Source organism: Apibacter sp. B3935 (genome assembly GCF_009827705.1).
Lineage (GTDB): Bacteria > Bacteroidota > Bacteroidia > Flavobacteriales > Weeksellaceae > Apibacter.
The window spans coordinates 350,720-466,062 of sequence record NZ_WINL01000003.1 but is presented as its reverse complement, the minus strand read 5'-3'; the positions used below and the strand labels follow the sequence as shown (position 1 = coordinate 466,062).

Below are 115,343 nucleotides of genomic sequence, written 5' to 3'. Positions count from 1 at the left end.
AAAGTTAAGTTACTTTCTTTAATTGAAGATGCAGAATTTTACTATTCTAAATCAGGGACTAAAGAAATAGCAAAAGATCTGGCTTGGAACAATACTAAATCCAAAGTTATTTATGGAAATTTAAAAATTACAAATGGTGCCAAGTTATTCGTGTCGGAAGGTACCAAAATATACCTTCATAAGAATGCAAATATAATTATTGATTCGGGCAGCCAACTTACAATAGACGGTTCTTTGGAACATGAAGTATTAATTCGAGGAGATCGACACGAAACCAAATACGATTCACTTCCGGGTAATTGGAATCAAATTCATCTCGCTACCAATGCCTCCGCAAAAATTAACCACTTAGTTATAAAAGGAGGTAATAATGCATTTTATTTAGAGGAAAATGCTCATTTGAACATCTTCAACTCCAAAATTTATAATTTTTTATATGGAGGAATCTACTCTGTAGGAGGCAATGTGGAAGGTAAGAATCTTGCCATAAATAATTGTGGCACTTCAGATCTTTTAGCAGAATATGGTGGAAACTATGATTTCACACATTGTACTTTTGCCAATTATTGGAATTTAAACGCAGGTGCGGGATACTCTGCCTATTTATCTAATGCTTATCAGAAATCAGGACAAACAAAATACAATTCGCTTACGGCCTCCTTTAAAAATTGTATTTTCTGGGTTAAAAATTATAACAGCTTATATTTAGATAAAAATGAGCATGCCCCTTTTAATTATATTTTTGATACTAACCTGATTAAAAATACTTCCAAAAATTTATCTATCGAAACGGACGAACATTTTGTAAATACTATTCTTAATAAAGATCCTCAATTTTATAAAACAGGATATTCGGATTGTTTACTTCTCCTTAATATAGGCTCTCCAGCTTTAGGTAAAGGCAAGTTAAGTTATGCAAAAGAAGTTCCTGAAGACATGAACGGTATATCGAGAATTAACGATCCTTCTTTAGGAGCATATCAATGATTATAAATTATATTTAAATTAGAAATTATGATTTAATGGATTGTTGATTTTCTATTAAAATACTTTTATTTGGTAAACTCTGTCGATAATTTAAAAAAAGTTTAGTAAAATCATCCTTTAATTTTTAAATATCTTTAAGTAAAACTCCGCTTTCATGCTCATAAATCATATTTCGTATTTCTAAAGTTTTATCCCAAATATTTTTAATATCTCCTTCCATATCGATCTTAAAGTTTTCAGATCCATATTGATCCAATTTATTGAAAAAATAATTTATCGTAATGTGATTGATATCGATTCCGGGAATATATGCAACCACCATGTCATTTTCTGTTAGTGTTTCTACAATAAGTCCTACTTGTAATAAATAGTATAAAGAATCACTAGTTAATCGGGTGGGTATTTTATACGTTTCAGACAATTCATCTGCCGTATAAGGTTTTTCGCCTGTTTCAAATCGTTTTATAATGAGTGTAGTAATCATTAAAAGTATAAAATCCTTATATCTTCTGCTTATGTTGCTAATATCTTTTTCAAAACTAAACTTATTTACATTTTGATAGTAAAAAGATAATTGAACCCCGAACAAGCAAATAAACCAGCTCAATTGCAGCCACAGCATTAACAAAGGTAATGCGGCAAAACTCCCATAAATAGCATTATATTTTGCTATCCAAAATTGTCCGGATATATAAAGCATTTGAAAAATTTGGAAACAACTCCCGCTCACTATACCTGCTAAAAAGGCAGCACTAAATTTGACTTTTGTATTAGGAATGTAAATATATATAAATGTAAAAAGTAAGATGATTATAACGTAGGGAATAAACTTTATGATCGGACTAATGACCATACCGATTATATTGATATTGGTAGTTGAATTCAAAAAAATTGACAATCCAGCATTGCAAATTAAAAACAAGGGAGCTATAAGAATTAAGGCTAAATAATCCGTAAATTGTCGAGAAAATTTCCTTCCTTTTTTAATTCTCCAAATAGTATTAAAATTATCTTCAATACTTACTAATAAAGTTATAACCGTGTAAAAGAGAATGATTATTCCTAAACCTAAAAATACGCCACCTTGAGCATAATCAATCGAACCGTCTATAAATTGCATAGCCTTGGAAAGAGCAACTTTCTGTCCCGTAAAATATTGAAACAGTTGTGTTTCCACTAAATTTTGAAAACCAAATCCACGGGCTATAGCAAATAATACTGCCAATAAAGGTACTATAGACAAAAGAGAATTATATGTTAAGGCGGCTGCACGAGTATTGATCTGTGAGCCGTTACTATTTCTAAAAGTTAATAAAATAGCTTTGGTAATATTGATGAAAAAAGTTTTTATATGAGGACCATCGCTTCCGTTTACCCGCCATATGTCATAGGTTAAAAAATGTAAAATATTTTTGATTTTTTCCTTTATCTTAGAATACATAAGATATTTTTCAAATTATTATTAAAAGATACAAACATGATACCTACTAGCTTCAAATAAGAAAAAATTTAATTTATAAAAGTTTATTATCCTTAACTCTTATGCTTTATAATTTAAATGAAGAAATTTTTGAGTGGAAGGTGATATTTTGAAACGATCATCTAAACGAAACCCTACCAACCAAATAATTTCTCCTGAATTATTACATAAAACCAATACTTTCTCTTTTTGAAAATTAGATACTTTATGATCCTTTAAAAATTTACTTACCTTCTTTTTACCTAATCCATTAATAGGGTAAAAATAATCCCCTTCCTTCCAATTTCTTAAAACTAAAGGAAATTCAACTTTTTGAAAATCAATACTTTCTCCTTCCTCAAATATAGCTTTATCAACTACACAACAAGTAAATTTAAACGGTTGCTTACATATCCAAGGAACCGATGGAATTAAAAAATTAACAATTGAAAATTCCGTTTTACTTCTATTAGCTAACAACAATGTTCCCCTATCCACCCAAGCTTTATACTCTTGTGATTCAAATAAACTTCCTGTATGAGCATTTAGAATATTTTCACAATCTTTTTTATTAGTAAATCCATATTTGGAAAGTAAATGGTAAGACAATAGAAAATCAGCTTGTAAGAGTTTCTCTAATGAATAAGCCTTCACCCCTGTCTCAGCAAAAACTTCTGCTTTTTTTTGTAATTCTTGCACCTGTGATTCTAAAAAAGATTGAGTTTCATGTAAAATACTCATACTTTTTTCTACTTGATGTAAAAAACCGGGTGATATATCTTGAAATTCAGGAATAATCTGATGACGAATTTTATTTCTTAAATAATCCAACGTTTGATTCGAAGCATCTTCTCTCCAAGTGATTGAATGATTCCGAGCAAAATTAACGATTTCATTTCGGGTAAAAGGCAATAAAGGTCTTACAATATAATTTGCAATCATTTGCATTCCCGATAATCCCTTAATGCCTGAACCTCTCAATAGATTTATAAAAAAAGTTTCTACATTATCATTAAGATGGTGTGCGGTAACAAGATAATCAAAAGAGTGCTTTTTTATTAATTCTTGAAAATAATCATACCTTAAGTTCCTGGCAACCATTTCAATAGATTCTCTATTTTTCTTAATTTTTAAGGTATCAAAGCTTTTAATGAAAAGCTCAATATCATGATCATCACAAAAGTCCTTTACTAATTTTTCGTCTAAATCTGAATTCTCCCCTCTTAGCCGAAAATTACAATGAACTACACTAAAACGGTAAGGAGAATTATAAAATAAATGCAACAATACCATACTATCAACTCCTCCACTAACTGCTAATAAATATTTTTTTTCAACAGGTAAGTTATTCAATGAATCCGTTAACCTCATACGTTTTATTTATCCGAAAAAACTGGTAAATATCAGAATTTTAATTTTTAACAAAGATAACTGAAAAAATTTTTGAGTAAAACCTTTCATTAAGCACAATCTTTGCTATCACTATAAATTGTACAATAAAATGCTAAAATAATATAAATACCTAGATTTATTTACTTTAGAATGATTATAAATAACAAAATTATCTATAAAATTAAAAATCTATTATGAAAATTGGTTTATTTATTCCATGTTATATTGATGCTATTTACCCGGAAGTAGGAATAGCAACTTTGGAATTATTAGAAAAATTGGGTTTGGATGTAGAATATCCAATGGAGCAAACTTGTTGCGGGCAACCCATGTCCAATGAGGGCGATTACAAAAGTGCAGAAACTGCACAAAAACTATTTATTCAAAATTTTAAGGATTATGAGTACATCGTTGGACCTGCCGGAAGTTGTGTAAAGCAAGTCCGTTTACATTTTGATAATTTAGAGCAAACCGATGAGGTAAAGCAAGTGAGAAAAAATACCTATGAATTGGTTGAGTTTTTACACGATATCCTACAAGTAAAAAGTTTTCCGGGTGTTGAATTCAAACATAAAGTTGCTCTACACAATAGTTGCAGCTCTATCCGAGGATTGGGTATTGCCAAACCTTCGGAAATCATAGGAACTCCCTATAATAAATCTGCCGATTTATTAAAAATGATTGGGGGACTGGAAATAGCAGAGATGAGCAGACCGGACGAATGTTGCGGTTTTGGAGGCACTTTTTGTGTAACTGATGAAGTAGTGAGCGGAAAAATGGGTAAAGACAAAATTTCAGATTACGTAACCAGTGGAGCAGAATATGTAGTTTCTCCCGATATGTCTTGCTTAATGCACCAAAAGGGAGTTGCTTTAAAAAATGGAATCACCCATTTACCTTTTCTTCATATTGCCCAAGTTCTTAACGGAGGTCCATTTTAAACTTTGAAAATGAAAAAGAAGATTGTCAACATTGAAAAAAATTCTGCTGATTTTATAAATCAAGATAACATACACGAAAAGGAACACGATAAAAACCTTTGGAATGCCCGAGTAAAAAGAGATCGAATTGCCCAATCCATACCGGAATGGGAAGAACTTAAAGAATTAGCATCTAAAATAAAGGAACACACTTTGTCACACTTGGACGAATATGTATCCACTTTTGCAGAAAATGCCTCCAAAAGAGGTGCAGTGGTTCACTGGGCTAGAGATGCACAGGAACATAACGAAATCGTTTATAATATCTTACAAGAAAGAAAAGTAACTGAAATTATAAAAAGCAAATCCATGCTTCAAGAAGAGTGTGAAATGACAAGCTTTTTAGAATCCAAGGGAATTGAGGTTACCGAATCTGATTTGGGCGAAAGAATACAGCAGCTTTCTCATCAACCACCGGCTCATATTGTTATGCCCGCCATTGAAAAAACCACGGAAGATATCGCCCAGCTCTTTGCGAAAACCATAGGCACTGATCCTAATGATACGGATCCACATTCTCTAAACGAAGCGATGAGGAATAATGCCAGGCCTAAATTTTTACGAGCTGGAGCAGGAATGACCGGTGCCAATTTCGCCATAGCTGAAACAGGAACCTTTGTTGTCTGCACTAATGAAGGTAATGCGGATATTGGAGCAGCCGTACCTCCACTTCATATTGCTAGTATAGGTATTGAAAAAATAATTCCAAAGGTGGAAGATTTAGGAATTTTTATACGTCTCTTATCCAGAAGTGCACTAGGAACTCCGGCAACCCAATATACTTCGCATTTCACCGGACCTCGAAAAAATGGAGAACTTCATATTATTATAACTGATAATGGAAGATCTACCCGTTTAGGCATGGAAGATTTTTGGACTTCTCTTAAATGTATCCGTTGCGGCGCATGTATGAATACTTGTCCGGTTTACAGAAGAAGTGGTGGTTTATCTTATGAATCAACCTATTCCGGTCCGATAGGAATTATATTAAGCCCGACTTTCGATCTAGAAAAATATAAAGAGCTTCCGTATCATTCCACTTTATGCGGCTCATGTTCAGATGTTTGTCCCGTAAAAATTGACATATCCGATCAAATCTACAAATGGAGGAAATTGGTTGTCGACAAAGGATACATGCCTTCAAATCGAAAATATGCGCTGAAAGCAGCCGGTGCTGTTTTAGGTCATCCGCATCTATTTAGAACAACGGAAGCTTTTGCAGAAAAAGCACTGCCCATAGTGCCCGATTTTCTTATATACAGCAGTTTAAATCCATGGACTCAAGAACGTAAAATGTTTTCCATGGCAAAAAATACATTTAGAGATTGGTATATTAAAAACAGAAAAGAAAAAAATGATAAGTACTAAAGAACATATATTAGAAGCTATTCGTAAAAATAAGCCTCAAGGAACACAATATCCCTATCCTGTCATTCCTTCATTTCCCAAAAGCACAAAAGATATTAAGGAAGAATTTAAGGAAAATTTAATCTTAAATGCCGGTACTTGCTTCACCATAAATTCCATTGAGGAGGGCGAAAACAAAATTAAAGAATTACATCCGCAAGCTAAAGTAATTTGTTCTTCTGCCATCGAATTTCCTGGAAATAAAGATTTATCCAAAGTAACTGATCCTCATCAATTGGATGATGTGGATGTTGGAATTATTCGTGCGGAATTTGGTGTTTCAGAAAACGGTATGGTCTGGTTGACGGAAAAAGGTATGATGGTTACTTCTTTAGGTTTTCTTTCTCAACATTTAATTATTTTGTTAAAGCCGCAAGATATAGTCAGAGACATGTATGAAGCGTATGCAAGAATAAATCTTCGTGATAATAATTATGGTTGTTTTATGTTAGGTCCTTCTGCTACGGCTGATATAGGAGCTGTTATGGTTAGAGGAGCACAAGGAGCCAGAAGCTTATCGGTATTTTTTATGTAGTTTTATACGTTACCGAAATATAAACAAATGAAAAGTAAAAAAGAGGAGAAAATTAATTTCTCCTCTTTTAAATTCTATCCTATTTTTATTGGATTATAACTTTTCTGTTTACTTCAAAATCATTTCCCATTACTTTTATTATGTAACTACCTGATTTTTGAATAGTAATCGTCAATAAATCGCTGTTATAGGAATTGACAATGGTTTGTAATAAAATTCCGTTTAAAGAAAAAACCATCACTTTTTTTATTGCGGATTTATAATCGTTGGATTTTATATAAACAGTTCCCGAAGAAAGAGTAGGATAAATTTCTAAAAAATCTCTGGGTTGATATTCGAAACTTTCCACTTTTAAATTATTTCCCCATACCATTTCCACCCACTCGGGATGGTCTATATAGGGATTACGATTTTTTTGTTTACTATAAATAGCTTCATTCATGGCTATTTCTCGATCGCTGACAGGATCCATCACATGCCAAGTCAGCAATATATTTCTAAAGGTATCGGTAAACACTTGATTTTTTGTTCTATTAAACATATCAAAACTCCAAGAACTGATTTCATCTTCATATCGGGTTGCAAAATAAAAGAATGCTCGAGCTATATCCCCCTTAAATTCATCAATGGGTTCAAAAACGACTCCTTTATACCCTTTTGAATACCCTGAATTAGCATTGCTACCCAATTGAGATCCGTTTTTGGATACCCATTTGCTGTTACCTACTCTACCAAACGGATAATCGCTTCTCATGGCATTCACTTTTCCGTCCGTAGGCCAAATATGAAAGGCATCAGACAGCATGGGATTTTTTTTATAAAATACAGATTGCGGTATCAGGTGCTCTCTATTATAACAATCTCCTTCTTTAGTATAATTTCCGCACTGATCTACTCCAAACCGATAATTGTAGGGATCCGCACCGTTAGGTATCTCAGAATAAATATCCAAAACAGTTCCGTCGTTTTCATACCATTGATCACCAAAAGCACTCATAGACTTATATAAATTCCACAAACCTTTATATCCAATGGGTACATGTCCCTGTTTGATAATTTCTTTCAAACTTGTTTTTAAGTCATATCCCGTACCGTATGCATCCGCATAATAGTTGAGAGGTATTGACTTACTTTCTATAAACGGTATCTCAGCTTGCTGAGAATAAAAAAAACAGGTGGATAGTACAATCCAAAATAATAAAATTTTCTTCATATTATTTGTAATTTTAGCGTTGGTAATAACTTTGATAAAGTTTTTAACTTTTGTTCAAGTTAAGATAAATATCTCACTAATTATAATTATTTTTTTATATGATACAGGCAAATTTCACCTCATACGAATTACAATTTAAGCGTCCGGCAGGAACTTCTCGTGGAACATTAAATTCTAAGCTAACTTATCTTTTAAAAGTTCAAAATTCAGATACGGAATATGTTGGCGAATGTAGTTTTTTTAGGGGTTTAAGTGCTGATTCCGAAACGGAATATGAGCCTAAACTGCAATGGGTATGTGATCATATCAATGAAGGAAAAGAATTTTTGCTAATGAATTGTCAAGAATTTCCTTCCATACAATTCGGTATTGAACAGATTTTTGCTCAAATTGAAAGCAGGAAAAAAGGAATGTTTTTTCCTTCTGAATTTACCGAAGGAAAACAAGGAATTAAAATCAACGGATTAATCTGGATGGGAAACTTGGACTTTATGCGTGAGCAAATCCAACAAAAACTCGAACAAAATTATAGTTGTATAAAACTTAAAATTGGTGTTAACTGGCAAGAAGAATATAAAATATTACAAAACTTACGGAAAGAATTTTCTGCTTCTCAATTGGAATTGAGAGTGGATGCTAATGGCGGATTTTCTTTTGAGGAAGCAAAAAAGGTATTAGAGCAACTGGCTCAACTTGAAATTCATTCCATTGAACAGCCTATTAAAGCCGGAAATGAAAATCAAATGGCTGAATTATGCAAATATACTCCCACTCCTATTGCTTTAGACGAAGAATTGATCGGTAAGTTTTATAAAGATCAAAAAGAAAAAACGTTAGAAATTATAAAACCCCAATATATAATTTTAAAACCTTCTTTAATTGGCGGATGGAAAGGATCGGAAGAATGGATTGAAATAGCCGAATCTAAAAATATAGATTGGTGGATTACTTCAGCCTTAGAATCCAATATTGGATTAAATGCTATAGCGCAATGGACTGCTTTATTTCATAAAGATATGCCGCAAGGTTTGGGTACAGGAAGTTTATATACTAATAATTTCCCTTCTAAACTTTCCGTAAGGGGTGAATATCTATTTTATAATCCATAAATTGAAAAAAGTATCCTTTAAATACTTCTGAAATATATAGTCTCATTGATAGTAATCATTATCGTATAAAGATAAAAAATTTCTTATGATTCATCTGAATTTTTCAAAACCTATAGACGTGAATGCAATACCTTGTCAAGAAAAATGGCAAATAGATATTGTTGATTTTTTAAAAGATTGGTATTCTGCTTCACCCACTATAATCACAAAGACATCCGGTTCCACCGGAACTCCAAAAAATATTGAACTGACTAAAAAAGCTATGGCTGAAAGCGCAAAGATGACGGGTACTTTTTTAAATCTCAAAGCTAATGACAGCGCTCTTCTTTGTATGCCTTCTTCCTATATAGCAGGTAAGATGATGTTAGTAAGAGCTATCGTTTGGAAATTGGATCTTTATTGCATTAAGCCCGTATCTCATCCCCTTGAGAATGTTAACAGAGAATTTACCTTTTCTGCAATGACGCCTATGCAAGTTGAAAATTCGTTAGACAAGCTTTACCTTATAAAAAAATTGATTGTAGGAGGCGCTCAGCCTTCCGCTCAATTGGTATCCGAATTAAAAAACCAAACTACCGATATTTATGAATCTTTTGGAATGACGGAAACGATATCTCATATTGCACTTAAAAAAATATCGGGTCATGCGGTAAATTCGGCTTTTAAAGTTATGCCCAACACTAAAATTCGTGTGGATGAAAGAGGTTGTTTGTGTATTCTTCCTCCATTTTTGGATGAAGAAATTGTAACTAATGATCTGGTTTCGCTCATTTCTGACAATGAATTTGAATGGAAAGGAAGAATGGACCATGTAATTAATTCCGGAGGAATTAAAATTTTTCCTGAACAAGTCGAAAAACAACTGAAATCTATTATTCAATCTGATTTTATCATTTCATCCGTACAAGATCCTGTACTAGGTAATAAAGTAGTGATTGTCATAGCCGCAAAAAAAGATATCAATTTGGAAAAACAAATTTTAGATTTCAATTTCGAAAATAAATATGAAAAACCTAAAGAGTTTATTTATGTAGAAAGCTTTGCTAAAACTCCTACCGGAAAAATCATCCGAAAAATATAAGTTCTATCTTTATTTCAATTCATTTTAAAATGAATCTTTATCTTCAACTAAGTTTAATTTTTAGACTGAAGAATTAAGGTATAAAAAAAGCCTTATAAATAAATTATAAGGCTTTTTTGTCAAAATATTTGAGTATAATCGTACAATTTCTATTTGATTTTCAAGAACCAACGCATACCTGCAATAATTTGATTTCCATTAATTCCATCTAAACCGTTATATATTCCGTTAAAATTGGTTCTGTTATATGCATACATAAGGTGGAATCTAAGGTCTTTAATAGCCGGATCTGTAAATGGATAATATTCAACTGCTGCTTGTACACCTCCATTAATATAGGAAGAAGAATTTATTTGATCTCTTCTTTTATTCCATACTCCTTTAATTAAAGGTTTTATCTTTCCTAAATCGTATTTAAAATTAACTGAAACAGAATTGTCTCTAACATGTCTTAATCCTAAATCTTCATTTTGAACGACATCCCCGTAATCCATATCACGATCTCCCATATACCAATCTAATTCAGCTGTAAATTTTTTAAGATTGATTTGGTTACCAATGGTTATCCAGTTATAATATTTGCTCGCATCATGTTGAAAGGCTCCGTATCCATATCGAGTTCTAAATACATTGTTGAAAAGGCTACCTTCCCATAAGAATAAACCTGCTAACGATTTATTTTTATATTTATCGGTAGCAAATTGAGGAGCATCCGAATTTACTACTTCAAAATTTAAGGTTTGTCCTGCTACTCTATAAGCTACATTAACCCCCGTTTTATACGCATCCAGGTCATTATAGGTCATAGTATATAAGTAAACATCAGCAGCATTATAGTCAAATTCAAAAGTACCGAATTGTACTGCTTGTTTACCTACACGGAATGTTAAATTTTTTCCTGCATCAATTTCGAAATATGCTTGATCGGTTGCTGATGAATAGTTATCTCTGTACAATGCGTTTTGAGGGGTATTTAGTCTATGACGTACCCTGTAACGAAACCCAGGAATTATTTCACCTTCAAACCATACTTTTACAGTATTTCCTCTGAAACTGCTTTGATCCGTTTTACTTCCTTTAAAAGTAGCTTGATAATCTACACGAGTATCAAACATAATATTTAACATTTTGTCATCTTTCAATAACTTATCCAGAACGGATTTGAAAGATGGTTCATTGACAGTGTTTTCTCCTGTACTTGGATTGGTTTGCTGTCCGAACATGGACAAACAAAATAAACAATTAGCCGCTATGAGAATTTTTTTCGTAATACTTAATTTCTTCATAAATTTTTAATATTCTGTAAACATTCTTTGTATTTCCTTATAATTATTTGTTTTGGTTAAAGCAAGCATCAACAATACTCTGGATTTATACGGATTTAAGTACCAAGATGCTGTAAATCCATATTTATCGTCATCTACTTCATCATATTGAGCAGTTGGTCCCATTGAAATTCGGGAGGAACGAACTACTGCAATCCCTCTCTTTACTGCATTTGCAAGTGCATTTTGTAGATCGGTGGTAATATTTCCGTTACCAACTCCTGCGGTAACTATTCCTCTTACTCCGGCATTAACTGCAGCATCTACAAATAATGACTTAGCGTTGGAATAACTTAAAATTACTTCAACTCTAGGCAGTTTAGTTATGTTAGTTATGTCAAATTCTGAATTTATTGTATGTCTTTTTACAGATTCCCGGGTATAGATGGGTTTACCGTTATACACGATTCCCAAATTCCCATAATTTGGATCTTCAAAAGTTCCTACAGAAAGAGTATGCGTTTTGGTAATATCATCAGCCCCTATAATTTTATCATCCATTACTACCATTACTCCTTTACCTAAAGATTCCGGCGATCCAGCACATGCAACTGCATTGTAAATATTTCTAGGACCGTCTGCACTAATGGCAGTAGATGGACGCATGGAACCTACTAATACTACAGGCTTGTTGCTTTTTACGGTTAAGTTAAGAAAATATGCTGTTTCTTCTTGTGTATCGGTACCGTGGGTAATTACAATTCCGTCTACATCTTTTTGTTTAAGCAATTCATTAACTCTTTTCGATAATTTTAGCCAAACATCGTCATTCATGTCCTGACTTCCGATATTTGCTATTTGCTCTGCTTTAATGTTAGCAATGTCTTTAATGGAAGGAACTGCTTTTAAAAGTTCATCTACTGTAATAGAACCGGCTGTATATGCCTGAGTTACAGAGGATGACCCTTGTCCTGCGATGGTTCCTCCTGTTGCTAAAATGTAAATAGTTGGTTTATACTGTGCGTTAACCGCCATAAAAATAAACAATACAAACAAACTGAACAAATTTTTTAAACTTTTTGTTTTCATAGTTAAATAATTATAATTAATATTTGAATTTATTTTTTTGAATTTTTCCATGCTTCTACGTATTCGTACATTGTTTCGGAAAGCTTTTTTCCTATAGTTTTATAATCATCGTCATCTAAATTTGCTAACGATACTCTTACTGACCATTCCGGACCGGCAAAACCTCCTCCATTTAATAATACTATGGAAGATTTTTCGGCTAATCTGAAAAGTATATCTACGGGTTCAAAATTCTTTTCCAAGAAAGTAACAAAATCTTTATCGTAATTTTTAGATGCCCATTCATGAATATCTATTTCACAATAGTAAGATGCTCTTTCCGGATCGGGTTTGATAGGTATATTCATTCCTTCCCAAAGTAGATTAAATCTATGTTTTACTAAATCTGTACACACTTTTTTATAGTGATTTTGCTTATCCAATAATGCAAACGATGCAAACAACATCATTTGTATTTGTTGAGGTAAGGATAATCCTGCAGTATGATTCAATGCAACTTGACGACTGTCTGCTACTAATCGGTCAATAAATTTCAGTTTTTCAGGATATAAAGTCAAACTGGAATATAATTTTGCAGTTTTAGCTTTTTCTTTTTCAGGTATAGCTTTTAGCATTTTATCATAAATGTTATCTTCATATAAAGCAATAGCCCCTAAACGCCATCCTGTAGCTCCGAAATATTTTGAAAATGAATAAACACAAAGTGTATTTTGTGGTAATTCGTTCATTAATGAGCTAAATTTGGGAACAAAAGTACCGTAAACGTCATCCGTCAATATCATTAAATTTGGATTGAGGTTTTTAACTACTTTTATGAGATATTTTCTACTCTTATCGCAAATTTCTACTGAGGTGGGATTACTTGGGTTAACAATGAAAAAGGCTTTGATGGTTTTGTCTCCTAATTTATCTAATTCTTCATCCGGATATTGATAGTTGGAAGTTCCGTCGCTATTTTTTCCTGTACCATGCACATAAGTAACCTTAAAGTCATATCTTTTTAATTCAGGTATTTCTAAGTAAGGAGTAAAAACAGGAACTCCTAAAGCAATATGATCTCCTTTTCTTAATAAATAGTTTTCCATCAAAGAATCAAAAATATAACACATGGCAGCCGTTCCTCCTTCTACGGCAAAAATATCATATTTACCACTTCTTTGCGGATTATTCCCGCACATTTCTTGAATGAGGTAATCGTGAACTATGGGTTCTATGTGTTTTAACATCCTTACCGGACTTGGATATTGATCTCCGATAATTCCTTCCGCTAATTCGTGTGCCCAACTGTCGCGATCGTATTTATGTTTTTCTATACCGTATTTGTAGGTATTTTTTAAATGTTCAATACCGGGTTGGTCTTTATTTTTTTCCAAAAATGCTTCAAATCTTTTACCTATTCCTTTTTTTTCGGGTATCCCCGCCAATCCTTCGGGTTTATTTAAGGTTCTTTTACATTCTTCTATTCCGAACCTTCCTAAGGTAAAAAATGCTTCTCGAGGAACTGTTGCTATCCAATTGGGATTTCCGCGACCTGCATTTAACATGGTTCTGGTGGGTTTGGTTTGTTGATCTGAGGCCAATTTAATCAAATCATTTTTTAACTCAAAAGGGCTTAGTTGTTCTAATTGCTGCTCTTTACGACGAGAGGTTTTTAGTTTAGAAATATCCATTGTTATTTACTTTTTTCTTGTTTTACTAATTTTTACGTGTTCAATGGCTAGCTCATTAACAAAACAATTACTACTCCCCATATAATAAGTAGTGTATTACCAACGGCATAAGTAGTGGTATAAGACAGGGCCGGAACTTTACTTTGTAATGTATCTTCCAAGGCTCCCAATGCAGCAGTTGTAGTTCGGGCTCCTGCACAAGCACCTAAGGTAATGGCAGGATTGAATTTAAATACATATCTTCCCAATAATATACCAATGAACATGGGTACGATACTTACAAATATTCCTGCGATAAATAAGCTTACTCCGGCCGTTTTCAATCCTGAAATAAAATCGGGTCCTGCATTTATTCCCACTACGGCAATAAACATATTTAAACCCAAATTATTCATCAGCCAAACTGAGGGGGAAGGAATGTATCCAAAAGTAGGTCGCAAGGATCGTAACCATCCGAATATAATTCCCATAATTAAAACTCCTCCACTGGCACTTAAACTTAAAGGAATATTTCCGGTACGGATTGATAATGACCCTAATAATCCTCCTAAAAAAATACCCAATCCTATATATAGAATATCAGTAACATTAGTGGGTCTTTCCGGATAACCTAAATAGGTAGCAAATTTATCTACATCTGTTTTCCTGCCTTCTATTTCCACAATGTCTCCTCGTTGAATGGTTACATTTTTTAATAAAGGAATTGTTGTTTTTCCTCTATGTATTTTTAATATGATTACTCCGTGTCTGTTTTTATTGTATTTTAAGGTATGTAAACATTTTCCGATTATTTCTTTATTGGCAACCATTACCTTTAAACTTTCTACCTTAAAATCCAATAATTCCAAATCTGCTACTTCTTTACCAACCAGATTTTCATCGGATAAAATGGTATCTAACGGTCCATTTAAAACCATTCGATCTCCTCTATTGATAGTAGTATCGGGAGTGGGATCTGAAATAATTTCATTGTTGGAAGCTGAACGAATTTGTTCAACATAGACGGGCCATCCTTTGTTTACTAGTAAATTTTCAACCTCTTGAACGGTGCGTTTTTGATTAAAAAATGAACTTCCTGCTTCAATTACTCTAAAAGTTGCTCCATCGTAAGCATATTCTAAACTTGAATCATCATCTTGTATTTCTCCTCCTAATGATTCTTCATATTTTTTGGTTTGCCCTATAACATCTTTTCCTAAAAGTTTAGGTCCAATGGATGATAAAAACCATGCTGTCCCTGCTGTTCCAAATATATAAGTTACTGCATACGCAACGGGAATGTGATTTATTAATTGTTGTTTTTGAGAAGAGTCAATACTTAACTGATTTATTGTATCGGATGCAACACCAATTACTGCTGATATGGTATTAGCTCCGGCTAATAATCCTGCTGCATTTCCTACATCAAAACCTGCAATAATTGCGGCAACCCATCCCACTAATAAACAAGATACACATACTAAGGCGGCAAATGCAATTTGCGGCAATCCTTCTTTTTTTAATCCGTGCACAAATTGAGGACCCACACTATATCCAACGGCAAATAAAAATATGAGAAAAAATGCTGATTTCACGGTAGGCGAAATGGAAATACCCAGCTGTCCGATTAATACCCCCATTAAAAGAACGCCCGTAACGGCGCCTAAACTAAATCCTTTAATTTTTATTTGTCCGATTGCAAAACCTAATGCTAAGGTGAGAAAAATAGCTAATTCAGGAGAACCTTGAATAGTTTTTAAAATCCATTCCATATATCTTGTTTTTTAATAAATATTTTTTAGGTTAATTAGAGATAAAAAAAGAAAATAATATTTTTTATCCCATAAAATAACTCTATATAAAATACAATTAATATGCCAACAAAATGAACTTATATTTTTTCACTATTCTTATTAATGTCTAAAAAGTTCCCCCTTAAAAAATTTATATTATGTTCGATATTTCAATGAATTTCTTGATAGTATATATAACTAAAAAAGAAAAAGCAATTGATTTCTCAATTGCTTTTCAAGGTTATATTAGTCTTTATACTTATGAGGCCCCAGCATATTTTGCGGGTTTAAAATTTCATCTAATTTTTCTTTTGATAAAAGCTTATTTTCGAGCACTAAGTCATAAACACTTAAATTTTTCTCTAAGGCTTCTTTAGCTATCTTAGTGCTGTTTTTGTATCCTATATAGGGATTTAATGCTGTAACGATTCCTATACTGTTTAATACCATATCTTTGCAATGTTGTTCATTAGCTGTTATACCGTCGATACAATTTACACGTAAACAATCCATTGCGTTCATTAAGATATGAACTGATTCTAACAAGCTGTATGCGATTACAGGTTCCATTACATTTAATTGGAGTTGACCGGATTCTGCCGCCATAGTTACTGTTAAATCATTTCCAATAACTTTAAAGCATGTTTGGTTCATTGCTTCCGGAATAACGGGATTAACTTTTCCCGGCATAATGGAAGATCCCGGTTGCATAGCCGGTAGATTGATTTCATTCAATCCACAACGAGGCCCGGATGATAATAGACGTAAATCGTTACAAATTTTTGAAAGCTTGATGGCTACTCTTTTCAAAGCTGATGAGTAAATAACATATGATCCGGTATCCGGGGTTGCTTCAACTAAATTTTTCGCAGATATAAACGGTAATTTTGTTATTTCCGCTAATTTTTTAGCACATAATTCAGCATATCCGGGGATTGCGTTTAATCCGGTTCCGATAGCTGTAGCACCCATATTGATTTCTAAAAATAAATTAGAATTTTGGGTCAACCTTTCCACATCTTCACTCAACGTTTCTGCAAAGGCTTCAAATTCTTGTCCTAAAGTCATAGGTACTGCATCTTGCAATTGGGTTCTTCCCATTTTTAAAACATGCATAAATTCTTTTCCTTTGTTGCGGAAAGATTCAATTAATTGTTTTAAATGATCAATTAAGATCATGTTAGAATTAATTGCTGCTAATTTTATAGAAGTTGGATAGGCATCATTAGTAGATTGGGAAAGGTTTACGTGATCGTGAGGGGAACAGTATTGGTATTCTCCTTTTTTATGTCCCATTATTTCTAATGCAATATTGGCTACCACTTCATTTATGTTCATGTTGGTTGAAGTTCCTGCTCCTCCTTGAATTACATCACTAGGAAATTCTTTGTCGTATTTACCGGTTATAATTTCCTGACATGCTTTTACAATTGCATTTTTGATATTTTCATCTAAGACTCCTAATTCGCAATTAGTCTCTGCTGCCGCCCATTTTACATAAGCTAACGCTTTAATTAATTCCGGATAATTAGATAATTTTATACCTGTTATATGAAAATTGTTTACAGCCCTTTGAGTTTGAATTCCATAATATGCATTTTCAGGAACTTCTAAATCTCCTATCAAATCGTTTTCGACTCTGTACATAATTTTTTATTTATAATTTTTTTACGGTTGTTTTTTTATTTTTAAAATAGTAAATAAGCTAAACCAAAACCTACACTTACGGCTACAATGGTTGCGATAAATCCCGGTAATTGGAAAGAGTGATTGACTACGTATTTTCCTATACGAGTAGTACCGGTACGATCAAAGTTTATTGCAGCTATTATGGTTGGATAATTTGGAATAAAGAAATATCCATTTACTGCCGGAAACATAGCTATCAAACTAGGGATAGGTATGCCCAAGGAAACCCCTAACGGCATAAGTGCTCGTACGGTTGCTGCTTGACTAAACAGCATGATGGACATAATAAATAAGGCTATTGCAAAGGTCCACGGATATTCTGTAACCATAGTGGTTAACAATCCTTTGAAGAAATCTAAATTTCCACCAAAAAAAGTATCACCCATCCAGGCTATACCAAAAATAGCTATTACTGCTTGCATTCCTGCAGAGAAAATGGAACCGGTTGCTATTTTTTCTACATTGGTTTTAGTGAATAGTAAGATACATCCTGCTGCTGCCAACATAAGTATTTCTATGATATGAGGCATAGCCATTGGTACACCATTAAAAGTGGGCTTCATTCCGTCAATTGAACCAAATACCACTATTCCTACAACACTAACCAAAAAGATGATCACAGATAGTTTTGCTCCAAAACTTACTTTATTTTTGCTGCTTTTTTCTTTGATTTCTAATAAGCCTTCGTTTATTCTTTTTTGATATTCAGGATCTTTTTCTAAATCAACTCCTATAAACATTTGTACAATTGCAGCAACTATAACTCCAATTAAAGTGGAAGGGACTGATATCATTAAAATATCCGTAAGTCTTAATTCAGGGTTTTTTACCATAATTACACTAAGTAAAGCTGCCGTAGCTGCAGAAATGGGACTTGCGGTTATGGCTTGTTGTGACGCGATAACCGAAATGCTTAACGGTCTTTCAGGCCTCACCTTTGCATCGGTGGCTACTTCTGATATTATAGGCAACAGTGCATAAGCTATGTGTCCTGTACCTGCAATCATCGTAAAAATATAAGAAACAATAGGGGCTACTATAGTAATGGCAGGAGGATAAGCTCTTAAAAGCTTTTCAGCGATATTAACCATATAGTCTATACCCCCGGATGCTTGTAAAGTACTTGCTGCTGTAATTACTGCAACTATCATTAACATTACATCTATGGGTGGATTTTGCGGCTTCAGCTTAAAAACAAAAACTAATACAGCCAATCCAAGACCTCCGAAAATACCTAATCCTAAACCTCCTTTTCTCGCCCCGATAAATATGGCTGCCATTACAACCATAAATTCCAGCAAAATCATTAAAGTGTTACTCATCTAAAAATTAATTTTATTTAATTTAAAACTAATAATATGTATAATATTTATAACAAATCTTAGTTTTAATTATTTAATAATTGCAAATGTAAACAGATAATTAAGATTTTCATTATTTTTTGTAAGTGATGTTATTTGTATTTTAAAAACAATATAATTACCTTTGTAAGTGAAAAATCTTACTTTTTTGAACATGGAGAAGCTGATTACTACCATCCCTTTTTATGCTATATTAACTGAGGAGGAGAAAATGTTTCTCTCTCAAAATTGTAGTATTGTTGACTTTGATTCCAGAGAAGCTCTTTTTAAACAGGGCAGTTTTGCGGTTAATATATATTTTGTATTGGAAGGGTATTGTAAATTGACGTACCAATCCGGCAATAAAAGAAAAATCGTTTATATAGCCCGAAAGGGTGAAATTATAGGTAAGGATTATATATTATTGGAACATTATCCTTACAGTACCCACTCGCTTACCGCTTCTAAATTAATGGTTTTTCCCAAAAACTTGTTTCAAAAAATCTGTGAATTAAATAAATCATTTTATCTTAAAATCAGCAATAAATTAGAATTTAAACTACGGGAAACCATGGAATGGTTAATTAATCTTAGTTTTAAAAATGTGGAAGGAGCTATGGCTATGTTTATTTTAAAATTTTGTAATAAAAATTTTAAGGACATCAGTTTAACTCGAACCGAAATTGCTGAAATCATAGGATATTCCAGAGAAAGCATTATTCATACCCTTACAAAGTTTGAACAAGAAAAACTGATCAAAACGAAAGGCAAAGACATTATTATAAAAGATATCGAAAAACTGGAAGAAATAATAAAATACGGATAAATTCAGTAATTATTAAAAAACATAAATCAATTCTTGAATTGTTAATTAACAAACAAATCATATCTTTGTATTGATTTTTAAAAATTATTGATGAATTTATTCAAAGAGTATGGCCTATCAGAAGATTTGTTAAAGGCCATAACAGAGTTGGGTTACACTCAACCCACTGAAATCCAAAAGCAAACCATTCCCTATTTATTATCCAAGGAAGAAGACTTAATAGCTTTAGCACAAACCGGTACAGGTAAAACTGCTGCATTTTCATTACCTATATTGGAAATGATAGATCCCTATCAAAAACATGTTCAAGCCTTAATTCTTTGTCCAACTCGTGAACTGTGTTTACAAATTTCTAAAGATATTGCCAGTTATTCGAAATATTTATCCAAAATACGTTCATTGGCAGTATATGGCGGATCTAATATTTCTGAGCAAATCAGAGGTTTGAAAAATAATCCTCAAATTGTAATAGGTACACCGGGAAGGGTTAATGATATGCTTAAAAGAGGGGTTCTAAAAATTAACCAAATTCAATGGTTGATTTTAGACGAAGCAGATGAGATGTTATCTATGGGCTTTAAAGCCGAATTGGAAACAATTCTTAAAGAAACGCCTAAAGAAAGACAAACTTTATTATTTTCAGCAACAATGTCTAAACAAGTAGAGGCTATTGCTAAAAATTATATGAAGGGTGCACAAAAAATATCAGCAGGAGGAATTAATGAAGTAAAGAAAAATATTACTCATAAATTCGTAATGGTGCGTGACCGTCAAAAAAATAACGGGTTACGAAGAGTATTGGATGCCAATCCCAATATATATTCAATTATTTTCTGCAGAACGAGAGTGGAAACTCAACATGTTGCAGATTTCTTAATGCACCAAGGATATGCAGCTGATGCTTTGCATGGAGATTTATCACAATCTCAACGAGATATGGTGATGAAAAAATTCCGATTGAAAAATTTACGAATCCTTGTTGCTACGGATGTGGCAGCCAGAGGGTTGGACGTAAATGACCTTACTCATGTGATTCATTACTCATTACCTGATGATCCGGAAGTTTTCATCCATAGAAGCGGTAGAACCGGTAGAGCAGGAAAAGACGGAGAATCTATAGCTATTATTCGTCCTAGCGAAATGGTTAAATTTAATCGCATTAAAAAGGAAACTTCTATTAAGGTAGAAGAAATGAAAATTCCTACCAAAGAGGATATTTTAAAAGCGAAAGAACTTTATTTATCGGATAAGCTGCTTAATTCCGATTTTGATTCCGAAGAATTTGAACTTTCCACTATTCCTGATCTATCCAACATTTCTAAAGAAGAACTTTATAAAAGGGTAATGTTCCTTGAATTAAAATCAACTTGGGAATTCTATAAAAACGAGAAAGATATTGCTCCTATTGATAAGAACGAAAGAGCAGCCGAAAGAGGTAAAAAATCTTCCACAAGCCGAAACAGAAAGGATAGAAAAGACTCAAAAGACGGAAATAAAAGAAACAGAAAAAGTAAAAAAGGGAATTTCACTCGTTTTTTCTTTAATTTAGGCAAAAGAGATAATCTTAACAAAGTAACGGTTATTGACTTAATTAATAAAAACACGAAAGGTGCGAGAGCGGATATTGGCGAAATTGATATTAGAGATAAATTTACCTTTTTCGAAGTTGACGCCAATTATACTGATCAATTATTAAAGAAAATTAATCAGTTAAGTTTTAATGGTAAAAATATGTCATTGGAAATAGCTCAATAGAAGGATTAGTTGAAATTTCTAAATTGTTTAAATTATTTTAAGCTACCTAAAATATACCATAAATGATGAAACTTATAAAAAAAATTTTTGTCATCTTATTGATATTCATTTCATTTACTGAAATAAATGCACAAATAAATAATCAAAAAGTTGAAAAAATAAAAGTTTACGGTAATTGCAATATGTGTAAGGAAACTATTGAAAAAGCCGGTTATGAAGCAAATATTTCTGCTGTATTATGGGATCCGGGCACTAAAATTGCAACTATAACTTATGATGATACGCAAACATCTTTGAATGCTATTTTGAAGAAAATAGCAAAATCGGGGTATAGCAATGAAAAATATAAGGCTAAAGATTCCGATTATAAAAAATTACCGATATGTTGTCAATATTAAAAAGATAGTAAAAATAGTTTTAAGCGTTCTTTTAGAGAATTTTTTTAATTCTCATAATTTAATACATTAATTTATCAATTTAGAGAACTCAATTTTATTGAGCTCTCTTTTTTGTTTTAATTCTAAATTTACTCTGCAAAAAAAGGAACTGACTTCAAAAAGCCAATTCCTTATATTAAAAAATTAATTTATTAGTTCAAAAATTTATGAGGCGGTTGCTCTTGGATACCATACCGTACACATAATACCTTCACTTGCTACCTTAGGATGGGCGCAATTTGATTTCTGAAATTTAGAACATTTCAAACAATCATCTTCTCTATGAGGAATCACTTTAAATTCGTATGAATTACAAACTTGATTTTGGCTTACTGCAATTTCTTTAATAGTACATAACTGCCCATTCAAAAAATGCTCACAATTACCACAGCATTTAGCTAACTTTAATTCCATATCAATTATTATTTTATTTAAAAACTTTGATACAAAATTATAAATTAAGATTCAAAGATTTATTCTAAATAACTGATTTAAAGCAATTTATATTTAGAATAAATTAATATAATCGGTATAATCATTCTAAATACTCAGGTATTTTTATGAAGTAATTTTTTTACTACAATTTTATCGACCGGTAATGGGATGCTATCTAAGGTAATTTGATCTAAAGGCATCCATTCTATTTGATTTATGGACTTTTCTATTATTTGAAGATTGGAAAGATCATTACATTCCACTTTATAGTACACGGTAAGTAATTGACTATCGGGAGTTAATTTAGATTCCAGGAAAAAATCTTGAGTATAGAAATGCTCTTTTACTGTAACTTCTAAATTTAATTCTTCTTTAAATTCTCTAATCAATGTATCCCGAGTTCCTTCTCCTAATTCCAATCCTCCACCGGGCAATTTAAGTAATGGTTTTCCCGCATACATTTCGTGTAGAAACATCAAACAATTATCTTTTATTAAAAGTCCATATACTCTTACATTTAATTTTGTTATCTTTTCCATGCATTAACCATTTCTCGTTTTCCTTTAGGTCCTGTTAATTTTTCTACGTCAAATCCTACATTTTGCATAGCTCTTCTTGCGCTTCCTTTACTGGAATAGGTAGTTAGCAATCCTTGTGGTGCCATCCGATCGAAGATTTGCTTAAAAATATCTTCTTCCCACAGCTCGGGTTGAACTCTTGCTCCAAAAGCATCGTAATAAACTACATTTATATCGAAAATAGGTAAATTTCTTAATTCAAGAAAATCTGCCTTAAATTTAATGATAGTAAAATTTTTATTAATTTGAGTTTCCTTCCCCCACTCTGCTTGATGTAATAATTGATAATATTCCTCTGCTTTTTCTTTATTTAGTAAAGTCCCGTATTGTAACTCTTTAATTTCTTCATGTGTTAGAGGATATTTTTCCAACGTATAATATCGAACTGTCAAATCCTTTTCTATTGCTTTATATAATGTTAAAAAAGCATTTAAACCCGTTCCAAAACCCATTTCCAAAATGGAAATCTCAGAAATTTTTAATTGATCTAATCCATGAGATATAAATACATGTTCTGCTTCTTGCATGATACCATGACGGGAATGATAAGTCTCATTCCATTCAGGAATATGTAAGGTTTTAGTACCTTCGGATGTGGTAATAATGGTTCTTTCTAACATAAAACGTAAATCCATTCAAAATTACAACTCTTTTTAATCTATCAAATGATTTATTTATTAATTTTGAAATGTTCAATAAACAATTTTAGCAAGTTAAGTAATGAAAATAAATAAAATAGCAAACTCCAGATTAGATTCAATCGATCCTAATGACTCCCCTTTTGGAGCCAACATATCTGATCATATGCTCATATGTGAATACGAAAACGGTAAATGGGGAGAACCGGTTATTATGCCTTATGGTTCGATGAACTATTCTCCTGCTTTGATGGCTCTTCATTATGGCCAAGCCATCTTTGAAGGAATGAAAGCATATAAGGATAAAAATAATGAGGTTTTTTTATTCCGACCTGAAAAAAACTTTGAAAGATTCAATAAATCTGCGGAACGTTTAGCTATGCCGCAAATACCTAAAGAAATTTTTCTTGATGGACTTTATGCTTTAATTGATTTGGATCGGGGTTGGATTCCTACTAAACCGGGTATTTCTCTATATATTCGTCCGGTTATGTTTGCTTCTGAAGAAATGTTTTCAGCAAGGATATCTAAAAAATATACTTTTGCTATTATGACTTCTCCTGCCGGACTTTATTATGATAAACCCTTAAAAATTAAAATTGAAGATTATTATACTCGTGCAGTAGACGGAGGGGTTGGATTTACTAAATGCGCCGGTAATTACGGGGCATCTTTTTATCCTACATTTCTAGCTAATCAAAATGGTTTTGATCAGGTAATTTGGACCGATAGTAAAAATCACAGGTATTTTGAGGAATCCGGAACTATGAATGTTATGGTAAGAATCGGAAACACTATTTACACCCCCCCTACTTCCACAACGATTTTAAGCGGTATTACCAGAGACAGCTTAGTACATTTAGCCAAATATCACAATCTGGATATTAAGGAAGAACGGATATCTGTTGACGACATTGTAAATGCATATCAAGAAGGTACTCTAAAAGAAATATTCGGTTGTGGTACTGCCGTGGTAATTTCAAGGTATTCTCATTTGGGCTATCAAGATTCTATCATGGAGTTGCCTCAATTATCGGATGAAGAGAGTTATGCCGTTTTTCTTAAAAAACAGTTAGTGGGTATACAAACTAATGAAATTGATGATCCTTTTGAATGGAGATATAAAATTTAAAATTATAATTATTTATAACCCAAAAATATTTTTTTACTAACTTCTGGAACAGTCTGTGATTCAGAAGTTTTTTATTACCTATGTATAAACCTATGAATCATTTTAACATTAAATCAATATTTAGTAAATAATGAAAGTTAATTCCATAAAAAACATACAATTTATATTCATAGGTATTTTATTCATATTCAATATTTTTCAATCGGTAACACTTCCTTTAATTGATGATGAGGCTTATTATTGGGTTTGGTCGAATCATTTGGATTTTGGTTATTATGATCATCCCCCTATGATTGCTTTATTTATCAAGGCGGGATATTTATTTTTCAAAGGAACTTTGGGAGTTCGATTTGTATCGATTATATCTTGGATAGTCGTTTATTGTATTTGGTTGTTGATTCTTAAACCTAAAACGTTAAAAGAAAATTATTTATTTATAGGACTTTTTGGATCTGTCGGATTTTATCAAACGTTAGGATTTATATCTACTCCCGACACTCCTTTGCTTTTATTCTGTTCTTTATTTTTATGGAGATGGAAATCATTTACTGAGAAAAATAATCTACTAAATGCTTTATTTTTGGGCTTATCCATGGCACTTACCATGTATTCTAAATATCAGGGAGCCTTATTGATTATTCTAACTTTTATTCCTTTTATCCCTTCTTTATTAAAAAATAAATGGTTTTACTTCAGTTTGTTGTTTTCTTTGCTTTTATATATTCCTCATTTATATTGGCAGTATGATCACGATTGGGCATCTATAAAATATCATCTTTTTGAAAGGAGCAAACAAAAAGCTGTTACTTATCCATTCATCAAATGGATACTTGGCATACTTATATTAGGTAACCCTTTGCTTCTCTATTTTTACGGTAAAAGTATTTTCAAACGTTTGGGTAGAAATAAACCGTGGATAAGATCTTTACAATGGATTAGCTTGGGTGGAATCCTTTTTTTTAGTTTATTTTCATTTAGCAGAGTAATTCAACCGCAATGGAACTTAATTATTTATATTGCACTCATTCCTTTAACTTATTTAACGTTTAAAGAAAAAAACAATGTTTGGATCACCAGACTTTCTTTTGCTTATATTTTACTATTGTTTTTTGTGCGAATATTATTATTCTTTCCCGCTGTCATACACAAAAGTCCCATGTATAAATTGAAGGAATTTGTTTTAAATGCTAAAGAAGTAACGGAGGGATTGGCTGTTTTTGAACGCTATCAAAAAGCGGCTGCATACAATTTTTATACACAACAACCTTCTTGTTGTTTACAAGTTTATATTCATAGATATTCTCAATACGATATTTGGAATTCCGAACAAAATATTCAAGGAAAAACTATTACATTTTTTGGATTGGAAGAATTATCTCCCGTTTACCTTGTTGATGAGGATGGAAAAAACGAATATTATAAAACTGTAGATAAATTTTATTCTTATTACCAAATAAAATGTGAAGTACAGCCCACTAGTATTTCACCCGAAGAAGAATCACAAACACTCGATGTTAAGTGGACAAATCCTTATAATAAAGAGATTAGTTTAGGTGATGATACTCCTCAAGAACTAGCATTTTTATTTTTTAATACTAAAACTTTTGAACCACAAAATATAATTTCAATTAATAAAAAATTAATTCTTCCGCCTAAAAGATCTACAGAACAAACTTTATTTATTGATGTTTCTCAAATTCCTCCCGGCACTTATAAAGTCTATCTGATTTTAAAACCCTATAATTTATTTGGAAAAATTATCTCTAATGAAATGAGCCTCCATGTTCCTTAATTTTTTAGTATTTTTGATAAAATATTATATGGTACTTATTCAAAATATACATAAATCTTTTGGTTCCCTTGAAGTTTTAAAAGGTGTTTCTCTCCATATAAAAAAAGGTGAAATAGTTACCATCGTGGGAGAATCAGGTGCCGGTAAATCAACTCTTTTGCAAATCATTGGCACTTTAGACAAACCGTCAAATCCCGAAAGATATCACAGCATTATTGAAATTGATAATTTACCCATTACTCAATTGAGAGATAAGGAACTTTCTTTATTTAGAAACCAGAATATTGGATTTATTTTTCAATTTCATCAATTATTACCAGAATTTACTGCACTGGAAAACGTGATGTTACCCGGAATGATTGCCGGAAAATCTAAATCTAAATTAGTTAATAAAGCAAAGGAATTATTAAGTTACCTGAAATTATCTCACCGTTTGGAGCATAAACCCGGTGAACTTTCCGGTGGTGAACAGCAAAGGGTTTCTGTTGCCAGGGCATTAATGAATAATCCTAAAATTATTTTAGCGGATGAACCATCAGGAAATCTTGATTCCGCGAATGCTGAAGATTTGCATCAATTATTTTATCAATTAAGAAAAGAATTTAATCAGACTTTTATTATTGTGACGCATAACTCTCATTTAGCTTCTATGGCAGATAGAAGTTTACTTATGAAAGACGGGATAATAGCCAATGTTTAATGGTAAAATGGTAAATTAATTGAATAGATTCAACGATATCAATTTATAACATTTTATTTAGCTTTTTCTTTAAAAAAATTTTCAAATAAGATAGTAAGCAGAGTGTCTGTATTTTTGATTCCCTGCTTTAATCCAATTAAAAACTTATTTTAACTATATTCCAATAAAAAAAGCATCAAAAAATACTTTTCTGATGCTTTTTTATTTTAAAATTTTACTTATAACATTACTATTCCTTCGATGGAACTTGCTTCTTTATAATATTCAATAACTGAAATTGAATCCGTTACATACATAGTAATGGTTATGCTTGTATATTTACCGTTTTTACTTTCTTTCATTGAAAATGAAGCTCCGCTATGATCAAAAATTTTATGCAATTGAGCCACTTTTTTGCTTTCCGTTGGAATTATAAACTTAAACATATAATTCCCCGGAAATGTATGTTCTTTGTCTAACTGTTCTTTAAATCTTGAATAAAAATCTTCAGGATTTTCGCCTTTATTGGCAAATATTTTTATATTGTCATTCCTATTCATGGTTACCCTTAAATCAAAACTAAAGCCAAATAAAATTTATGACAAAATAGCATGTTGAAAATTATTTTAGTTATTTATCATACAATTTATTATATAAATTGATGTATTTTTCTTTAATAAATTTTCTTTTTAATTTTAAGGTTGGGGTTAATTCTCCTCCATCTACCGACCATATATTTGGGGTAAGCTCTATTTTTTTAATTTGCTCCCATTTCCCTAAATTTTTATTTACCTTTTCAACATCTTGCATGATTCTATCTTTAATTATCTTATTATTAACAATTTCTTCTGGCGAAGCAGAAGAATTTAATGGTAAATGTTTATAACTAATATATTTAGAAATAAAATCAAAATCAGGCTGTATAAGCGCACAAGGCATTTTTTCTCCATCACCAACAACCATGGCTTCTCCTATAAACCGTGATTGCTTAAGGTTATTTTCTGTTACTTGTGGAATAATATATTTTCCTCCGGAGGTTTTAAATATTTCTTTTTTTCGATCGGTAATTTTCAAGAATCCATCTTTCATATAACCTATATCTCCTGTCTTAAGCCAACCGTCTTCCGTAAATATTTCTTTGGTTTTTTCTTCATCTTTATAGTACCCTAAGAAAACATTCGGCCCTTTGGTTAGTATTTCTCCGTCCTCTGCAATTTTAACCTCATATCCGTCTAATAAAGGCCCCACCGTTCCTAATCGGTAGACTTCATCATTTATACCGTTTACTGAAATAACCGGAGAAGTTTCTGTCATTCCATATCCTTCCGTAACGAGTAACCCCGCGGCAGAGAATACTCGACAAAGATTCTCAGATAGCGCGGCACTTCCACATATCATTAATTGAAGATTATTACCTACTGCTTCTCTCCACTTTTTAAATACTAAAGCATCTGCTATTTTATGAGAAAGGCCTGCCGGTTTGAAGGGTTGATATTTTTTAGCCACATTGAGTGCCCATAAGAAGATTTGTTTTGTAATCCAACCGGAAGAAGTTCCTTTGTTATATATGGATGCATACAATTTTTCAATTACTCTCGGCACCACTAGAATTACATCAGGTTTAACTTCTTGAAAGTTTGAAGCTAATTTATCTATACCTTCTGCAAAATATATCCCATAACATTTATACATAAAGACATAGACTACCATTCTTTCTAATATATGACTGATGGGAAGAATACTTAAAATTCTGAATTTCTCATCATTTTTCATTAAAAATCTGGTATGGCATCCCATTACATTGGATAGTACATTTCCATGTGAGAGCATAACGCCTTTGGGTCTCCCTGTAGTTCCGGAAGTATAAATTAACGTCATCCATGTATCGGGTTTTATATTATTTTTTAAAGTTTCAACATCTTGTTGATTAGATTCCTCTTCACCCTTTTCTTTAATTTCCGACCAATGGGGTACTCCTTTTATCTCATCGAAGGTAAAAATATTTGAAAGCGAAGGGCAATTTTCCTTTATATTTTGTACTTTATCATATAACTTTTTGTCAGAAATCAGACAAAATTTAGCTTCACTGTTGTTGAGTATAAATGTTAAATCGTCATCGCTCATGGTTGGATATATAGGAACACTTACCGCTCCTATTTGTTGTATGGCAAAATCCATAATCATCCATTCTGTTCTGTTTACTGACGTAATTAAAGCTATTCTGTCTTCAGGTTTAATTCCATACTTTAAAAGACCTCTACTAACTTGGTTAACCTGATCTATAAGCGATTTTGTTGATATTCCTTCCCAAACTCCATTTTTTTTTGATGATAAGGAAACTTCAATCGGCCTATTTTCTAATTGATAATATAAAATGTCAAATAGCCTAGCGACTTTCATTATGTATTCATTTTAAAGCGCGAAAAATACAAAAAAATAATATATTAGCAAAAATCATCTTTTTTCCTGATTTGTTAATTAGAAATAAAAAATCATGTATTCTATCTTGTGTAAATGAAAACTGATTAAAACTTATTAATTAGAAGTAATCAGTTTTCGTAATTTAACTTTTTTTAAAATTCAATTTTTTTATTTACCATTGGAATAAAGGCCTAGAGTCCATTAAAGCATTGACTTCTTTTTTTACTTTATTTATCACCTTTTCGTTTTCCGAATCTGTGATAACTTCATTTATAAAATCCGCTATTTTTATCATATCGTCTTCTTTGAGACCTCTGGTGGTTACCGCTGCAGTTCCCAAACGAATACCTGAAGTTACAAATGGACTCCTGTCATCGTAAGGAATCATATTTTTATTACATGTTATGTCTGCTTTTTCTAATACTTTTTCGGCAGCTTTACCTGTAATATTTTTATTGTGTAAATCAATTAGCATAAGATGGTTATCAGTTCCTCCTGAAATTATAGTAAAATCTCTTTCTATCAATGCTTGAGATAAAGCCTCGGCATTTTTAACGATTTGATGGGTATAAGCAAGGTATCCATCACTTAATGCTTCAATGAAAGTTATCGCTTTTGCTGCTATTATATGCTCTAAAGGGCCGCCCTGAGTTCCCGGAAAAACAGCTCCATCTAGCACTTGTGACATCATCTTTATCTCTCCTTTAGGCGTTTTATGTCCGAAAGGATTTTCAAAATCTTTACCTAACATAATCATTCCTCCTCGCGTACCTCGTAACGTTTTATGAGTTGTAGTGGTAACTATATCACAATAAGGTAAAGGATCACTTAAAATTCCTTTAGCTATTAATCCTGCAGGATGTGAAATATCAGCCATTAATATTGCTCCTATTTCATCTGCTATTTCTCTAAATTTTCGATAATCAAAATCTCTGGAATAGGCTGATGCTCCCACTATGATCATTTTAGGCTTTTCTCTCCTGGCTGTTTCAATCATATCTTCATAGTTGATGCGCCCATCATCTTTATTTACTTTATAAAAAACCGGGTTGTAATTTATTCCTGAAAAATTAACGGGAGAACCGTGAGTTAGATGTCCGCCATGGGCTAAGTCTAACCCCATTACTTTGTCACCGGGTTTTAAACAGGCTAGAAATACGGCTGCATTTGCCTGTGCTCCGGAATGCGGCTGAACGTTTACATAAGAAGCACCAAATAACTTTTTAGCACTTTCTATGGCGATTTCTTCTATTTGGTCTATTACTTCACATCCTCCATAATATCTCCTTCCCGGATATCCTTCTGCGTATTTGTTTGTTAATACAGATCCGGCGGCTTTCATTACTTCGTCGCTGACAAAATTTTCTGAGGCTATCAATTCAAGCCCTTTGGTTTGTCTTTGTTTTTCTTTTTCGATCAGTTCGAATATTGTTTTACTTTCCATAACATAGTTTACTTTATTTTCTATATGATTTTTCCCAATTCCATGCATCTTTAACCATATCTTCTAAAGAATGCTTAGCTTTCCAATTTAATATTTGATTGGCTTTATCGCAACTGGCATAGATGCTTTCTACGTCTCCATTTCTTCTGCCTCCTATAACATAAGGTACTTTAACCTTATTAACCGCTTCAAAGGTATTTATTATTTCTAAAACGGAATTTCCAAGCCCTGTTCCTATATTAAATACATCATGCGATAAATCTCCTTTATCTGCCAGTAAATACTCACAAGCATTTACATGAGCTTTCGCAAGATCAACCACATGAATATAGTCTCTTATGCATGTTCCATCGGCGGTGTTATAATCGTTCCCAAATACGGTTAATTCTTTTCTAATTCCAGATGCTGTTTGTGTAATAAATGGCATTAAATTACCGGGAATTCCTTTCGGTAATTCTCCAATTAAGGAAGATGAATGGGCTCCTACCGGATTAAAATATCGTAAAGAAAGAGCTTGTAAGCTACCCGTAGCAGAAACTTTTTCAATTATATCTTCCGCCATTTGTTTGGTGCTTCCGTAAGAAGATAGGGCTTTTTGAATTGGTGAGGTTTCTGTAACAGGTAATTTTTCAGGCTGTCCATAAACGGTTGCAGAGGATGAAAAAACCAATTTTCTTACCTTAAATTCATTCATTACTTCCAATAAATTCATAAGAGATATCAAATTTGACTGGTAATAGGTCAGAGGAATTTCCATGGATTCTCCAACTGATTTTTTAGCTGCAAAATGTATACAGGCAGAAATATCGTTATTATCCGTAAATACTTGATGTAATTTATTATAATCACCTATATCGTATGAATAGAATTTGGGTTTACATCCCGTAATTCTTTCTATTCTTTCTAATATAAATAATTCTGAATTACTCAAATCATCTATAATTATCGGTTCAAATCCTGATTGAATCAATTCAACTACCGTATGAGAACCTATGAATCCTAAGCCCCCAGTAATTATGATTTTAGTTTTATTCATAAGTCATGAAATTTATCTAAATATTTATTTATAATTCTTCACTCTTTTGATCCTGCTTTTATATATTACATCCGTAAGCATAGGTACTTCTTCCACTTCTACGTTATAAGTATCTAAGCCTAAAGCAGCGGTATCAGATATTCCTATATATTTGACCATGTTATAAAAGCGTAAGATAAACCTTTCTTTTAATGAAAACAAATATTCTTGATTGAAAACTCTATCAATAAGGATATATTTAAAATCTGCAGGAATATCATATTTTTTCAAAGATGGATAATTGCTTGACAAATCTATTTTTCCTGAGATTTTTAAATCTTCAAGTACCTGACTAAAATAAATATTTATTAATGGAACTACTTTGAATCCTAATTTAAAATTAACTTTATATAAGGTATTGGGTATTAATTCTAATACATCATATTCAAACGTATACGGGTTTGTATCATTTTCAACTCTAAGGAACCAATAGTAATCTGCTCTTTTAGGATTTTTATTGACTATAGAAAATAAAATTTTTGCTTCTATTTCTTCTGATTTACCTGCTCTACTTATATATACTAAATGGGTTGAATATTTCGAAATATCTTTATCGGTTTTCATATCTTGTATAATAGGTAAATAAGGTTTTATATTTACGTATTGTACGTATTTATTCTTCAATTTTCGTCCATTATACCAAATATACATAGAAAAAGCAATCAAACCGGCCAACATCATGGTAATCCATCCGCCTTCTTCAAATTTCAACGCATTGGCATAGAAAAATCCTCCTTCAATGATAAAATATATGATTGCAAATAGTAAAATAAAAAATATATTTACTTTTTTGCTATATAAATAGAAAAGTAATAAAATGGTTGTCATCAGCATAGTGATGGTAATTGCCAAACCATAGGCCGCTTCCATTTTAGAAGATTCTTTAAAATAAAATACAACAAAAATACAGGATATGAGTAATCCCCAATTTATGGCCGGAACATACATTTGACCCTTTTCGTGAGTGGGATATTCAATTTTTTGCCTCGGCCAAAAATCCAACGACATAGCCTCGCTAAATATAGTATAAGATCCTGTTATTAAGGCCTGGCTTGCTATAACCGCTGCCAAGGTAGCCATCCCTACTCCAATGATTACAAAGTTATCGGGCATCATCATAAAAAATGGGTTTCCTCCACTAGCTGCTTCTACAGGATGTGACAGAATCCATGCGCCTTGTCCGAGATAGTTTATGATTAAACAAATTTTTACAAAGCCCCAACTTATCCTGATGTTTTTAATTCCACAATGTCCCAAATCGGAATATAATGCTTCGGCTCCGGTAGTACACAGAAATACAGCACCCATAATTAGTAAAATCATATGTTTAGCTTCTAATGCAGTTTCTGCACTGTCTCTCACAATAAGCATTAATTTAACAGCATAATAGGGATTTATTGCTTTTATTACATATAAATTAGGTATAAATTGAATAGCACCCAGTAGTAACAACATGATAAACCAGAGGGTCATGATCGGTCCGTAAAATTTACCTATGGACTGGGTTCCAAATTGTTGAACGACAAAAAGAACTATAAGTATAAATATGGTAATGGGTATGACTTCTGTATTGGGATTATAACTTTTAAGTCCTTCTACTGCCGACATAATGGTCATTGAAGGAGTAATTACCCCATCAGAAACTAACGTTGCGGCTCCTAAAATGGCTACTATGTACAGCCATTTATTCTTCATCTTTTTGACCAGCGAATACAACGCTAGAATTCCACCTTCTCCATTATTATCAGCTCGTAACGCTATTACCACATACTTTAGGGTTGTTTGCAATGTTAACGTCCAAATGATGCAAGATAAAGCCCCTATGATAAAATCTTCTGAAATATGATCTGTGTGATTGGCGGCAACTATGGCTCTCATTACATATAATGGAGAGGTTCCTATATCACCAAAAACTATCCCGATGGTAACTACTAAACCTATAAAAGTAAGTTTAGATTTCTTAGAATCAATCTGCTGCACAATTAGTTATTTTAATTTACTACTAATTTGCAAAGTTATATTTTTTTTAAGTTAAATTTTTTTATATACTGTTAATTTAATTAAAATAGAACCGGAAATTTAGCTCATTAATTTAACTTCAATGTTGCCAGTACCGGATAATGATCGGAAATAGTAATTGTTTTATCTACATAACATTGCATCGGCGTAAAGTTATTACTTGCAAATATATAATCAATTCTGATGGGATAATAATAATCATAAAAAGTCCATCCTAATCCTTTCCCACTTTCTTCAAATACATCTGTCAAATCTTTTTTCAAGGTAAAATATTCATACGATAAGGGTACCGAATTTAAGTCTCCACACACAAGTACGGGATAGGGTGATTCTTTTATATATTTTGAAAGTAAATCTATTTGAACTTGATGTTTTTGAAAACCTTTTATTAATTTTTCCGTTATCAGTTCTAAATTATCTCCAAAATGTTTTAGGCTGTTGGCTTTGAATAAACTTTTAGAAAGATTCATGGGTTCTAAATATATGCTGAAACATCTTATTATATCCTGATCTTTCTGTATATCTACCAAGCATGCAAATCCATTACCCGGCAGTATTATTTTTTGTTCATTTATAATGGGATATTTTGATGATATGCCAATTAAATCAAAGGCAGCATTATAGCGTTCAGCTAAAAATATTTCTTTTGATCTCCATTGTCTGGTATAGATTTCGTGAAAAAATGCAATATCAATATCTTTTTGATGGATATAGTTTTCCAGGGCTTGTAAGTCTTTATTATCATTTGCATATCTAATATTATAGGTTAAAATTTTAAGTTCATTATTTTGAATCGGTTGATTATTCAATTCCCCAAAATGAACGTATTTTTTTATAGGAAACAGTAAAAAAAGGGTGATAATAAAGAAGGGTACAAAAATTAATTGTCTTTTAATAAGCCAAAATATAGTGAACAAACAATAAAGAGCAATTAGTATGGGATATATAAGAGCCAGTAAGCCTAAATATGGAAATGTCTTGGGTTCAATAAATTTATTAAAATAAGTCAGAAACAGTAAAATAGCTATACTAAGATGTATTATAAGAATTAGATAATTTAATTTGCTTTTTTTTATAATCATCATATTCTTAACTATTTCATTTGGAAGAATTAAATAAAAATTCTTTTTCCTGTTTCGTCAAACTATCATATCCGCTTTTTGAAATTTTATCCAATATAGTATCGATCTGTTTTTGTTTCTTTACTTTGTTATAATTAAATTCTTCATCAGATAAAGGTCTGGAGTGATGCGATGTATATTGCTTTTTATCGTTTTTTTCAATTTTAAATTTAGGTTTATCTAGTTTTTTAAAATAAGATCCGACATGGCTGACAATCTTCTTAAAATTGGGAAAAGGAAATACTAGAAAATCATTTCCTTTTTGGAAAGACTTCATATAAAAAAATCCAAAACTTGCAGCTGCTATTCTTGCTATAAATACTCCGATAAGTTCATTATAGTTCAGCAAATTAACAACATCAAAAAGCACAAACACTATTCCTACGACATAAAGAGGTAGTTGATAGGGTATGGGATATAGGGATATTTGCATTTTTGGATTGTATGAAATTATTGCAAATAAGCAACTATAAACACCCAACATTCCACCTTCTAAAAGGGTATATTCCTGATCGGTAACTACATTTGTAAGTAAAAAAGCTATACAACCGATTAAATTGCCATAAATGAAAAATTTTAAAAAACTTGATCCACTAAAATATATTTTGAAAATTTTTTCCACAAAATAAATAATCATTGCGGCAATTAATAAATCCCAAAGATTAGTATATATAAATGGAAAGGTTATAATAGTCCAAATAAATGGAAGAAAATTATTTACAGAAACCAAAACATATGAAGTTATTGAAAAATCAAACGTTTTAATTAATAAAAAGTTTAAAATCCAATAAAAAAATGAAAACAACACAGAGATGAAAATAAGTTTAACTCCTTCTGTTCCATTTTTATAATAATCCCATATATTTATCATCTTTTTGTCCATACAACTGATTTAATTCCAACGATATCTGTTTTTTAGCCAATGACGAGTCAAAAAATAACCAAAAACGGCTCCTCCTAAATGAGCGAAATGTGCTACATTATCTCCTTGCGATTGTTGAATTCCTAAATATAATTCTAATAAAACCATAATCGGAATAAAATATTTAGCCTTCATTGGGATCGGTGGAAAGATTAACATTAATACGGAATTAGGAAACATCACTCCAAAGGCTACTAAAATCCCATAAATGGCTCCACTGGCTCCCACCATTGGGGTGACTAAATCTACATATAGCTTGCTTGCAATGTATTGATTAGTCCCTTGAGGCAAAGTATTCAACCATGCATATGCTTTTTGTTCCACATTATTATTTGATATTTCATAACTTAATTTTGCGTATTTGCCAACTTCGTTTAAAGGAACATTGGCAGATACTAAAGAATCATACACTTGCTTGAATTCAAAGTAATTAACTAAATTAAATAAAGCAAAAGCTCCTAACCCACAAACGAAATACAAGATCAAATATTTTTTAGCTCCTAAAGACTGTTCTACAGCAGATCCAAACATCCACAGAGAAAACATGTTGAAGAAAAAATGTGTAAATCCTCCATGCATAAACATATGTGAAATTATTTGATACCAATGAAAATTGGGGGATAAAGGGAAATATGCTCCAAAAAGAACCGTGAGATCTATCCCGCGAGTAGATAATATATATGTTGCTATAAAAAACAGAGTGTTTAATAGTAAAAGATTTTTAGTTACCGCTGGTATGGTTCTATTCATTATTTTAAAAAATTAATTGTTCTAAATGATGGTTATTAATCGAAATTTGGCATGGGCAATATTTCATAATTTCTTTTTCCAAAAGGATTAAATTTAGGACATCCTAAAGTTATGAAATTCTCCCAAATAGGTAAGAAATGTGACGGTTGTATAAATTCATTTCTTTTTCTGGCAGAAACTTTTGAAATGGTTTTACTAAAAAATATAGAAAATTCTTCTTCGGAATGTTCAGATAATTCATTTAATAAATAGTCAATTAATTCAATTATTTTTTCCTGCATAACATCCGATGGTATTGCTGTTATCGTCAGTAAATCTTCTTCAATTTCCATATCCAAACCCTCTGCAAATAATGCGGTTTTAATTGAATCTAATTTCTCTTTTTCAAGATCATATACCGGTCTTTCTATGGGAAACAATAATTGTTGACTTAAGACATTCCCTTTCGAGTTTTTCATATGATTTTCATATAAAACTGTCTGATGTATTCTATAGGGATCTAAAATCCATACATTGGAATCTTTTTCAGTAATCCATCTTCCATTGGATAATCGTAATAGTGACGATTCGGTGATAGTTTCACTAGGATTATCAAACATTTCAGAAGTTAAAATTTCTTGTCTGGAAGATGCATATAATTCGTTCAAATTGACTTTTTCGGCACGTGACGGTTTACCGAGTTTAGTATCAAATGGATTATAGGACGAATTAATATTTATTTTAGGTTCAACAACGGGAGTATCTTTTTTATTAAAGGAAAAACTCCAATCAGGATTTTGATCAAAATCTAAGCTTGGAACAACATTATAAACCCCAAGGGATTTTTTTATGGCTGTTCTTAATAATGCATATATTGAGCCCTCGTCTTCAAATTTAATTTCTGTCTTAGTCGGATGAATATTAACATCTATTCTTTCCGGATCAATTTGTATATAAAGAAAAAATGAAGGCAAAAACCGCGGCGGAATTAATCCTTCAAATGCATCTTGTACCGCCTTATTTAAATAGGTTGACCTGAAAAATCTCTGATTTACGAAAAAAAATTGTTCTCCTCTTGCTTTTTTAGCACTTTCCGGTTTTCCAATAAATCCATTCAATTTAATCCAATCTAACTGTTCTGCTATCGGGATCAATTGATGTTGAATTTTTCTGCCAAAGATTTCCGAAATTCTTTGTAATAAACTCCCTGAACGAAGCCTGAACATTTCTTCGTCATTATTAAATAATTGAAATTGTATATCTTCATGTGCTAAAGCAACTCTATGGAATTCGTCTAAAATATGTCTAAATTCAACGGAATTGGATTTTAAAAATTTTCTTCTTGCCGGTACATTAAAAAATAAATTTTTAATTAAAAATGTGGATCCAACTGCTGTATTTACGGGAATTTGAGAAATGATGTCTCCTCCTTCAATAATAATATGAGTTCCTAATTCATCTTCCTCTTTACGAGTTTTTAATTCAACTTGAGAGACAGCTGCTATGGAGGCTAATGCTTCTCCTCTAAAGCCTTTGGTGTGAATATGAAATATATCTTCTGTAGTTGTTATTTTTGAGGTTGCATGTCTTTCAAATGACATTCTTGCATCAGTTACGCTCATTCCCACCCCATTATCAACTACCTGAATTAGATTTCGACCCGCTTCTTTTATGATAAGTTGAATTTGCGTTGCTTTTGCATCGATAGCATTTTCTAAAAGCTCTTTTACTACAGAAGAAGGTCTTTGTACTACTTCTCCTGCCGCTATCTGATTGGATACATTATCCGGAAGTAAGTGTATTATATCAGGCATACTACAAAGTTATTAAAACTATTAGAAACCTCAGCACATCCTTTTACTTAATAAAAAAAGAAAGAAAAATTATTTAATTAGCAATAATTTAAAAAATACTAAATTTATTTCACAAAAACTAATCAGTTACCTATATCTTAAATAATCTGCTTTTTTACAGGCAATTTTTTCTCTTTATTATAAAAGTCAACAAAGTTTTCATAGCCAATATATTTACATAAGAAATCTAATATATGCCTATTAGGTTCTCCTGTAGCTTTTTCTCTTCCTCCAATATATTTATCGTAATATCTTATAAATGTCTTTTCACTAATACATGTCTTATATTCTTTCTCAATCTTAGAGGAAATATGTTTTGAAAGAGGTGTTTTTAACACAAGTAATGATTCATTTTTAGCTTTATTAAAAGCCTCATAAATGATCTTCTTAATTACATCCTTATTCCCCATATCTTAATTCTAATAGTTAGTAAATTCCTTATTGCAAGTAGTAACAAATGAAGCAAAATTTGGAAAAAGTCTTAAAAAAGTCTTTAGTATGTCTTTATTTTACTTTATATTATCAGTTACTTTGTATTTAAAATTTTTTAATATATTTTATAGCAAATATACTAAATGTATTCTAATAAGAAATAAAGAAGTTGTAGTGTTTTAATAGATTTGGGAAGCCTGTTAATTACTGCACTTAATATTTCTTGCTTCCCTAATACATAATAGTATTTTAAATGCTAGAAAATAGTTAAAATTAGTTAGTAATCTAAAAATTTTATCTCAAATTTTTAACAAATAAAAATTAAATAAACATGAAAAAAATAACAGCATCCATAGTAAGTTTATCTTTAAGCTTATTCATGGTATCATGCAACGACGATTATAGTGATATACCTATGCAAAAATCTCTATCTGCTGAAAATACATTAAACAGTCAGACACAAAAAGAGGAAAATAATTCCGATAACAAGGAAATTGGAAATTATTTAGTAGATATGGACATCAGCGGTGAAACTGCTCAAAATCCTGTGAGAAGAATGGACATTAGCGGTGAAACTGCCCAAAATCCTGTAAGAAGAATGGATATTAGTGGTGAAACTGCCCAAAATCCTGTGAGAAGAATGGATATTAGCGGTGAAACCGCCCAAAATCCTGTAAGAAGAATGGATATTAGTGGTGAAACTGCTCAAAATCCGGTAAGAAGAGTGGATATTAGCGGGGAAACTGCTCAAAATCCTGTGAGATAATATTAAATTCATAATAAAAAAATGATAAAATTACAAATTATATAAGACGTTTAATTTTATCAATAATTTACAATTTTATACGGCAAGGAATATGTATATTCCTTGTCTTTTTTTATAATTATCTATAAATTACTTAACAAATATATATTTTTCACGTATAATAAGTTTCAATATTATAAGTTTATATTTTTATATTTAGGGAATAATGAAAACTTTTATCATATTTTTATCCTATATCTTTATTATATTGCTAAATTTATCTTCGTGCAAGGATTTAATTACACGAAAAAAGAAATCCAATGAATTAATTAATACAACAAAAGCACTCCCTTCTTCAATAATTGACTATTCTAATGAAACAATCCAATTAACTCATAAAGAGATTTTTAAGCTAATAAAAGAAAAAAATAATAAATCTTTAGCCAACATTTATTTTCAAATGGGTCATTATTATTTAAATAAAAATAAAAGTGATAGTGCATTTTATTATTTTAATCATGCAAAAGAAGCCTATTTACTTGATAATAATAATGTCTTTATCGGTAAAAGTTTAATTGACATGGCCATCATCCAAGCAAATGAAGGAGATTACATAGGAAGTGAAGAGACCGCTGTTGAAGCATTACGATATATTAAAAAATCTCAACATGATGCTTCCTTATCTGCTGTATATAATTGTTTAGCCATATCTAAAACAGAACAAAAAGATTATGATCAAGCAATAATTTATTATAATTTGGCTTTAAAATTTTCAACTAACAAGATATCTGTTATTAACATAAAAAATAATGGTGCTGTAGTTAATATTAAAGCCGGAAATTATGACAATGCCATTAAAATTTTAACCAAATTAAGCAACGATCCTTTTTTAAATAATCTTCCTATTCAAAAAGCACGAATAACTGATAACTTAGCTTATGCGAAATGGTTATATAATCCAAACTATAAGGCAGATAAAATTTTATATCAAGCCCTAAAAATGAGGGAAAAGGCTTCTGATTCCATTGGGCAAATTGCCAATCATTATCATTTATCGGAATACTATGAAAAAATAAGCTTTAAAAAAGCTATTTTCCATGCAATTAAAATGTATAATATTGCCTCAAAATTAGGAAATATAGATGATCAACTAGCAGCGATGCAAAAAATTATTCTTTTAGATACTCCTTCTACACGTGAAAAAAATTATTTTAATTCCTATATTAGATTAAATGATGAAATAAATTTGAAACGAATTAAAGCAAAAAATCAATTTGCTTTAATTCGTTATGAAGTTGAGAGAAACAAAGAAGAAAACGCTTTATTAAAGGCAGATAATGCCCAGAAAAACTATTTACTTTTAAAGCAAAAAGTGATGTTTGGTTCTGTTATATGTCTTACCATTTTAATTTTAATATTATTAATATTCTGGTATCAAAGAAGAAAGGCTAAATTTAGACAAGAAAAAATTGAGGAAGTTCATCGAACCAAATTAAAATATTCAAAAAAAATTCACGATGAGGTTGCTAATGGCATTTACTTTTTGATGGTTCAACTAGAAAATAATTCAGATGCAAAACCAACAAAAATAATTGATGAATTAGAGCTTTTATATCATAAATCAAGAGATATTTCTCATGATGAAGAATTTAAAATTGATTTGAAAGAAGAGTTTTCTATTACTTTACGAAATTTGATAAAACCATATGGAGCTAAAAATACTCGCATTATTCTGATTGGCAACGAACCCCATATTTGGAAAAATATTTCAAACAATAAAAAGGAAGATATATATTATATACTTAAAGAATTAATGACTAATATGAAAAAACACAGTAAAGCTGATATTGTTACGTTAAAATTTAAAAAAGAATATTCAACCATTTCTATAGAATATTCAGACAATGGCGTTGGCTTAGCTGGTTCTAATGGTGGAAATTTTAAAGACTTAAAGAACATAAAAGATAGATTGGATCCTACACAAGGGTGTTACTTTATTGATAAAGGAAAATTGACAGGTTACTCAATAAAAATTATTTACTCAATCTAATTTATATTAATGTTTAAAAAAATACTTATTACAGAAGATTTTGACAGTTATAACATTGGCATTAAAAAAACTGTTGAAGAATTAAAAATTCCTATTATTGACCAAGCTTTTTATTGCGATGACGCTTTGCTTAAAATCAAAAGAGCAATTATAGATCATGATCCTTACGATTTGTTAATAACTGATTTATCTTTTGCTTCTGATTATAGAGAACAAAAATTGGAAGGGGGTGAAGATTTAATACTTACCATTAAAAATGAACAACCTGAACTTAAAATTATAGTTTTTTCGATTGAAAATAGATTTCATAAAATTAAATCTATGTTCGATAGATATAAAATAAACGGATATGTGACTAAGGGAAGAAATGACGCAAAAGAATTGCAAAAAGCAATAGTGTCGGTATTCCAAAATGAATCTTATATCTCTAATGATAACTATAAAACAACTCAAAACAATTTATATGAATTAACGGAATATGATATCAATTTATTAAAATTACTTTCTCAAGGATATACCCAGAAAGAGGTTGAACAGAATTTAAAAGAAAATCAAATAGTGCCTAATAGTGAAAGTTCGATTGAAAAAAGGCTCGCTTTACTTAGAGCATCTTTTAATGCAAAAGATACTAAACAATTATTAAGCTTAACAATTGAATTGGGCATTATTTAAAAAGATTTTTTTGAATTACGGATATCCTTAAAATTTTTAAAATTACTAAACATATATTTGCTACTGATTTCATAATTAAATAGATAAAAATATAATGTTTAAGCAAATTGATTTATTTATATCTTTTTTATATCTCTAATTTATATATAAAAATTATTTAGAGGATTTATTAGTTAGTTAAAAAAACATGGTTAATAAAAATTAACCATGTTTTTATGTAATTTAACAATAATTATATATATGTTTTAACTTAATTTTAAGTTAAAAAGTAATTGTAGAATAAAATCATTCACTGATATAAATATTTATTTTTATTTAAAAATATTAAATTCTTTAAAAGGAATTTTTAATTGAAAATTTTTAGGAATATCATTTCCTAAATCCGACTCCGAATTTTTAATGCTTACCCCTATCAATCTAATTTTCTTATCCAAGTCAAGTGAATAGAGTAATTCCAGAGCAATTTTATAGAGTTGAGGAAAATCCGTTATAAAACTCGTTATTGTTTTACTTCGCGAAATTATTTTAAAATCAGAGAATTTTATCTTTAAAATAACGGTACGGCCTTTAAAAGAATTTTTATTCATTCTATGGATTACATCTCTACAGATAGTTTCTAATTCCGCATACAATCGAGGTAAAGAATTTGTATCTTCCATAAATGTATTTTCTGAACCTACTGACTTTCGTATCCTATTGGGATTAACTTCTCGATTATCGATTGCTCTCGCATTTAAATAGTATAAACTCCCGTGTTTACCAAATAGCTTTATAAGATCATCTTCAGATTTTTTTTTCAAATCTAAACCGGTATTAATTCCTATTTGATGCATTTTTTCCGCAGTTTTTTTTCCTATTCCGAAAAAATCTTCAATTTTAAGGTTTTCTACAAATTTTTCTGCTTTTTGAGGAGTAATAATAAATAAGCCATCGGGCTTATTATAATCTGAAGCTATTTTTGCAAGGAATTTATTGAAGGATACACCTGCTGAAGCTGTCAATCCGGTTTCTTTAAAAATTTTATTTTTGATTTCTTTTGCAATATCCCTGGCAAATTCCATATTTTTAAGATTATGGGTTACATCTAAAAATGCTTCATCTAACGATAAGGGTTCTACTAAATCCGTATATTGAAAAAAAATGTCTCTAATTTGTTTTGAAACAGAACGATAAATTTCAAAACGGGCGGAAGTAAAAATCAGGCCGGGACATTGTTGAATTGCCTGTTTGGAGGACATTGCTGAACGAACGCCAAATTTTCTGGCTTCATAACTGGCTGCAGCAACTACTCCTCTTTCTCCTGCAAATCCAACGGCCAAAGGTTTTCCTCTAAATTCCTCATGATCTCTTTGCTCGATTGAAGCATAGAATGCATCCATATCTATATGAATTATCTTACGCACAATGACAAAGTTACAAAAGGGGTTAATTTAAAATCAACAAAAATATTATTTTTGTGTAAACTTTATTAAGTAAACTCTATTTTTAACAACAGATTTTATATTATCCTTTTTAAATAAATTTCAAATATGTTAATCAAAAAATAATTGAATTTACCTATGATTTATTTCTTACGAATTATAATTTAATCTTTATAGTACTGATTTTATGAGTAATTCACTTTAATAATAGTTGTATTTTTTTAACATTTCTTAAAGCAAAGTATAGTAGTATTCGTTTTGTTTAAATTATACTATTATTTAAAAAGTTAAATTATTAAAATCTATTAAATAATTGTATCTTTATCATTTAGGATTTTTTATTAAAAAACATTTAAAAAAAAATTATTCATTACATAAAAAATAATGATATCATATTTCTGTATTTTTCAAATAAAAATAAAGTTACCATAAAAATGTAACCATTTTATAATAAAAAAGTTATAATATATTTTATAAAATAAAATGGCATGATTTATGACAAAATTATTTTTTAAAATTTTTTAAAAAATTTTAGCTATTCATATATGAAATTATATTGTTTTACCGTCATATTACTTATTAGTTTACTAAGTTGTAAGAAAGAAGATAGCAAAAAAATAAATGCTTTACCTGAAAAAAATGTTACTCATGTTACTTCTATTTCAGACACAACCGGCACACATCATAATAATTCAAAAAAAGATACTACTATACATCACGGTAAAAAAGATTCTTTAATTAAACCTGTTCACCAAAAAAATAAACATTCTTATAAATCAGATAGTGTTGTTAAGAAAAATAAAGATCAAGATAGATATACCGAAACAAGATATAATCATAAAGGAATCGTAAAAGATTCCTCAGATAAATACTATATTTATCTATCCTTAGATGATGGTCCTCAGTTACCGGGTACGCATAATTGTAAAAGTATTTTGGAAAAGTACAATGTTAGAGCTACTTTTTTCATGGTAGGTGTTCACAATACGGGAATAGTAAGAGAAGAGTTAGTGGATTCCATAAACAATAATCCATTATTTATCGTTTGCAATCATAGTGATACCCATGCAAATAATAAATATAGTTTATTTTATAAGAATGCTAAAAGTGCTCTACAGGATTTTTTACGGGCTGAAGGTAAATTAAATCTTAAACATAAAATAGCCCGACTTCCCGGCAGAAATACTTGGGCGGTAAATCATCAGATTAAAGGTGAAACTTCTGCGTTCAATGTTGCTAAAAAACTCGATTCTATAGGTTATTCTGTATATGGTTGGGATTTGGAATGGAGATTTGTTCATAGTAACATTCCGGTTGAAAGTGCAACTGAAATGATAAAAAAAGTTAAATATACTTTGAAAAACGGTAAAACACATAGTCCTAATTCCATAGTAATTCTAGTTCATGACAGAATGTTTGATAAACCGCAATATGCAGATTCTTTACAGAAATTTATTTCTGCATTGAAAAGCGATAAACATTATATATTTGAAACTCTTGATAAATACCCTATTTTATCTTTAGAAAAAAATTAATTATTTTTTTTCGATAAGTTTTTTAAATAAATATTCGTGGAAAATTAGTAGTGGGTTTTAGTATTAATTGTATTTAAATTTTAAAAATTGTTTATTTTTTAGTACTAAATATTTTATAAGGATTTTTTATTTTCCGTTATATTGATTCATAGTATTATTTAAACCTGAAAAAATAAAGGATAGTATTGCATCTGTGCTAGTATCAATTCTTTCATTAAGAATCTTTTTTTCTTCTTCGTTCCACTCCCCTAAAACATATTCAATTTGTTTACCTTTTACATAGTTATTACCGATTCCAAAACGAAATCGCGGGTATTGTTGCGTTTGTAACTTTTCTTCGATACTTTTCAACCCATTATGACCCGCACTGCTTCCTTTGGATTTTATACGAATAGCACCAAAGGGTAGGCTTAAATCATCACAAATAATTAAGCAATTCTCGAGCTTTATTTTTTCTTTTGTAACCCAATAGTTAACTGAATTACCGCTTAAATTCATATAAGTATCGGGCTTTAGAATAAAAGTTTTTCTCCCTTTATATGAAGTTTCACAAACTTGACCGAAATTTTGTGCTTTAAAACTACCTCCAAGTTTTTCAACTAATCTATCAACCAGTAAAAAACCTATATTATGACGTGTATTGCTATATTTTTCTCCTATATTCCCTAAGCCTACTATCAGGTATTTATTCATAAAATTTCGATTTTTGTCGTACTACTCTATAAGAAAAAATCAGTATTTTTTCTTATAGTATTTTTTTATTCTTAAAAGTTCAAAAGGAAGTTTTAAGGAATAAGAAAATTTAACTTTGGAATCTCCCACATCTCTCCAGGCTTCTAAAGGAATTTCTTTTGCTCTTTTTTCAACATTTTCTTTACCAACTATATTCATGAATTTAAAGAAAATTTCAATATCAAAACTCCAATTAGATATAAATGGATCAGCAAATATCTTTTTAGCTATTTCTTGAGAAAATGCTTTGGCTCCACATTGAGTATCATAAACAGGTAAATCTAACATGGTACTGGATAAGGTAGCAAAAATTCTTCCAATTAAATGTCGATGCAATTTTCTTTTTATTTGCGAACCGATTCTTCTGACTCTTGATCCGAATACAAAAATAATATTTTCGTTCATGTATGAACATATACGACTATATTCTTCAACAGAAGTAGCTAAATCGGCATCTAAATATCCTAAAATATCAAAATTTTTCCACGTAAAAACTTCATTGATCCCGGTAAAAATTGCTGCTGCTTTCCCTGCATTTTGCTTTTTATCCACAACCAAAACTTTATCAGGAAATTTTTGATACAATTCATTTAATATTTTTAAAGTTTGATCTGAACTGCCATCATTTACAAAACAGAAAGAAAGATTATTTTCTTCTGCTAAACTTTTTTCAAATTCTTTGACAGGCAACCTGAATTCTTCATTATAACAAGGAACAACTACACAATTAGTTTTCATGATTTATACTATTATATATTAATTATTTAATTATGATCGCTTTTTTATTAAAATATTCAGCCATAGATGCATTATAAAAATGCTTAGGATCAGGGCTTAAATCTGTATGATATATAATTCGTGGTTTTGTTTGTATTGGAGATAAAAATATTGTATCTTCTTTAGATTTTTGAATAATTTTGTATCTTTTTTGAACTTCCTCTTTATATTTTTGAGCTTTACCATTAATGATATCATCGTATGAATAATAAATATTATTGGTTAAATTATAAATTTCACGATCTCTAACGACAAAAGTATAACCTAAAATTAAAATTAGCAAAGAAATATTTACTAAAAACTTTGGCACATAAACTTTATTGATAAAAGGTTCCCGGATTAATTTACAACATAAAATCATTAAAATTATCAAAACACTCAAAAAGATGACGTTAACTGTTCGTAAAGGTGGATTACTCCCTAAAGTATATATACTTGGAAAGCTTCCTATAAATATGACAAGTAAAAATAAAAGTATATAAAAACAATAAGAAAGTGTAAGTAAGGGTAATTTCATTTTTTGTAATGGGTTTCTAGTGCTGTAGAATGCCATAAATATAATTAAAAATGAAAGTATTGAATATCTAATAATTATGATAATTGTTTTTCTAAGAGATTTTAAAATAATTTCCGAAAAGGAATAAGGGTTATGAACAGAATGGGAACGCACGGAATTTCCTGGTGCGATTAGTATAAAAATCGTTAACAGGACAGTCCAAAGTAATAGATAAAAATATATATTGAATAATTTTCTGGTTTTAAAGAAGTTGTAAGCAAACAATAAGAAATTAAGGATCAGCAAATATATCATGGATATTTCATTACAGCCTATAATAAGAAATATCAATAAATAGAGAAATACATTGCGTAATTTTAATTTCTTGGTACTTTTAGTACAAATTCCTATATAAAATAGAAATAAGATGTTGCCCAAATGATAAGTAGCAGAACCGGAAAGCCAATAAAAGGCTGAATTTATTTCGGGTAATTGAAATATATATATAAATGATAGTGTAGAGGCAAGTGTAATCGATAAAATTTTATCTTTTACCAGCTGATAAAACATAAAATAGGAACCAAAAATAAATAAAACTATCATTAAAAATGAAATAATTTTATATCCCAAAAAACTCCCCCAATGGATAGGGTTTGTAATTAAAACTGCTGTTGCGGTATACCTGCTTCCCCAATGCATATATTCATAATATTCTATACCCCAAAAAGTATCTTTACCTAATTTTATAGCATAATTATAATCATCCGCCGAAGGTTCATCATAAAAACAAAGATATAACAAAGGGAGGGTTGCCACAAATAACAATAGGGTTATGAGTTTATCAAAAATACTTAATGTGCGCGATTGACTCATATATTTATTACGTTTAAATCAACAATGAATAATAAATGCTAAGATACATTTTTTTATATGATTCCCATTTATTGATCAATAAATGTATTAATTCTTTCCAAAAAATACAATACATCGTCTATTTTCAGTATCTTGTCTTTTTTAAAATAAAGTTGTAAATTATCGTGTACGTTTTTTTGTTTTAATGAAGCATCAGAAGGATTATTTTGTAAATATTCCAGAACTTTCTTAAAAATATCTGATTGATAATATTTAGATTGAGCATTAATTGGAAAATAGGCCAATAAAACATTATTTTTAATTAATAATTTTTCAAATCCAATATATTTGGAAATCCATTTTAACTTAATACTCTTTAATAAATCTTGAGTTTGATCAGGTAATTTCCCAAAACGATCTATAAGCTCGTTTTTAAAATTGCTAAGTTCCTCTTCATTAGTAATTTCAGATAATTTTTGATAAAGTGAAAATCGTTCTTCTACCTTGTTTACATATTGATCGGGTATTAATAATTCAAAATCGGTATCAATTTGTACATCTGTAATAAATTCCTTCTTCTCGTTTTCTTCAACAAACAAATCTGAAAATTCATCTTCTTTTAATTCTTCTATAGCTTCATTTAAAATTTGTTGGTAAGCCTCAAATCCGATTTCTGCAAAAAAACCACTTTGCTCAGCACCTAACAAATCACCGGCTCCTCGTATCTCTAAATCTTTCATGGCTATATTAAATCCGGAACCCAGATCTGAAAATTGTTCTATTGCTTGTAAACGCTTTCTGGCTTCGGATGTGATAACGTCTAAAGGCGGAGTGATGAGATAACAAAAAGCTTTTCGATTGGATCTTCCTACCCGCCCCCTCATTTGATGTAAATCTGCTAAACCGAATCTTTGAGCATCATTAATAAAAATAGTATTTGCATTTGGAACATCTAAACCGGATTCAATAATTGTTGTTGAAATTAAGACATCGTAATTCCCCTCCATAAAGTCAATCATAATTTTCTCAAGTTTCTTCCCCTCCATTTGGCCATGTCCAATAGCCAGTCGGGCCATAGGCACCAAGCGTTTAATCATCCCTGCGAGTACATCCAAATTTTCAATTCTATTATTGATAAATAATACTTGTCCTTCTCTGTTTAATTCATAAATGATGGCATCCCGGATTTGTTCTTCATTAAAACCAATAAGTTGAGTCTGAACGGGCTGTCTATTGGGAGGCGGAGTCTTAATAACAGACATATCGCGAGCCGCCATTAAAGAAAATTGTAAAGTTCTGGGGATTGGAGTGGCGGTTAACGTTAACGTATCTACCGTTGTTTTTAATGTCTTTAATTTATCTTTTACGGATACTCCAAATTTATGCTCTTCGTCAATAATTAATAAGCCTAAATCTTTAAAAACGATATCTTTACCGATAAGTTGATGAGTCCCTATAATAATATCAATTTTTCCATCGGCAAGAGATTTGATTATTTCTTTTTTTTGTCCGGCAGTTTTAAATCGATTTAAATATTCAATACGTACAGGAAAATCTTTTAGTCTGGACATAAAAGTTTTATAGTGTTGCAAAGCCAATATGGTGGTCGGAACCATAATAGCGCTCTGTTTTCCATCGGTAGCCGCTTTAAAAGCTGCCCTTATGGCAATTTCCGTTTTACCAAATCCTACATCCCCACAAATAAGCCTATCCATAGCAATAGGTTTTTCCATGTCGCTTTTAACGTCTTGGGTAGCTTTTTCTTGATCCGGAGTATCTTCATACATAAAAGAGGCTTCCAGTTCATTTTGTAAATATCCGTCGGGTGAAAACGAAAATCCTTTCTTAGTTTTCCTGTCGGCATAAAGTTTTATAAGGTCAAAAGCAACTTCCTTAACTTTTCTTTTTGCCTTATTCTTAAGGTTTTTCCACGCTGCCGATCCCAATTGGTTAAGAGTTACTTCTGCGCCTTCTTTTCCTGAAAATTTTGAGATTTTATGCAAGGAATGGATATTTACATATAAGATGTCATTATTTTTATATACCAGTTTGATGGTTTCTTGTAACTTATCATCGTTTTTAATTTTCACCAATCCCATAAATTTACCGATCCCGTGATCAATATGGGTTACATAATCTCCCACTTTCAAGTCTGTTAACTCTTTAAGTGTTAAGGATTCTGACTTAGAAAATGAATTTCGTAAATTATATCGGTGATATCTTTCGAAAATTTGATGATCTGTATAGATAAGAAATTTAGAATTATGATCTATAAATCCTTTACTTACATTTGCATGAAAACCTATAAAAGGCACTTCTTTTTCAATTTCTGAAAAAATATCTTGCAATCTACTTTCCTGTTTTTCGGATTGAAAGGCAATGTAATTCTTAAAATGAGATTTTTCTTTTTCAAGCAAATCTTGCCCTAACAAGTCAAATTGTTTATGAAAACTCGGTTGCTCTGTTTGATCCAGCCGTACTGTTTTAAATTCATTAAAATAAGGAATTGAGGAGAATTCAATAAATGAATTCTGAACTATTTTAGAAATCAGCTCATGGGATTGTATATAAAGCTCTTTAGGCTCACTGCGTTTTATATTGTGCGATAAGGTAGCATAAACCTCTTCTGCTTTTGAAAATTTTTTCTCAATATTAGCCAAAGCCAAAGAAAAATCTTTACTTATAAATATAGTGTCCGAAGGCAGGTAATCTAAAAAAGAAACTTTCAAAGTTTCTCTGTGCGAATGATCTATATTAGGAACAATCATAAATTCATCAACCTTTTCTTCGGAAAGTTGAGTGTCAATATTAAATTTACGTATAGTTTCCACTTCGTTACCAAAAAAACCTATACGATAGGGCTTTTCATCAGAATAAGAGAAAACATCTACAATCCCTCCTCTTACAGAAAATTCACCGGGCTGAGTTACAAAATCGGTTCGTTTAAAATGAAAACTGAAAAGCGTTTCATTAAGGAAATCAGCATCGATCTTTTCACCTGTTTTTATTTTAAAACTAATCGAATGTAATTCCGATTTAGTAATTATTTTTTCAGATAAAGCATCAGCATAAGTAATAATAATTTTGGGATTTTGCATTTGCGTGATGCTGTTTATCACTTCTGTTCGTAAAACCACGTTTGCGTTTTGGACTTCCTCAATCTGATAGGGGGTTAGATGAGAAGTAGGATAAAACAAAACTGTATCTTTCCCGAACATATCTTCAATTTCATTCAAAGCATAAGCTGCTTCTTCTTTATCGGCAAAGAGTAACAATACCGTTTTTTTCAAAGAATAATATAAATAACTACTGTAAATGTTAAGGTACGATCCTGCCGCACCTAATACAGATAGTTTTATAGTGCTTTTTTCTTCTAAAAATATGGATACTTCCGAATCTAAAATACTCTTTTTTAAAAGCGGAAAAATTGAGTGTATAATGGAATTTGTTTTCAAAACAAAGTAAAGGTACGAATTTTGTTAATTATTTATTTGCCCAATTATATATTTATTCAGTATATAAAATTTTTGTTTTATTTTTTTTTATTAAATATTTTAAAATTTATTATGAATGGAAAATAAAAAAATAGTAATATTAATTCACGCTCATAAAAATCTTGAATGTTTAAATAAATTGATAAAATCATTAGTTTATGATAATTTTGTTATCTATGTCAACTTAGATAAAAAATCCGACATTAATCCACTACATATTGATTCTAGTGCTATTTTAGTAAAAAAAAGAGTAAACGTAACGTGGGGAGAATATTCCATAGTCAATCAAACTTTACATTCACTCCATCAAATTGTGGATGAACAAGAAGATTTTTCTCATGTTCTACTAATTTCCGGTCAAGATTATCCAATAAAAAGCAATCAATATATTGATGATTTTTTTAGAAAATATAAGGAGAATAGTTTTATTGAGTGCTTGTTAATAACTGAAAACAATAAATATAAACCTTATATATGGAGATATGATCGAAGGCATTATCCCGCGAATCGAATTTTAGAAAGAAAAATCCATACGGTATATAAACTAGCTTATAAATATATTATGGGAAAAGAATATAAAATCAAAATGATTCACAATCTTACCCCCTACTGGGGCAGTCAATGGTGGAATCTATCCAAAGAAGCAGTATATTATTCACTTGAATTTGCAAAAAACAAAAAAATAACTACTTTTTTTACTACAACCTGGTGTTCAGATGAGGTTTTCTTTCAAGTTTTATTGATGAATTCAAATTTGAAAGATAAAATTATAAATAAGAATTTCAGGTATATAGATTGGACCAATTGCATTAATAGTCCGAGAGTATTAAGTGAAGATGATTTTAATAAGATTATTGACTCCGATAATTTATTTTGTAGAAAAATTGATAAAGAAATATCCGATTCTTTAGTTGAAAAATTAGAAAATAGAAGATAATAAATGGTTATATATTTTCCCTATATATTTTATGGTGATTTTCAAGGAATTACTATATTCCCGTTTATTTTTATACGCTATAAACATTTAAAAAAGAATAAAATATTAATCAATCACGAAAGAATACACCTAAGACAGCAACTTGAAATGCTTTGGGTCTTTTTCTTTATTTTTTATATCGCTGAATTTATAGTAAATCTGGTAAAATATAAAAATGCGTCTATCGCTTATAGTGAAATCAGTTTTGAAAAGGAGGCATATGCCAATGAATTTAACTTAGAATACTTAAAAAAAAGGAAGTTTTGGGCTTTTATGAATTATATAAATTAACAAATATAAATACGTAAAAAGCAGATCCAATTAAATTGAATCTGCCTCTTTTTACAATTAATTTAAAAAAACTATTTATAAAGAGCAGTATAAAAGGTCGCTTTATTTAAATAGGGAACTAAAGCGATAATGTGATCTCCTTCAGTAGAAATGAAAGTTACATTACCTCCAAATTTTTTCTGTTGTACAGAGAAATCATAAGCATTTTGATAATATACAGATACATCAGAAACTCCATGTGTCATAATAAATCTACATTTATTTACCCAAGGGGTTACGCTGTTTTCATGAAGAATATCATTCATATAAGCTAAAGAAGGGTCTGTATCAAGATCTTTGATAAATTTTTCTGTATACATTTCTTTAGGATATTGTGAAAAATATGCATTTACTTCTATATCCCAATGAGTTCCGTCGAAATAAGACAAAGAGGTTGAAGCATACGGTTCTTTAAGAAAATCTCTAATATTTATATTAGGATACGCATTTTGTTTATACCCCCACAAACCATATGTTAAAAAATAAGTATGTTGAGTTTTTTCTGAATTTCTAACAATATCCGCAATTTGTTTTAAATTACATGGAGTACCTCCGGTTAACAATAAATTTACAGAAAGTCCAAGTGAAGGGGTAGTTTCAATTTTGCGCCCTATGGATGCTGCCACGAAACCACCTAAAGAATAACCGGTAACGATTAAATCTGTTTTATATCTATATCCTTCTCCCGAAAGTGTAAGTTTAGCCGCATTCAATAAATCCAGTGTTGAATTAACCATTGATTTTGAATCTAAATAGGGATGCTGACATTGTCTGTAAGATTCACCGAATCCAGGATAATCAGGAACAAATATTATAAATCCGTTACTTGCATGAAGAGTCCAATAAGCTAAGAAATCATTATCAGGTAAATTCACATCTTTAAATAAAATGGATGGAGCCGTTTTATTATTGGTATAAGTAGGTGGAGTAGCCACTATAATACGATATTTGGTTAAATCCGAAAGAACAGTTCTTGGAGGAAGTAATAAAACCCCTGAAACATTTATTAAGCCTCCTAAACGATTCGGATGCGCTGTTTTAGTTGTAACTTTTATAACTTTTACACTAGGAACAATTTTAGATGTCGGTTCATTTGATGCTTTTAATTTATCTAATTGAAAACTTGAAACATCTACCCCATATTTTTGTAATTTATTTTTTAAATTTAATAAAGCACTCGAATCAAAAGTAGCTATTACTTCTGATTTTACAGGAACATCAGCTGAAGAAGCTTTAGACAAGTTCTCTACTGAACTTGAAGAAGTATCAACGAAACTATCTTCATTATTACATGATTGGATTGTAAAAGTCACTCCCAATATGAAAGCGATTAAAATCCTTGAAAAATTTTTTTTCATGATTTATGTATATTTTATTTTTTTATAAACAAAAATAATAAATTTTATCTTATAAATTATATCATTAGATATAATTTTTCCCTAAAATATATACATAATTTTTTTTATATATCTAATTACTATTAAAACAAAACATTTATTTACAATTAGAGAATTTTTAAAATACCAATATCATTCCTTATATAATCAGAAAAATGCAATGCAATTATCGTTAATAGTTAACCAATCCATAATACAAAGACTTACATAAAAGTTTATTCAAAAAACATTTTATTTTATTTTATTTTTGATTTACAAAAAGATTTTTTATTAAGTTGCATTTAAGAAATCCCTACAATACTGAAACTATGGTAGCAATATAAAAAAAACAGACCACAGATGAGGCCTGTTTTTTTTGTATATTATTAAAATGCTATTTGTAAAGCATAGTATAAAACGTTGCTTTAGTATAATAAGGTATAATACCTATAATATGATCACCTACAGTAGATATAAAGGTAACATTTCCTCCCGATTGATTCTGTTGTTTTGAAAAATCATATGCATTTTGATAATACACAGAGATGTCTGAAGTACCATGAGTCATAATAAATCTACATTTATTTTTCCATGGCTTAACACTGTTTTCATAAAGAATATCATTCATATATGAAATACTCGGATCTGTATCGAGATTTTTAATAAACTTTTCGGTATATATATCCTTTGGTCTGTTTGAAAAATATAGATTAACTATTAGTTCATAATGAGTTCCATCAAACCAAGAAAGAGATTTTGAAGCATACGGCTCTTTTAAAAAATCATTGATATTAATATACGGATATGCATTTTTTTTGTATCCCCATACACCATACGTTAGAAAAAAATGATGCTGGGTTTTTTCAGCACTTCTAACTAAATCTGTAATTTGCTTTAAATTACAAGGGGTTCCTCCTGTAAATAATAAGCTAACGGATTGTCCATGTGAAGGGTTTGTTTCTATCTCCCGAGCTAAAGATGAAGCTACAAAACCACCTAAAGAATATCCGCTGATTATTAAATCTTTTTTAAATCTATATCCTTTTTTAGTTAAAGTTCTTTGCGCTGATTTTAGAAGATCTAATGTTGAATTAACCATAGCTTTAGAATCTAAATAAGGATGTTGGCATTGTTTATATGAATTTCCAAATCCGGGATAATCCGGAAAGAAAACAATAAATCCATTCAAAGCTTGCAGGGTCCAAAATGCCAAATAATTAAAATGCAAATCGTTATCCATCCACTTAAATCCTTGAAAAACATTAGATGGCGCCATTTTATTATAAGTATAAGTGGGTGGCGGAGCAACAATTATACGGTGTTTAAAAATGGAATTAAAAATGGTTTTTGCTGGTAATAACAATACTCCTGACACATCAATAGTTCCTCCTAATCGATTGGGATGAGCGGTTTTAGTTTTTACTTTTAATACTTGAACTTCAAGTGGTGATTTTTGTGTTTTAGAAGGTTCATTTATCTTTAAATCAGAAACATGTATCCCTGATTTGATTAAATTTTCCCTTATTTCTAATAAGGTATTGTAATCTAAAGTACCTAAATCTTCATATTCGCCAGATCCCCAAGATAAAGATTTAGATAATGTTTGATCTGGGTCTACAGCGCTCGAAGATGATTCATCAAGGCTATCCTCATTTGTACACGATTGTAGGGTTAATAGTAAACCCAATAGAGAATAAATAATAAGTCTAAAGGTAAATTTTTTCATGATTTTAATCTATTAAATTTATTTTATTAAACAAATTTAATAGATTAAATTATATAATATACTCATAAAATAATGAATATTTAAAATAGTAAAAGGATTTTTTTAGACTGATATAACATTATATAACATAATAATAAATATCATAAAAGAATAAAGCCCTAAAGAATTCTTAGGGCTTTAATAAATATAGATACTGTTAATCTATCAATCGTAAATTATTCAAAATTTAGTATCAAGGTTTTTTTATAATTTTAAAAGATTGTTCACCTTTTTTAGTTACTAACTTAATATAGTAGATTCCCACTTGATTAGGAATCGGTATTTGAGTATCATCAAAATTTACAATATAATTTATTAAATTTCCTGAAATGTTATAAATATATATTTCTTTAATATCTCGGCCTTTAACATATACAAAATTTTCAGAAGTAACGGTTGGGTAAACCTTGTATTCTTCAGATTTAATTACTTCATCCATTAACAAACACCCCCAAGTATTTAGTGCTCTGGGCCCACCCCATATGAGAGTGGCAATGTATGGATTATCAATAAATGGATTTCTATTTCCTTGAATGTTGTAAATAACTTCATTTCTAAGTTTTTCAAAAAGGGTTGGATCTTTTTCAGCATTCCACTTCAAATATAAATCGGGCATTTCAACGCTGTAAGTATACGTGCTTTCTGCTGTATTTTTTGCTTCGCACTGACCGGGATATCTAACATGCATATACATTATAATTCTTGCTACAGATCCCTTCCATTCATCCCCCGGATAAAATCCTGTGGATGAAACATTACCGGAATTACCGGTGCCTTCTGCAAAATTGCGATTACTTCGACGGATATTATATTGTTGATCTACGGCTCGTAAGTTATGTGCATCGGTACCGGGACCTCTAGACGAGGTAACCAATTTGGGATTAGCCAATGATTTGGCAAAAACATGCTCTCGAGTCCAAAGTCCTTTACAAGAAGATTTGTGACAAGAGGAATCAACACTTCTTATTCGATTATGCATTACATCTTGCGGATCGTCATTATAGCCATAAATTAATAAAACAGTATTTTGATCCGAATTTTCAGGATCTATATCCGACAATTTTAAGGTCTTCCAGACATCCGGATTTTTAGTATTGCTGTAATACAACCAGGTGGTATGAGTAGCAGTAACTAAAGTTGAGATATCTGATTTTAATTCCTCTCCGTCTTTTGAAAAATCAATAGAATCGTAATAATTAGGAATTTGAGCAACTAGCATTACATGGGCTATTGCCCATAATAAAAGGATAAAATTTTTCTTCATAAAAGTATACTTAGTGAGACTGGTATAAAAATAAAAATATTGGTTGAGATAAAAAAAATAAATATGTCGTTCTTATTCAACTTTACTCGTTACATTCAATCTGACTACGTTTTTTTATAAAGATCATTGTCCATAAAACCCAGTAAACCACTATCTTTCAAATAAATAAATGTAATTAAAAAATTTTGCAGGCATTAAAAATACCTTGCTTATTAAAATTTAATAATTAAAAATATTTTTTTAAAGAATAATCAAATAAGATAGCTGATTGTACCTTATAATATATCGCAAAAAATGAAATTAAATTATCGCTTAATAATCTTTATTTCACCTGATGGAGAGAAAACAAAATGATTATTAGGAAAGTCTGTATAGGTTAAATATTTAATATAATTATACGCTTTGTGATTAGTATCGATTTCAGGTCCTTTTTTTGATCCTTTACTTTGAATGACGGATATAACACGACAAGAAATAAAATTACCTTTAGTATCTGTTTTAATTTTCAAAATAGGAGCATTGCCATTGGGTCCGGTTAACGTAATCTTTCCATACGTGGCAAAATTACCTAAACTGTAAGCAATAAATTTATTATTATAGAGTTCAACGGCCCTGGCAACATGGGGTCCGCTTCCTAAAATAAGATCTGCTCCTGCATCAATGCAAACATGTGCAAATTCTACGACATTCCCTCGATTTTCCCCGGCATAAAATTCATTTTTAAAAGGTATATGCTGATAAGAGGCCCCTTCTCCTCCTCCATGAAACATAACAATAATAATATCAGCTTTAGGTCGTACTTCTTTAATGACTCTTTTAATATCTGCGTAATGAACCGAACTTATTAAGCCCGGACTGTGTCCGGCTCCTATAAAAGCATATCGTATTCTATTTTTCTCTTTAATAGCATATTCACAATGATTCAATACACCGGCATATTGAATACCTAGATTTTTTAAATTTTTTTGGGTTGCATTTCTTCCAAAAGCACCAAAATCATTACTGTGATTATTTGCTATGCTTAAAAAATCAAACCCGGCTTCCTTTAAATAGTTTCCATACGCAAACGGAGATCTGAACACAAAGCAAAAATTCGGATCGGAACATTCTTTTGGTTTTCCTCCGGAATCAAATAAAGTACCTTCTAAGTTACCGACAATCAAATCAGTTTTTTCTTTAAGTACAGGAACTATCCCTTCTAATATATTGACACCCGGCAAGAAAGAGGCTGAAGGATAGTTACTTCCTAACATAATATCTCCTACTGCTGTAATGGTAACAGTATCGGAATTAGCGGATAGGAAATCTTTGGATTCAGTGACAGGATAAGATTTTTTTTCTGATTCTTTGACCTTATTTTTCTTACAGGCAACCGTAATCACCAAAAAGGTCAAGATAATTGAAAAAAATCTCATAAGAGCGTCTAAATGGATATGATACTAGTTTTTAAAGACAAAAATTATAAATGATCTCCATCATATTTATGGTCTTTCTGTGTAAAACCAATAATTCTTTTACACCAATACAAAAGAAATAAACAAAGAATAGCCACATACAACCAATCAACAAAATGTCCAATGACAGGTAAAATTTTGTAAGACCATGTAAATAATTTGCCGATACCTAGTATTAATTCTGTCATGATTTAATAGGTTTTTATTTATATTTTTGTAACAAATATATAAAAAAATGTACTCGAACTCTCCTTCTATCAAATATTTTTTTCCCGTTTTTGGCCTGTGGATCATTTTTTTAGGAGTTTTTATTTATTATCTTAATTTACAGGTTACATCTATTTTAAAATTGTGGGAGATAGTTGTTGTTAGTTCATTGTCATATATTTTAAATACCCTCACAATTTTATATTCAAAATTTAAGAAAAAAAGGAAAATTTGGGCGTTAGCGATTTATAATCTTTTATTTATTCCTTCTTGTGAAGAATTTATAAATTTACCTATAGGTCTTTCTTACTTACTTCTTTCTATGGCGCTTATATTATTGTTAGATATTTTCAGCAAATCTTCTCACTTGAAATATTTTAACATTGGAATGTTCGCTTCTATAGCCAGCTTATTATATTTTCCAACCATTTCAATAGTTTTTTTATTTTTATTCATGACTATTGTATATTATAAGGAAAAAATAAACATATCCCAGTATATAGCAGGTGCATTGGTAACCGTTATACTTACTCTTGAAATAACATTTATTACCGATTCTTTTTCATATATTACTAATTGGATAAATCAATTAACCATTCCAACATTTCACTTTGAATATCAAATCCCTATTTTATTAATACTTCTTGTTGTATTAATTTTAGGATGGATCAGTCAATATTCAAATAAAAATATTTCTGAAGATTTAAAGATTTCTTCACAGCATACTATTTTAGTTTTTTATCTTTTGTTCTGGATTTTAATTTATGCTTTCTTCATGGGAGATAATTATGCCTTGTTGATATTCGTTAGCCTTCCGGTGAGCCTGATCACATCCAGATGTATTTAATATCGATTCCATTTAATAAAAACCATACAGAATGCAACAATATGTTCAAGAAGTATTTACTTTTATATTAATTTAAAAAAAATTTAAAGTTAATTTGATTATGACTTTTTAAACTACAGCCATTTCTATAAAATAAATTAGTTTTGTTTTATTTCAAATAAATTGGTATATAAATTTCCCCAATCTTCAATTTGCTTAAGAAGAGGAATGATAGTAATCCCTAATTCAGTTAAGGAATATTCAGCCCGTAAAGGAACTTCCGGATATATGGTTTTTGATATCAATCCATCCGTTTCCAATTCTTTTAGTTGTTGCTGTAATACGCGTTTATTGATATTTGCTATCCTTTTATTTAGGTCCCTAGGTCGTGAAATACCTTTGTTTATCAATTCAATAATACACAATTTCCATTTTGAACCTATGACTTTTAATGCCACATTAATTCCACAACTTATATCAATAGGTATTTTACGTTTGTATGAAGACATATGAACTATTTTTTTCGAAAGTACAAATTAAAAACTTTACAAATCCATAGAGATAAAATTATCACTATACGATAAAATTAACAGTTATAGTATATTCATATGAAGGTTTGTAATTTTGTGTCAAATAAAAATGAATTACTAACTAAATCTTTAAAAAAATGAAAACATTAATACTTGTAGCCCATCCTCAAATTGAAAATTCAATCATAAATAAACGATGGATCGAAGAACTTATGAAATATCCCGATACTATTTATGTTCATCAGATTTATAAAGAATATCCTGATGAAAATATTGATGTTGAAAAAGAGCAAAAATTAGTTGAAAAATATGATAATTTAATACTTCAATTTCCGATGTATTGGTTTAATTGTCCCCCACTCCTGAAAAAATGGATGGATAAGGTTTTAATATACGGATGGGCATATGGATCTAAAGGAAATAAGTTAAAAGAGAAAAAAATATCTATAGCCGTTTCAATAGGTTTAAATGAAGACAAATTTTCTAAATTTTGGGATTCTGAAACGAATATAATTGACCAAATATTATCCCCTTTTAAAGCTGCATTTACATACACAAAATCAGATTTTCGTCCTTGTTTTAAATTTTTTGGTACTAATGAAGCTACCCGTGAACAAATCGAAGAAAAGGCTAAAGAATATATTGATTTTATACAAGCTCTGTAATTAAAAACTTAATTACTTAAATAACTTTCTTAATTTTATTTTTTAATACATTTTTATTAAATTTTAGGATAGGATTTACAATTTCACAATTAAAAAGAGTATATCCTATCAAAAAATGAAATACGTAAACCCATTGAGCATTTTTAAAAACCATTAATAAGTACTAATTTAGCAAATTCATGTAAATTAATACCTACTATAATCTTCGAAAGCAATGGGTAAAACAAAAGAAACTCCTTTGATGAAGCAATACAACAGTATAAAAGCCCGATATCCGGATGCTATGTTGCTATTTCGAGTTGGAGATTTTTATGAAACATTTGGTGAAGATGCGGTTAAAGCTTCCAAAATTTTAGGAATTGTACTTACAAAAAAAGCAAACGGCCAAGCAAGTCATATTGAGTTGGCCGGTTTTCCTCATCATTCAATAGATGTTTATCTACCCAAATTAGTACGTTCGGGTCTTAGAGTTGCTATTTGTGATCAATTAGAAGATCCCTCCATGGCAAAAGGCATTGTAAAACGTGGAGTTACGGAATTGGTTACCCCGGGCGTAACTTTTAATGATAAGGTTTTAGAAGCAAAAAGTAATAACTTTTTATTATCCGTTCATCAGGAAAAAAATTTATACGGTATGGCTTTATTGGATATTTCCACCGGAGAATTCCTGATTTCTGAAGGAGATGAACACAAACTTCGACATCTTATCGATAATTTTAAGCCGACCGAAATAATCCATCAACGAAGACATCCTTTACCCTTTGATCATCAAGCCTATTCATTTCAATTAGAAGATTGGGCATTTCAATATGATTATTCGTACGATAAACTAACTTCACATTTTAAAACCAATTCTTTAAAAGGTTTTGGTATAGAATCAATGAAACTGGCGATCACTGCAGCAGGTGCGGTTTTTGCTTATTTAGTTGAAGATACTCATCATAAATTATTGGACCATATAACCAATATTCAGCGATTATCACAAGACACTTTTGTCTGGATGGACGATTTTACCATCAAAAATTTAGAATTAATCCATACAACTGAATCCCAATCGGTTTCCCTGTTAAAAATATTAGATAAAACGCATACTAATATGGGAGGGAGAATGTTACGCCGATGGATTCTCACTCCTTTAAAAGAAATATCCGTAATTCAGAGGAGGTTGGAAGTAGTAGAGTTCTTCTTAGAATTTTCCGAAATAACTTATGAGATCCGAGAATTGCTTAAAGGGATATCCGATGTAGAAAGACTTCTAGGTAAATTAGCCGGTGAACGTATATCACCTAAAGAATTAGGGTATTTAAAGGATTCTTTGATTAATTACTTAAAAATCGAAAAAATCTTAAAAGAAAAAAATCATCCAACCTTTACTAATTTTGGAGAATTTAAAAATTTAGAAGAGGTTGTATCCTTATTGCAAAAGCAATTAAATGATGAGTTACCGGTTATTTTGTCAAAAGGAAACGTAATAAAAGAAGGAATTTCCGAAGAATTAGATGTATTGCGTAATTTAAAAATTCATGGCAAAGAATATTTAGACAATTTATGTGTTAGAGAATCTGAAAAAACCGGTATTCCCAGCCTAAAAATTGATTTTAATAATGTGTTCGGCTATTATTTGGAAGTTAGAAACACCCATAAAGATAAAGTTCCTACCGATTGGATCAGAAAACAAACATTGGTTAATGCCGAAAGATATATTACAGAAGAATTAAAAGAATATGAAAGCCAAATTTTGGGCGCTGAAGAAAAAATAGGAATATTGGAATCTGAACTTTTCAAAAGTCTTTGTTTACAAATCAAAAACAGTCTTACGGATATCCAGCATAATACTTCCAAAATTGCTACCATCGATACTTTGCTTTCTTTTGCGGAAACAGCACAAGAAAACTCATATACACATCCTAAATTAACAGATTCCAAAGTCATCGACATAAAAGACGGAAGACATCCCGTCATTGAAAAACAATTGCCTTTAGGAGAGTCCTATGTAGCGAATTCGGTCTATATGGATGACGAAAAGCAGCAAATACTTATGATTACTGGCCCTAACATGGCAGGAAAATCCGCATTGCTCAGACAAACGGCATTGATTGTTCTCATGGCTCAAATTGGAAGTTATGTTCCTGCCAAGGAGGCTACGTTGGGTATTGTGGATAAAATTTTTACTCGCGTAGGAGCTTCTGATAATTTATCAAAAGGGGAATCAACCTTCATGGTTGAAATGAATGAAACGGCGAGTATTCTAAATAATATTTCAGATCGCAGCTTAATATTGCTTGACGAAATAGGCCGAGGAACCAGTACATACGATGGGGTTTCCATAGCCTGGGCAATTGCAGAATATCTTCATGAACATCCCACACATCCTAAAACGCTTTTTGCAACACATTATCACGAACTTAACGAAATGACGGAGTCATTTTCAAAAATTAAAAATTTCAATGTGAGTATCAAGGAGGTCAATGGAACGATAGTATTTCTTAGAAAATTAATTCCGGGAGGAAGCGAGCACAGTTTCGGTATACATGTAGCTAAACTGGCAGGAATGCCCGAAATAGTAACTCAACGTGCCGAGCAAATTTTAAAAACTTTGGAAAATAACAGTTCTAAAAAAGAGCGGAAAGAAAATGCAAAAACATCTACCGATGAAAATATGCAATTAAGCTTTTTTCAACTGGACGATCCAATTTTAGAAAATATTCGTGAAGAAATAGTAAAAACTGACATCAATGCGTTGACTCCTTTAGAAGCTTTAATGAAATTAAACCATATAAAGAAAATGATTGGCGGCTGATTGTTCATTTTTTAAAAATATATTAAGATTTTCAACCTATTTTTTCCATATTTTTTACTGTATAAAATCATACCTATGGGTCATGATTTTAAAAAATTCTTTTCTTAGAACGACTTACTTTCGATTTGCATTTTCAACTATTGAATGTTATAAAAAAAGTTTCGTTTAGCTCTTGCTTACTTTCGATTTAGTAAATATATTTGTTTAATTGACTTTCAATTAAACTAAAACCACAAAAAAAATTATAAACTATGGACACAAAAAAAGCAAAAGACGGTCCTTTAGTAATTGCCATTGACTCCTCAACCACTTCCTCCAAAGCAATTATTGTTGATGAAAACGGACACGTTTGGCAAACTGCAAAAAGAAATATACAACTTCATACTCCTGCCATGGATTTTTATGAACATAATCCGATTCGATGGTGGGAAACAACCAAAGAATGTGTAGGAGAAGTACTGTCAAAACTATCTTCTAAAGACAGAGAACGAATTTCGGCTATTGGAATAACTCATCAACGGGAAAGCTTTGCTCCTTTTGATGAAAACGGAATGCCTCTACGTAACGGAATTCTTTGGCTGGACGGTCGCGCAACGAAACAAATTAGAGCCTATGGCTCTCAACATATCCATGACCTCTCAGGTAAGCCGGCCGGCGTAACTCCCGGTATCTATAAAATTGCTTGGTTAAAAGAAAATGAACCCGAAGTGCTGAAAAAAGCGTTTAAAGTTGTTGAAGTACACGGTTATATCACTTGGAACCTTACCGGTAAATGGATTTCATCAGTAGCCACAACAGATTCTTTAGGATTATTGGACATCCGTAAATTTGATTACAGCGATGAACTTTTACAAATAGCCGGAGTAACCCGCGAACAAATGGCCGATTTAGTTCCTCCCGGAGAAATTATGGAAAAATTAAAACCGGAATTGGCAGCAGAATGGAAATTATCTAAGCCAATACCTGTAATTGCAGGTTTGGGAGATGGCCAGGCAGCAGGAATAGGTGCAGCAGCCGTATCTCCTGATATTGCCTTTCTAAATTTAGGAACAGCTGTAAATGCGGGAGTTGAAAGCTCTGAATACAGGTGCGATCCCGTATTCAGGACTCATGTTTCAGGAATTAAAGGAAATTTTGTTTTCGAAATTTTACAGTCTTCAGGGTCATATTTGGCGGGATGGTTCCGACAATCCTTAGGAGATCCTAAATTATTGGGAGAACCGGATCCAAAGTTGGATCACGAAGCTTCTCATATTCCCCCGGGATGTGAAGGACTCGTAACCTTGCCTTACTGGAATGCCGTACAAAGTCCCTATTGGGATTCTGTAGCAAGAGGTGCGGTGGTAGGCTGGAGAGGAACACATTCCAAAGCGCATATGTATCGTTCTATTTTAGAATCCATTGGCTTTGAGATGAAATTTAATTTAGAATCCATTGAAAAAGGAACCGGTGTTAAATTAAAATCGGTTCGAGCCATGGGAGGAGGAACTCGTTCTCAGTTGTGGCGTCAAATAATGGCCGATTCCCTGGGATTACCCATTACCATTTGTTCTGAAGATGAAATTTCCGCCCTAGGAGCCTCCATTGTTGCCATGGCAGGAATAGGCGCACATGGATCCAACAACGTAGCTCATGCGGCTAAACACATGGCACATTTTGGAGAAACTATTGAACCGGATGTAACGCAATCAGAAAGATATAGAGAAGTCGCCGAGATACAGCATAAACTATATCCGCAACTAAAAAATATTTTTGAACAACTTTATGAGTTGTCGGAAAAATACCCTTCAACAAAGCCGGAATCACCAAAATCAGAATTATAAAAACTAAAATCACAAATCGTAAAATAAATAAAAATGGCAATAATCACCATATTAGGCGCCGGAGCCATGGGCTCCGGTTTATGTACACCGGTAAGTAAAGCCGGTTGGGAAGTTAGGTTATGGGGCACCTGGCTCGACGATCATTTATTGGATGCCTGTGAAGCAGGCAAACCTCATCCAAGAACTCAAATACCTTTAGCAAAAGGAGTTAAACTCTTTCGTTCCAATGATTTAGAAAACGCTTTGGAAGGAGCAGATGTCGTGGTGATGTCGGTTGCCTCAGTAGGTGTTCCTAAAGTTACTGAAATGGCATTAGAAGGAATATCCAAAACAAAAGCACTTTGGTTGACCTCTAAAGGATTTTGTCCCGATGAAAAAGGAAAAATCCAACTTCTTCCCGAAGCTATTCGCACACTAGCTAAACAAAAAGGAATACAAATCCCTCCTATCGTTGCAATTGCCGGACCGGTAAAAGCCAACGAGTGTGCAGAAGGTAAACCCACAGCTACCATTTTCGGATGCAAGGATATTGAAGTCTCACGAAAATATGCCAGAGAAGCAAGAACAGAGGTTTACTGCATTGAAGCAACCGATGATGAAATTGGAGTAGAAATCTGTGCACCTATGAAAAATGTGTATGCCATAGCTCTTGGAATTGCTGACGGACTGGAAGAAGGTACCGGATTTCCTCATCATAATTTAAAAGCTGCTACTTTCAGTCGTGCTATAAAAGAGATGTCTTTGTTGGGTCAAGCTTTGGGTGCTCGTATGGAAACAGCCTTCGGACTTCCCGGAGTGGGTGACTTGGAAGTTACCGGATTATCGGGAAGAAATAAAGTATATGGGGTACGTATAGGAAGAGGTGAAAACGCAAAAGATGCTCTGAAAGAAATGGATCGTTTGGAACAAACGGTGGAAGGAGTACCGGCAGCGGGTCTTGCGGCTAAATTCGTTGAGCAATCAGCACCTCAACTTAAAGAAGAACTGACTTTGCTGAAAGCTGTTAATGAGATTTTAGCCGGATCTAGTCGACCTGTAGTCAATGTGCTATCAGAAGCAGTACTTCCTAAAAAGCCTTAAAGTTAATCTTTGAAAATTTCAATATACTTGTACTATTTAGTCAAAAAAGTTCCTGGTAATTCAGGAACTTTCTGTTTGCTATTCATTTTGATTTTTAATTATAGTTTTTAAGTTGTATTAATTGTATAGGTTTATTAATTCATCAATTCTTTTTTATAAATTTAAAAATGATCGTTGACTTCTTGCGGGATTTTTTCCCATTCTGATACTGTGAAATTTTATATCGATTTTTTCTGAATAGGTAAATTTTTTATCCACCGTGTAGATATTTATTGAGGCCGTTTTGGAAAGTAATTTACCACTGTCTTTTTCCCAATGGGCAGTCACTTTGCATTGAGATTTTATGTTTTCCTTGGTTATATAGTCTCGGGTATATTTTTTTAGGTCTAATAAATAATTAATATTTTCGATAAATTTATCCTCTAGTTGTTTCGGACATCCATCATAAACACTAAAAACTTCATTTTCTTTTATTTCATTATGGATCGCTCCAAAAAAATACACAGTTCCTATCTTATGCAGACTCCAACGTAAGGTTTTCTCATTTTGATTTTCTGATACACCAAAAAAATACAGTCTCCAAAAAGCTTCTTCTTGTATTTTTTGTTTGAGTTTCTCTTCTGTTTCTATTGCTTGTATATATTGGTCTCTTAGCTGTCTTGCTACCCCTTCTTGATAGTTAGTATTTACTAAGGCACCTGATTTTTTTAGCCACTTTTCTTTCCAAAGATTATAAGATACTATTTGTACATAATTTTCATATTTATTTACCTCAACTGTTAATGGATACATTGCCAATTCTAAATTACATGCCATATCAGTATTGGGATCATGGGAAGGTTGAGAACTTATTTTAAGATTTTCTTTAGTAAACATTCTTTGAAGTCTCTTTCCATTGGCAATATAACTTATAGCCATATCATAATTGATCTTGCTATGCTTGTGTTGAGATCGTTCTTTTATATCCAATGTATGTTCTACTTTATATTGGCGCGTGTTTTTCGGATTATTTATCTGCATTTGTAGTTAGTTTTTCAATGCATTAAAATACAATTTTATTTTATCTTTTTGTTTGATTCATTCTAAATTATTACTGAATAATTCTTTTATGGCTTTTCTTATTGTTTTTTCTTGTCTAATTTAATACAAGAAACTTTCTGCCCCTTTTCATCAAAAGGTCCGTCCAGTTTTACTACGAGCAAAGGCGGTGGAAGGATATAATTATTTAGATATTCAACTTCTCCCTGCTCTCCTATCATTTCTACTTTTTTGGCAGAATATAAGATCAAATTAACATGGGTTGCCTCTAAATATAAGAGATTCTTTTGCTCGTTTTATACTCTCTCCCCCTATTTTGCGTACAATATTTCCTCCTTGCATAATCCTTAAGTATTAATGAATTAGAAGTATTTTAACTATAATGAATATAACTTTTATTTTCAAGTAAAATTTATTTTAACTCTAGCAATCTCTTACACTGATGAAATTTGTATTCATAAACGCATATTATTTTTTCTTTGTTTTTTTATATAAAATGAAAAATATTCCAATACAAATAAGATATCCAATTAAGTAAATTATACCTAACCCAAATAAAGCACCTACCATAGCTGAATCATCTCCCGGGATAGTTTTTTCCGGATGAAAATAATCATACCAATTAAAGCCAATTAATATAATAGATGCTAAACTTGTATATAAGATTGCAATAATTAAAAGTATTTTAGCTATCTGTATAACTATTTTTTTATTCATGTAAAACTTCTTTTGGTTATAAAAGGTTTATAACCTCTAAAATGTTGTAAAATAAACCAAGCAATAAAAATATCATAATCATATTTTTCAATGTCCGGATAATCTAAACAAAATGATCAAACATTTCAAATATTAATTATCCATGAGGTTCCATACTAATTATTACCTATATAATTTCAACCTCAAACCATTCTCCTTTGTCATGATATGTAATCACTACTTTTTTTTCTTTATCTTTATTATACAATTCATATATATGTGTCTATTTCTTTTTTTTCTTTATCCTGTTCTGCGAAATCTAACAGATTTTGTAAAATATTTAAGTTTAGAGTTTCAAAATTATAATATAAGGAAAGAGATTTAGAATTAATTTTACTTGCTTCTTCTTCATAATCAGTTGCAGATACTTTTATTACAGGAGGCTCATATGGTTTTACTTCTTTTCCTTGTTCATTTTGAAGTTTTATGGGTATCTTTTTAAGATAATTAATAGTAATAGATGTATTTTTTAAATTTTCACCCATTCTAAAAAATAAAAATTGTTGTTTTGAATTATCTTCAAGAGAGTTAAATCCATCTTCAAATCTATATGTATTTTTATCTGTAACTATTACAAGCCGCCCTAATTGCTTTCGACTAAAATTAATAAGATATTTTATACTTTCTTCATTATCCTTAAAATTATTAATTATATAAAATTTCGCAAAATAATCTTCATTTAAAAAATCTATTTTAGGTGGATGATTTGAACAGCTTATTAGTAGTAAAATAAAAGTCGAAAGATGAAATAGAAATTTTATTTTTTTCATAATGTTAAATAATCTAACGATTGGTAAATAATTTCAGTTTCAAAAGGCTGATAACCGTAATGGTGTTGTAACCAAAAAAATGCTGATAGGCTATGCACGCTCCCTTTTATGACTCCATTAACGTCATCCCAATCTGCTCCATACCAATCACCTATATACATTTTTGTTTTTACCAAACATATCCCCGGCTTATCTTCTTCAATTTCCAAGTCTACCTTTATGGTTTGAGTTCCTCCCATAAAGCCGTAATAAACATTACTATAAGATATCTATTTCAAACCATTTTCCAAAATTGTGATATACTTGCCTGATTTTAAGAGAATCTTTTTTATTATATAATTCATAAATATAATCTTCAAATTGTTTTTGTGTATCATAATCATGATAAGAATAATCTAAAAAATTCTGTACGATATTTACATTAAGGCTATCAAAATCAGCAGATAATTTTTTTACATGATTTTTATCTTTATTTCTTTCTTGTACAATTTTAAAATTTATTTGAGTTGGATTAGATTTTGTTCGTATATGAAAATTACGGGTGTTGTTATCATCATTCTGATTATCTTCTCTACTAAAAGCAAATATCTGTGAAACAGTATCTTGAATGAAAGCTATATTATCATCAAATTCATACATATCTTTATGGGTCATAATAATCAGGTAACCTTTATTCTTCTTAGCAAAATTAAATAGGTATTTAATACAGTTTTCGTTATCCTGAAAATTATCAAACACATAAAAATGAGCAAGATAATTATCCCGTAAATGATAAATATGTGGTTTTCCTAAGGACTTTTTTGGGGGATAACAATTTACCAAAACAGCAAGGAGCAGGAAAAAAGAAATAATAATTATATATATAAATTTATTTTTTTTCATTGTATTATTTCCTTCTATTGATGCTTAAATAATCTACGGATTTATAGACCAGTTCAGTTTCAAAAGGTTTATATTTTTTTTCATATCCGGGAAGGTATCCGTAATGGTATTGAAGCCAGAAAAAGGCGTTCAGACAGGACATGTTTCCTTTTTTATGTCCTATCATTTCATTTAGTCGGCCGGACATTGCCGCAATAGCTAAGTTTTGCGCCATTAATGTTTTTCCTAAATCGGTAAACTGATTCATCAGTTTTGAGTATATTTCTTCATAGTTTTTACCTCCGTTAAGGTCTCCCCAATCGGAGCCATACCAGTCCCCTATATACATAGTGGTGTTTATTTTATAGCGTCCGAGTTCGATTTCTTCAATTTCCAATTCTACCTTAACAGTTTGCGCCTCCCATTAAGCCATAATAAACATCACTATAAAATATCAATTTCAAACCATTCTCCATAATTATGGTAATTAATTACTACTTTTTTTACTTTATTTTTATTATACAGTTCATAAGTATAAGATTTATATTTTTGAATTACTTCTTGATCATAACAAAGATTTATAAAATTTTGAAGAACATTAATATTTATATTGGTGTACTCGCTTGTAAATTGTGTCGTGTAAGATTTCAACATTACTTCTTTTGAAAAAAACGTTTCTTTAAGCCTTATTACCGGCCTTAAAGATATAAATTCATATTTATATTTAACATTCCTTATACTAAAAACATCAGAGTTATTATAATTAAAAAAAGCATCTTCATCTTCAAATTTCACTGCATTTTTATTAGTAACAATAACAAAATATCCTTCTCTCTGTTTTACAAAATTGAATAAATATTTGATATGCTTTTCATCATCCTTAAAACCATCATATACATAACAGTTCTTATTATTAGTATCTTGTAAATGGTAAATTTTAGGTGGTTTATTTGAACAATCTAAAAAAAATAAAAGGCAAAAAATAAGATATATATAGTATTTTAATTTTCTCATATCCTTATAAAATCCAATGATTGATAAATAATTTCAGTTTCAAATGGTTGATAACTGCAATGATGTTGTAGCCAAAAAAATGCCGTAAGGCTATGCACACTTCCTTTTACAACCCTATTTACATCATCCCAGTCTGCTCCATACCAATCACCTATATACATTTTAGTTTTCACTAAAAATCTCCTCGGTTTATCTTCTTCAATTTCCAATTCTATCTTTATGGTTTGAGTTCCTCCCATTTTGAGTTCCTCCCATTAAGCCGTAATAAACATTACTATAAAATATCTATTTCAAACCATTTTCCAAAATTGTGATATACTTGCCTGATTTTAAGAGAGTCTTTTTTATTATATAATTCATAGATACAATTTTCAAATCGCTTGCGGGTTTTATAGTCTTCAAAAGTGGAGTAATTCAAAAAATTCTGTACTATGTTTACATTTAGACTATCAAAATCAGCAGATAATTTTTTTACAAAATTTTTATCTTTATTTCTTCCTTCTTCAATTTTAAAATGGAGCTTAGTTTCTTCCAAATAATTTACACTAATTCTAAAATTCCGGATGTTATTATCATCATACTGATTATCTTCTCTATTAAAAGTGAACTTATGTGCAATTGTATCTATTGGATCTGCCCCCCCTTCGTAAAACTTATACATATTTTTATGGGTCATAATAATCAGGTAGCCTTTATTCTTCTCAGCAAAATTAAATAGGTATTTTACACAGTTTTCGTTATCCTGGAAATTATCAAACACATAATAATGACCAAGATAGGTGTCACGTAAATGATAAATATTAGGTTTTCCTTTAGGCTTATTTGGGGGATAACAATTTACCAAAACAGCAAGGAGCAGGAAAAAAGAAATAATAATTATATATATAAATTTATTTTTTTTCATAGTATTATTTCCTTCTATTAATGGTTAAATAATCTACGGATTTATAGACCAGTTCGGTTTCAAAAGGTTTATATTTTTTTTCATATCCGGGAAGGTATCCGTAATGGTATTGAAGCCAGAAAAAAGCGTTCAAACAGGACATGTTTCCTTTTTTATGACCTTTCATTTCATTTAGTCGGCCGGACATTGCCGCAATAGCTAAGTTTTGTGCCATTAGTGCTTTCCCTAAATCGGTAAACTGATTCATCAGTTTTGAGTATATTTCTTCATAGTTTTTACCACCGTTAAGGTCTCCCCAATCTGAGCCGTACCAATCCCCTATATACATGGTAGTATCTATTTTAAAACGCCCGGGTTGGCTTTCTTCAATTTCCAAGTCTACCTTAACCGTTTGTGTCCCTCCCATTAAGCCATAATACTCAAATCCTTCTTCATTGTACTTGCGCATGTATAAATCAGCTGCCAATTCTTTAGGACGATAATTAACTCCAGTAAAGTCAGGACGATATGGTTTGTCCAAATGATCTTTTCCAAAAACTTTTTCAATTTCGTTTTTATCTATCGTACGAATATCATAATCAGGGTCTTCCAATACAAACTTAATCATTTGCAGGTAATTATTGTTAAAATAGTCTTGAAAGGGTTTAAATTGGTGCAAGCGTTTGGAAATTTCTGTATTGAGGCCAAAACTTACCTTTTTTCCATTGCCATGATAAAAATTCTGTACAATGATATTGGCGGTATTTTCTTTAAGTACGTCCCGGGTACCAAAATAACCGCCTTTATAGTCGTTTCCCTCATAAAGTTTCTGAATCTGCTTTTCAGAAAGTTTTTCGAGATGGGAAATTGAAGTCACTCCTGAGCTTCCCGCTTTGGCTCTAAACTCTTGATTGCGGGCATCCAAAATTGCTTTTACCTTGGCTGTATCGTTTTGCAATTGTCCCCATTTTTTAGTTCCTTTATAATAAAATTTATCATCCAGTCTACTTAGTATACTAACATCCTTACTAGGCTTTTCCAAGTAGGCATATACACTGAATTTAGAATTTTTAACATCTTTGGGTACCCAAAATTTTACTTCTTGTTTTCCGTTATTTTGAGGATATTTAGATATAATCTCTCCTTCATCAAATTGGGTAGCCCACTTAATTCTTATTAGTTCATGTGGTTTAGGCTGTCTATTGAAATTTACTATTTTGTATTGGTATGATATACCTTTTGTAATAAAAGAAACTTTTTGTCCCTTTTCATCAAAAGGTCCGTCCAGTTTTACCACGCGCAAAGGCGGTGGAGGGGTATAATCATTTAAATATTGAACACCGCCATTCCTTCCTATCATAGTAACCTGTTTTCTGGCATTAAAGGTTAAATTTCCACCATTGGCTGTAAGAGTTATTGATTCTTTTGCTCGTTTTATACTCTCTCCTCCTATTTTGCGTACTATATTTCCTCCTTCTATTCCCATAATTTCTAATGTAATGTAGTATCTTCTGCACTATTAGATGTAACAGCTTTAACACTCTCAAATTTAATATTTTCATCTTCTGAACTATATTTGCCATCTTTAGAAGATGTTTCAGTAATATTCTTGGCATCTGAAGTTCTACTTTGTCCTGCAGCTTCATAAATATTAGCGGCGGTCAAACTATAATCTTCTCCCGCCATCAGGGATACATTTCCTCCTGCATTCATGGTTATATTTTGAGAAGCATTTACCGATATATTCCTGGCATCCATATACAAGGTTTCAGGGGCATATACTTTGATATTCCCTTTTCCATCCAAAAAAATTCTATTTCCGCTTGGATCTTCCATTAGTATCGTTCCCTCGGAATCATTAAATATTATCTTAGTGCCGCTTCGGGTTTGTATCACTTTAATATCGTTTCCTTCACTATAATAGGCGGCTATTTCTCCTCCATTATAAGCCGTTCCTAATACTACGGGTGCTTCGGCATTTCCTCCTTGAAAGGCACACAAAACGGTCTCTCCTTTCTCCGGATTCATATAGGTGCCTTTTCCTCCTCCCGCATGAGGCTGTATTACCTGTATCCACGGGGTTTGACTGTTGCTTTCTTTCTGCCAACTAAACTGCACGCGCACTCTTCCCATTTTCAACGGATCTTGATTATCTGTAACCGTAGCATGTTGTATTGAAGCTTTCGGATAGGCTCTTCCGTTGTAAAACGGTGGAACGGTCATGTCCTTAGGTATGCCTTTAAAGGTATTTTCATAGCCCTCTCCGTCTGCAAAGCGGTGTTCAATTTCAATGATCTTATATGATTCGACCGGTATTCGACCGTCTTTAAATATTTCATGTTCAGGTATCCACACCATCATCTTGGCTACATCTCCGATCCGCAATTGGGGATTGTTACTCACCCCTTCTACATAAACTAAATTTTGTCTTTTCTTTTTTTCAACCTCCATTGAATCCTCCATTTCCTTTGAACCGTTTGGCAATAAGCTTTGTTCATAATGGAATTGAGGTACTGTGTGATACAGGTTTTTTGAATAGGCTAAGGCATGTTGTTGAAAGGGATTGGTTGAACCGGGATGAGATTGAGGGTTAGCGGTTAAAATATGTTCTGTTTTCTGTTGGGCATCATAGGCCGTAAATTTAAAATTCTGAGGACCGATTCCCAGTTTTAACTCATATTCAAATACGTCTTCTCCTTCCATTAATTCTATGACCCTTCCCCCCCATGAACTATAGCAATATTCTTCACCATTGTAATAAAAATATTCACCATAGCGTTCGCTAAGTTGTTGGATAAAGGCTAAATCCGAACAATTGTACTGTACGGTATAAGGTAATCGTTCTTTTTTATTGGGATTGAATTGAAAGTTTATTAAGTTTCGGGAATAGGGTTTTATTATTTCTTTTATAATTTCTTCCTGGGTTTGGTTTTCAAAACTTCTGCATTGTAATCCGCTTTCCATCAATACCTCGGGAGAGGTACCCCGAAATACCAGCTGGCGTATGCCTTGTTTTTTGGGTAGAGATATTTGTGTAATCAGGCCCGTAAAAAGAGAGGCTGTTTTTCCATACTGGCGAAATTCAAAAGTTATTTTTTTTCCTAAGTATTCTTTGGTATTTTGGTAGATATACGTCTTTTTATTTTCTCCGAATTCGTCCGGATCACAATAGAGTGTAAAAGTGTGTAACTGATTAAGCTTTTGCTTTAGCTCTAATTTTATACTGGTTTTGGTAAAATATTCAATTTCGTTGATACGTATTTTCACGGATACTAAATGAGTTTTTCCATAGACCTCTTCTTTAGTTCCTCCGTATTTTGCATAATATCTAACCTCTTTTTGAGGCGGGTTTAATTGAAAGGAAGGCTCCGTACCTTCTTCATAATTTGGAGTGGTTTTCATATAATAAGTAGTTTGTTTTGTTATTAAACAATAATAAACAAAGATACTAAATATTTAGTTATTGAAATAAATATATTTTAAAAATAGAAATAAGTAGTGGTAAAAGCGCCAATTATATGGTTTATGAGATAGCAATAAGATCATTTTATATGTATGTGTTTTTTTGATCAAACAATCTAAAAAGTATAAAATTTAAGTATAGGATAGGATCAATATAAGCTATTCTTTAAACAAAAAGTGAATTTCAAATCTTACTTCTTTCGGAATTATAAAAAAGAACTTGATGAATATGAAAAAATCGTGAGTCTCATTGAATCTATTTAAAAATGTAAAAACTAATTAAGAATAATAGTATTCCCGAAGATGAAAAACTTACCTAAAAAACCATAAAAAACGAAAAAACCCGCTATTTAAGCGAGTTTAAAAAGTGGAGATGGAGGGATTCGAACCCTCGTCCAAACAAGCAATACGCAAGCTTTCTACATGCTTAGTGAATTATTAATTTTCGGCTGATTGCTGAGAATTCACACCCCACAAGCAGCTTATCATCTAAATTTTCGAACAGAACCCGATGCGTGTCCTGCTCTATCTCCGCATTCCCGTGCCTCTTAACCAAACGCCGCAGAGAAGGGCTTTTGAGAGACATTTAGCTTCCTTACCTGGTAAGGAGATCGCTTGGACTTACTATAATTCGGTCGTATTAAGCAGCTAAAGCGTATTCTTCGTTGCCAGTTATAAGTTTGTAACGGAAGTTTAACGAGATTACCTTACGTGACTCGACATGCTTACTTACCCATTGATCTTGCTGTCAAAACCGGTCATCCCCAATGGATAAATCTTCAATATTAATTGGCAAATATAATCATTTTAACTTAATTATAAGTCAAAATGGACCCCGTATTCCTTTCAGCACTAATATATTCAATTATTATTTTTAAATAAAATTAAAGATTTGAAAACAAAATAAGATATAAAACCATACATCTAAGCTTTTACTAAATCAATTAAAAACAGGGGGATCGATTTATAATTTCATCATAACAAAATTGACAGTAAAAAATAATTTTCTAAATATTTTTAAAAATAGAAATTATCTTTTTATTATAATTATAAAAATTTAAATCCCTAAAAATAAAACAATATATCATAAAGAATTTATAATTTATATATATTTTAAAATAGATAATATGATTTTTTCAATAAAAAATAAAAAAAAAGAGTTTGATTTAGAATGAAAAAAACTAATTTTGTAACTATTAAGAAAAAATTCATATATGAAATTCATAGTTTCAAGCGGAGAATTATTAAAAGCATTACAATTAATAAGTGGAGTTACCGGAGGAAACTCATCTTTACCTGTATTGGAAAATTTTTTATTCGATCTGGATTCTGATAAATTAACCATCTATGGATCTGATGGTGAAACAACCATGAAAACCAGTATTGAAGTTCAAAGCACAGATAAAGGAAAAATTGCGGTTCCTTCAAAACTGCTTACCGATACAGTAAAAACTTTTTCCGAACAGCCGCTTTCCTTTTCACAAGAAGGAAATCAACTAGAAATTGTGGATGAAAAAGACAACTACTTCATAGCTTTGGATGATGTAGACCAGTATCCTACCCTACCCGAATTAGACACAGACAGGTCTATTACCATGAAAGCCTCCGTTTTAGGAGAAGCGGTCGCCAATACTATATTTTCAACCGGTAATGACGCCATGCGTCCCGTGATGACCGGGGTATTATTCCAATTTACCAATTCGGAATGTCGATTTGTAGCAACCGATGCTCATCGATTGGTAAAATATACTCGTAAAGATGTTTCTGCGAATGAAGATATAGAATTCATCATGCCAAAAAAACCGCTTACTCTATTGAAAAATGCCCTGATTGCATATGATGATGAGGTTATTATTGAATTTAACGAAACCAATGCTCGGTTCACTCACAATGAAACTCAATGGGTTTGCAGGTTGATAGACGGTAAATATCCTAACTATGATGCCGTAATCCCTAAAGAGAATCCGAACGTATTGACTATAAACAGGCAATTATTTTTAAGCTCTCTAAAAAGAGCCGCCCTTTTCTCTAATAAATCAACTTCGCAAGTACGTTTAGCTTTAAATGGAAATTTACTTAAGCTAAGCGCTGAAGATGTTGATTTTTCAAATAAAGCGGATATGAGCCTTCCTTGTGATTACAATGGGGAAGAATTGAAAATAGGATTTAATTCCAAATTCTTAAATGAAATGCTTAACAACATTTCTTCGGAAGACATTACTCTTGAAATGTCTACGCCCAATCGTGCGGGAATTATTAAACCTGCAGACGGATTGGATGAGAACGAAGACATATTAATGTTGGTAATGCCTGTTATGCTTAATAACTAAATAAATTTTAAAATATAAACCACTTTTCTCGCTCTTATGTAAATAAATTATTTACATAAGATTTTTTTAATATAAATAGTTAAAATCAATGAAAATTTCTTATAATTGGTTATGTAAATATATTAAGACTGATTTATCTGTTGAAAAAATAACTTCCATACTTACAGACACAGGTTTGGAAGTGGAAGATGTTGAAGAAATTGAATCTGTCAAAGGCAGTCTAAAAGGTGTAGTAGTCGGTGAAGTCATTGAATGTGAAAAGCACCCGAATGCAGACAAGCTGAAACTAACTAAAGTGAACTTAGGGGATCAAACCGTACAAATTGTTTGTGGGGCACCTAATGTTGAAAAAGGCCAAAAAGTACCTGTAGCCACTATTGGTACTTCTTTATATTCCGAAGACGGAAGCGAATTTAAAATCAAGAAAAGTAAAATACGAGGGGAAGAATCTTTCGGAATGATTTGTGCCGAAGATGAATTGGGCTTAGGCAAAAGCCATGAGGGCATACTCGTACTTGATACTAATTTAAAAGTGGGTACTCCTCTCAATGAGGTGATCCCTGTTTCTAAGGATTATTGTATTGAAATAGGGCTCACTCCCAACCGTACGGATGCTATGTCTCATTATGGAGTAGCTCGTGATTTATATGCGGCGCTTAAAAGCAGAAAAATCAAGGCTGAATTACAACCAATCACTTTCGAAAATTTCAAATTGGATGAAGCCAAAGGGAATCCAATTAGTGTTGAGGTAGAAAATGAACAACTTTGTCCAAGATATTCAGGTATATATTTAAAAAATATTGAAATTAAACCTTCACCGGATTGGTTACAAAACCAGTTAAGAATCATAGGATTATCTCCTATAAATAATGCAGTAGATATAACTAATTATATATTACATTCCTACGGACTTCCTCTTCATGCATTTGATGCCGATAAAATTGGCGGTCAAAAAATAAAAGTGGGAACAGTACCGGAAGGAACTACGTTTACTACATTAGACGGAGTAAAAAGAAATCTATCCGATTCCGAATTACTTATAAAAGACGCTCAGGATACTCCTTTATGCTTGGCCGGTGTGTATGGCGGATTAGAATCCGGAGTTTCCAATGAAACTAAAAATATTTTTTTAGAAGCTGCTTACTTTGATCCGGTTTCTATAAGGAAAACCTCTAAAAAAGAAGGGTTAAATACCGATTCTTCTTTCCGTTTTGAAAGAGGTGTAGACCCTAATTATACCCTGATTGCTTTGAAAAAAGCCTGTGAGCTTTTTAAAGAGTTAACCAATGCAACCGTTGTTGGAGAAATGATAGATATATATCCCAATCCAATAAAAAATGTAAATACTATTTTAAGGTATCATAAAATCGATCGAATATTAGGAAAGAAAATCCATAGAGAACAGATCAAAGAAATCTTAAAATCATTAGAGTTTACTATCATCAGCGATACAAACGAAGTTTTGGATCTTATAGTACCGGCTTATCGTGTAGATGTGACGAGGGAGATAGATGTTATTGAAGAAATTGCACGAATCTATGGGTACAATCAAATTGATATTCCTGAAAAGTTTTCGTTTGCTTATGAAAATAAAAATGCCTTTGATGAAGAATTTCTTGAAAACACGATTGCTAATCAATTAAAATATAATGGTTTTAACGAAATCATCAATAATTCGTTAACGTCTCGTAGAGATGAAAACACCCAATACGTGGAGCTGGTTAATCCTTTAAGCACAGATTTGTGTGTAATGAGGCAATCCCTGGTATATGGAGTATTACAAAGTATATCATTTAACAGCAATCGTAATCAGAAAGAAATTAAGTTTTATGAATTCGGAAAAACCTATTTTAAAAATTCCGCGGGAACTTATATTGAAAATAAAAAACTTTCGGTAGCTTTATTCGGAAATTTCCAGGAAAATAATTGGATTATTCCTCAAAATACCTCTACTTTTTTTCATTTAAAAGGAATTGTAAGCCAATTACTTACCGGTTTTAACATATCCATTGATGAAAAACCATTAGAGTCTTCTTCTCTGTATAAAGACGGCATCGAACTTTTTGTAAACGGATATTCTTTAGGTAAATTAGGAAGTATCAATCCTAAGCTTTTAAAAGAATTCGGATTAAAAGGTAATGTATTTTATGCAGAATTGGAATGGGAAAAATGGGTGGATCTTGCCTCTAAGAAAAAACCTTATAAATTAGCTGAAATTCCTAAATTTCCGGGTTCAACCCGAGATTTAGCCCTTTTACTGGATAAAGATATAAAATATTTTGACTTATATAAAGCGGCCTTTGAAACAGAAAAAAAATTGCTTCAATCCGTAAATCTTTTTGATGTTTATGAGGGCAAAAATCTACCTGAAGGCAAAAAATCATACGCATTGAATTTCTTCCTTCAAGATGAAAATAAAACCCTTACGGATCAAGACATTGATAAGGTTATGAAAAAATTGTTAGATCGTTTTTCAACCCAGTTTCATGCCGAATTAAGAAATAATTAATGATGAAAATATGCATAAAAATGTTGTAATTCTAGGGGCCGGAAATGTTGCTTATCATTTAACCAGAGCCTTACTTGAAAATACGGTGAATGTCGTACAGGTTTTCAACAGAACTCTGGATAAAGCACAAAATTTTGCAGAAGATTATAATATTAATTATACAGATAAAATTTCAGAAATTGTTAAGGCAGACATCTATATTATCTGCACTTCAGATAAGGCCATTTCCGAAATATCTTATTATGTACCATTTGAAGATTGTTTAGTTGTCCATACTTCCGGATCGATCCCCTTATCTGCGCTTAAGGGTAAATACAGAAAAGGAGTTTTTTACCCTTTGCAAACCTTTTCAAAAAAAAGAGCGTTGGAATACGATAAAATTCCTTTTTTTATTGAAGCAGAAAATAAAGACGATGAAACTATTCTTTTAAATTTGGCTAAAAGAATTTCTGATGAAGCCTATGTTGTTGATTCAGAAAAGCGATTGAAAATACATATGTCGGGTGTATGGGCCAACAATTTTACCAATCATCTACTTTACATAGCCAATGAAATTTGCCGTAAACAAGACATACCTTTTGAGATTTTAAAACCTTTGATAAAGGAAACTTTTGATAAAATTAATGATGACATTTCTCCGTATGACGCTCAAACAGGACCGGCAAAAAGAAATGACCAAGTTGTTATTCAAAAACATTTATCTATCTTAGAGGCTGATTCGAATTTATACCAAATCTATTCTTTACTAACTAATTCCATTTTAGAAACTTATCATGATAAATTATAAAGAAAAGCTCAATCATATTAGCGCATTCGTTTTTGATGTAGACGGAGTTATGACCGACGGATCCATCATTCTCATTAATAACGAAATGATAAGAAATATGAATACTAAAGATGGGTTTGCCTTACAGTTTGCTGTAAAGAAAGGCTATAAAATTGCCGTAATCACGGGAGGAAAGGATGCCTCTGTAGTGAGCCGACTTAACTATTTAGGTATTACTGACATCTATCTTGATTCTAAAGATAAATGGGATGATTTGGAAGATTTTCTTTACAAATACGGGTTGAAACCTCATGAAGTTTTATATATGGGAGACGACCTGCCCGATTATGAGGTGATGAACCAAGTGGGAATTGGAGCAGCTCCCAAAGATGCTTGTCCCGAAATTCTTTCTATTGCAGACTATATTTCTGCTACTAAAGGCGGTAAAGGTTGTGTGAGAGATGTGATCGAACAAGTTTTAAGAGTTAAGGGCGATTGGGATTACCTCGAAACAAAAGACACTACCGCTTCTATATAAACATCTTATTTACATAAGTTTTAGGATGTAAAATTTATTTAGATCCCTAAATAAAATAACCTATCTTTTTACCTCTTTGATAGCAATGGATAAAATCATACGCTTTCAATCATGCTATTCGAATTTAATTTCCATTCTATCTCCAAAATTTTTACACCACCTACCATCTCCATCAACTATATTGTTTTAATATAATTATTTGCACAATAAATACGATTTATTATAAATAAATTAGTTTTTATAAAACATACAATCTATAAACTGCAAAATTTGAATTATAAATGTTAAATATTATTAAATAATTATATTAATTAAATTTATAAGAAAATTTTCGATTCAAAAATATGGATAAATTTATTGCATGGTTTAAATCTTTAAACTTTGAATATCTTTCAATAGTAGGAGCTGTTCTTTATATACTTGTTATTATTTATACCATCTTTAAAATAATCAAAAATACGGAAAATCCATCCAAAGCAATCGGGTATTTACTTATAGTTATAATCCTTCCCATTATAGGGGTAATATTATATTTTTCGATTGGAATGAACTACCGATTGGAAAAATTGTATAAAAGAAAATATACACACGATCGAAACTTTTATCAGATACTCAGAAATCAAATAAATGAGCATACCGAAAAGAGAATCAACAAATACAATAAATTATTGGAGGGTAAAACTCACTCAATAAGAATGTTATTAAAAGATACTTCTTCTGCTCTTTATGTAGCCGAAAATACCAAGTTGCTTATCAATGGTGAAAATAAATTTAAAGAGGTTATTGAAGAATTAAAAAAAGCAACGAAACATATCCATATTGAATATTATATTTTTGCTGATGACCGTATTGGAAACGAAATTAAAGATATTTTAATACAAAAAGCCAAAGAAGGTGTAACCGTACGATTTATTTACGACGATTTTGGAAGCCATTCGTTGAACAAAAGAATGATAAAAGAATTGCGTGAAGGCGGGGTACAAGCCGCTGCTTTTTACAAAATTAAACTTTATGCTTTTGCCAACCGAATGAATTACCGCAATCACCGTAAAATAATAATCATTGATTCTAAAGTTGGTTTTATTGGCGGAATTAATGTTGACGACAGATATATCAATACCCCAAACAGCAAGTTATTTTGGCGTGATACCCATTTTATGGTGAAAGGAGAAGCGGTAAACGGACTTCAATATAATTTCATAACCGATTGGAATTTTTGTTCCGGAAATGACGTCGATCCTTTTGACAAAGCCTACTTTCATGCGTCTAAAGATATCACCACTAAAGACGAAAACCCCGAGCTTCTGCAGATTGCTGCTAGTGGTCCGGATAGTGATCGAGCAACTATAATGCTTGTATACAACGGAATTATAATGTCCAGCCGAAAGAGGCTTTATTTAACGACGCCATACTTGATTCCTAATGAAACTATTGTTAATGCTTTAAAATACGCAGCTTTAAGCGGAGTGGACGTTCGAATTTTGGTTCCGTTTAAATCGGACAGTATCATTGTGAATGCAGCTTCGTGCGCCTATTATAAAGAGTTATTAGCCTCGGGGGTTCGAATTTACAGGTATACGAAAGGATTTGTACATGCTAAAACCATAATTTCCGACACCAATCTTTCCGTTATAGGATCAGCCAATTTGGATATGCGGAGCTTTGATTTAAATTTTGAAATAAGCGCCTTAGTTTACAGCGAAACCATTAACCGGGAACTTTATGATGCTTTTATGGAAGACATTGAAAACAGTACGGAAGTTTCCTATAAGGAATGGTTAAAACGAAACCGATGGGTAGATTTAGGTAATTCCATAGCTAAACTTATATCACCCCTTTTATAAAAAAATGATTAGTTAATTCTTCTAGATTAACAAATATTTTAGGGTATAACATTCCCTATATAGGGTAATTTAATTGATCTGTATTTTTAAAAAATACGATTTTTTTAAAAGTTATAAATCGCTGATTGTAATACAATAAATTAGTTTTACTATACAATTAAAGTCCATTTAAGATAGACTTTTTTTTCGTATATTCGCAAATCAATTTTTTTCGCATTTGTTTTAAAAGAAAATGAGCAATAAATTTCAAGAATATAAAGAATTAAATCTAAATAAATTTGCAGACGAAATTTTAGAATTTTGGAAAAAAAATAATATTTTCCAAGAGAGTATAAAATCTCGTGAGGGCAATCCCCAATTCGTATTTTTTGAAGGACCTCCTTCAGCTAACGGAATGCCGGGCATTCACCATGTAATGGCTCGTACCATTAAAGATATTTTCTGCCGATACCAAACATTAAAAGGAAAACAGGTCAATAGAAAAGCCGGTTGGGATACCCACGGTTTGCCCGTTGAACTTGGAGTTGAAAAGGAATTAGGTATTACCAAAGAAGATATTGGTAAAAAAATAACTGTTGAAGAATACAACAAGGCTTGTAAAGAAGCAGTTATGCGATATACCGGTGCTTGGAACGAATTAACTCAAAAAATAGGTTATTGGGTAGATTTAAATCATCCTTATATTACTTACGATCCCAAATATATGGAAAGTGTTTGGTGGTTGTTGAAACAAATTTACGATAAAAATTTACTTTATAAGGGTTATACCATTCAACCCTATTCTCCTAAAGCTGGAACAGGGCTTTCCAGTCATGAGTTGAGTTTACCCGGTGCATATAAAGATATTACAGATACGACCATTGTTGCTCAATTTAAAGCAATTAAGGAAAGCATCACTTTATTTAACGATATTCAGGGCGATGTATACTTCTTGGCTTGGACTACCACACCGTGGACCTTACCTTCCAATACGGCGTTGACTGTAGGAGGATCTATTGATTATGTATTGGTAAAAACATTTAATCAATATACTTTTGAACCCATCAACGTTATACTCGCTAAAGAATTAGTCGGAAGTCAGTTTTCAGGTAAATTCGTACCTGCTGAGTCTGATGCCGATTTTCAAGAGTATACATCTGAAAATAAAAAAATACCTTATCGAATTCTTGCCGAATACAAGGGGAAAGATTTAGTTGGAATAAAATACGAACAACTTCTTTCTTGGACATTACCGTATGAAGATGCGGACCGCGCATTTGTAGTGATTGATGGAGACCATGTGACTACTGAAGACGGTACAGGTATTGTTCATACTGCTCCTACTTTTGGTGCAGACGATGCGAAAGTTGCAAAAGAACACGGGGTACCCGGTATGTTGGTTCTTGATGAAAACCAAAATCCTGTTCCTTTGGTGGATTTACAGGGTAAATTTATTTCAAGTTTACCTGAACCTTTTGCAGGAAAATATGTTCGCATTGAATATTATAACGATAACGAAGCTCCGGAACGTTCAACCGACGTTGAAATAGCCATACTTTTAAAGACCGAAAATAAGGCTTTTAAAGTAGAAAAATACAATCACAACTATCCTCATTGTTGGAGAACAGACAAACCTATTCTTTACTATCCTTTGGATTCTTGGTTTATAAAAATTACGGAAGTTCGTGATCGAATGACCGAATTAAATCAAAGTATCAATTGGAAACCTAAATCAACGGGAGAAGGTCGTTTTGGTAATTGGCTGGAAAATGCTAATGATTGGAATCTTTCCAGATCAAGATATTGGGGTACTCCCCTTCCTATTTGGAGAACTGAAGATGCAAAAGAAGAAATCATCATTGGTTCTGTTCAGGAATTGATTGATGAAATGGAAAAATCCGTAAAAGCCGGATTTATGTCTAAAAATATTTTTGAAGATTTTATTGTAGGTGATTTTTCCGAGGAAAATTACAGTAAAATAGATCTTCATAAAAATATTGTAGATCAAATAGTTCTTGTTTCAGAGAGTGGAAAGCCCATGAAGCGAGAAAGTGATTTGATTGATGTATGGTTTGATTCAGGAGCTATGCCATACGCTCAATGGCACTATCCTTTTGAAAATAAGGAATTAATAGACGAACGAAAATACTATCCGGCAGATTTTATTGCTGAAGGAGTAGACCAAACTCGCGGTTGGTTCTATACTTTACATGCAATCGGAACCATGATTTTTGACAGCGTAACTTATAAAAATGTTGTTTCCAATGGGTTGGTTTTGGATAAAAAAGGAAATAAAATGTCCAAAAGTAAAGGAAATGCTGTTGAGCCTTTTGAAACCTTGGCTATGTATGGGCCGGATGCTACTCGATGGTATATGATTTCCAATGCCCAACCTTGGGATAATTTGAAATTTGATTTGGAGGGCATTGACGAAGTACGCCGTAAAATATTCGGAACTCTATATAATACTTATTCATTCTTTGCTTTATATGCCAACGTGGATGGATTCAGTTATAAAGAGGATGATATACCTTTTAAAGAAAGAAACGAATTAGATCAATGGATCCTATCCGAACTTAATCTTTTAATAGATGAAGTGGATTCTTTCTATACCGATTATGAGCCAACCAAAGCTTTACGAGCAATTAATACTTTTGTTATAGATAATTTAAGTAATTGGTATGTGCGCTTATCAAGAAGACGTTTTTGGAAAGGAGAATATTCCAATGATAAGATTTCTGCTTACCAAACTCTTTATAAATGTTTGGATACTATTGCTAAATTAATGTCTCCGGCAGCACCTTTCTATTCCGATAGATTGTATCAGGATTTAAATGCAGTTACGGGAAAAGAACCTTATGCATCGGTTCATTTAGCTTATTTTCCGATCAAACAGGAAAATGAAATCGATTATTTATTGTTGGAAAGAACTCATTTAGCGCAAAAAGTTACCACTATGGTATTTTCTTTGCGTAAAAAAGAAAATATAAAAGTTCGCCAACCGTTGCAAAAAATTATGATTCCTGTTTTAAGTAAAAATGACAGGGAAAATTTCGAATCCATAATACCTATAATTAAACAAGAGGTCAATGTAAAAGAAGTTCAATTATTGAACCCTGAAGAAGCTTCTGATATTATTGTAAAAGCCGTAAAACCTAATTTTAAAACGTTAGGACCTAAATTAGGTAAAGACCTTAAAGCCGTTAGCCAAGAGCTCCAACAATTATCTTCTTCTCAAATTGAAGAGTTGGAAAAGAACGGAACTATAACTCTGTCCGGCTACGAACTAAACTTGGATGATGTTGAAATTCGCACACAAGATATTACGGGTTGGTTGGTTGCCAACGACGGCAAATTAACCGTTGCACTCGATATCACTATCACACCTGAATTAAAATCTGAAGGAATTGCTCGAGAATTGGTAAATAAAATTCAAAATCTCAGAAAAGAGAATGGATTGGAAGTTACCGATAAAATATCTTTAGAAATTCAGGCGAATGAGGAAATTGAAAAATCCGTTAACGAAAATATGGAATATATATGTTCTGAAACATTAACACAGAAATTAACTTTTGTAAGTAACACTACCGATGGGACGGAATTAGACATTAATGAAATTAAAATTAAAATCGTACTAAAAAAAGTGTAATTATGACTGAAGACAGACTTAGATATTCTGACGAAGAACTTGAAGAATTCAAGATACTTATTCTTGATAAAATTGAAAAAGCGGAAAATGATTTAACTATGCTGAAAGAAGCGTTTGTTAATGATTTAAATAACGGAACGGATGATACCTCTCCTACTTTTAAAGCTTTTGAAGAAGGTTCGGAAACCATGAGTAAAGAAAGTAACTCCCATTTGGCGGCTCGTCAAGAAAAATTTATCCGTGATTTGCGAAATGCTTTGATACGAATTGAGAACAAAACATACGGAATTTGCAGAATTTCCGGAAAATTAATAGGTAAAGAAAGATTGAAAGCAGTTCCTCATGCTACCTTAAGTATTGAGGCTAAAAACAATCAATAGTAAGAATGAAGAAAGTCTTATGGATAACATTTTTTATCCTTTTATTAGATCAAGTATCAAAAATTTACATTAAAACGCATTTTCATCTTCATGAGGAAATAAAGGTTTTTGATTGGTTTTATCTTACGTATGTTGAAAATCCCGGTATGGCTTATGGAGTGCAACTTGGAGGATTCATAGGTAAAATAGGCCTGAGCTTATTGCGTTTGGTATTAATAGGTTTAATGGCTTATTATATCAACAAATGGTCTAAAAAGGCTAATACATGGTATTTTATCATTCCGGCAGGATTAATTTTTGCGGGAGCAATCGGGAATTTGATTGACAGTACTTTTTATGGAGTCCTTTTCGATTCGGGTACAACTTATAACTCGGTTGTGAAGGATTGGTACGGATATTCGGGAATTTCCAAGCTTAATTTTAAAGGATATGCTCCTCTATTCGGAGGATGTGTCGTGGATATGTTTCGTTTTCCTCTTATAGACACTTACTTGCCTGAATGGTTTCCTATTTGGGGAGGTGAAAGGATACAATTTTTTAATTATATATTTAATGTTGCCGATTCTTCCATCACTCTTGGTGCGATATTTCTCATAGGTGTTTATTTCTTCAAACCAGGTATGTTTCCTAAAGAATGGATGAAATAGTCCTGTGTAAAAAAGTACTCCATTTTGTATTTTTATGCAGGGTCTAATCTTTATATGGTATAATAAAAATGCATAAGTTTTTGAACTTTATATTTTAAATGTAAATTTGCATTTTATCATATAAAATATACACATGAGAGTTTTAACAGGCATACAAAGTACGGGTACTCCACATTTAGGCAATATATTAGGAGCCATTGCACCGGCTATTAAGTTAAGCAAGGATCCTTCTAATGAATCTTTTTTCTTTATTGCCAATTTGCATTCCATGACGCAAATCAAAGATGCTGAAGTCCTTAAACAAAATACGTATGAAATAGCGGCAACCTGGCTCGCATGTGGTTTGGATATTTCCAAAACTTATTTTTACAGACAATCAGACATCCCCGAAGTAACAGAACTTATGTGGTATTTGCTTTGTTATTTCCCCTATAGCCGTTTGGCTCTGGCGCATGGTTTTAAAGATAAAGCCGATCGTTTGGAAGATGTAAATTCCGGGCTGTTTACTTATCCTATGCTTATGGCTGCGGACATTCTTTTATACGATGCACAAATCGTTCCGGTAGGTAAAGATCAATTGCAGCATTTGGAAATGACTAGAGACGTTGCTCAAAAATTTAACCATGTACACGGCGATGTTTTGGTAGTCCCTGAAGCCAAAATTCAAGAAAATACGATGTATGTACCCGGAACTGATGGAAATAAAATGAGTAAATCCAGAGGAAACACGATTCAAATTTTTGCTCCTGAAAAAGAGTTAAAAAAACAAATTATGTCTATTGTAACCGATTCTACTCCACTGGAAGAACCTAAAAACCCGGATACATGTAATGCGTTTTCAATATTTAAATTGGTAGCCACTCCTGAAGAAGTGGAACTTATGAGAGAAAACTACTTAGCCGGTGGTTACGGATACGGACATGCTAAAAATGAATTATTTAAAGTTCTTCTACGTGAATTTAGTGAAGCCAGGGAAAAATATAATTACTATATGAATCATATTGAGGAACTTGAGAATATTCTTAAAGAGGGAGCTGAAAAAACTAAAAGAATAGCATCTGAAACACTCAAAAGAGTTAGAAAGTCTTTACAATTTTAAAATTTTTCAAAAAAAATTGCAGCAAAAAGATCTTTTGCTACAATTTAAACTAAACTAATTAAACTAATATTTAAATTCTTGTGTAAAAGGATACAATTTTAGTTTAATTATTTTTTTCCTGCAATTCTTTATAATAGATTTTATCTATAGCTATATTTGATATTTTTATATAAGCTATATTTAGTATATATTCACATATCCGCCCTCGATATCTTTTTTAACTACTTCCGCTCCTCCATAGACATTAATATCTCCGCCATCTTTTATTTTGGTTTCAACTAATCCATTGGAATAAACAGATGCTGTTCCTCCGGAAGTAACTGCTACTGCAATTTTGTTTGAGCCCACTTCTTTTGCATCGTAAGTGCCCCCGGATGTAATTTTAATATTTTGATGGTTTGCCAATCCTGAAACTTTGATTTCTCCTCCGGATTTTAGCTTGGCATGTATTTTGTTTACTCCAACAAGAACGGTAATCTTCGAACCTTCAGTAGCCCCGATATTTAATAGATTTTCTTCTAATTTATCATGACCGGTTATTGTTGATCCTTCGTAAGCATGTATATTATTTAACTTTTTATAATATACCTTTACGTTTACCTCATCGTCGTTCTCTAATTTCAACGTATCCATTCTAATAATTAATTCTCCGCCTTTTTTAACGATTTTTACGTTATCTTTTCTTACTCCGCTGATCTCTACTTTTTCTTCCGGTGAGGAAAGTAACGTCACAGGAATTTTATCATAAACACGCAAAACGGTAAAACTTCTTAAATTTTTAACTATTGCCTGAGCAGAAACAATCTGTATAAAAATTATCGCAAATAAAACAAATAAAAATTTCTTCATATACTTTTTTGAGATAGAATTCAATAATTAAGCCATAACTTCATTATGATTACTATATTATCAATAAGTATATTCTTATAAGGGGTATTGATGATTAGTTTAGCCTAGTAATGCTTTTCTCCATTCTTCTTCTTTAAATCCTACTAAAATACTAGAATCACTTATCACTAAGGGACGTTTTACCAACATTCCGTCGGTAGATAGAAGTGATAAGAGTTCGTCTTCGCTGCTTGTTTTTACTTTTTCTTTAAGATTTAATTCTTTATACAGTTTGCCTGATGTATTAAAAAATTTGTTTATGGGCAATCCTGATCTTTGATACCATTCCTTTAATTCTTCTTTCGTTGGACGTTCTTTTGCTATATTTCTTTCTTTAAATTCTATGGTATTATCTTGCAACCATTTGATTGCTTTTTTACATGTGCTGCATGTGGGATAGCATAAGATTGTTATTTCCATTTCTTATTTTTTTATAAAGTCAAATTTACTTTTTTTATGTATTTAAAGTCTAATTAGTAATAGTTTAAAAATTAGCAAAGGGATAATTATTTAAATTTAGCTGGATCATTAGCTTTCAATTAAAGCGGCTTTAAGTATTGCTGGATTGATCAAATGAAGTAAATCTTATCAAAATTTTATAATCACTATACAAAACCTCTTTTTTATAATGTCAACAATAATGATTCACGTTTTGATTCTAAGGTAAAATAGTTTATAAAATGGACTTTATAAAAATTGAATGCAGGAACTTTCTTTTCAAATGTAAAATTCAATAACTAACCTTTTTCTTATCATCTATTTTCTTTTGAAAATGTGGCTCTATTTACATCAGATAATTTATCAATATTTCCTTTATTTTGCCCAACTGCTCCTACATTCATTATCGTGGAATTTCAACTTATTTATTAAATTAATCTAATTCAACTACTTTCATTGATTTTACCTTTGTACTTCCTTCATATAATTCTATTTTATATAAAAGATATTTAGGCTTTTCCATAAAAGATTCATAAATAACAGGAATTACCACATTTGCTTTATTTAGTAAAATATTAGCTTTATAAATTTTCATCCAACTGTCTAAAGGTTCTTGTATCTTTATTATATCTAAGTTATTATTACATATTTCATCATAAAAATAATCTAAGGTGTATAAATCATTTTTTCCCTCTAATATATCTAAATAGTACATATATTCTTTAATATCCAAAGAATTAGAAAGTTTATTATTAATCGAATAAAACCTATATGTTTCAGGATAAGAATTTATCAAGTTATTAACAGAAATTGTGTCCTCAATTTCTTTTATATCATAAAACATTGCTTCATATCCAGGCGAATATTTCATATTCAATGAAATTGGACTAACTCCTACTATATGACATTTTTTATTATTTTGAAGTTCTATAGAATTAAGAATTGATTTATAAATATTTAATTTAACTGTATCTATCTCAGAATAACAAATTCTATACATAGAGCAACTATCCTTAATCTGCCCGCTAAATAGATTTAATTTACAAAAGAACAAACTAAGAAAAAGTATAACTTTCTTATTGTACATCATTTTAATCCACAACTTTTACTGATTCAATCTTTCCCTTTTTTAGAAAATGCGTCCTTATTAAGCATATATTTTTTCTATTTCTTTATTTTTTTATTAAAGTAAATAATCATAAGATTCACTTTCATAAGTTTTTAAAAAAAATAAAAATATATAACTTTAATTTATTAACAATTAATATAAATTATAATATATAATGAAAATGCTTTTTATCTTATTATATCTCTTTCCTCTTTTCCACCACTTATTATTTCTTTGATTATTTCTAATTTACCTTTATCGTTATATCCTATCTTAATTTTGAATAAATAATATTTTTCTTTTTCAATCGATCTATTTCCATTTGATAATAATTCATATTTAACAGGTATTAAGACTTCTGAATTATAACTTCTATCATAGTATTTTTAATAAAAATCTATCCATTTATCAAGGGGTGCATATATTTTTATAATGTCAAAACTAAAATCACATACATCAGGTTCAAAATCAATATTTTTAGGCACATATTCAATATTGTTTTTTTTAAGATTATAAATATAATCTGCTCCAACTTGAACCCCGAAAAACCTATCCGAATCTTCAAATATCCAGTATTTCTTTGGTAATTCTTTTCTTAATTCTTTCACTGATATAGTATCCTTTGTTATATGAATATCTTTATATAAATATCCATTTGATCCCCCTGTAGCAAAACCTGCTGTATATCCGATATTTAATGAGAGTCCATCAATTCCAATTATATGACATTTTTTATTGCTTTTAAATTCTTTAGAAAGTATAATTGATTTATAAACTTCCGTTTTAAAAAAATCAATAAAACTTATAACTGCATCTTCTTTATTACTTATTGATTGTCCGTGAAATTGGTTTATTAGAAAAAAAGTAATCAAAATCAAGAGTTTTTTTATGCACATCATATTTTATGGTTTATAATTTTTTTTACTTAAAATGATTTTTCAATATTTCCACTTTAAGTTTCATCCCACTTTAAATAACGAATTTAGAATCTATTATCTTTATATTTATTTAGTTGATATACTAATTAATCTTTATTATTGCATATGCATAGCTACTATTCCATCCCAATAAATTTAACAGATTTTATTTCTACACCATTTTCGTATAGTTGTATTTTATATAAAAAATACTTCTCTTTATTATTAAAACGTTCTAGGTGTTCATATTTTACGGGGATTATAAATTCTATAAATCTATTATTCTTATTAATTTCTTTAAAATAAAGATTAGCCCATTTGTCAAAAGGCTCATAGATTTTGATAATGTCAAATTTATCATTACAATGATAATAATAAAAGCCTTTATCATTAGTGAATAATTTTCGTTCTCTATTTTCTGAAAATTTTTTATGAGCATATATGGAGTCCGCATTTATATAATAATCTATTAAATTATTTCCCTTATTAATATATTCCATTTCATTACCTATTTGATATATCCAATAATTTTTAGGTAAAAAATCTCTTAATTTATCCAACGTAATAGAATCCTTTTTTACATAAGGTTCTAAGTATTCATATTTTTTTGTAACTCCTAAAGAAGTAGAAGGAATCACAATCATTTTACATTGCGTACTATTTTCGAATTCTTTTGATGAAATAATACTTTTAAATATCATGAATTTAATAGCACTAAAATCTAAGTCATTATTTTTTAGACAATCCGATTGCCCATAAAAATAAATGCTTATAAAGAGAAAATTAACTAAAATAATAGGTTTCATTTGCTCCATCAAATTTAATCCACAACTTTTACTGATTTAATCTTTCCTTTTTTTGAAAATGCGCCTTTATTAAGCATATATTTTTTTTATTTCTTTATTATTTATTATTCGAGTATATAATCATACGGCTCACCTTCAACAACTATTGTAAAAAAAATAAAAATGTTTAATTAAAATTTAATTTTTTTTTCAATTAGTATAAATTATAATTTCTAATGAAAACACTTTTTAATTTATTATATCTCTTTCCTCTTTTATACCACTTATTATTTCTTTGATTATTTCTAATTTACCTTTATCGTTATATCCTATCTTAATTTTGAATAAATAATATTTTTCTTTTTCAAGAAACATATGCCCTTTTGATAACGATTCATATTTTACAGGAATTACAACCTCATAATTTTCATATTTATTATTGAATTCCATAGGGTGTTTACTATAATATTTCTGATAAATCTTCATCCATTTATCTATGGGTTCGTATATTTTTATTATATCAAAACTACTTTCACATAAATCCGTTATAAAATCAATTTTCTGAGGAATATATAAACTATCTGTATTTAGAAGTGCAGAAATGTATTCTCGATCAAATTCAACACCCAAAAATTTTCTTGAATCCTCAAATATCCAGTATTTTTTTGGCAAATCTTTTCTTAATTCTTTCACTGATACACTATCTTTAGTTATATCAAGATTTGTATAATAAAAACCTAGAGAACCGCCTGTAGAATAGCCTTTAGGATAATAATCCATATTTAAAGAAACCGAATTAATTCCTACTACATGGCATTGCTTATTGCTTTTAAACTCTTTAGAAAGTATAATTGATTTATATACCTCAATTTTTAATTGATCAATTGGACTAACATTTACATTATTTATTTCTTGACTGCTTATTTGTCCTTGAAATACATAGATAAAGAAAAAATTAATCAAAATCAAAAGTTTCTTCATATACATGATAATTTATAGTTGTTAGAAATCTTAAAATAAATAAGTTATCAATATTTCCTTTATTTTGCCCAACTGCTCCTACATTCATTATCGTGGAATTTCAACTTATTTATTAAATTAATCTAATTCAACTACTTTCATTGATTTTACCTTTGTACTTCCTTCGTATAATTCTATTTTATATAAAAGATATTTAGGTTTTTCCATAAAAGATTCATAAATTACAGGAATTACTACATTTGCTTTATTTAGTAAAATATTAGCTTTATAAATTTTCATCCAACTATCTAAAGGTTCTTGTATTTTGATAACATCAAAACTACTATCACATATATCCTTTTGTAAATTTCTTTTGGCATATAAACTATCCATTCTCTGCAATTGAGAAACAAGTTCATACCCTTGAACTGTATTTGATAACTTATCTTCAATGGAATAAACCCTATAGTTTTCAGATAATGAATTTCTCAAGTTTAATATTGACACACTATCCTTCTCTTTTTTTATATTATGAAAACCTATTTGACTATTAAAATCCATTCTAAGAGAAGTTGGTTGTACTATAACTATATGACATATTTCATCATTTTGTAATTCTTCAGAGAAAAGAATTGATTTATAAACCGCTTCTTTAGCCTTATTCACATAAGATAATTTAAGTGTATCTATTTGCCCATATAAAAATATATTTATCAAAATAGTACTAAGAAAAATTATAAATTTCATCTTTCCCATTATATTTTAGCTTTATAACGTAATTCATTTGAACTAATTTTAAGTAATTGTTTTCATTAATGATGCCTATACCTTGATTTTTTGGATATTTTTTAGGTGGACTAGGATAATTAGTATCTCGACTATCTATTTCAGATTTATATAATTCATCACTTCCATTTAAAAAACCAAATTTCATTTCAACATTTCCCGCCTGACTAGCATTTACGGCATAACCACCATATGATTTTTTATCAGGAATTCCTATTTCTCTTCTTATTACATTACACAATTTAGCTTCAACTTGTGTTGGACCTTCTGTGGTAAATTCTTTAGAAAATATATCATATTCATCATCGGTAAGCTTCAGTAAGACATGTCCTAAAAACTCATGTTCTAAAACCCTCGACAAGCCATTATACCGAGCTGTCAATTTAGGTAAAATTAATTTAAACTCTTTGTAACAAGCGATATCATAATCTGATAATTTATAATACATATATTTTATATTTAAATCATCAATGAAATCTTCTAAATCTATACAAGCTACATTCCCTATCATATTCAAAATTTTATCTCCCACCGATCCGTCATTATATTTATAATTTTTTATTTTCTTTCTATATCCAGGAACTACTCCCAAAAACATAGGTTCTTTTGCATAAATATCAAATAACAAATGACCATTCTCATTATAAGTATTACCATTCTTATCTTTATTATCTGAATAAACTTCATACCCAAAATTATATCCAAATAACAACTTACCCCTAGATACTTGATCTCTGCTTAATTCTCTTTTCCAATGTTCAATTGCAGTTGGAGATATATTTTCATAGGCTGGAGCACATTCGCCCTTATAGTATAGCATTTCATTTTCTTTGTCATAGGCAATCGTGATACCGTATTCTTAATTAAATGCTTTTTGCAATTTCTTAGGTATGTCGTATATCTGTTGCCCATGTTCATCATAAAATCGGGTATGTATTCCTCCATGTTTAGTACTTACATTTACTTCACATTTCCCTTCTTTTTTCCAATTGGAAATATAAGCATATATTGTAACTTTATCCAAAGAATCAGTTTTCGAAATATCTAACGTTACTTCTTGTTTTCCTAAAGTTTTAGCCGATAATTGTACTGCATCTTCATTGAGCTGTAACGACCATTTAATTTTCATGAGTTCTGTCGGCGATTTCACTTCCCTATTAAATTGAGTAATCTTAAATTTATAAGATTTCCCTTTTTCTACTTTTGAAACTTTTTCTCCTTGTTCATTTAAAGGCCCCTCAATATGAATTACTTGCAAAGGCTCAGGCGGTTTATAATCATTTAAAAATATTACTCCGTCTTGCTTGCCAATCATTTCTATCCTTTTAGCATTAAAAATAAGATTCCCATTTTTAGCTGTTAGAGTTATAGATTGTTTAGCTCTTTTAATACTTTCTCCGCCTATTCTTCGAACAATGTTACCGCCTTCCATTTTTTACTCTTTTTTTTAATTTATTATATAGCTTTTGTGTCTTAATTATGAATTTTTGTGTCGAAATACTATCAACTGATTTTAAAATCTGATCAATTTAATCAGCTTTTCAAACGGATGTTTACTTCGGGTTTGCTTGCCGTATAATTGGTAAAAAAGATCTTTATAAACTTAATATAAAGAGTTTGAGGTTTTAAAAATTTAAGTAAGTAATCTAAATTTTCTGCTGTTGTAGAAGGAATTTTTTCTCCATAGACAGCCTGAAAGGTATATTTCATAGTAATCTGATTTAATAAATAGGCTCAACAAATATACTAGTATTTTTTATTTTATTTTATATTTTTATGCTATATATTTTGCCTGTTTTACTATAAATACAGTTTTTGTACGATTAATATAACAAATTACCTTATTTAAAAGAAATATTCAATAAATTCAGATATGTAGCATTAGTAGTGTTATGAATTTATTCTATATAGCCTTGCTTTAAAAGAATTGGATGGTTAAAGTTTCGTATTTATTTAATTGAGTTTATATTAAATACATTACAGAAAATATTTAGGCATTATTGTTCGTAAAAATGCAACTTTAATGTATAAAAAGAATAAGCAATATTTAAAATCTACTCTATCAATTATTCATCCATTCAGGAAATAGAATTAATCAAAAATAAATATTAAAAGCTAAAGAATATTTATATATCTTCATTATGTATTTTTAAAAAAAACTGAGTTTGCTTGCATAAGTTAAGTAAGAAAATATTAATTTTTAAAAATAAATTTTTTATTCAAACATAAACGAGTTATCTATATAACAAAAAAAGCCTCAACTTTTTATGATGAAGCTTTATATGTTAAAATATATAATTTAAATTTACCTACTAATTTTTTTTATTTCCATAAAGTATAATATCTGAAATTATATATCTAAGTTTATCTTTTAAATCAAATTCCATATCTAATTCTTCAGCTTTATTGCACATTTCTAATAATTTAGCAAAACTTGAAATCTCATTATCAATTTTCCTATCAAATATATCAGATAATTTTTTAATTCTGCTTAATGAACTTTTAGGATTACTAATCTTTGTTAAAATTTTCATTCGCAATTCATCCGGATGCTTAATTGTTTTTATTTCTTCTAATTCTTTAATTAAATTATCACTTGTGTTAAGTATTTTATCCATATCCTTTAGTATCGAAAATACTTTCTCAGGCTTTGTTATATGATTTATTCGCACTCCATTTTCTTGTATATATTTTTTGGGATAAAGAAAGAAACCTTTATTATTTAATTGACCAACACTCAAAATGTTTAAAAAAATCAATGATCCTTGTCCTAAATCATTAGTTGAAATATTAATTGCTGTTGATACTTTTCCAAATGAGCCTGCATCTTTTAAAAGTTTTTCTGAAACTATTATTTCTAATTTTGATTCATTAATATATGCACTTTTAATCATATATTCGATACCTTTATTTAATTTCATATTTGAATGAAGGATTAACATCGAAACAACAAAACTAAAATCCACTCCATACTCATTATATTTAGTTGCAGATGTTATTCCTCGTAAATACAATTGGTTGTCATATTCTACAAGTCTATAACTTCTAATTTTATTATACTCCTTTTGAAATTTAGCTTTAGTTTTAAAATGTTGAACATTATAATTGGCTAAATCCGATTCTCCAATTTTAAAAAGATTATTAGCGTATTTGGTCATATCATATTCATCTAAAAACGTATTTTTAGAATTGTAAATAGCAATTGCGCTCAAGTCATTTTTTACTTCATCACCATCAATATATTCTTCGAATTTAAAAATAATATCTTTTTGAATTTTTCCATCTACAACCTCAATTTTTTGATAAACATCTATATCTTTTGTTTCAGCGCAAATAGAATATCTATTATATTTAGTGTTATAATAGTGAATTTTTTCAAATAAAGTATCAATGAAATCTATACATATTATTTCATCTTTAATTTTTTCTATTTCAAAAGCTTCATAAATGGCATCTTTATGTGGATGTTCCGTTATTAACTTACATAATTTTTCTACTTTTAACATCCCAGAACTCTTTTCAGCGTTAAGTCCTACTTTTTTTTGTATAAAAATATTCTCCATAATTTATTTATTTTTTTATTTCTTTAATAATTGAATTTGACAACGAAGTCTTAAAATCAATAACCTTGTCCGTATTTATGTTTCGTTTAATACACAAACCTGTTTTTTACTTTTTTGAATTAGTGAGCAACTTATTGCAACCTTTAGACTTCCATATTTTGGAGGTTGAATTGCGATAATTTTAATTTTTTAAAATATTGCTAATTAATCAAATAAAGCATTTTAAAAAGAAAAGTTATTTAAATATTGAAAAATTCTTTTGTAAAAAAGAAGAATTATTTATACATTTATGATATGAGTTTATTTGAAGTATAAATAATTTTTATTCTTCTTAATTAAAATAAAGCCTAATTCAATGATTTAGGCTTTTCTTTTTAAAGCCAATTTTATGTTAAATAATCATAAGGTTAAGATAATTTATATATTTCTGGTCTATATTTATAATCTTTAGAGCCTTGTCTATATCATATACATGAACATTATTTTGTTCGGCAAAATTTTTCACAAATTTGCATTTAGTAACTACTGGTAAATTATTATTCATTGCGTAATATATTGATGAAATATCTGTAATTCCAATTTTTAAATTTTCATTATTATTTTTAAAGAAAAAATCATAAAAATCATTACTTAATTCAAAAATTTTTAATTCTTCTTTATTTTTTAAATCATTTATAAGCAATCTTTCATTGAGTTCAAGATAATTTTCAGATAAATATAAATTTGAAATATAAAAAATTCCATTTTTTATCATATTTAAACTATGCATCGGTCTAATTTGCTCTATATCATTCAATACCATCATCTCAAATCAAATTCTTTACTAAATGAATTTCTTCTTAATACCGATATTGGTATGCCCGACAATTGACTAGCAACACTATCACTAAAAAGTTCTTCTCTTAATCCTTTTGCTAACAAATAATTAAACCTACTTACTTTCTCATTACTATTATAAGAAATATCTTTATTTTTCCAAGTATCGTATAAATTTTTCCATTCATAATACTTTTCCCAATTAATTATTTCGAGGCTCACTATCCTTACTAAAATTGCAAAAACTGAAATTCCATATTTACTCTTAATTCTTTTTAATTCCTCTAAAGTTATACTTCGTTCTTCCCCTATATATTCCATTAGAACATCATAAGGTAATAGCATTGCTCCAGCAAAATGATCGCAAAATCTCTCTAAATCTTCTTTTAATATATTATCATCAAATTTTAAAAGAAGATGGGCTAATTCATGTAAAACAGTAAATCTCCTCCTAGGAATATCTATATTCTTAACATTTATGACTATAATAGGAGTATATCTTTCCCAACATGAGAACCCAGCAAAACTTTCATCTTCTTCTACCTCAAATATCTTCACCCCTAAGTCCTCTAAAAAACTAACAATATCATAAATAGGTGTAGTATCAAATTTCCACTTTTTCCTTAAAATCTTTGTAGCTTCTTCTATCTGTTTTTTATTTGAAATAATATCAAAATTTTTTAATGGATTCTGAAATATAATTGATGCTCCAACTAACTTTTCTAATCGGCAATATGAATTATACTTTCTATGTAATTCTCCTAAAATTTTTTTCTCAAAAAATTCTCGATTAAAAACAATTTTAAAACCTTCTCTAAATTCTATATTCCTAAGTGTAAACTCATCTGAATTATAATTTGTTCCATCTAAAATTTCAGAAATACTTATGCCTAAAGCATTTGATATTTGTACTAATTGCGATGATTTAACTTCTCGCTTACCTTCTTCAAATTTCTGAATATATGATTTAGAAAAATTTGAACGAACAGCAAGTTCTTCTTGAGAAAATCCTTTTTTCACCCTAAGTTCTCTTATCTTATCACCAATGTCCATCTTTATATTTTTTACAAATATAATAAAAACACACATATAGTTCCAAATTAATTGTATTTCTTTATTATTTGTGTGTTATTTTTGACCTAAATTTAATTAACTAAGTAACCTTCACTTTTTTGTAAAATTTATGTAATGATCTACAAGTAAATATAAATTTATTTTTATCTAATATGTTCAATACCTTATTAATCAACTATATAGTTAATTTAAAATATTAAAATGCCTAATCATATAATATCCATGAATTAAAAGTTAAAGGTAATTGTTCTAACTTTATATTCTTTATTCTGATAAATTACTCTTATATAAACTTTAGAATTCTTCCGATATAATAATCTATAATTTTTAGTATTAACCGTATATAATTTTAGGAAGACTAATTTTGAAAATAATATTCTGAATATAAATGTATAATGTTAACTACAATCACAAATCTTCTGATAACTTAAATTTAAAGATAGTATGACATTTTATTCTCCTTTTGATAAAAATATCATCTATTATTTTAAAGTTGTTATACATTCTTAAAAACATAGCTACAATAAATTTAATTAACTAACTTTATCTTCTTAAAAATTGATTCTTAAAATGGAAAAATATCCCATAGTAACTTCTATTAAAATATTTAAAGAACATACTTTACATGAGGATAATTTCATTTCATTACCTTTTGATACCCCATATGGAAATTTAAAACTTAAATGGATAGAAATATTACAACGGTTAGATAATATCGATACTCTTATTATTCAACTATTTGATGAATTTGAATTAATAAATAAAAATAAGTTATTGTTCGATTCTAACATAGATGAACTTATCAATAGGTATCTTTTATTTAAAGAAAAGAAAGATTATTTCAATCATCTAAAAGAATTATATAAGTATTTAAATGGCTAATCTCTATCTAACAAAGATAATCCTTCATTTGAAGAATTAATAGATTTATTTAATAATTCAAATATATCTTCTAAAAAAATTAGTGATGAATTAAAATATAGCACTTTAAACGATGCTATTATAGATGCAAATATTAAAACACAATTATATTTTAGACAAAAATTCTTAACAGAACAAATTTTATATTGGATGAGAAAAACTTTAGATGAATTAATCTCTTTATTATATGTTTTAGATTGTTACAATGAGAAGAAAGAATATCCAAAAAAATAAAAATTGAATCTATTGGGAGTTTTATAAATTCAAAACAATTTATGGAAGAATTTAAAAAGAAACATTTATTTTTCTTTGATTTAATAAACGAAATTTCTAATATATACAAACATTCTTTTATAAATTCTGAATGTCTTAACCATATAGGTATCGATGAACCTTTAACATTTTCACTATCATTAAAATATAATAATTTAAATAACGTTCCAAATTTTGTATACCCTAAAATAAGTGATCTATTAGATTATTTTGACAATCTATTAGTTGAAATTAAAGAAATATTAATAAAATTAACGACTTCTTCTTAAACACTAAAATTTCAGATTGTACATTTTAAAATTCTTTATCTATACAATCTCTCAAAACTCTTATAACACTCTGTATTACTTAAAATAATCTATATTTCTCAGAATATTTCTACTAAGGAAAATTTTAGATATAGATGTTTACTCTTAAATTTTATCGGTTTTAGATTACTCTCTTTAATTTTTCTTCTAGAAATATTCTCGGATAACTCAAAATAAACAACACACTCTTACTTATATAGTTAAATAATATTTACTTTGTAATTCTTCTTTAATAATAACTGGTTTCTCTTTTGAAAGTACTATAGAATTCTCTTTTTGATTTTTCATCCAATTTAACTTATAACATAGTTTAGAATAATAGATACCTTTACTACTTTTTGTTATAAATTCTTTATTACAAACTACATATTTCTTTTAGTTTCTAAATAACTTATTAACTACATTTTTATTCAATTACTACATTGAAACTATATAGATAGTTAATGAGCAAATCAAAAATAGAAAGTAATTTCTCTTGACTTATAAGGTTTTTCTAACTGTAGTAGTATAAATTTCCTAAAAAATATTATTTTAGAAAACAGAGTAAACAAATTAATAACCAAAGATTAATTAAAAAGAATAAACAAAACAAACTAAGAATTTATTGAAAACTTTTTATTAATCGTACATTCTACGTAGAAATATAAGAGTTTTAAATCTCAGATTACTTTCCGATACAAAATTTACCAAAAATATTTCCTAGCAGTTCATCATTAGAAACTTGTCCCACGATTTCCCCGAGGGCTTCCAAGGCACGCCGTAAATCAATCGCAATCAATTCGCTGCTTAATCCGCTTTGCAAACCTTCTTTACATAAAAGTAAAGATTCTCGCGCACGAATCAAAGCATTCACATGACGTACATTAGTTACAATTGTTTGAGAAGTAGACTTTTGAGATTCTATATACGAATACATGTTTTCTTTAAGTTCTAAAAGATCAGGATTTTGCTTAACAGAAACCATCAGTACTGTATATTTCTGTAAAATTTCATCGGGGATTTCAGAAACAGTAAATTCTCTATTCTTATCCAGCTTAGTTAAACATACAATGATAGATACGTCTTCCCTCTGAAATTTAATAAGATCAGATTGTATCTCTTCCCAATTTAATTCTGTTACATCTGCCAAATATAATATAATTGAGGCTTCCTTAGCCTTTTCCAAAGCCTTGGCTACCCCGATAGCTTCTATTTGATCTTCCGTTTCCCGTAATCCCGCCGTATCTATAAATCGAAATTGAATACCATTAATAACTAACGATTCTTCAATGGTATCTCGAGTAGTTCCCGCAATATCGCTGACGATGGCCCTTTCCTCCTGCAATAAAGCATTTAACAAGGTTGATTTTCCTGCATTTGGCTTTCCTAGAATAGTAACCGGAACACCGTTTTTAAGAGCATTTCCGTAAGAAAATGATTCGATTAAAGGATTAATAACCCCTAAAATCTTATCCATCAATTGTACTAATTGAGAACGATCGGCAAATTCAACATCTTCCTCAGAAAAATCCAATTCCAGCTCTAGAAGTGAGGCTAAATCCAATAATTCAATTCGTAATTCCTTGAGAAGAGAGGAAAATCCCCCCCTCATTTGAGATAAAGCCATGTCGTGACTTGCTTTATTTTCGGCCGAAATTAAATCGGCAACTGCCTCGGCCTGACTTAAATCTATACGTCCATTAAGAAAAGCACGTTGTGTAAATTCACCTGCCAGAGCCAATCGACACCCTTTTTTAAGTAATAAGGAAAGAATTTGCTGTTCAATATATTGGGAACCGTGACATGAGATTTCCACCAAATTTTCTGCCGTAAAAGTTTTAGGAGCTAAAAAAACGGAAACCATCACTTCATCAATCGTTTCATTTTCATCTTTAATAAAACCATAATGAACCGTATGAGAAGGTACCTCATTTAGATTTTTACCCTTAAAAACAGAATTAACTAACGAGATTGAATTTTTACCGGAAACCCTGATAATTCCTAATGCCCCTGTTCCCGGTGGAGTAGCTAATGCACAAATAGTATCTTCAAACAACATTAATATAGATAATAAAAAAACTAGTTAGGTTTACAAAGTTTATCAATATAAAGCTTCCCTTGCAGGTGATCGAATTCATGTTGGAAAATAGTACCGGTATAATCATCGGCGCGACTTCCACCTAAAAATTTATGAGTAACCTTTTTTTCATTTTGGTCCGTATATTCCACCTCAATCCAGGCATAACGTCGCGAAGTTCCATATCGGTTAGGTACGGATAAACATCCGTCATTCTGAAAACATAGTAATTCAGTAGAATGGGAAATAATCCGTGGATTAATAGCAACTTCTACCGTTTTTTCTTCCTTATCCAATCGATAAAATAAAAAAACATTTCGATTTACTCCAATTTGAGGTGCTGCAATTCCTACTCCGTTTTCTTCCAACATAGTTAAGTACAGCTTCTTTATCAGCTGCTCCAAATCTTTATTATTGTGTATTTTTTTTATTCGTTTAGAAGGTTTTCTAACAATCAGTGAATCCTCTTTGAGATTTATCTTTAAAACTCTTGCCGGAGAATCGGGAGATTGATAAATAATTGCTTTCTCTGAAGAAGTAAAACAACTTCCGCAAGATGTTAGTATGACAAACAATGCCAGATATGCTATTTTATACATTTTTTAAGGTTTGAGTTTTTTTGGGTTGTTGATTTTTATCAGTATTTTATTTTTACTATCCAGAAGTGTAGAAAAAAACTCGCTCATCTTTTGATACTCTTCTGAATCCTGAGGATTTATAAATGAATATTCCTTACCGGAACATAAGACTATCTTGTATTTAGTATCTTTCCCATCATACAAACGTTTACTCTCACCGCTTTTAATTTTTTCAAGTAAATGAATATCTAAAGTAGATTCTAATTTTTTCCAAACAACTTCAGGCGTTTTTTCCAGCTCTTTTGCGCTTGTGTTCGTTCTTCTGATAATTGAATGATACGAACTATTCTCTTGAGTAATCATAAAAGATTCTTCCCAACCATTCATCCCTCCGTAATTAGAATACTCAACCTTGCAAAGCTTATCCTTGCTAACCGTTTTAGGTTGCTGAGATTTACAAGCAAAGCAAGTAACCAGCATGATAACTAAATAGATAATTCTTTTCACTTTAGAATGAAATGCTTAAACTTTTAATTTTTTTTGAAAAAGCTGTCTACAAACTCATATTTATTAAAGGGTTGGAGATCTTCCATTTTTTCGCCCACTCCAATATATTTTACCGGAATTTTAAACTGGTCGGATATACCGATCACTACTCCTCCTTTGGCTGTACCGTCTAATTTGGTAACCGCTAAAGCACTAACTTCGGTAGCTGCCGTGAATTGTTTGGCCTGTTCAAATGCATTTTGTCCGGTGGAACCGTCTAATACCAATAATATTTCATGAGGAGCATCGGGAATTACTTTTTGCATAACCCTTTTTATTTTACTAAGCTCATTCATTAAATTAACCTTATTATGCAAACGACCCGCAGTATCAATTAATACCACATCGGCACCTTGCGCTTTTGCAGATTGAACGGTATCAAAAGCCACAGAAGCAGGATCTGATCCCATGCTTTGTTTAATTATTGGAACTCCTACTCTTTCAGACCATATGACTAATTGATCTACGGCTGCCGCACGGAACGTATCCGCAGCTCCTAATATAACTTTCTTTCCTTGTTGTTTAAATTGATAAGCAAGTTTTCCTATAGTCGTTGTTTTTCCAACTCCATTAACTCCCACTACCATGATAACATACGGTTTTTTATCCTCCGGAATTTCAAATTCAGAATCAGAACTTTTATTTTCTGCCAATAAATTCATAATTTCTTCTTTTAGAATTTGATCTAATTCTGAAGTATTCATAAATTTATCTCTGGCAACCCGTTCTTCTATTTTTTTTATTATTTTAAGTGTGGTTTCAATTCCTACATCGGAAGAAATCAGCACTTCTTCCAATTCATCAAGAACCTCATCATCAACTTTACTTTTTCCTGCAATAGCTCTCCCAATTTTATCAAAAAAAGATCGGCTAGATTTTTCCAATCCCTTGTCTAATGTTTCTTTTTTCTCTTTTCCGAAAATTTTCTTAAACCAACTCATATAGGATATATAATATAACAAAAATAAAAAAAAAATCATTCACAATGAAGTGAATGATTTTTTTAAAACCTTAAAAACCTATGTTATGAAAACTATTTCTGTTTTAAAAATGTGTCTACGTTATCCGCATTCACAACTTTTTCTTCAAAAACGTAAGCTCCGGATTTAGGAGACTTAACCATTTTGATCACTTTGGTCATTTTTTTAGATTCTGTACGTAATGTTGCTACAACCTTCTTTGCCATGACTAAAATTTATTATTTAATTTCTTTGTGTATAGTATATTTTTTTAACACCGGATTGAATTTTTTCAATTCAATTCGTTCCGGAGTATTCTTTTTGTTCTTAGTTGTTATATAACGAGACACTCCCGGCATTCCACTCTCTTTATGCTCAGTACATTCTAAAATTACTTGTACTCTATTACCTTTCTTTGCCATTTTAATTTTAATTTTTAGTAATTGATAAGACCTTGTTTACGAGCTCTAGCTACAGCTTCTTCAATTCCTATTTTATCTATAATTCTTAAACCATGTGCAGATACTTTTAAAAATACCCAAGCATCTTCTGATGGTAAATAGAATTTTTTCTCCATCAAATTTATTTCAAAACGTCTTTTTGTTTTGTTATTGGCGTGCGACACATTATTTCCTACCATTGCACGCTTTCCTGTTATTTGACAAATTCTAGCCATTATCTTAAATCTAAATAATATTCTTTTTCCTTGAATCGGGTTGCAAATTAACAAATTATTTTTGACTCTACCAACTTTTTTACTTTTTATTTTTTGATATTGTGTTTCCTTTTTAGGGCATTCTTATTTATTTTATTTAAAAAGGTTTTGGATATCGCATAAGCCAATAATATTCCCGCCAGCAGCAATGCCAATCTGGCGATTACATCGCCGTATTTCACATAAGTTGTAAGTGAAGTATTTAAATTAATGTCCCCCCTTAAAGCCCCCCGTTTTCCATAGTCTAATTTTTCTACGATATCTCCCCGTTGGTTTATAAATGCTGAAATTCCACTATTGGCCGAGCGCCCTATATCTCTTCTGGTTTCAATGGCTCGTAATCGCGCATAAGCCAACAACTGCTTATGTCCTTGCGAATCGCTCCACCAAGAGTCATTGGTCATTATAAATAATGCGTTAGCTCCTTTTTTCACAAATTCTCCGACGTATTCTCCATATATGCTTTCATAACATATTATAGGAGCGGCTTTTAATCGATTCTTCGAATTTGTGAATATAGTCGGATGGTCTTGTACTCCTAAACTTTCCATAGATCCGCCAAAATTCATCATATATTCTCCAAGTATAGGCTTTAATACAGCTGCATAAGGGAAATGTTCTACTCCTACCACTAATTTTGACTTATTATAATATTGAACCGGATCATTCAAATTTACCTGTACGGCAGAATTATAAAGATCAATCCATTGGTTATACTGTTTGAGATAACGGGCTGTAGGAGTTTGTGGTTGGGTAAAATATTCAGCTAACGATCCTCCCGACACCAAACTTAATTGAGGATAATTTTTCAGCCATTGCTTTATTTGAGTTATGTAGATATCGTTTTCAAGATTGTTTACCATTACAAATCCATTTCCCGGAAAAGCAGTTTCAGGGGCAACTACAAATTGTGTAGCAGGGGTTATTTCTTTATCTACTGTTTGTAATAATTCTTGAAGAATTACAGTTCCGTCCAAACGATACTTATCGGCATATGGGTCAAGTGCCGGTTGGGCTAAAACCACTTCTATTTTTTCAGAAGCTTTTTCTTGATACGATTGATATCTAAGGAGGGAAATAGCCAGGGGAATTCCTATAATGGCCAGGTTATAGCATAGAGATTTCCATATATAGGTTTTATTATGCGTAACTTGATAAGCTCGTATGTAATAAAAGAATATCATGTTTGCTGTTAATACCCATAAAGTTCCGCCCAAAGTGCCGGTTACTTCATACCATTGAATGACTTCAGGATAATTAGCAAAGGCATTTCCTAAATTCAGCCAGGGCCAGGACATTTCCCAAGTTAGATGAAATTTTTCAAAACAGATCCAAAGGGTTGGAAAGAAAATAATCCCGAAGCGAGTACCTGTTTTTCTTTTTACAAAATGAAAAAAAGTAAAAACGAAAGCCATTAACAAGCTGTTTACGAAAAGAGGAAATAAAAATGCCATCCAAGAATAAGACCCGTCCGGATTTTGGGCGAAATGTAGCCATTGGGTTGCTCCCCAATTCCAAAGGAAAAAGGTCAAATAGGATAATCCAAAAACCTTCCAATCGGAGAATTTTTCTTTTTTTACAGTAATATCATGCTCAACCAATAAAAGGGGAACAAAAGCAATAAACAGCAAAAAGGGAAAGCCATATGCAGGCCAAGACAGAGCAAGAAGCAATCCACTGACTATTGCCGGAATAAATCTTTTCATATACTTGTAAAAATAGTTATTTTTGAGTTTTTAAACGCTTCAAATCTATGAATAAATTATTTTTTATAGTTCTGTTCTCCTTGATTTTACTTTCGTGTAAAACTCATTACAGGGAATCAGTAAATACCTATACTACCCCACCCGAAGTAGGAATTCTTACTTCCGATTTACCCAGATACAGCAAACCTCCGGCATCCGTAAATTCTGTTAAATTAGATGAGTCTCTTCCTTCTTCAAAAAAAGACAGCATAGTTACTTCTAAGGATACCGTTTCTTCTCCCTCCCACACAATTAATAGAGAAAATCCTTTAATTCAAACAGTTCCGGTATCCACCTTTTCATGGGAAATAGGAATACGCCAAACGCAGATTGTTGATGTACGAACACTGATTGAATACAAAAGTGGCCATATATATGATGCTGTTAATATGAGTGTAGACGACCCCAGCTTTGAAAACCAAATTCAAGAATTAGATAAAAACAGCCCGGTAGCCGTTTATTGTAAATCCGGAATACGAAGTTTTTATGCGGCTAATGTTTTAAAAGATCATGGGTTTCAAATCATTTATAATTTAGACGGAGGACTTAACAGCTGGTTGAAAAATGGAAAGGAACTTGTAAAGTAAAAAATAATTATAATCATTAAATATATGAAGTCTATCTCAAAAATCTTAACTCTATGTTATTCTATTGTTTTACTTATAAGTTGTTCCATACGTGAGGAAATTACGTTCAATCCTGAAGGCAATCTTACGTATTCTTATTTGATTGATGCCGGTGAATTTATGAAAATTATGCCCGATAGTCTGAATAAAGGTATTTATAAAGACACTCTAATTTCATTCAACAACTTACTTACTCAAAAAAAGGATAGCATATCAAAATTATCTCTCGAGAATCAAAAAAAGTTAGAAGCACTTAAGCCTCTATTTATCAAAGTGCACCAAGATGAAAAGAAAGGGGAATTTTATGTATTGATTTACGGGGATTTTACCAATAGTGCGTCTTTAAATTCTGCTCTCGCCGCTTTAAATTCTATTGATAATTCAAAAAACAATCCTTCTAAAAACATGGAATTTCTCACTAACTCAACTTTTCATTGGAACGGCAACGTATTTAGTAAAAAGTCCGTGAAATCTGAAAGTTTAAAAAATGATTCTGTGGCGCAAAGCATTCTTCCCTTATTTACCGGTGGTACTTTTAAAACCATTTATACGTTTCCGAAAGAAATAAAGAAAGTAAACAATTCTTCGGCCGTAATTTCTCAAGACAAAAAAAGTCTTTCTATGGTATTTGATGCTACTGAGTATTTGGCCGCTCCTCAAAAAACGGATTTAAAAGTGGAGCTGGTAAAATAATTACATAAAATTAGTACTTAGTACAATTTTTATTTTATACTTCTTGCAATGAAGCAACAAGATGCCGGTTTCAGTTGTAAAATCTAAAACAGCCTCCTAATAACTCATTTACATTTATTTACATATTTTGTACCTTTGCGTTGTTAAATAGTAAATGTGTACTATGAATTCTCAAACTCAGATAAAATGCCCGAATTGTGGAAATGTAATCGATGTAAATGATATTCTTAAACATCAATTTGAAGAATCCATAAAGAAAGAATACCAAGAAAAATTTCTTTCTTCTCAAAAAGAACTTCAAGAAAAAAACAATTTATTGGAGCGGCAAAAAGAAGAATTTGAGGCCAAGAAAAAGAAAGAGAATGAAATTTTTCAGGAAAGACTCTCGAAAATAACCAAAGAAAAGACTCTTGAAATTGAAAGTTATCTGAAAAAGAAAATTGAAGAAGAGAATCAAGAACGCATTTTTCTTTATGAAAAAGAATTAGCCGAAAAATCTGAAAAGCTTCAAGAGTTAAATAAGATGCAAGCGGAGATTTTCAAATTAAGTAGAGAAAAAGAAGAGTTGAAAGCCGTTTTTGAAGCAGAAGCTCAAAAAAAATTAAATGATGAACTTCTACGAGAAAGAGAAAAAATTCGCAAACAAGAAAATGAAAAAAATGAGTTAAAGTTTAAGGAGTTACTTAAACAACTGGAAGATCAGAAAAGGCTCACCGAAGAAATGAAGCGAAAACAAGAACAAGGATCCATGCAATTGCAGGGAGAAGTTCAGGAATTAGCTATTGAAGAATGGTTAGCTCAAAATTTTCCTTTAGATACTATCAACGAAATAAAAAAAGGGGTCCGTGGTGCCGATTGCCTTCAAATTGTAAATACCCGTGAAATCCAAAATTGCGGCTCAATTTATTATGAAAGTAAAAGAACTAAAGATTTCCAAAACTCATGGATTGAAAAATTCAAAAATGATATTCGTGAGAAAAAAGCAAATACCGGGGTTCTTATTACTGAAGTAATGCCTTCAGACATGGACCGAATGGGAATGAAAGAGGGCATTTGGATTTGTACCTTTAATGAATTTAAGGGGTTGAGTGCCGTTTTAAGACATTCCATCATTCAATTCAGCACCATTATCAAATCCCAAGAAAATAAAGGCGATAAGATGGAAATGCTCTATGATTTTCTAACCGGAAATGAATTCCGTTTGCGAATAGAGGGTATTGTAGAAGGATTTACTCAAATGCAAGATGAGCTTAGTAAAGAAAAAAGGGCAATGATGAATATATGGTCCAAACGGGAAAAGCAAATCGAAAAGGTAATAGAAAATACAATTTCCATGTACGGCTCCATTAAAGGAATAGCAGGAAATGCAATTCAAAATATACAAGCTTTAGAATTAAATTCTGACGAAACCTTAGGCTTTGATGAATAAATAATATACACAATACTAAAAAATATGCTTCTTTATATATAATTTAGAATTATATTTGCAGTACTCTTCAATAATATAACCTAAAAAAAAAGTCTATGGAAAAAAATATCTTTGAAGGCACTCCTATTGAAGATCTTCACCCAAATGACATCGCAGAACAACTTGAAGAGCTTTCCGAAAAAGATCGGATTTTAAACTTTTTTCTGCTTCCTCGTAATCAAAAAACGGATGTTTTTACGTATTTAGACCCTAAAATCCAACAAGAATTGTTGCATGGTTTAGGTAAAAAAGACATTGCCGACTTGTTAAATGAAATGGCTCCGGATGACCGTACAGAATTTTTTGTGGATCTGCCGGATGATCTCATTAAAAACACCATAAACTTATTAGACGAAAACGAGAGAAAAATTGCTTTACAGCTTTTAGGATATCCGGAAGACAGCGTAGGTCGTTTGATGACGCCTAATTATATACAAGCAAAAAAATATTGGACGGTAAAACATACGTTACAACATATTAAAAAATATGGAAGGAAAGCAGAAACTCTAAATTTCATTTACATTGTCGATGAGAATGACAAGTTACTGGATGACATCAAAATAGGAAAGTTATTACTTGCCGATGATGACAGTAAATTGGAAGAATTAGGAGATGACAATTTCATTGCTTTAAAAAGCATGATGAACCAGGAGGATGCCATTCGCGTTTTTGAAGATTATGACCGAAGCACCCTTCCCGTTATTTCCGAAACCGGGGTATTGGTTGGTATAGTAACCGTGGATGATATCTTGGATATTGTTAAGGAACGAGATACGGAAGATATACAAAAATTTGGTGGTGTGGAAGCTTTGGATATTCCTTATCGTGATACTCCACTCTTAACTTTATTTAGAAAACGGGCCGGATGGTTAATCATACTTTTTCTTGGAGAAATGCTTACCGCCAGTGCCATGGTCCATTTTGAAGAGGAAATTGAAAAAGCCGTGGTTTTAGCCCTTTTTGTGCCTCTAATTATATCCAGTGGGGGAAATTCCGGATCTCAAGCAGCTACCCTGATTATACGGGCTATGGCTTTGCATGAAATCAAATTGAAAGACTGGTGGTACGTTATGAAAAAAGAAATTTTTTCGGGTCTCTTATTAGGGATCACTTTAGGAGTAATTGGTTTCATCAGAATACTTATATGGCAAAATCTTAATTTTTACGATTATGGCCCTCATTGGCTGCTCATCGGAATTACGGTTGCCACTTCACTTATCGGAATTGTATTATGGGGAACCCTTTCCGGTTCTATGATTCCTTTCATTTTACGTTTATTTAAATTAGACCCTGCTACTTCCTCTGCTCCTTTTGTGGCAACGATGGTGGACGTAACCGGATTAATTATTTATTTTACTATCGCTTCTCTTATTTTAAGTGGTGTGTTACTCTAAATTTATTCTAATTTACGTAAATATGTCAATTGGTATTCAGGTACTAGTTCGGGATGTATGATTTTAATGATATCCGATAATACTTTATCCACATAAATGCTACCGTACTCGTAGTAGTCATTAGCGAGTGATTGATTCTCTTTGTTATTTAATGCATATACGTTTCCTGATTGATACGCTTTAAACCATGCATAGTTTGTATTTGAATTTAACAAATCTCTTTTGGATTTAAAATTACTGGTTCCTATCCATAAATCGGCATTTTTAGCTTTACTTAGGACTTCTTCAAAAGTCATGGGAACCGATCCTGAATTTTTATTTTCCTGCCATAAATAATGAGCTCCCGCATCTCTGAAAAGAGTAGCTAGAAAGCTTTTTCCTCCTGCCATATACCAGGAATCTCCATACATAATTCCGGTAAAAACGGTGGGTTTCGTACTTATATGAGCCGATTTTTCTTTTAATTTTAAATAGTTTTCTTTTACTATAGAAAAGATGCTGTCGGCCTTTGGGAGCTGTTTAAAAACTGTTCCGAATAGTTTTAGATATTCTGTTTTTCCTAATGGATGTAATTCCATAAATTCTTCTACATAAAGAATTTTAATACCCTGCTTAGACAGTTGATTCAAAATTTTTTCATAATTGGGGTTATGTCCGGTTATAATTAAATCCGGTTTTAAAGCTAAGATTTTTTCAAAATTCAACGTTCCATCATTTCCTATATCTTCGATGGTTTTATTTTTAATTTTCTCTTTGATTTTTGTGTTATAGAAATATTGAGGTGAACAAACACCTACAATGGAGTTAATCTCTCCCAATGCATCAATATACGCCGAGGCAGAAGTAGTAGTAATTACACATCGTTTACTTTTATAATGCTGCGGGAAAACTAAACGACTGCCCGCAGATGTTATAATTAGTTGATTATTTTCATTTTGAATAGAAAAATTAGTTGCGTATTCGTTTTTAGAAGCAACGGATTTTTCTAAAGATTTTCTGCAAGAAAATAAGACAATTGCAAATACACAAAAAATGAATATTTTCCTCATAAACTATTCATGATTTTCGTTACAAAACTACTTAAAGTAAACATTTTTTTAATTTATTATTACACATATTTTTATTTTATCAGTATATCGATTCAAACCTTATATATTATCCCAAAATTAAAACTTCCTATTTTGAACTTTTTATTATAAACGTTTTTTATTCATTACTATTTAAAAATATAATCTCTTTAAGTATATAAAAACATATAATTTAAATTTAATTGTTTAAACAAAAATTTAATACATTTATAAACATTTTATATATTATCAAATTTTATTAATTTTTTATTCTCTATTTACTATTTTTTAACCATTATTTTATGATATCAATCACTTTTAATTAAATTATACGTTATTTTTTAAATATATTTGCTTTTATAACTATACTGTTTTTAATTTATTATTGAACGGTTTAACATTTATTTTTTATGAAGAATTTTTTACTTTTTTTATTTTATTTTTTATCCATATTTTTTTTACAAGGTCAAGTAAAGGTCATTGATATGGAAGACCCCGGCAGCTTATCTAAGCTATTAGGTAATGAGATTAATACGATTACCAATTTAGCGATTAATGGAAGTATAAATCCAGATGATATAAAAACGTTAAATAATATGAAAAAATTAACGGTTTTAGATCTTTCCAATTCTTCGGTTACGGACGGAATACTTCCTACGGGTGCATTCAAAAGTAATTCCGTTCTAAAAGAAATAATTCTCCCTTCCAATCTAACAATTATTTCTAAAGAAGCTTTTGAATATGCATATAATATCAGCGTGGATGCTTCTAAATGCTCTAATCTTAAAAATATAGGTACATATGCTTTTAATGGTGTTAAGGGTAAGGTAGTACTTCCCGACCATCTGGAAACTTTACCTTATTTGTCTTTTGCTAAGTTTAACGGTATTATTACCCTTCCTAAAAATTTAAAAACTATCGGACAAGAGGCTTTTTATAATTCTAATATCAATACTCTGGACCTTAGTCTTTGTCCTCTTTTGGAAAC

Annotated in this window: 106 protein-coding genes and 1 other RNA gene (1 of these 107 cut by a window edge); 39 read left to right on the top strand and 68 right to left on the bottom strand. The window is 30.7% G+C overall.

Going from position 1 to position 115,343, the window contains the following annotated elements; all coding sequences use genetic code 11:
• Positions 1-987: the 3' portion of a hypothetical protein gene (locus GFV00_RS07855; protein WP_160557379.1), read on the top strand. 420 nt of this gene lie to the left of the window's left edge; only the last 987 of its 1,407 coding nucleotides appear in the window; the start codon falls outside the window, past its left edge; the stop codon is at positions 985-987.
• Positions 988-1,111: 124 nt separating this feature from the next.
• Here GFV00_RS07855 and GFV00_RS07850 read toward each other — a convergent pair whose 3' ends face one another.
• Together GFV00_RS07850 and tilS are read right to left on the bottom strand one after the other, a co-directional pair.
• The gene (locus GFV00_RS07850) at positions 1,112-2,428 is read right to left on the bottom strand and encodes a YihY/virulence factor BrkB family protein (RefSeq protein ID WP_160557380.1); all 1,317 of its coding nucleotides are present in this window, start codon (positions 2,426-2,428) and stop codon (positions 1,112-1,114) included.
• A gap of 99 nt (positions 2,429-2,527) precedes the next feature.
• The gene (gene tilS / locus GFV00_RS07845) at positions 2,528-3,817 is read right to left on the bottom strand and encodes a tRNA lysidine(34) synthetase TilS (RefSeq protein WP_160557381.1); all 1,290 of its coding nucleotides are present in this window, start codon (positions 3,815-3,817) and stop codon (positions 2,528-2,530) included.
• A gap of 215 nt (positions 3,818-4,032) precedes the next feature.
• Between tilS and GFV00_RS07840 the strand changes: the two genes are divergently transcribed.
• From GFV00_RS07840 to GFV00_RS07830, 3 genes are read left to right on the top strand one after another with little or no spacing between them, the layout of a single operon-like run.
• Positions 4,033-4,779, top strand: a complete 747-nt coding sequence (locus GFV00_RS07840) for a (Fe-S)-binding protein (RefSeq protein ID WP_160557382.1) — start codon at positions 4,033-4,035, stop codon at positions 4,777-4,779.
• A gap of 9 nt (positions 4,780-4,788) precedes the next feature.
• Positions 4,789-6,186, top strand: coding sequence for a lactate utilization protein B (locus GFV00_RS07835; RefSeq protein WP_160557383.1), 1,398 nt, complete (start codon positions 4,789-4,791; stop codon positions 6,184-6,186).
• Positions 6,173-6,760: an LUD domain-containing protein gene (locus tag GFV00_RS07830; RefSeq protein ID WP_185150005.1), complete on the top strand. Its 588-nt coding sequence runs from the start codon at positions 6,173-6,175 to the stop codon at positions 6,758-6,760. Before GFV00_RS07835 ends, GFV00_RS07830 begins: the two co-directional genes overlap by 14 nt.
• An 85-nt stretch (positions 6,761-6,845) precedes the next feature.
• On the opposite strand, the gene GFV00_RS07825 is transcribed toward GFV00_RS07830, so the two are convergent.
• Complete coding sequence (locus tag GFV00_RS07825) at positions 6,846-7,973, bottom strand: endonuclease (protein WP_160557384.1); 1,128 nt, start codon at positions 7,971-7,973, stop codon at positions 6,846-6,848.
• 101 nt (positions 7,974-8,074) lie between these two features.
• Between GFV00_RS07825 and GFV00_RS07820 the strand changes: the two genes are divergently transcribed.
• Complete coding sequence (locus tag GFV00_RS07820; RefSeq protein WP_160557662.1) at positions 8,075-9,082, top strand: o-succinylbenzoate synthase; 1,008 nt, start codon at positions 8,075-8,077, stop codon at positions 9,080-9,082.
• Positions 9,083-9,167: 85 nt separating this feature from the next.
• Positions 9,168-10,163: an AMP-binding protein gene (locus GFV00_RS07815; protein ID WP_160557385.1), complete on the top strand. Its 996-nt coding sequence runs from the start codon at positions 9,168-9,170 to the stop codon at positions 10,161-10,163.
• Positions 10,164-10,312: 149 nt separating this feature from the next.
• Here GFV00_RS07815 and GFV00_RS07810 read toward each other — a convergent pair whose 3' ends face one another.
• The 6 genes from GFV00_RS07810 to GFV00_RS07785 form a co-directional block, all read right to left on the bottom strand.
• Positions 10,313-11,449, bottom strand: a complete 1,137-nt coding sequence (locus tag GFV00_RS07810; protein WP_105297258.1) for a porin — start codon at positions 11,447-11,449, stop codon at positions 10,313-10,315.
• A gap of 6 nt (positions 11,450-11,455) precedes the next feature.
• Positions 11,456-12,517 (bottom strand): type II asparaginase, encoded by a 1,062-nt coding sequence (locus tag GFV00_RS07805; RefSeq protein ID WP_160557386.1) that lies wholly within the window; start codon positions 12,515-12,517, stop codon positions 11,456-11,458.
• A 29-nt stretch (positions 12,518-12,546) separates the two neighbouring features.
• Complete coding sequence (gene aspD / locus GFV00_RS07800; protein ID WP_160542661.1) at positions 12,547-14,187, bottom strand: aspartate 4-decarboxylase; 1,641 nt, start codon at positions 14,185-14,187, stop codon at positions 12,547-12,549.
• A gap of 47 nt (positions 14,188-14,234) precedes the next feature.
• Positions 14,235-15,938: an aspartate-alanine antiporter gene (gene aspT / locus GFV00_RS07795; RefSeq protein ID WP_160557387.1), complete on the bottom strand. Its 1,704-nt coding sequence runs from the start codon at positions 15,936-15,938 to the stop codon at positions 14,235-14,237.
• A 267-nt stretch (positions 15,939-16,205) separates the two neighbouring features.
• Positions 16,206-17,606: an aspartate ammonia-lyase gene (gene aspA / locus GFV00_RS07790; protein ID WP_160542663.1), complete on the bottom strand. Its 1,401-nt coding sequence runs from the start codon at positions 17,604-17,606 to the stop codon at positions 16,206-16,208.
• Positions 17,607-17,647: 41 nt separating this feature from the next.
• Positions 17,648-18,955 (bottom strand): anaerobic C4-dicarboxylate transporter family protein, encoded by a 1,308-nt coding sequence (locus tag GFV00_RS07785; RefSeq protein ID WP_160542829.1) that lies wholly within the window; start codon positions 18,953-18,955, stop codon positions 17,648-17,650.
• A 208-nt stretch (positions 18,956-19,163) separates the two neighbouring features.
• Here GFV00_RS07785 and GFV00_RS07780 point away from each other — a divergent pair, with 208 nt between their 5' ends.
• The 3 genes from GFV00_RS07780 to GFV00_RS07770 all read left to right on the top strand — a co-directional run bounded on the left by GFV00_RS07780 (position 19,164) and on the right by GFV00_RS07770 (position 21,967).
• Complete coding sequence (locus GFV00_RS07780; RefSeq protein ID WP_160557388.1) at positions 19,164-19,814, top strand: Crp/Fnr family transcriptional regulator; 651 nt, start codon at positions 19,164-19,166, stop codon at positions 19,812-19,814.
• Positions 19,815-19,904: 90 nt separating this feature from the next.
• Positions 19,905-21,569, top strand: coding sequence for a DEAD/DEAH box helicase (locus GFV00_RS07775; protein ID WP_105297264.1), 1,665 nt, complete (start codon positions 19,905-19,907; stop codon positions 21,567-21,569).
• A 62-nt stretch (positions 21,570-21,631) separates the two neighbouring features.
• Positions 21,632-21,967, top strand: a complete 336-nt coding sequence (locus GFV00_RS07770; protein WP_160557389.1) for a heavy-metal-associated domain-containing protein — start codon at positions 21,632-21,634, stop codon at positions 21,965-21,967.
• A 204-nt stretch (positions 21,968-22,171) separates the two neighbouring features.
• On the opposite strand, the gene GFV00_RS07765 is transcribed toward GFV00_RS07770, so the two are convergent.
• The 3 genes from GFV00_RS07765 to mnmD all read right to left on the bottom strand — a co-directional run bounded on the left by GFV00_RS07765 (position 22,172) and on the right by mnmD (position 23,654).
• Positions 22,172-22,375, bottom strand: a complete 204-nt coding sequence (locus tag GFV00_RS07765) for a hypothetical protein (protein WP_146105565.1) — start codon at positions 22,373-22,375, stop codon at positions 22,172-22,174.
• 179 nt (positions 22,376-22,554) lie between these two features.
• On the bottom strand, positions 22,555-22,980 hold the full coding sequence (locus tag GFV00_RS07760; protein WP_160557390.1) for an NUDIX domain-containing protein: 426 nt from the start codon (positions 22,978-22,980) through the stop codon (positions 22,555-22,557).
• The gene (mnmD, locus tag GFV00_RS07755; RefSeq protein WP_255448807.1) at positions 22,968-23,654 is read right to left on the bottom strand and encodes a tRNA (5-methylaminomethyl-2-thiouridine)(34)-methyltransferase MnmD; all 687 of its coding nucleotides are present in this window, start codon (positions 23,652-23,654) and stop codon (positions 22,968-22,970) included. Before mnmD ends, GFV00_RS07760 begins: the two co-directional genes overlap by 13 nt.
• An 85-nt stretch (positions 23,655-23,739) precedes the next feature.
• Here mnmD and GFV00_RS07750 point away from each other — a divergent pair, with 85 nt between their 5' ends.
• The 3 genes from GFV00_RS07750 (at position 23,740) to GFV00_RS07740 (ending at position 27,281) form a co-directional block, all read left to right on the top strand.
• On the top strand, positions 23,740-24,789 hold the full coding sequence (locus GFV00_RS07750) for a branched-chain amino acid aminotransferase (protein ID WP_160557391.1): 1,050 nt from the start codon (positions 23,740-23,742) through the stop codon (positions 24,787-24,789).
• A gap of 130 nt (positions 24,790-24,919) precedes the next feature.
• The gene (locus GFV00_RS07745) at positions 24,920-26,581 is read left to right on the top strand and encodes a glycosyltransferase family 39 protein (protein WP_160557392.1); all 1,662 of its coding nucleotides are present in this window, start codon (positions 24,920-24,922) and stop codon (positions 26,579-26,581) included.
• 28 nt (positions 26,582-26,609) lie between these two features.
• Positions 26,610-27,281, top strand: a complete 672-nt coding sequence (locus tag GFV00_RS07740; protein ID WP_160557393.1) for an ABC transporter ATP-binding protein — start codon at positions 26,610-26,612, stop codon at positions 27,279-27,281.
• A 218-nt stretch (positions 27,282-27,499) separates the two neighbouring features.
• Here the strand turns inward: GFV00_RS07740 and GFV00_RS07735 are convergent, their stop codons facing one another.
• The 10 genes from GFV00_RS07735 to GFV00_RS07690 all read right to left on the bottom strand — a co-directional run bounded on the left by GFV00_RS07735 (position 27,500) and on the right by GFV00_RS07690 (position 39,254).
• On the bottom strand, positions 27,500-27,820 hold the full coding sequence (locus tag GFV00_RS07735) for a DUF493 domain-containing protein (protein ID WP_105297272.1): 321 nt from the start codon (positions 27,818-27,820) through the stop codon (positions 27,500-27,502).
• A 70-nt stretch (positions 27,821-27,890) separates the two neighbouring features.
• Positions 27,891-29,660 carry a long-chain fatty acid--CoA ligase gene (locus GFV00_RS07730; RefSeq protein WP_160557394.1) on the bottom strand — a complete coding sequence of 590 codons (1,770 nt, stop codon included), beginning with the start codon at positions 29,658-29,660 and terminating at the stop codon, positions 27,891-27,893.
• Between the two features lie 193 nt (positions 29,661-29,853).
• Entirely contained in the window at positions 29,854-31,125 is a 1,272-nt protein-coding gene (gene glyA / locus GFV00_RS07725) for a serine hydroxymethyltransferase (protein WP_160557395.1), read from the bottom strand.
• Positions 31,126-31,138: 13 nt separating this feature from the next.
• Complete coding sequence (galE, locus tag GFV00_RS07720) at positions 31,139-32,161, bottom strand: UDP-glucose 4-epimerase GalE (protein ID WP_160557396.1); 1,023 nt, start codon at positions 32,159-32,161, stop codon at positions 31,139-31,141.
• Between the two features lie 24 nt (positions 32,162-32,185).
• Positions 32,186-34,180: a KUP/HAK/KT family potassium transporter gene (locus GFV00_RS07715; RefSeq protein WP_368733474.1), complete on the bottom strand. Its 1,995-nt coding sequence runs from the start codon at positions 34,178-34,180 to the stop codon at positions 32,186-32,188.
• A 107-nt stretch (positions 34,181-34,287) separates the two neighbouring features.
• Complete coding sequence (locus GFV00_RS07710; RefSeq protein WP_160557397.1) at positions 34,288-35,304, bottom strand: endonuclease/exonuclease/phosphatase family protein; 1,017 nt, start codon at positions 35,302-35,304, stop codon at positions 34,288-34,290.
• A gap of 13 nt (positions 35,305-35,317) precedes the next feature.
• Positions 35,318-36,223, bottom strand: coding sequence for a DUF6576 domain-containing protein (locus GFV00_RS07705; protein WP_160557398.1), 906 nt, complete (start codon positions 36,221-36,223; stop codon positions 35,318-35,320).
• 9 nt (positions 36,224-36,232) lie between these two features.
• Positions 36,233-37,012 (bottom strand): rhomboid family intramembrane serine protease, encoded by a 780-nt coding sequence (locus tag GFV00_RS07700; protein WP_160542676.1) that lies wholly within the window; start codon positions 37,010-37,012, stop codon positions 36,233-36,235.
• 35 nt (positions 37,013-37,047) lie between these two features.
• Positions 37,048-38,805, bottom strand: a complete 1,758-nt coding sequence (gene mutL / locus GFV00_RS07695; RefSeq protein WP_160557399.1) for a DNA mismatch repair endonuclease MutL — start codon at positions 38,803-38,805, stop codon at positions 37,048-37,050.
• Positions 38,806-38,942: 137 nt separating this feature from the next.
• Positions 38,943-39,254 carry a hypothetical protein gene (locus GFV00_RS07690; protein ID WP_160557400.1) on the bottom strand — a complete coding sequence of 104 codons (312 nt, stop codon included), beginning with the start codon at positions 39,252-39,254 and terminating at the stop codon, positions 38,943-38,945.
• Positions 39,255-39,607: 353 nt separating this feature from the next.
• Between GFV00_RS07690 and GFV00_RS07685 the strand changes: the two genes are divergently transcribed.
• The 3 genes from GFV00_RS07685 to GFV00_RS07675 all read left to right on the top strand — a co-directional run bounded on the left by GFV00_RS07685 (position 39,608) and on the right by GFV00_RS07675 (position 42,743).
• Positions 39,608-40,042, top strand: a complete 435-nt coding sequence (locus tag GFV00_RS07685) for a hypothetical protein (RefSeq protein WP_160557401.1) — start codon at positions 39,608-39,610, stop codon at positions 40,040-40,042.
• A gap of 205 nt (positions 40,043-40,247) precedes the next feature.
• A complete protein-coding gene (locus GFV00_RS07680; RefSeq protein WP_160557402.1) occupies positions 40,248-42,071 on the top strand; it encodes a hypothetical protein in 1,824 nt (607 codons plus the stop codon).
• A gap of 9 nt (positions 42,072-42,080) precedes the next feature.
• A complete protein-coding gene (locus GFV00_RS07675) occupies positions 42,081-42,743 on the top strand; it encodes a response regulator transcription factor (protein ID WP_160557403.1) in 663 nt (220 codons plus the stop codon).
• 311 nt (positions 42,744-43,054) lie between these two features.
• Here the strand turns inward: GFV00_RS07675 and dinB are convergent, their stop codons facing one another.
• Positions 43,055-44,146: a DNA polymerase IV gene (dinB, locus tag GFV00_RS07670; protein ID WP_160557404.1), complete on the bottom strand. Its 1,092-nt coding sequence runs from the start codon at positions 44,144-44,146 to the stop codon at positions 43,055-43,057.
• Between the two features lie 563 nt (positions 44,147-44,709).
• On the opposite strand from dinB, the gene GFV00_RS07665 reads away from it, so the two are divergent.
• A complete protein-coding gene (locus tag GFV00_RS07665; protein ID WP_160557405.1) occupies positions 44,710-45,699 on the top strand; it encodes a polysaccharide deacetylase family protein in 990 nt (329 codons plus the stop codon).
• A gap of 126 nt (positions 45,700-45,825) precedes the next feature.
• Here GFV00_RS07665 and pth read toward each other — a convergent pair whose 3' ends face one another.
• The 4 genes from pth to mfd form a co-directional block, all read right to left on the bottom strand.
• The gene (gene pth, locus GFV00_RS07660; RefSeq protein ID WP_160557406.1) at positions 45,826-46,392 is read right to left on the bottom strand and encodes an aminoacyl-tRNA hydrolase; all 567 of its coding nucleotides are present in this window, start codon (positions 46,390-46,392) and stop codon (positions 45,826-45,828) included.
• 39 nt (positions 46,393-46,431) lie between these two features.
• On the bottom strand, positions 46,432-47,169 hold the full coding sequence (locus GFV00_RS07655; RefSeq protein ID WP_160557407.1) for a glycosyltransferase: 738 nt from the start codon (positions 47,167-47,169) through the stop codon (positions 46,432-46,434).
• A gap of 22 nt (positions 47,170-47,191) precedes the next feature.
• Complete coding sequence (locus tag GFV00_RS07650; protein ID WP_160557408.1) at positions 47,192-48,577, bottom strand: DUF6056 family protein; 1,386 nt, start codon at positions 48,575-48,577, stop codon at positions 47,192-47,194.
• A gap of 68 nt (positions 48,578-48,645) precedes the next feature.
• Positions 48,646-52,011: a transcription-repair coupling factor gene (gene mfd, locus GFV00_RS07645; protein WP_160557409.1), complete on the bottom strand. Its 3,366-nt coding sequence runs from the start codon at positions 52,009-52,011 to the stop codon at positions 48,646-48,648.
• Between the two features lie 115 nt (positions 52,012-52,126).
• Here mfd and GFV00_RS07640 point away from each other — a divergent pair, with 115 nt between their 5' ends.
• Positions 52,127-52,987, top strand: coding sequence for a beta-1,6-N-acetylglucosaminyltransferase (locus GFV00_RS07640; protein WP_160557410.1), 861 nt, complete (start codon positions 52,127-52,129; stop codon positions 52,985-52,987).
• Between the two features lie 3 nt (positions 52,988-52,990).
• Positions 52,991-53,317 carry a hypothetical protein gene (locus tag GFV00_RS09895; protein WP_160562699.1) on the top strand — a complete coding sequence of 109 codons (327 nt, stop codon included), beginning with the start codon at positions 52,991-52,993 and terminating at the stop codon, positions 53,315-53,317.
• A gap of 71 nt (positions 53,318-53,388) precedes the next feature.
• Here the strand turns inward: GFV00_RS09895 and GFV00_RS07630 are convergent, their stop codons facing one another.
• From GFV00_RS07630 to GFV00_RS07610, 5 genes are all read right to left on the bottom strand, one after another.
• Entirely contained in the window at positions 53,389-54,714 is a 1,326-nt protein-coding gene (locus GFV00_RS07630) for a S9 family peptidase (protein WP_160557411.1), read from the bottom strand.
• Between the two features lie 412 nt (positions 54,715-55,126).
• Complete coding sequence (locus tag GFV00_RS07625; RefSeq protein ID WP_160557412.1) at positions 55,127-56,458, bottom strand: S9 family peptidase; 1,332 nt, start codon at positions 56,456-56,458, stop codon at positions 55,127-55,129.
• 232 nt (positions 56,459-56,690) lie between these two features.
• Positions 56,691-57,761 (bottom strand): endonuclease, encoded by a 1,071-nt coding sequence (locus GFV00_RS07620; protein ID WP_160557413.1) that lies wholly within the window; start codon positions 57,759-57,761, stop codon positions 56,691-56,693.
• Positions 57,762-58,066: 305 nt separating this feature from the next.
• On the bottom strand, positions 58,067-59,176 hold the full coding sequence (locus GFV00_RS07615) for a CapA family protein (RefSeq protein ID WP_185150003.1): 1,110 nt from the start codon (positions 59,174-59,176) through the stop codon (positions 58,067-58,069).
• Between the two features lie 44 nt (positions 59,177-59,220).
• Positions 59,221-59,403 carry a hypothetical protein gene (locus GFV00_RS07610; protein ID WP_160557414.1) on the bottom strand — a complete coding sequence of 61 codons (183 nt, stop codon included), beginning with the start codon at positions 59,401-59,403 and terminating at the stop codon, positions 59,221-59,223.
• A gap of 47 nt (positions 59,404-59,450) precedes the next feature.
• Here GFV00_RS07610 and GFV00_RS07605 point away from each other — a divergent pair, with 47 nt between their 5' ends.
• Positions 59,451-60,269 carry a DUF6427 family protein gene (locus tag GFV00_RS07605; protein ID WP_160557415.1) on the top strand — a complete coding sequence of 273 codons (819 nt, stop codon included), beginning with the start codon at positions 59,451-59,453 and terminating at the stop codon, positions 60,267-60,269.
• A 137-nt stretch (positions 60,270-60,406) separates the two neighbouring features.
• Here the strand turns inward: GFV00_RS07605 and GFV00_RS07600 are convergent, their stop codons facing one another.
• Positions 60,407-60,757: a helix-turn-helix domain-containing protein gene (locus GFV00_RS07600; protein ID WP_160557416.1), complete on the bottom strand. Its 351-nt coding sequence runs from the start codon at positions 60,755-60,757 to the stop codon at positions 60,407-60,409.
• Between the two features lie 158 nt (positions 60,758-60,915).
• Between GFV00_RS07600 and GFV00_RS07595 the strand changes: the two genes are divergently transcribed.
• From GFV00_RS07595 to GFV00_RS07580, 4 genes are all read left to right on the top strand, one after another.
• Positions 60,916-61,443, top strand: coding sequence for an NAD(P)H-dependent oxidoreductase (locus GFV00_RS07595; protein ID WP_160557417.1), 528 nt, complete (start codon positions 60,916-60,918; stop codon positions 61,441-61,443).
• Between the two features lie 214 nt (positions 61,444-61,657).
• The gene (gene mutS, locus GFV00_RS07590; RefSeq protein WP_160557418.1) at positions 61,658-64,243 is read left to right on the top strand and encodes a DNA mismatch repair protein MutS; all 2,586 of its coding nucleotides are present in this window, start codon (positions 61,658-61,660) and stop codon (positions 64,241-64,243) included.
• A 251-nt stretch (positions 64,244-64,494) separates the two neighbouring features.
• A complete protein-coding gene (locus tag GFV00_RS07585) occupies positions 64,495-66,066 on the top strand; it encodes an FGGY-family carbohydrate kinase (RefSeq protein WP_160557419.1) in 1,572 nt (523 codons plus the stop codon).
• 33 nt (positions 66,067-66,099) lie between these two features.
• The gene (locus tag GFV00_RS07580; protein ID WP_160557420.1) at positions 66,100-67,146 is read left to right on the top strand and encodes a glycerol-3-phosphate dehydrogenase; all 1,047 of its coding nucleotides are present in this window, start codon (positions 66,100-66,102) and stop codon (positions 67,144-67,146) included.
• Between the two features lie 153 nt (positions 67,147-67,299).
• Here the strand turns inward: GFV00_RS07580 and GFV00_RS07575 are convergent, their stop codons facing one another.
• The 13 genes from GFV00_RS07575 to ssrA form a co-directional block, all read right to left on the bottom strand.
• Positions 67,300-68,166, bottom strand: a complete 867-nt coding sequence (locus GFV00_RS07575; protein ID WP_160557421.1) for a hypothetical protein — start codon at positions 68,164-68,166, stop codon at positions 67,300-67,302.
• 98 nt (positions 68,167-68,264) lie between these two features.
• Positions 68,265-68,405, bottom strand: coding sequence for a hypothetical protein (locus GFV00_RS07570; RefSeq protein WP_160557422.1), 141 nt, complete (start codon positions 68,403-68,405; stop codon positions 68,265-68,267).
• A 247-nt stretch (positions 68,406-68,652) separates the two neighbouring features.
• The gene (locus tag GFV00_RS07565; RefSeq protein WP_160557423.1) at positions 68,653-68,901 is read right to left on the bottom strand and encodes a hypothetical protein; all 249 of its coding nucleotides are present in this window, start codon (positions 68,899-68,901) and stop codon (positions 68,653-68,655) included.
• 248 nt (positions 68,902-69,149) lie between these two features.
• Complete coding sequence (locus GFV00_RS07560) at positions 69,150-69,710, bottom strand: hypothetical protein (protein ID WP_160557424.1); 561 nt, start codon at positions 69,708-69,710, stop codon at positions 69,150-69,152.
• Positions 69,707-69,949, bottom strand: a complete 243-nt coding sequence (locus tag GFV00_RS07555; RefSeq protein WP_160557425.1) for a hypothetical protein — start codon at positions 69,947-69,949, stop codon at positions 69,707-69,709. Before GFV00_RS07555 ends, GFV00_RS07560 begins: the two co-directional genes overlap by 4 nt.
• 19 nt (positions 69,950-69,968) lie before the next feature.
• Complete coding sequence (locus GFV00_RS07550) at positions 69,969-70,592, bottom strand: hypothetical protein (protein WP_160557426.1); 624 nt, start codon at positions 70,590-70,592, stop codon at positions 69,969-69,971.
• Positions 70,593-70,596: 4 nt separating this feature from the next.
• Entirely contained in the window at positions 70,597-70,968 is a 372-nt protein-coding gene (locus tag GFV00_RS07545; RefSeq protein ID WP_160557427.1) for a hypothetical protein, read from the bottom strand.
• A gap of 47 nt (positions 70,969-71,015) precedes the next feature.
• Positions 71,016-71,585: a hypothetical protein gene (locus GFV00_RS07540; RefSeq protein WP_160557428.1), complete on the bottom strand. Its 570-nt coding sequence runs from the start codon at positions 71,583-71,585 to the stop codon at positions 71,016-71,018.
• A complete protein-coding gene (locus GFV00_RS07535; RefSeq protein ID WP_160557429.1) occupies positions 71,582-71,824 on the bottom strand; it encodes a hypothetical protein in 243 nt (80 codons plus the stop codon). Before GFV00_RS07535 ends, GFV00_RS07540 begins: the two co-directional genes overlap by 4 nt.
• 35 nt (positions 71,825-71,859) lie before the next feature.
• Positions 71,860-72,489, bottom strand: coding sequence for a hypothetical protein (locus GFV00_RS07530; protein ID WP_160557430.1), 630 nt, complete (start codon positions 72,487-72,489; stop codon positions 71,860-71,862).
• 4 nt (positions 72,490-72,493) lie between these two features.
• Complete coding sequence (locus GFV00_RS07525; RefSeq protein ID WP_160557431.1) at positions 72,494-73,954, bottom strand: hypothetical protein; 1,461 nt, start codon at positions 73,952-73,954, stop codon at positions 72,494-72,496.
• Positions 73,955-73,959: 5 nt separating this feature from the next.
• Positions 73,960-75,870 (bottom strand): type VI secretion system Vgr family protein, encoded by a 1,911-nt coding sequence (locus GFV00_RS07520; RefSeq protein ID WP_160557432.1) that lies wholly within the window; start codon positions 75,868-75,870, stop codon positions 73,960-73,962.
• Between the two features lie 425 nt (positions 75,871-76,295).
• Positions 76,296-76,696: a transfer-messenger RNA gene (gene ssrA / locus GFV00_RS07515) on the bottom strand.
• 448 nt (positions 76,697-77,144) lie between these two features.
• Between ssrA and dnaN the strand changes: the two genes are divergently transcribed.
• The 9 genes from dnaN (at position 77,145) to trpS (ending at position 89,671) form a co-directional block, all read left to right on the top strand.
• On the top strand, positions 77,145-78,260 hold the full coding sequence (dnaN, locus tag GFV00_RS07510; RefSeq protein ID WP_105297308.1) for a DNA polymerase III subunit beta: 1,116 nt from the start codon (positions 77,145-77,147) through the stop codon (positions 78,258-78,260).
• A gap of 88 nt (positions 78,261-78,348) precedes the next feature.
• Positions 78,349-80,769 (top strand): phenylalanine--tRNA ligase subunit beta, encoded by a 2,421-nt coding sequence (pheT, locus tag GFV00_RS07505; RefSeq protein WP_160557433.1) that lies wholly within the window; start codon positions 78,349-78,351, stop codon positions 80,767-80,769.
• Between the two features lie 10 nt (positions 80,770-80,779).
• Positions 80,780-81,556, top strand: coding sequence for a Rossmann-like and DUF2520 domain-containing protein (locus GFV00_RS07500; RefSeq protein ID WP_160557434.1), 777 nt, complete (start codon positions 80,780-80,782; stop codon positions 81,554-81,556).
• Positions 81,543-82,073, top strand: a complete 531-nt coding sequence (locus tag GFV00_RS07495) for an HAD family hydrolase (RefSeq protein WP_185150002.1) — start codon at positions 81,543-81,545, stop codon at positions 82,071-82,073. The genes GFV00_RS07500 and GFV00_RS07495 overlap by 14 nt, the downstream gene beginning before the upstream one ends.
• 344 nt (positions 82,074-82,417) lie before the next feature.
• Positions 82,418-83,917 carry a cardiolipin synthase gene (cls, locus tag GFV00_RS07490; RefSeq protein WP_160557435.1) on the top strand — a complete coding sequence of 500 codons (1,500 nt, stop codon included), beginning with the start codon at positions 82,418-82,420 and terminating at the stop codon, positions 83,915-83,917.
• A 232-nt stretch (positions 83,918-84,149) separates the two neighbouring features.
• Positions 84,150-87,545 (top strand): isoleucine--tRNA ligase, encoded by a 3,396-nt coding sequence (ileS, locus tag GFV00_RS07485; RefSeq protein WP_160557436.1) that lies wholly within the window; start codon positions 84,150-84,152, stop codon positions 87,543-87,545.
• A gap of 2 nt (positions 87,546-87,547) precedes the next feature.
• Positions 87,548-87,925, top strand: a complete 378-nt coding sequence (locus GFV00_RS07480) for a TraR/DksA C4-type zinc finger protein (RefSeq protein WP_105297303.1) — start codon at positions 87,548-87,550, stop codon at positions 87,923-87,925.
• Between the two features lie 5 nt (positions 87,926-87,930).
• Positions 87,931-88,572, top strand: coding sequence for a lipoprotein signal peptidase (locus GFV00_RS07475; protein ID WP_160557437.1), 642 nt, complete (start codon positions 87,931-87,933; stop codon positions 88,570-88,572).
• 133 nt (positions 88,573-88,705) lie between these two features.
• Complete coding sequence (gene trpS, locus GFV00_RS07470) at positions 88,706-89,671, top strand: tryptophan--tRNA ligase (protein ID WP_160557438.1); 966 nt, start codon at positions 88,706-88,708, stop codon at positions 89,669-89,671.
• A 180-nt stretch (positions 89,672-89,851) separates the two neighbouring features.
• On the opposite strand, the gene GFV00_RS07465 is transcribed toward trpS, so the two are convergent.
• The 13 genes from GFV00_RS07465 to GFV00_RS07405 form a co-directional block, all read right to left on the bottom strand.
• Entirely contained in the window at positions 89,852-90,520 is a 669-nt protein-coding gene (locus GFV00_RS07465; protein ID WP_160557439.1) for a head GIN domain-containing protein, read from the bottom strand.
• Between the two features lie 99 nt (positions 90,521-90,619).
• On the bottom strand, positions 90,620-90,979 hold the full coding sequence (locus GFV00_RS07460) for an arsenate reductase family protein (RefSeq protein ID WP_160557440.1): 360 nt from the start codon (positions 90,977-90,979) through the stop codon (positions 90,620-90,622).
• A gap of 451 nt (positions 90,980-91,430) precedes the next feature.
• Positions 91,431-91,997 (bottom strand): hypothetical protein, encoded by a 567-nt coding sequence (locus GFV00_RS07455; protein WP_160557441.1) that lies wholly within the window; start codon positions 91,995-91,997, stop codon positions 91,431-91,433.
• Between the two features lie 494 nt (positions 91,998-92,491).
• Positions 92,492-92,977 carry a hypothetical protein gene (locus GFV00_RS07450; RefSeq protein WP_160557442.1) on the bottom strand — a complete coding sequence of 162 codons (486 nt, stop codon included), beginning with the start codon at positions 92,975-92,977 and terminating at the stop codon, positions 92,492-92,494.
• 182 nt (positions 92,978-93,159) lie between these two features.
• Positions 93,160-93,723 carry a hypothetical protein gene (locus tag GFV00_RS07445; protein ID WP_160557443.1) on the bottom strand — a complete coding sequence of 188 codons (564 nt, stop codon included), beginning with the start codon at positions 93,721-93,723 and terminating at the stop codon, positions 93,160-93,162.
• A 333-nt stretch (positions 93,724-94,056) separates the two neighbouring features.
• Positions 94,057-94,788, bottom strand: a complete 732-nt coding sequence (locus GFV00_RS07440; RefSeq protein WP_160557444.1) for a hypothetical protein — start codon at positions 94,786-94,788, stop codon at positions 94,057-94,059.
• Between the two features lie 117 nt (positions 94,789-94,905).
• Positions 94,906-95,433 carry a hypothetical protein gene (locus GFV00_RS07435; RefSeq protein WP_160557445.1) on the bottom strand — a complete coding sequence of 176 codons (528 nt, stop codon included), beginning with the start codon at positions 95,431-95,433 and terminating at the stop codon, positions 94,906-94,908.
• A gap of 58 nt (positions 95,434-95,491) precedes the next feature.
• Complete coding sequence (locus tag GFV00_RS07430) at positions 95,492-96,373, bottom strand: hypothetical protein (protein ID WP_160557446.1); 882 nt, start codon at positions 96,371-96,373, stop codon at positions 95,492-95,494.
• 39 nt (positions 96,374-96,412) lie between these two features.
• Positions 96,413-96,985, bottom strand: coding sequence for a hypothetical protein (locus GFV00_RS07425; RefSeq protein ID WP_160557447.1), 573 nt, complete (start codon positions 96,983-96,985; stop codon positions 96,413-96,415).
• A 101-nt stretch (positions 96,986-97,086) separates the two neighbouring features.
• A complete protein-coding gene (locus GFV00_RS07420; protein WP_160542720.1) occupies positions 97,087-97,263 on the bottom strand; it encodes a hypothetical protein in 177 nt (58 codons plus the stop codon).
• 602 nt (positions 97,264-97,865) lie between these two features.
• The gene (locus tag GFV00_RS07415; RefSeq protein ID WP_160557448.1) at positions 97,866-99,116 is read right to left on the bottom strand and encodes a hypothetical protein; all 1,251 of its coding nucleotides are present in this window, start codon (positions 99,114-99,116) and stop codon (positions 97,866-97,868) included.
• A 391-nt stretch (positions 99,117-99,507) separates the two neighbouring features.
• Positions 99,508-99,921, bottom strand: coding sequence for a hypothetical protein (locus tag GFV00_RS07410; RefSeq protein WP_160557449.1), 414 nt, complete (start codon positions 99,919-99,921; stop codon positions 99,508-99,510).
• Positions 99,918-100,985, bottom strand: coding sequence for a helix-turn-helix domain-containing protein (locus tag GFV00_RS07405; protein ID WP_160557450.1), 1,068 nt, complete (start codon positions 100,983-100,985; stop codon positions 99,918-99,920). Before GFV00_RS07405 ends, GFV00_RS07410 begins: the two co-directional genes overlap by 4 nt.
• 591 nt (positions 100,986-101,576) lie before the next feature.
• Between GFV00_RS07405 and GFV00_RS07400 the strand changes: the two genes are divergently transcribed.
• Both GFV00_RS07400 and GFV00_RS07395 read left to right on the top strand, forming a co-directional pair.
• Positions 101,577-101,888, top strand: coding sequence for a hypothetical protein (locus GFV00_RS07400; protein ID WP_160557451.1), 312 nt, complete (start codon positions 101,577-101,579; stop codon positions 101,886-101,888).
• Between the two features lie 314 nt (positions 101,889-102,202).
• A complete protein-coding gene (locus tag GFV00_RS07395; protein ID WP_160557452.1) occupies positions 102,203-102,469 on the top strand; it encodes a hypothetical protein in 267 nt (88 codons plus the stop codon).
• Between the two features lie 703 nt (positions 102,470-103,172).
• Here GFV00_RS07395 and mnmE read toward each other — a convergent pair.
• The 8 genes from mnmE to lnt form a co-directional block, all read right to left on the bottom strand.
• Positions 103,173-104,546: a tRNA uridine-5-carboxymethylaminomethyl(34) synthesis GTPase MnmE gene (gene mnmE / locus GFV00_RS07390; RefSeq protein WP_160557453.1), complete on the bottom strand. Its 1,374-nt coding sequence runs from the start codon at positions 104,544-104,546 to the stop codon at positions 103,173-103,175.
• A 20-nt stretch (positions 104,547-104,566) separates the two neighbouring features.
• Positions 104,567-105,163: a peptide deformylase gene (gene def / locus GFV00_RS07385; protein ID WP_160557454.1), complete on the bottom strand. Its 597-nt coding sequence runs from the start codon at positions 105,161-105,163 to the stop codon at positions 104,567-104,569.
• 3 nt (positions 105,164-105,166) lie between these two features.
• On the bottom strand, positions 105,167-105,649 hold the full coding sequence (locus GFV00_RS07380) for a hypothetical protein (RefSeq protein WP_160557455.1): 483 nt from the start codon (positions 105,647-105,649) through the stop codon (positions 105,167-105,169).
• 23 nt (positions 105,650-105,672) lie between these two features.
• Positions 105,673-106,629: a signal recognition particle-docking protein FtsY gene (gene ftsY, locus GFV00_RS07375; RefSeq protein WP_105297294.1), complete on the bottom strand. Its 957-nt coding sequence runs from the start codon at positions 106,627-106,629 to the stop codon at positions 105,673-105,675.
• 92 nt (positions 106,630-106,721) lie between these two features.
• Positions 106,722-106,874, bottom strand: coding sequence for a DUF4295 domain-containing protein (locus GFV00_RS07370; protein WP_105297293.1), 153 nt, complete (start codon positions 106,872-106,874; stop codon positions 106,722-106,724).
• 12 nt (positions 106,875-106,886) lie between these two features.
• Positions 106,887-107,069 carry a 50S ribosomal protein L33 gene (rpmG, locus tag GFV00_RS07365; protein ID WP_055425117.1) on the bottom strand — a complete coding sequence of 61 codons (183 nt, stop codon included), beginning with the start codon at positions 107,067-107,069 and terminating at the stop codon, positions 106,887-106,889.
• A gap of 14 nt (positions 107,070-107,083) precedes the next feature.
• Entirely contained in the window at positions 107,084-107,323 is a 240-nt protein-coding gene (gene rpmB, locus GFV00_RS07360) for a 50S ribosomal protein L28 (RefSeq protein ID WP_055425116.1), read from the bottom strand.
• A gap of 86 nt (positions 107,324-107,409) precedes the next feature.
• Complete coding sequence (gene lnt / locus GFV00_RS07355) at positions 107,410-109,068, bottom strand: apolipoprotein N-acyltransferase (protein WP_160557456.1); 1,659 nt, start codon at positions 109,066-109,068, stop codon at positions 107,410-107,412.
• Between the two features lie 47 nt (positions 109,069-109,115).
• Between lnt and GFV00_RS07350 the strand changes: the two genes are divergently transcribed.
• The 4 genes from GFV00_RS07350 (at position 109,116) to mgtE (ending at position 113,288) form a co-directional block, all read left to right on the top strand.
• Entirely contained in the window at positions 109,116-109,694 is a 579-nt protein-coding gene (locus GFV00_RS07350; RefSeq protein WP_160557457.1) for a rhodanese-like domain-containing protein, read from the top strand.
• Between the two features lie 24 nt (positions 109,695-109,718).
• Positions 109,719-110,426 (top strand): hypothetical protein, encoded by a 708-nt coding sequence (locus tag GFV00_RS07345; protein WP_160557458.1) that lies wholly within the window; start codon positions 109,719-109,721, stop codon positions 110,424-110,426.
• Between the two features lie 163 nt (positions 110,427-110,589).
• Positions 110,590-111,855 carry a DUF2130 domain-containing protein gene (locus GFV00_RS07340; RefSeq protein WP_160557459.1) on the top strand — a complete coding sequence of 422 codons (1,266 nt, stop codon included), beginning with the start codon at positions 110,590-110,592 and terminating at the stop codon, positions 111,853-111,855.
• Between the two features lie 95 nt (positions 111,856-111,950).
• Complete coding sequence (gene mgtE, locus GFV00_RS07335; protein WP_160542736.1) at positions 111,951-113,288, top strand: magnesium transporter; 1,338 nt, start codon at positions 111,951-111,953, stop codon at positions 113,286-113,288.
• Between the two features lie 2 nt (positions 113,289-113,290).
• Here mgtE and GFV00_RS07330 read toward each other — a convergent pair whose 3' ends face one another.
• Positions 113,291-114,337: an ABC transporter substrate-binding protein gene (locus GFV00_RS07330; RefSeq protein WP_160557460.1), complete on the bottom strand. Its 1,047-nt coding sequence runs from the start codon at positions 114,335-114,337 to the stop codon at positions 113,291-113,293.
• A 428-nt stretch (positions 114,338-114,765) separates the two neighbouring features.
• Here GFV00_RS07330 and GFV00_RS07325 point away from each other — a divergent pair.
• On the top strand, positions 114,766-115,343 hold a 578-nt coding region (locus tag GFV00_RS07325), incomplete at its 3' end, for a leucine-rich repeat domain-containing protein (RefSeq protein WP_160557461.1).

Excerpts from the sequence above, each read along its gene's own strand:
- glyA (WP_160557395.1), bottom strand. The coding sequence starts at position 31,125 with ATGGAAAGTAAAACAATATTCGAACTGATCGAAAAAGAAAAACAAAGA.
- GFV00_RS07640 (WP_160557410.1), top strand. The coding sequence starts at position 52,127 with ATGGAAAATAAAAAAATAGTAATATTAATTCACGCTCATAAAAATCTT.
- GFV00_RS07785 (WP_160542829.1), bottom strand. The coding sequence starts at position 18,955 with ATGATTTTGCTGGAATTTATGGTTGTAATGGCAGCCATATTTATCGGG.
- rpmB (WP_055425116.1), bottom strand. The coding sequence starts at position 107,323 with ATGGCTAGAATTTGTCAAATAACAGGAAAGCGTGCAATGGTAGGAAAT.
- GFV00_RS07410 (WP_160557449.1), bottom strand. The coding sequence starts at position 99,921 with ATGATGGTATTGAATGATATAGAGCAAATTAGACCGATGCATAGTTTA.
- GFV00_RS09895 (WP_160562699.1), top strand. The coding sequence starts at position 52,991 with ATGGTTATATATTTTCCCTATATATTTTATGGTGATTTTCAAGGAATT.
- GFV00_RS07680 (WP_160557402.1), top strand. The coding sequence starts at position 40,248 with ATGAAAACTTTTATCATATTTTTATCCTATATCTTTATTATATTGCTA.
- GFV00_RS07810 (WP_105297258.1), bottom strand. The coding sequence starts at position 11,449 with ATGAAGAAATTAAGTATTACGAAAAAAATTCTCATAGCGGCTAATTGT.
- GFV00_RS07580 (WP_160557420.1), top strand. The coding sequence starts at position 66,100 with ATGGCAATAATCACCATATTAGGCGCCGGAGCCATGGGCTCCGGTTTA.
- rpmG (WP_055425117.1), bottom strand. The coding sequence starts at position 107,069 with ATGGCAAAGAAAGGTAATAGAGTACAAGTAATTTTAGAATGTACTGAG.
- galE (WP_160557396.1), bottom strand. The coding sequence starts at position 32,161 with ATGAATAAAACTAAAATCATAATTACTGGGGGCTTAGGATTCATAGGT.
- aspT (WP_160557387.1), bottom strand. The coding sequence starts at position 15,938 with ATGGAATGGATTTTAAAAACTATTCAAGGTTCTCCTGAATTAGCTATT.
- def (WP_160557454.1), bottom strand. The coding sequence starts at position 105,163 with ATGTATAAAATAGCATATCTGGCATTGTTTGTCATACTAACATCTTGC.
- ileS (WP_160557436.1), top strand. The coding sequence starts at position 84,150 with ATGAGCAATAAATTTCAAGAATATAAAGAATTAAATCTAAATAAATTT.
- mnmE (WP_160557453.1), bottom strand. The coding sequence starts at position 104,546 with ATGTTGTTTGAAGATACTATTTGTGCATTAGCTACTCCACCGGGAACA.
- GFV00_RS07600 (WP_160557416.1), bottom strand. The coding sequence starts at position 60,757 with ATGTCTTCATACAAACGTAAAATACCTATTGATATAAGTTGTGGAATT.
- GFV00_RS07830 (WP_185150005.1), top strand. The coding sequence starts at position 6,173 with ATGATAAGTACTAAAGAACATATATTAGAAGCTATTCGTAAAAATAAG.
- GFV00_RS07455 (WP_160557441.1), bottom strand. The coding sequence starts at position 91,997 with ATGTATAGAATTTGTTATTCTGAGATAGATACAGTTAAATTAAATATT.
- GFV00_RS07685 (WP_160557401.1), top strand. The coding sequence starts at position 39,608 with ATGAAAAAAATAACAGCATCCATAGTAAGTTTATCTTTAAGCTTATTC.
- GFV00_RS07850 (WP_160557380.1), bottom strand. The coding sequence starts at position 2,428 with ATGTATTCTAAGATAAAGGAAAAAATCAAAAATATTTTACATTTTTTA.
- GFV00_RS07675 (WP_160557403.1), top strand. The coding sequence starts at position 42,081 with ATGTTTAAAAAAATACTTATTACAGAAGATTTTGACAGTTATAACATT.
- GFV00_RS07400 (WP_160557451.1), top strand. The coding sequence starts at position 101,577 with ATGGAAAAATATCCCATAGTAACTTCTATTAAAATATTTAAAGAACAT.
- GFV00_RS07740 (WP_160557393.1), top strand. The coding sequence starts at position 26,610 with ATGGTACTTATTCAAAATATACATAAATCTTTTGGTTCCCTTGAAGTT.
- GFV00_RS07395 (WP_160557452.1), top strand. The coding sequence starts at position 102,203 with ATGGAAGAATTTAAAAAGAAACATTTATTTTTCTTTGATTTAATAAAC.
- trpS (WP_160557438.1), top strand. The coding sequence starts at position 88,706 with ATGAGAGTTTTAACAGGCATACAAAGTACGGGTACTCCACATTTAGGC.
- GFV00_RS07595 (WP_160557417.1), top strand. The coding sequence starts at position 60,916 with ATGAAAACATTAATACTTGTAGCCCATCCTCAAATTGAAAATTCAATC.
- GFV00_RS07540 (WP_160557428.1), bottom strand. The coding sequence starts at position 71,585 with ATGAGAAAATTAAAATACTATATATATCTTATTTTTTGCCTTTTATTT.
- GFV00_RS07605 (WP_160557415.1), top strand. The coding sequence starts at position 59,451 with ATGTACTCGAACTCTCCTTCTATCAAATATTTTTTTCCCGTTTTTGGC.
- GFV00_RS07610 (WP_160557414.1), bottom strand. The coding sequence starts at position 59,403 with ATGACAGAATTAATACTAGGTATCGGCAAATTATTTACATGGTCTTAC.
- mutL (WP_160557399.1), bottom strand. The coding sequence starts at position 38,805 with ATGCCTGATATAATACACTTACTTCCGGATAATGTATCCAATCAGATA.
- GFV00_RS07520 (WP_160557432.1), bottom strand. The coding sequence starts at position 75,870 with ATGAAAACCACTCCAAATTATGAAGAAGGTACGGAGCCTTCCTTTCAA.
- GFV00_RS07570 (WP_160557422.1), bottom strand. The coding sequence starts at position 68,405 with ATGATAGGAGAGCAGGGAGAAGTTGAATATCTAAATAATTATATCCTT.
- GFV00_RS07445 (WP_160557443.1), bottom strand. The coding sequence starts at position 93,723 with ATGATATTTAAAAGTATTATTTCATCAAAAGAATTCGAAAATAGTACG.
- GFV00_RS07530 (WP_160557430.1), bottom strand. The coding sequence starts at position 72,489 with ATGAAAAAAAATAAATTTATATATATAATTATTATTTCTTTTTTCCTG.
- GFV00_RS07745 (WP_160557392.1), top strand. The coding sequence starts at position 24,920 with ATGAAAGTTAATTCCATAAAAAACATACAATTTATATTCATAGGTATT.
- GFV00_RS07780 (WP_160557388.1), top strand. The coding sequence starts at position 19,164 with ATGGAGAAGCTGATTACTACCATCCCTTTTTATGCTATATTAACTGAG.
- GFV00_RS07405 (WP_160557450.1), bottom strand. The coding sequence starts at position 100,985 with ATGGACATTGGTGATAAGATAAGAGAACTTAGGGTGAAAAAAGGATTT.
- GFV00_RS07750 (WP_160557391.1), top strand. The coding sequence starts at position 23,740 with ATGAAAATAAATAAAATAGCAAACTCCAGATTAGATTCAATCGATCCT.
- GFV00_RS07415 (WP_160557448.1), bottom strand. The coding sequence starts at position 99,116 with ATGGAGAATATTTTTATACAAAAAAAAGTAGGACTTAACGCTGAAAAG.
- GFV00_RS07655 (WP_160557407.1), bottom strand. The coding sequence starts at position 47,169 with ATGAAAACTAATTGTGTAGTTGTTCCTTGTTATAATGAAGAATTCAGG.
- GFV00_RS07770 (WP_160557389.1), top strand. The coding sequence starts at position 21,632 with ATGATGAAACTTATAAAAAAAATTTTTGTCATCTTATTGATATTCATT.
- GFV00_RS07700 (WP_160542676.1), bottom strand. The coding sequence starts at position 37,012 with ATGAATAGAACCATACCAGCGGTAACTAAAAATCTTTTACTATTAAAC.
- GFV00_RS07815 (WP_160557385.1), top strand. The coding sequence starts at position 9,168 with ATGATTCATCTGAATTTTTCAAAACCTATAGACGTGAATGCAATACCT.
- GFV00_RS07650 (WP_160557408.1), bottom strand. The coding sequence starts at position 48,577 with ATGAGTCAATCGCGCACATTAAGTATTTTTGATAAACTCATAACCCTA.
- GFV00_RS07475 (WP_160557437.1), top strand. The coding sequence starts at position 87,931 with ATGAAGAAAGTCTTATGGATAACATTTTTTATCCTTTTATTAGATCAA.
- GFV00_RS07480 (WP_105297303.1), top strand. The coding sequence starts at position 87,548 with ATGACTGAAGACAGACTTAGATATTCTGACGAAGAACTTGAAGAATTC.
- tilS (WP_160557381.1), bottom strand. The coding sequence starts at position 3,817 with ATGAGGTTAACGGATTCATTGAATAACTTACCTGTTGAAAAAAAATAT.
- GFV00_RS07330 (WP_160557460.1), bottom strand. The coding sequence starts at position 114,337 with ATGAGGAAAATATTCATTTTTTGTGTATTTGCAATTGTCTTATTTTCT.
- GFV00_RS07425 (WP_160557447.1), bottom strand. The coding sequence starts at position 96,985 with ATGGAAGGCGGTAACATTGTTCGAAGAATAGGCGGAGAAAGTATTAAA.
- GFV00_RS07690 (WP_160557400.1), bottom strand. The coding sequence starts at position 39,254 with ATGGGGAATAAGGATGTAATTAAGAAGATCATTTATGAGGCTTTTAAT.
- GFV00_RS07585 (WP_160557419.1), top strand. The coding sequence starts at position 64,495 with ATGGACACAAAAAAAGCAAAAGACGGTCCTTTAGTAATTGCCATTGAC.
- GFV00_RS07760 (WP_160557390.1), bottom strand. The coding sequence starts at position 22,980 with ATGGAAAAGATAACAAAATTAAATGTAAGAGTATATGGACTTTTAATA.
- GFV00_RS07495 (WP_185150002.1), top strand. The coding sequence starts at position 81,543 with ATGATAAATTATAAAGAAAAGCTCAATCATATTAGCGCATTCGTTTTT.
- GFV00_RS07350 (WP_160557457.1), top strand. The coding sequence starts at position 109,116 with ATGAATAAATTATTTTTTATAGTTCTGTTCTCCTTGATTTTACTTTCG.
- GFV00_RS07735 (WP_105297272.1), bottom strand. The coding sequence starts at position 27,820 with ATGAATAGGAATGACAATATAAAAATATTTGCCAATAAAGGCGAAAAT.
- GFV00_RS07560 (WP_160557424.1), bottom strand. The coding sequence starts at position 69,710 with ATGAAAAAAATAAAATTTCTATTTCATCTTTCGACTTTTATTTTACTA.
- GFV00_RS07665 (WP_160557405.1), top strand. The coding sequence starts at position 44,710 with ATGAAATTATATTGTTTTACCGTCATATTACTTATTAGTTTACTAAGT.
- aspD (WP_160542661.1), bottom strand. The coding sequence starts at position 14,187 with ATGGATATTTCTAAACTAAAAACCTCTCGTCGTAAAGAGCAGCAATTA.
- aspA (WP_160542663.1), bottom strand. The coding sequence starts at position 17,606 with ATGTACAGAGTCGAAAACGATTTGATAGGAGATTTAGAAGTTCCTGAA.
- GFV00_RS07705 (WP_160557398.1), bottom strand. The coding sequence starts at position 36,223 with ATGGACAAAAAGATGATAAATATATGGGATTATTATAAAAATGGAACA.
- GFV00_RS07625 (WP_160557412.1), bottom strand. The coding sequence starts at position 56,458 with ATGAAAAAATTTACCTTTAGACTTATTATTTATTCTCTATTGGGTTTA.
- GFV00_RS07835 (WP_160557383.1), top strand. The coding sequence starts at position 4,789 with ATGAAAAAGAAGATTGTCAACATTGAAAAAAATTCTGCTGATTTTATA.
- mnmD (WP_255448807.1), bottom strand. The coding sequence starts at position 23,654 with ATGGATTTACGTTTTATGTTAGAAAGAACCATTATTACCACATCCGAA.
- lnt (WP_160557456.1), bottom strand. The coding sequence starts at position 109,068 with ATGAAAAGATTTATTCCGGCAATAGTCAGTGGATTGCTTCTTGCTCTG.
- GFV00_RS07500 (WP_160557434.1), top strand. The coding sequence starts at position 80,780 with ATGCATAAAAATGTTGTAATTCTAGGGGCCGGAAATGTTGCTTATCAT.
- GFV00_RS07525 (WP_160557431.1), bottom strand. The coding sequence starts at position 73,954 with ATGGGAATAGAAGGAGGAAATATAGTACGCAAAATAGGAGGAGAGAGT.
- GFV00_RS07550 (WP_160557426.1), bottom strand. The coding sequence starts at position 70,592 with ATGAAAAAAAATAAATTTATATATATAATTATTATTTCTTTTTTCCTG.
- GFV00_RS07615 (WP_185150003.1), bottom strand. The coding sequence starts at position 59,176 with ATGAGATTTTTTTCAATTATCTTGACCTTTTTGGTGATTACGGTTGCC.
- GFV00_RS07620 (WP_160557413.1), bottom strand. The coding sequence starts at position 57,761 with ATGAAGAAAAATTTTATCCTTTTATTATGGGCAATAGCCCATGTAATG.
- GFV00_RS07535 (WP_160557429.1), bottom strand. The coding sequence starts at position 71,824 with ATGGGAGGAACTCAAACCATAAAGATAGAATTGGAAATTGAAGAAGAT.
- GFV00_RS07465 (WP_160557439.1), bottom strand. The coding sequence starts at position 90,520 with ATGAAGAAATTTTTATTTGTTTTATTTGCGATAATTTTTATACAGATT.
- GFV00_RS07460 (WP_160557440.1), bottom strand. The coding sequence starts at position 90,979 with ATGGAAATAACAATCTTATGCTATCCCACATGCAGCACATGTAAAAAA.
- GFV00_RS07565 (WP_160557423.1), bottom strand. The coding sequence starts at position 68,901 with ATGAATAAAAAAATAGTTATACAGATAGCTAAAATACTTTTAATTATT.
- dnaN (WP_105297308.1), top strand. The coding sequence starts at position 77,145 with ATGAAATTCATAGTTTCAAGCGGAGAATTATTAAAAGCATTACAATTA.
- pheT (WP_160557433.1), top strand. The coding sequence starts at position 78,349 with ATGAAAATTTCTTATAATTGGTTATGTAAATATATTAAGACTGATTTA.
- GFV00_RS07805 (WP_160557386.1), bottom strand. The coding sequence starts at position 12,517 with ATGAAAACAAAAAGTTTAAAAAATTTGTTCAGTTTGTTTGTATTGTTT.
- GFV00_RS07420 (WP_160542720.1), bottom strand. The coding sequence starts at position 97,263 with ATGAAATATACCTTTCAGGCTGTCTATGGAGAAAAAATTCCTTCTACA.
- mgtE (WP_160542736.1), top strand. The coding sequence starts at position 111,951 with ATGGAAAAAAATATCTTTGAAGGCACTCCTATTGAAGATCTTCACCCA.
- GFV00_RS07370 (WP_105297293.1), bottom strand. The coding sequence starts at position 106,874 with ATGGCAAAGAAGGTTGTAGCAACATTACGTACAGAATCTAAAAAAATG.
- ftsY (WP_105297294.1), bottom strand. The coding sequence starts at position 106,629 with ATGAGTTGGTTTAAGAAAATTTTCGGAAAAGAGAAAAAAGAAACATTA.
- mutS (WP_160557418.1), top strand. The coding sequence starts at position 61,658 with ATGGGTAAAACAAAAGAAACTCCTTTGATGAAGCAATACAACAGTATA.
- GFV00_RS07345 (WP_160557458.1), top strand. The coding sequence starts at position 109,719 with ATGAAGTCTATCTCAAAAATCTTAACTCTATGTTATTCTATTGTTTTA.
- GFV00_RS07825 (WP_160557384.1), bottom strand. The coding sequence starts at position 7,973 with ATGAAGAAAATTTTATTATTTTGGATTGTACTATCCACCTGTTTTTTT.
- GFV00_RS07575 (WP_160557421.1), bottom strand. The coding sequence starts at position 68,166 with ATGCAGATAAATAATCCGAAAAACACGCGCCAATATAAAGTAGAACAT.
- pth (WP_160557406.1), bottom strand. The coding sequence starts at position 46,392 with ATGAATAAATACCTGATAGTAGGCTTAGGGAATATAGGAGAAAAATAT.
- GFV00_RS07555 (WP_160557425.1), bottom strand. The coding sequence starts at position 69,949 with ATGGGAGGAACTCAAACCATAAAGGTAGACTTGGAAATTGAAGAAGAT.
- GFV00_RS07340 (WP_160557459.1), top strand. The coding sequence starts at position 110,590 with ATGAATTCTCAAACTCAGATAAAATGCCCGAATTGTGGAAATGTAATC.
- GFV00_RS07440 (WP_160557444.1), bottom strand. The coding sequence starts at position 94,788 with ATGAAGAAACTTTTGATTTTGATTAATTTTTTCTTTATCTATGTATTT.
- GFV00_RS07840 (WP_160557382.1), top strand. The coding sequence starts at position 4,033 with ATGAAAATTGGTTTATTTATTCCATGTTATATTGATGCTATTTACCCG.
- GFV00_RS07730 (WP_160557394.1), bottom strand. The coding sequence starts at position 29,660 with ATGAAAGTCGCTAGGCTATTTGACATTTTATATTATCAATTAGAAAAT.
- GFV00_RS07430 (WP_160557446.1), bottom strand. The coding sequence starts at position 96,373 with ATGCTATACTATAAGGGCGAATGTGCTCCAGCCTATGAAAATATATCT.
- GFV00_RS07775 (WP_105297264.1), top strand. The coding sequence starts at position 19,905 with ATGAATTTATTCAAAGAGTATGGCCTATCAGAAGATTTGTTAAAGGCC.
- GFV00_RS07630 (WP_160557411.1), bottom strand. The coding sequence starts at position 54,714 with ATGAAAAAAAATTTTTCAAGGATTTTAATCGCTTTCATATTGGGAGTG.
- cls (WP_160557435.1), top strand. The coding sequence starts at position 82,418 with ATGGATAAATTTATTGCATGGTTTAAATCTTTAAACTTTGAATATCTT.
- GFV00_RS07710 (WP_160557397.1), bottom strand. The coding sequence starts at position 35,304 with ATGATGATTATAAAAAAAAGCAAATTAAATTATCTAATTCTTATAATA.